88 protein-coding genes, 1 tRNA gene and 1 other RNA gene (2 of these 90 running past the window's edge) are annotated in these 115,343 nt (G+C 56.4%); 38 read left to right on the top strand and 52 right to left on the bottom strand.

Translation table 11 applies throughout. The features are described from left to right. Together I6L49_RS01270 and I6L49_RS01265 are read right to left on the bottom strand one after the other, a co-directional pair. A protein-coding gene (locus I6L49_RS01270; protein WP_216950417.1) for an ATP-binding protein crosses the window boundary here: on the bottom strand, positions 1-69 show its start. It extends 2,028 nt beyond the left edge of the window; 69 of the gene's 2,097 nt are visible here — the first part of the coding sequence; its start codon is at positions 67-69; its stop codon lies off the left edge, out of view. 31 nt (positions 70-100) lie between these two features. After that, entirely contained in the window at positions 101-1,285 is a 1,185-nt protein-coding gene (locus I6L49_RS01265; protein ID WP_216950416.1) for an FIST signal transduction protein, read from the bottom strand. Positions 1,286-1,398: 113 nt separating this feature from the next. Here I6L49_RS01265 and yvcK point away from each other — a divergent pair, with 113 nt between their 5' ends. Further along, positions 1,399-2,313: a uridine diphosphate-N-acetylglucosamine-binding protein YvcK gene (gene yvcK, locus I6L49_RS01260; RefSeq protein ID WP_047438497.1), complete on the top strand. Its 915-nt coding sequence runs from the start codon at positions 1,399-1,401 to the stop codon at positions 2,311-2,313. A gap of 39 nt (positions 2,314-2,352) precedes the next feature. Here the strand turns inward: yvcK and I6L49_RS01255 are convergent, their stop codons facing one another. From I6L49_RS01255 to lpcA, 3 genes are all read right to left on the bottom strand, one after another. After that, a complete protein-coding gene (locus I6L49_RS01255) occupies positions 2,353-2,688 on the bottom strand; it encodes an Hpt domain-containing protein (protein ID WP_021229360.1) in 336 nt (111 codons plus the stop codon). A 291-nt stretch (positions 2,689-2,979) separates the two neighbouring features. Then, positions 2,980-3,789 carry a class II glutamine amidotransferase gene (locus I6L49_RS01250; RefSeq protein WP_005344104.1) on the bottom strand — a complete coding sequence of 270 codons (810 nt, stop codon included), beginning with the start codon at positions 3,787-3,789 and terminating at the stop codon, positions 2,980-2,982. Between the two features lie 164 nt (positions 3,790-3,953). Further along, positions 3,954-4,532, bottom strand: a complete 579-nt coding sequence (lpcA, locus tag I6L49_RS01245; protein ID WP_005334485.1) for a D-sedoheptulose 7-phosphate isomerase — start codon at positions 4,530-4,532, stop codon at positions 3,954-3,956. A 255-nt stretch (positions 4,533-4,787) separates the two neighbouring features. On the opposite strand from lpcA, the gene fadE reads away from it, so the two are divergent. Then, a complete protein-coding gene (fadE, locus tag I6L49_RS01240; protein WP_216950415.1) occupies positions 4,788-7,244 on the top strand; it encodes an acyl-CoA dehydrogenase FadE in 2,457 nt (818 codons plus the stop codon). Between the two features lie 179 nt (positions 7,245-7,423). Further along, entirely contained in the window at positions 7,424-8,698 is a 1,275-nt protein-coding gene (locus tag I6L49_RS01235) for an amidohydrolase (protein WP_108588368.1), read from the top strand. An 81-nt stretch (positions 8,699-8,779) separates the two neighbouring features. Here I6L49_RS01235 and I6L49_RS01230 read toward each other — a convergent pair whose 3' ends face one another. Then, the gene (locus I6L49_RS01230) at positions 8,780-9,127 is read right to left on the bottom strand and encodes an RnfH family protein (protein ID WP_216950414.1); all 348 of its coding nucleotides are present in this window, start codon (positions 9,125-9,127) and stop codon (positions 8,780-8,782) included. Continuing rightward, positions 9,120-9,554: an SRPBCC family protein gene (locus I6L49_RS01225; protein ID WP_005334496.1), complete on the bottom strand. Its 435-nt coding sequence runs from the start codon at positions 9,552-9,554 to the stop codon at positions 9,120-9,122. The genes I6L49_RS01230 and I6L49_RS01225 overlap by 8 nt, the downstream gene beginning before the upstream one ends. A 169-nt stretch (positions 9,555-9,723) precedes the next feature. Here I6L49_RS01225 and smpB point away from each other — a divergent pair, with 169 nt between their 5' ends. The 8 genes from smpB (at position 9,724) to dndE (ending at position 18,671) form a co-directional block, all read left to right on the top strand. Further along, complete coding sequence (gene smpB / locus I6L49_RS01220) at positions 9,724-10,212, top strand: SsrA-binding protein SmpB (protein WP_005334498.1); 489 nt, start codon at positions 9,724-9,726, stop codon at positions 10,210-10,212. Positions 10,213-10,378: 166 nt separating this feature from the next. Beyond that, positions 10,379-10,738: a transfer-messenger RNA gene (gene ssrA / locus I6L49_RS01215) on the top strand. A 163-nt stretch (positions 10,739-10,901) separates the two neighbouring features. After that, a complete protein-coding gene (locus I6L49_RS01210) occupies positions 10,902-11,441 on the top strand; it encodes a hypothetical protein (RefSeq protein ID WP_216950413.1) in 540 nt (179 codons plus the stop codon). Further along, entirely contained in the window at positions 11,441-13,465 is a 2,025-nt protein-coding gene (locus I6L49_RS01205) for a DNA phosphorothioation-associated putative methyltransferase (protein WP_216950412.1), read from the top strand. The genes I6L49_RS01210 and I6L49_RS01205 overlap by 1 nt, the downstream gene beginning before the upstream one ends. A 134-nt stretch (positions 13,466-13,599) precedes the next feature. Further along, positions 13,600-14,685: a DNA sulfur modification protein DndB gene (gene dndB, locus I6L49_RS01200; protein ID WP_017786509.1), complete on the top strand. Its 1,086-nt coding sequence runs from the start codon at positions 13,600-13,602 to the stop codon at positions 14,683-14,685. Continuing rightward, positions 14,682-16,316: a DNA phosphorothioation system sulfurtransferase DndC gene (gene dndC, locus I6L49_RS01195; protein WP_216950411.1), complete on the top strand. Its 1,635-nt coding sequence runs from the start codon at positions 14,682-14,684 to the stop codon at positions 16,314-16,316. Before dndB ends, dndC begins: the two co-directional genes overlap by 4 nt. Beyond that, positions 16,306-18,324 (top strand): DNA sulfur modification protein DndD, encoded by a 2,019-nt coding sequence (dndD, locus tag I6L49_RS01190; protein ID WP_216950410.1) that lies wholly within the window; start codon positions 16,306-16,308, stop codon positions 18,322-18,324. The genes dndC and dndD overlap by 11 nt, the downstream gene beginning before the upstream one ends. Then, positions 18,324-18,671 (top strand): DNA sulfur modification protein DndE, encoded by a 348-nt coding sequence (gene dndE, locus I6L49_RS01185; RefSeq protein ID WP_216950409.1) that lies wholly within the window; start codon positions 18,324-18,326, stop codon positions 18,669-18,671. Before dndD ends, dndE begins: the two co-directional genes overlap by 1 nt. 125 nt (positions 18,672-18,796) lie before the next feature. Here dndE and I6L49_RS01180 read toward each other — a convergent pair whose 3' ends face one another. The 4 genes from I6L49_RS01180 to dptF are packed head-to-tail and all read right to left on the bottom strand — an operon-like array spanning position 18,797 to position 28,728. After that, entirely contained in the window at positions 18,797-20,707 is a 1,911-nt protein-coding gene (locus tag I6L49_RS01180) for a DUF262 domain-containing protein (protein WP_216950408.1), read from the bottom strand. After that, the gene (gene dptH, locus I6L49_RS01175; RefSeq protein WP_216950407.1) at positions 20,692-25,797 is read right to left on the bottom strand and encodes a DNA phosphorothioation-dependent restriction protein DptH; all 5,106 of its coding nucleotides are present in this window, start codon (positions 25,795-25,797) and stop codon (positions 20,692-20,694) included. The genes I6L49_RS01180 and dptH overlap by 16 nt, the downstream gene beginning before the upstream one ends. After that, the gene (dptG, locus tag I6L49_RS01170) at positions 25,778-27,106 is read right to left on the bottom strand and encodes a DNA phosphorothioation-dependent restriction protein DptG (protein ID WP_216950406.1); all 1,329 of its coding nucleotides are present in this window, start codon (positions 27,104-27,106) and stop codon (positions 25,778-25,780) included. Before dptG ends, dptH begins: the two co-directional genes overlap by 20 nt. Positions 27,107-27,108: 2 nt before the next feature. Further along, entirely contained in the window at positions 27,109-28,728 is a 1,620-nt protein-coding gene (gene dptF / locus I6L49_RS01165) for a DNA phosphorothioation-dependent restriction protein DptF (protein ID WP_216950405.1), read from the bottom strand. A gap of 357 nt (positions 28,729-29,085) precedes the next feature. Between dptF and I6L49_RS01160 the strand changes: the two genes are divergently transcribed. From I6L49_RS01160 to fdhF, 3 genes are all read left to right on the top strand, one after another. Continuing rightward, entirely contained in the window at positions 29,086-33,330 is a 4,245-nt protein-coding gene (locus I6L49_RS01160; RefSeq protein ID WP_216950404.1) for a transporter substrate-binding domain-containing protein, read from the top strand. After that, the gene (locus I6L49_RS01155; RefSeq protein WP_005353540.1) at positions 33,323-34,534 is read left to right on the top strand and encodes an EAL domain-containing protein; all 1,212 of its coding nucleotides are present in this window, start codon (positions 33,323-33,325) and stop codon (positions 34,532-34,534) included. The genes I6L49_RS01160 and I6L49_RS01155 overlap by 8 nt, the downstream gene beginning before the upstream one ends. 526 nt (positions 34,535-35,060) lie before the next feature. Then, complete coding sequence (fdhF, locus tag I6L49_RS01150; RefSeq protein ID WP_216950403.1) at positions 35,061-39,227, top strand: formate dehydrogenase subunit alpha; 4,167 nt, start codon at positions 35,061-35,063, stop codon at positions 39,225-39,227. A 96-nt stretch (positions 39,228-39,323) separates the two neighbouring features. Here fdhF and I6L49_RS01145 read toward each other — a convergent pair whose 3' ends face one another. The 3 genes from I6L49_RS01145 to I6L49_RS01135 all read right to left on the bottom strand — a co-directional run bounded on the left by I6L49_RS01145 (position 39,324) and on the right by I6L49_RS01135 (position 44,989). Then, entirely contained in the window at positions 39,324-40,181 is an 858-nt protein-coding gene (locus tag I6L49_RS01145; protein WP_216950402.1) for an aldose 1-epimerase, read from the bottom strand. Next, a complete protein-coding gene (locus tag I6L49_RS01140) occupies positions 40,178-41,587 on the bottom strand; it encodes a sugar porter family MFS transporter (protein ID WP_230599666.1) in 1,410 nt (469 codons plus the stop codon). Before I6L49_RS01140 ends, I6L49_RS01145 begins: the two co-directional genes overlap by 4 nt. A gap of 123 nt (positions 41,588-41,710) precedes the next feature. Continuing rightward, positions 41,711-44,989: a DUF5107 domain-containing protein gene (locus I6L49_RS01135; protein ID WP_216950401.1), complete on the bottom strand. Its 3,279-nt coding sequence runs from the start codon at positions 44,987-44,989 to the stop codon at positions 41,711-41,713. Between the two features lie 119 nt (positions 44,990-45,108). On the opposite strand from I6L49_RS01135, the gene I6L49_RS01130 reads away from it, so the two are divergent. Next, complete coding sequence (locus tag I6L49_RS01130; protein WP_254127517.1) at positions 45,109-46,305, top strand: ROK family transcriptional regulator; 1,197 nt, start codon at positions 45,109-45,111, stop codon at positions 46,303-46,305. A 39-nt stretch (positions 46,306-46,344) separates the two neighbouring features. Here the strand turns inward: I6L49_RS01130 and I6L49_RS01125 are convergent. Together I6L49_RS01125 and I6L49_RS01120 are read right to left on the bottom strand one after the other, a co-directional pair. After that, positions 46,345-46,420: transfer RNA gene (locus tag I6L49_RS01125), tRNA-Thr, on the bottom strand. 89 nt (positions 46,421-46,509) lie between these two features. Then, the gene (locus I6L49_RS01120; protein ID WP_216950400.1) at positions 46,510-47,250 is read right to left on the bottom strand and encodes a phosphatase; all 741 of its coding nucleotides are present in this window, start codon (positions 47,248-47,250) and stop codon (positions 46,510-46,512) included. Between the two features lie 467 nt (positions 47,251-47,717). Here I6L49_RS01120 and I6L49_RS01115 point away from each other — a divergent pair, with 467 nt between their 5' ends. The 6 genes from I6L49_RS01115 to I6L49_RS01090 all read left to right on the top strand — a co-directional run bounded on the left by I6L49_RS01115 (position 47,718) and on the right by I6L49_RS01090 (position 56,615). Further along, positions 47,718-48,371 carry a TetR/AcrR family transcriptional regulator gene (locus I6L49_RS01115; RefSeq protein ID WP_005334507.1) on the top strand — a complete coding sequence of 218 codons (654 nt, stop codon included), beginning with the start codon at positions 47,718-47,720 and terminating at the stop codon, positions 48,369-48,371. Between the two features lie 48 nt (positions 48,372-48,419). Beyond that, positions 48,420-50,759 carry an acyl-CoA dehydrogenase gene (locus I6L49_RS01110; RefSeq protein ID WP_216950399.1) on the top strand — a complete coding sequence of 780 codons (2,340 nt, stop codon included), beginning with the start codon at positions 48,420-48,422 and terminating at the stop codon, positions 50,757-50,759. 167 nt (positions 50,760-50,926) lie between these two features. Next, the gene (locus I6L49_RS01105) at positions 50,927-53,989 is read left to right on the top strand and encodes an efflux RND transporter permease subunit (RefSeq protein ID WP_216950398.1); all 3,063 of its coding nucleotides are present in this window, start codon (positions 50,927-50,929) and stop codon (positions 53,987-53,989) included. Between the two features lie 15 nt (positions 53,990-54,004). Next, a complete protein-coding gene (locus tag I6L49_RS01100; RefSeq protein WP_120415680.1) occupies positions 54,005-55,054 on the top strand; it encodes an efflux RND transporter periplasmic adaptor subunit in 1,050 nt (349 codons plus the stop codon). 115 nt (positions 55,055-55,169) lie between these two features. Next, entirely contained in the window at positions 55,170-55,691 is a 522-nt protein-coding gene (ruvC, locus tag I6L49_RS01095; protein ID WP_005334512.1) for a crossover junction endodeoxyribonuclease RuvC, read from the top strand. Positions 55,692-56,033: 342 nt separating this feature from the next. Beyond that, a complete protein-coding gene (locus I6L49_RS01090) occupies positions 56,034-56,615 on the top strand; it encodes a hypothetical protein (protein ID WP_216950397.1) in 582 nt (193 codons plus the stop codon). Between the two features lie 9 nt (positions 56,616-56,624). On the opposite strand, the gene I6L49_RS01085 is transcribed toward I6L49_RS01090, so the two are convergent. Both I6L49_RS01085 and malX read right to left on the bottom strand, forming a co-directional pair. After that, the gene (locus I6L49_RS01085; protein WP_216950396.1) at positions 56,625-57,860 is read right to left on the bottom strand and encodes a MalY/PatB family protein; all 1,236 of its coding nucleotides are present in this window, start codon (positions 57,858-57,860) and stop codon (positions 56,625-56,627) included. Positions 57,861-57,947: 87 nt separating this feature from the next. Continuing rightward, positions 57,948-59,519, bottom strand: a complete 1,572-nt coding sequence (malX, locus tag I6L49_RS01080; protein WP_216950395.1) for a maltose/glucose-specific PTS transporter subunit IIBC — start codon at positions 59,517-59,519, stop codon at positions 57,948-57,950. 280 nt (positions 59,520-59,799) lie between these two features. Between malX and I6L49_RS01075 the strand changes: the two genes are divergently transcribed. The 15 genes from I6L49_RS01075 (at position 59,800) to I6L49_RS01005 (ending at position 78,315) form a co-directional block, all read left to right on the top strand. Further along, positions 59,800-60,837 (top strand): Mal regulon transcriptional regulator MalI, encoded by a 1,038-nt coding sequence (locus I6L49_RS01075; RefSeq protein WP_216950394.1) that lies wholly within the window; start codon positions 59,800-59,802, stop codon positions 60,835-60,837. Between the two features lie 284 nt (positions 60,838-61,121). Further along, on the top strand, positions 61,122-61,385 hold the full coding sequence (locus I6L49_RS01070; protein WP_216950393.1) for a hypothetical protein: 264 nt from the start codon (positions 61,122-61,124) through the stop codon (positions 61,383-61,385). Positions 61,386-61,815: 430 nt separating this feature from the next. Next, positions 61,816-63,552 (top strand): dsDNA nuclease domain-containing protein, encoded by a 1,737-nt coding sequence (locus I6L49_RS01065; RefSeq protein WP_216950392.1) that lies wholly within the window; start codon positions 61,816-61,818, stop codon positions 63,550-63,552. Then, a complete protein-coding gene (locus tag I6L49_RS01060; RefSeq protein WP_139433776.1) occupies positions 63,515-65,671 on the top strand; it encodes a DEAD/DEAH box helicase in 2,157 nt (718 codons plus the stop codon). Before I6L49_RS01065 ends, I6L49_RS01060 begins: the two co-directional genes overlap by 38 nt. 689 nt (positions 65,672-66,360) lie before the next feature. Continuing rightward, positions 66,361-68,271, top strand: a complete 1,911-nt coding sequence (locus I6L49_RS01055; protein ID WP_216950391.1) for a fructose-specific PTS transporter subunit EIIC — start codon at positions 66,361-66,363, stop codon at positions 68,269-68,271. A gap of 558 nt (positions 68,272-68,829) precedes the next feature. After that, the gene (gene uhpT, locus I6L49_RS01050; RefSeq protein WP_005334609.1) at positions 68,830-70,236 is read left to right on the top strand and encodes a hexose-6-phosphate:phosphate antiporter; all 1,407 of its coding nucleotides are present in this window, start codon (positions 68,830-68,832) and stop codon (positions 70,234-70,236) included. Positions 70,237-70,455: 219 nt separating this feature from the next. Continuing rightward, positions 70,456-70,761: a PTS fructose transporter subunit IIB gene (locus I6L49_RS01045; RefSeq protein WP_005334611.1), complete on the top strand. Its 306-nt coding sequence runs from the start codon at positions 70,456-70,458 to the stop codon at positions 70,759-70,761. Beyond that, positions 70,761-71,528: a PTS sugar transporter subunit IIA gene (locus I6L49_RS01040; RefSeq protein ID WP_216950390.1), complete on the top strand. Its 768-nt coding sequence runs from the start codon at positions 70,761-70,763 to the stop codon at positions 71,526-71,528. Before I6L49_RS01045 ends, I6L49_RS01040 begins: the two co-directional genes overlap by 1 nt. A gap of 104 nt (positions 71,529-71,632) precedes the next feature. Continuing rightward, positions 71,633-72,556, top strand: coding sequence for a 23S rRNA pseudouridine(2457) synthase RluE (gene rluE, locus I6L49_RS01035; protein WP_216950389.1), 924 nt, complete (start codon positions 71,633-71,635; stop codon positions 72,554-72,556). Next, positions 72,556-73,047 (top strand): NUDIX hydrolase, encoded by a 492-nt coding sequence (locus I6L49_RS01030; protein ID WP_216951562.1) that lies wholly within the window; start codon positions 72,556-72,558, stop codon positions 73,045-73,047. Before rluE ends, I6L49_RS01030 begins: the two co-directional genes overlap by 1 nt. Positions 73,048-73,204: 157 nt before the next feature. Continuing rightward, positions 73,205-74,311, top strand: a complete 1,107-nt coding sequence (gene mnmA / locus I6L49_RS01025) for a tRNA 2-thiouridine(34) synthase MnmA (RefSeq protein WP_216950388.1) — start codon at positions 73,205-73,207, stop codon at positions 74,309-74,311. Between the two features lie 23 nt (positions 74,312-74,334). Next, positions 74,335-74,949, top strand: coding sequence for a high frequency lysogenization protein HflD (gene hflD, locus I6L49_RS01020; RefSeq protein ID WP_005334622.1), 615 nt, complete (start codon positions 74,335-74,337; stop codon positions 74,947-74,949). Between the two features lie 128 nt (positions 74,950-75,077). Then, a complete protein-coding gene (purB, locus tag I6L49_RS01015; protein ID WP_216950387.1) occupies positions 75,078-76,448 on the top strand; it encodes an adenylosuccinate lyase in 1,371 nt (456 codons plus the stop codon). Between the two features lie 139 nt (positions 76,449-76,587). Continuing rightward, on the top strand, positions 76,588-77,718 hold the full coding sequence (locus tag I6L49_RS01010; protein WP_216950386.1) for a cupin domain-containing protein: 1,131 nt from the start codon (positions 76,588-76,590) through the stop codon (positions 77,716-77,718). Between the two features lie 183 nt (positions 77,719-77,901). Next, complete coding sequence (locus tag I6L49_RS01005; RefSeq protein WP_216950385.1) at positions 77,902-78,315, top strand: hypothetical protein; 414 nt, start codon at positions 77,902-77,904, stop codon at positions 78,313-78,315. 96 nt (positions 78,316-78,411) lie between these two features. Here the strand turns inward: I6L49_RS01005 and I6L49_RS01000 are convergent, their stop codons facing one another. From I6L49_RS01000 to I6L49_RS00960, 9 genes are all read right to left on the bottom strand, one after another. After that, positions 78,412-78,951 (bottom strand): GNAT family N-acetyltransferase, encoded by a 540-nt coding sequence (locus tag I6L49_RS01000; RefSeq protein ID WP_216950384.1) that lies wholly within the window; start codon positions 78,949-78,951, stop codon positions 78,412-78,414. Between the two features lie 6 nt (positions 78,952-78,957). Continuing rightward, entirely contained in the window at positions 78,958-80,598 is a 1,641-nt protein-coding gene (locus tag I6L49_RS00995) for a GNAT family N-acetyltransferase (protein WP_216950383.1), read from the bottom strand. After that, positions 80,598-81,212 carry a glutathione S-transferase family protein gene (locus I6L49_RS00990; RefSeq protein ID WP_139460422.1) on the bottom strand — a complete coding sequence of 205 codons (615 nt, stop codon included), beginning with the start codon at positions 81,210-81,212 and terminating at the stop codon, positions 80,598-80,600. The genes I6L49_RS00995 and I6L49_RS00990 overlap by 1 nt, the downstream gene beginning before the upstream one ends. A gap of 36 nt (positions 81,213-81,248) precedes the next feature. Beyond that, positions 81,249-81,887, bottom strand: coding sequence for a pyridoxamine 5'-phosphate oxidase (pdxH, locus tag I6L49_RS00985; protein ID WP_019444749.1), 639 nt, complete (start codon positions 81,885-81,887; stop codon positions 81,249-81,251). A gap of 176 nt (positions 81,888-82,063) precedes the next feature. Then, positions 82,064-84,175, bottom strand: coding sequence for a reprolysin-like metallopeptidase (locus tag I6L49_RS00980; RefSeq protein ID WP_216950382.1), 2,112 nt, complete (start codon positions 84,173-84,175; stop codon positions 82,064-82,066). A 291-nt stretch (positions 84,176-84,466) separates the two neighbouring features. Next, the gene (locus I6L49_RS00975; protein ID WP_080768659.1) at positions 84,467-84,805 is read right to left on the bottom strand and encodes a hypothetical protein; all 339 of its coding nucleotides are present in this window, start codon (positions 84,803-84,805) and stop codon (positions 84,467-84,469) included. Then, positions 84,784-86,748: a reprolysin-like metallopeptidase gene (locus tag I6L49_RS00970; RefSeq protein ID WP_216950381.1), complete on the bottom strand. Its 1,965-nt coding sequence runs from the start codon at positions 86,746-86,748 to the stop codon at positions 84,784-84,786. Before I6L49_RS00970 ends, I6L49_RS00975 begins: the two co-directional genes overlap by 22 nt. A 252-nt stretch (positions 86,749-87,000) precedes the next feature. After that, a complete protein-coding gene (locus I6L49_RS00965; RefSeq protein WP_120415664.1) occupies positions 87,001-87,330 on the bottom strand; it encodes a hypothetical protein in 330 nt (109 codons plus the stop codon). Next, positions 87,327-89,300, bottom strand: coding sequence for a reprolysin-like metallopeptidase (locus tag I6L49_RS00960; RefSeq protein ID WP_216950380.1), 1,974 nt, complete (start codon positions 89,298-89,300; stop codon positions 87,327-87,329). The genes I6L49_RS00965 and I6L49_RS00960 overlap by 4 nt, the downstream gene beginning before the upstream one ends. 215 nt (positions 89,301-89,515) lie before the next feature. Here I6L49_RS00960 and I6L49_RS00955 point away from each other — a divergent pair, with 215 nt between their 5' ends. Next, the gene (locus tag I6L49_RS00955; RefSeq protein ID WP_047434271.1) at positions 89,516-90,727 is read left to right on the top strand and encodes an RsmB/NOP family class I SAM-dependent RNA methyltransferase; all 1,212 of its coding nucleotides are present in this window, start codon (positions 89,516-89,518) and stop codon (positions 90,725-90,727) included. 107 nt (positions 90,728-90,834) lie between these two features. On the opposite strand, the gene I6L49_RS00950 is transcribed toward I6L49_RS00955, so the two are convergent. The 6 genes from I6L49_RS00950 to I6L49_RS00925 form a co-directional block, all read right to left on the bottom strand. Continuing rightward, positions 90,835-91,224: a RidA family protein gene (locus I6L49_RS00950; protein WP_216950379.1), complete on the bottom strand. Its 390-nt coding sequence runs from the start codon at positions 91,222-91,224 to the stop codon at positions 90,835-90,837. 70 nt (positions 91,225-91,294) lie between these two features. Then, a complete protein-coding gene (pflB, locus tag I6L49_RS00945) occupies positions 91,295-93,589 on the bottom strand; it encodes a formate C-acetyltransferase (protein WP_216950378.1) in 2,295 nt (764 codons plus the stop codon). A 44-nt stretch (positions 93,590-93,633) separates the two neighbouring features. After that, entirely contained in the window at positions 93,634-94,842 is a 1,209-nt protein-coding gene (tdcD, locus tag I6L49_RS00940) for a propionate kinase (RefSeq protein ID WP_216950377.1), read from the bottom strand. A gap of 199 nt (positions 94,843-95,041) precedes the next feature. Further along, the gene (tdcC, locus tag I6L49_RS00935; RefSeq protein WP_139398672.1) at positions 95,042-96,373 is read right to left on the bottom strand and encodes a threonine/serine transporter TdcC; all 1,332 of its coding nucleotides are present in this window, start codon (positions 96,371-96,373) and stop codon (positions 95,042-95,044) included. Between the two features lie 11 nt (positions 96,374-96,384). Next, positions 96,385-97,389 (bottom strand): bifunctional threonine ammonia-lyase/L-serine ammonia-lyase TdcB, encoded by a 1,005-nt coding sequence (tdcB, locus tag I6L49_RS00930; protein ID WP_005334660.1) that lies wholly within the window; start codon positions 97,387-97,389, stop codon positions 96,385-96,387. A gap of 358 nt (positions 97,390-97,747) precedes the next feature. Continuing rightward, positions 97,748-98,092 carry a Grx4 family monothiol glutaredoxin gene (locus I6L49_RS00925; protein WP_005353650.1) on the bottom strand — a complete coding sequence of 115 codons (345 nt, stop codon included), beginning with the start codon at positions 98,090-98,092 and terminating at the stop codon, positions 97,748-97,750. A gap of 288 nt (positions 98,093-98,380) precedes the next feature. On the opposite strand from I6L49_RS00925, the gene sodB reads away from it, so the two are divergent. Then, positions 98,381-98,965 (top strand): superoxide dismutase [Fe], encoded by a 585-nt coding sequence (sodB, locus tag I6L49_RS00920; protein ID WP_019444736.1) that lies wholly within the window; start codon positions 98,381-98,383, stop codon positions 98,963-98,965. Positions 98,966-99,077: 112 nt separating this feature from the next. Here sodB and I6L49_RS00915 read toward each other — a convergent pair whose 3' ends face one another. The 19 genes from I6L49_RS00915 to I6L49_RS00825 form a co-directional block, all read right to left on the bottom strand. After that, the gene (locus tag I6L49_RS00915; RefSeq protein WP_005334673.1) at positions 99,078-99,890 is read right to left on the bottom strand and encodes a VacJ family lipoprotein; all 813 of its coding nucleotides are present in this window, start codon (positions 99,888-99,890) and stop codon (positions 99,078-99,080) included. 85 nt (positions 99,891-99,975) lie between these two features. After that, positions 99,976-101,244, bottom strand: a complete 1,269-nt coding sequence (gene ccmI, locus I6L49_RS00910) for a c-type cytochrome biogenesis protein CcmI (RefSeq protein WP_216950376.1) — start codon at positions 101,242-101,244, stop codon at positions 99,976-99,978. Further along, positions 101,241-101,720 carry a cytochrome c-type biogenesis protein gene (locus tag I6L49_RS00905; RefSeq protein ID WP_216950375.1) on the bottom strand — a complete coding sequence of 160 codons (480 nt, stop codon included), beginning with the start codon at positions 101,718-101,720 and terminating at the stop codon, positions 101,241-101,243. Before I6L49_RS00905 ends, ccmI begins: the two co-directional genes overlap by 4 nt. Before the next feature lie 11 nt (positions 101,721-101,731). After that, positions 101,732-102,262: a DsbE family thiol:disulfide interchange protein gene (locus tag I6L49_RS00900; RefSeq protein ID WP_005353655.1), complete on the bottom strand. Its 531-nt coding sequence runs from the start codon at positions 102,260-102,262 to the stop codon at positions 101,732-101,734. Beyond that, a complete protein-coding gene (locus I6L49_RS00895; RefSeq protein WP_216950374.1) occupies positions 102,259-104,214 on the bottom strand; it encodes a heme lyase CcmF/NrfE family subunit in 1,956 nt (651 codons plus the stop codon). Before I6L49_RS00895 ends, I6L49_RS00900 begins: the two co-directional genes overlap by 4 nt. Before the next feature lie 82 nt (positions 104,215-104,296). Continuing rightward, a complete protein-coding gene (gene ccmE / locus I6L49_RS00890; RefSeq protein ID WP_216950373.1) occupies positions 104,297-104,788 on the bottom strand; it encodes a cytochrome c maturation protein CcmE in 492 nt (163 codons plus the stop codon). Beyond that, the gene (gene ccmD, locus I6L49_RS00885) at positions 104,785-104,991 is read right to left on the bottom strand and encodes a heme exporter protein CcmD (RefSeq protein ID WP_019444732.1); all 207 of its coding nucleotides are present in this window, start codon (positions 104,989-104,991) and stop codon (positions 104,785-104,787) included. Before ccmD ends, ccmE begins: the two co-directional genes overlap by 4 nt. 2 nt (positions 104,992-104,993) lie before the next feature. Next, positions 104,994-105,734 (bottom strand): heme ABC transporter permease, encoded by a 741-nt coding sequence (locus tag I6L49_RS00880; protein ID WP_194496008.1) that lies wholly within the window; start codon positions 105,732-105,734, stop codon positions 104,994-104,996. Between the two features lie 170 nt (positions 105,735-105,904). Continuing rightward, complete coding sequence (ccmB, locus tag I6L49_RS00875) at positions 105,905-106,573, bottom strand: heme exporter protein CcmB (protein ID WP_216950372.1); 669 nt, start codon at positions 106,571-106,573, stop codon at positions 105,905-105,907. 4 nt (positions 106,574-106,577) lie between these two features. Then, entirely contained in the window at positions 106,578-107,222 is a 645-nt protein-coding gene (gene ccmA / locus I6L49_RS00870) for a cytochrome c biogenesis heme-transporting ATPase CcmA (protein ID WP_110302515.1), read from the bottom strand. A gap of 198 nt (positions 107,223-107,420) precedes the next feature. Next, positions 107,421-107,798, bottom strand: coding sequence for a DUF2802 domain-containing protein (locus tag I6L49_RS00865; RefSeq protein WP_168769852.1), 378 nt, complete (start codon positions 107,796-107,798; stop codon positions 107,421-107,423). Between the two features lie 28 nt (positions 107,799-107,826). Continuing rightward, positions 107,827-108,315 (bottom strand): chemotaxis protein CheW, encoded by a 489-nt coding sequence (locus I6L49_RS00860; protein WP_005298836.1) that lies wholly within the window; start codon positions 108,313-108,315, stop codon positions 107,827-107,829. Between the two features lie 69 nt (positions 108,316-108,384). Then, positions 108,385-109,257, bottom strand: a complete 873-nt coding sequence (locus I6L49_RS00855; protein WP_216950371.1) for a chemotaxis protein CheW — start codon at positions 109,255-109,257, stop codon at positions 108,385-108,387. Continuing rightward, positions 109,254-110,048 (bottom strand): ParA family protein, encoded by a 795-nt coding sequence (locus tag I6L49_RS00850; RefSeq protein WP_005334696.1) that lies wholly within the window; start codon positions 110,046-110,048, stop codon positions 109,254-109,256. The genes I6L49_RS00855 and I6L49_RS00850 overlap by 4 nt, the downstream gene beginning before the upstream one ends. 4 nt (positions 110,049-110,052) lie before the next feature. Beyond that, complete coding sequence (locus tag I6L49_RS00845) at positions 110,053-110,973, bottom strand: flagellar motor protein MotB (protein ID WP_021229886.1); 921 nt, start codon at positions 110,971-110,973, stop codon at positions 110,053-110,055. Positions 110,974-110,975: 2 nt separating this feature from the next. Continuing rightward, positions 110,976-111,713: a flagellar motor protein gene (locus tag I6L49_RS00840; RefSeq protein WP_005343988.1), complete on the bottom strand. Its 738-nt coding sequence runs from the start codon at positions 111,711-111,713 to the stop codon at positions 110,976-110,978. Positions 111,714-111,715: 2 nt separating this feature from the next. After that, on the bottom strand, positions 111,716-112,831 hold the full coding sequence (locus I6L49_RS00835; RefSeq protein WP_110302517.1) for a chemotaxis response regulator protein-glutamate methylesterase: 1,116 nt from the start codon (positions 112,829-112,831) through the stop codon (positions 111,716-111,718). 32 nt (positions 112,832-112,863) lie between these two features. Continuing rightward, positions 112,864-115,101: a chemotaxis protein CheA gene (locus I6L49_RS00830; RefSeq protein WP_216950370.1), complete on the bottom strand. Its 2,238-nt coding sequence runs from the start codon at positions 115,099-115,101 to the stop codon at positions 112,864-112,866. A gap of 11 nt (positions 115,102-115,112) precedes the next feature. Further along, a protein-coding gene (locus I6L49_RS00825) for a protein phosphatase CheZ (RefSeq protein ID WP_005353668.1) crosses the window boundary here: on the bottom strand, positions 115,113-115,343 show its final stretch. It continues 510 nt past the right edge of the window; 231 of the gene's 741 nt are visible here — the last part of the coding sequence; its start codon lies off the right edge, out of view — the gene reads right to left on this strand; its stop codon occupies positions 115,113-115,115.

Genomic DNA, 115,343 nt, shown 5'->3' with positions numbered 1-115,343 from the left:
ACGCATAAGATCGACCAGCGTGGTCTGCAATTTGTCGCCGAGGGCTTCCAGTTCACTGTTGCCAATCATCTTGTTGCCTGCTCTGTTATGTTTTACCGACTCAACGGGTCAGGAAAATCACGCTCGATACCATCAGGTTGCCGTGGGCCAGCTCGCCATTGGGCAGCCGCCCCTGCTCACCGAAGGTAAAGGGGGTGATAAAGGGGATTTTGCCGAGACGAGCCTGGCTCTGCTCGACAAATTGGCACAACATATCACCTAGCGCCAAACGGCAACCAGCACAAAAGATGATGAGAGCGCCGATAGGCTGCAATTCCACATCGACCCCATACCCTGGCTCGACGCGCATGGCATTGAGGCTGCGCTGCAACAACCCTTCCTGACTGCTGTACATCAACAGCAGACGCTCCCCTTGCACCACATCGGTAAAGAGCCGCAGCCCGCCCTGTTCGGTCACTGCTTCGGGGTGGGAGAGTTTGTAGTAAGGAATGCCATCCAGCGACCCCACCTGACGGGCCAGCGGGGTGAGCGTGGTCTCCCGCAAAATCGCCCCCACCGGCCAGGGCTGCTCGCGCCCGCACCAGCGGGCATAGACCTCGGCGGCAGGTTGGTGATCGATAGTGAGTACCTCCCGCCCGTTGCAGGCGGTGATCTCGCCGCTGAATTCGGCAGGCACATAGCCCGAGTGAAACTGAAAAGCGAGCTGGCAATCGGGATAGAGCACCGCCAGACCGATGCCATCCTGAGCCACCGCCTCATCCCAGCAGAGCTGCCAGTCACCGCTGACGCTACTATCAGCCGCGGATCCACCGACCACCGGCACCGAGGCACCAAGTTCGGCCTCGATACCGGCCAGCAGCCCCTCTTCCTTGCCGGGACTGGCATGAAACAGGATCAGCTGGGGCAGCTCGCCCGGCCGACCACAGTCGCTCATGGCTCGGCGCAGCAACTGCCGCACATCCACCCCGTCACCGCTGGCACCGGCTACCCCGAATGCCCCTTTCTCATCGTACAGGGCAGCAACGGCCAGCCCATATCCGTCTCGGGCGTGGTGTCCCATCTCGGTCATGACGCCACCGCAAGAGCTGCACCCAAGCAGGCGGGTCGTCGGGAACTGGCGTTTGAGCGCGTCGCGCAGTATCGCCCCCTCATGGGCTTGGGTAAAATAGAGTAACAGCAGGGAGGGGGCCTGATCGGCATGGTGGCGCAGCTGCGCGCAGATATCTTGGGCCGCCAGCGATGAATTCTGGGCGAGGGAGTGAACGGTCAGAAATTTCAACACCATCTCCTTGTTTTATCGAATGGCAGCCTCAAGCAAAAATCATACCTTTATCAAACAATTATCTCGCTTCACTTGCTAACATAGCGGTCAACTGAGACCAATGACAGGACGCCCATATGTGGCAAAAAAACATCAATGACTTCGATCGGGTCGTTGCCATCGGTGGTGGCCACGGCATGGGACGAGTGCTTTCGTCCCTCTCGTTTCTCGGTCAACGGCTCACCGGCATCGTCGCCACCACAGATGATGGTGGCTCGACCGGACGCTTGCGCAAGAGTCAGGAGTGCATCGCCTGGGGCGATCTGCGCAACTGCCTGAACCAGCTGGTCACCGATCCCAGTATCGGCAGCCTGTTGTTCGAATACCGCTTCGCCGGCAAAGGCGAGCTGGCGGGTCACAACCTTGGCAACCTGATGCTGCTGGCGCTCGATAATCTCTGTGTCCGTCCTCTTGATGCTATCAAGCTGATCAGTGACATGCTCAAAATCGAGTCACAATTACTACCCATGTCTGAATTTCCCACCGATCTCTGCGCCCATATGGAGTGTGGCACCCAGATCCTGGGAGAGGTATCCATCGATCAACTGGCAACACCGCCCCTCTCCCTCGGCCTGATGCCGGAGGTGCAAGCGACCCGGGAAGCGGTGCTGGCATTGCAGCAGGCGGACATGATCATTCTGGGGCCGGGCAGTTTCCTCACCTCCATCATGCCGCCACTGCTGCTGGCCGAGATCGCACAGGCCATCAACGAGAGCAGCGCCATGCTGGTTTTCGTCTGCAATCTGGTAGCGGAAAACGGCCCTGCCAGCCAGCTGGATCTGATGAGTCAGTGTCGCTGGCTGGAGTCCCGGGTCGGTCAGGGTCGGCTGGATGCCATCCTGGCCCCACAAGGCGCGGGTGATGCGGGGGACTGGCAAGGGCGAGTGATCGAAGCCGAGCTGGGCGAGCTTGAGCTGCCCCATCGGCACGATCGGTTGAAGCTGAAACTGGCGCTGGACCGGATCATCCAGCAACTGCTCAACCAGCGTTAGGCAACGGTCACGGCGCCCCGGCATCCCTGCATGGCGCCGTTAATGATAATCGGCAAGAAACGCGAGCACCTGGGGCAAGGAGGCCTCCAGCAGTTGCAACTGGCGCTCTGCCTCGGCCACATCGGCCTGCTTGCTGGCCATCTCAAGTGCCATCACCTGCTGATAACTCGGTATGGCGCCATAGCTGCCACAGGATGATTTCATGCTGTGCGCCACCCGAGCCAGCGCCTCCCACTCTCCCTGTTCATAGAGGGGTCTGAGCTGACTCAGCTGCTCGCCCACCTCTTCAATAAAGACTGCGATGACCACGGGCAGCATATCCGGACCGATATCCTCTGCCAGCTGCTGCAACACCTTGCGATCCACCCACTCCATGCGAGGCTCCTCCTGAACGGTATTCAAACAGACCATACTATAGATAGTTTTCGATGTCGTGGCTCACGGCCAGGCAGTGATGAAGCACCCGATTGGATGGCTCAGGGAATAAAGTGGCAAAAAATGTGATCAGTATCGAAATAGCGATGCTGAAACGCCCGTCAAGACAACAACTTGATTGCCATAAATTAACAATTGATCAACACTTAATGCCGTCAGAGTGATGATGCTCAGCAACACCTCTCATCCCTTTTGCCTTTTATGGCTGCTGCGAAGAACCAGGGTAGGTATCTACCCTGGTATTTTTTTATCTTGCTCAAGCGCGACCTGGTTGGTCGCCACCCGCTCCCCCATGCGAAACAGATTGAATTCGCCGGGCGCCATTTTGACCCAATTCTCATTGCCGGTCAGCGGACGGGTGGTGATCAGGGTCACCACATCGTTGGGGGTGGTCTCGCTTTGAAAGTCGATCACCACCTCCTCATCCAGCAGGCTCGCCTCGCCAAATGGCGCACAACGGGTCAGCCAGTGCAGGTTGTTGGTGCAGTAGCTCATCACATACTCCCCGTCCGAGAGCAGCATGTTGAATACCCCGAACGCTCTAAGCTCGTCACACAAGGTGGCTAGATAGCGAAACATGGCGGGAAAGTTGGCCGGACGCTTGGGATATTTTTGCTCCAGCCGATCGAGCAGCCAGCAGAAGGCGTGCTCGCTGTCGGTATCCCCTACCGGACGGTGGCGGCCGGTTGGCAGCTTCTTGTAGCCGGTCAGCTGACCGTTGTGGGCGAAGGTCCAGTAACGACCCCACAGCTCACGGGTAAAGGGGTGGGTATTTTCCAGCGACACGCAGCCACGGTTGGCCTGCCGAATGTGGCTGACCACGGCGCAGCTCTTGATGGGCAGCGCCTGTACCAGTCTGGCGATGGGAGATTGGGCGCTGGGCTCGGGATCCTTGAAGGTGCGAAAGCCCTTCCCCTCGTAGAAGGTGATCCCCCAGCCATCCTTGTGGGGCCCGGTCTTGCCGCCGCGCAGCATCAACCCGGTAAAGCTGAAGCAGATATCGGTCGGCACATTGGCACTCATGCCGAGCAGTTCGCACATATCCGGCAGACTCCTTTCATGATTTGGCTTGTGTCATGTTCGACCAGCACACTGGTTCGACAGACAGCAGGGGAAGGCGCAATCCCTTCCCCTGTGACTGGCAACAACCGGCCGATGGCAAACCATGCTACCGGTGATGCCCTTATCTGGTAGTTATAGCCTGATTACTTGGCCATCTCTTTTTCGACCAGCTGGATCAGGATGTGGATCACCTTGATGTGCACTTCCTGAATACGGTCGGCATAGCCAAAGTGCGGTACCCGGATCTCGACATCCGCCAGACCTGCCATCTTGCCGCCATCCTTGCCGGTCAGGGCGATCACTTTCATCCCTTTGGCGCGGGCCGCCTCGATGGCTTTCAGGATATTGCCGGAGTTGCCGCTGGTGGAGATGCCAAGCAGCACGTCGCCACGGCGGCCGACCGCTTCTACGTAGCGGGAGAAGACATAGTCATAGCCAAAGTCGTTGGAGACGCAGGAGAGGTGGCTCGGATCTGAGATGGCGATACCGGCATAACCCGGGCGGTTCTCGCGGTAACGACCGGTCAGCTCTTCGGCGAAGTGCATGGCGTCACAGTGGGAGCCACCGTTGCCACAGGAGAGCACCTTGCCCTCTTCCTTGAAAGAGTCAGCCAGCAGTTTGGCGGCCGCTTCGATGTTTTTCAGGTTCTGCTCATCAGCCAGGAAGGCCTGCAGCACGCTGGCAGCTTCGGTCAGTTCATTGCGGATCAATTCTTGGTACATGATGTCTCTTCCACTGTTTTTAGTGTGCGTGTAGATCGCGGCTATTCTCGCACAAGCGAATCGCACAGTCGCCCCCCTGCGAGCCACAGCGCTGGCGGCGCGTGAGCGTTATGGGGATCACAGAGAGAAGGTAATGAAGATGTAAACAGCTTGATAAGTTTGTGCGTATGAATTACAACAGGGGCCATATCCAACAGGTCAGACCTCTGGATCAGTTACGCCACGTTGGCAACCTAACCACGCAAGGAGCAAGCAATGACGACGACCCTCACTCTGCTCGGGGTGATCTTGGTTATCGGAGCCCTGGCCTATCGCCGGGCATCCCTGTTCATCTCCACCCTGGTCACCGGCGCCGCCATGGTGCTTGGCGCCATCTATGGTCATGTGCCCTTGCTGGTATGGGCGCTGTTCGCGGTGATCGCCATCCCGCTCAATCTGGTGGAATTTCGCCGCAATCAAATAACCAAGCCGCTGTTCAAGATCTACAAATCGATCATGCCGGAGATGTCGCGCACCGAGAAAGAGGCTATCGAAGCGGGCACCACCTGGTGGGAAGCCGATCTGTTCGCGGGCAACCCGGACTGGAAAAAGCTGCACGCCATTCCGGTCAGCACCCTCTCTGCCGAAGAGCAGGCCTTTATGGATGGTCCGGTCGAGGAAGTGTGCCGCATGGTGAGCGACTGGGAAGTGACCCACGAGCGCGCGGATCTCTCCCCCGAGGTGTGGCAATACCTGAAGGACAACAAGTTCTTCGCCATGATCATCAAGAAGAAATATGGCGGTCTGGAGTTCTCGGCCTACGCCCAGTCCTGCGTCCTGCAAAAACTGTGCGGCGCCAGCGCCGTGCTCGCCTCCACCGTTGGCGTACCCAACTCGCTGGGCCCGGGCGAACTGCTGCAACACTATGGCACTGACGAGCAGAAAGATTACTACCTGCCCCGCCTGGCAGTGGGTAAAGAGATCCCCTGCTTCGCCCTGACCAGCCCGGAAGCGGGTTCTGACGCCGGCTCCATCCCCGACTTCGGTATCGTCTGCAAAGGCGAGTGGGAAGGCAAAGAGGTGCTCGGTATGCGCCTCACCTGGAACAAGCGCTATATTACGCTCGCCCCCATTGCTACCGTGCTGGGTCTCGCCTTCAAACTGCGTGACCCCGAGCACCTGCTGGGTGAAGAGGAAGAGCTCGGTATCACCTGCGCCCTCATTCCCACTCACATCAAGGGTGTCGGCATCGGCCGTCGCCACTTTCCGCTCAACGTGCCGTTCCAGAACGGTCCGACCCAAGGCAAGGATGTGTTCGTCCCGCTCGATTTCATCATCGGTGGCCCGGCCATGGCCGGTCAGGGCTGGCGCATGCTGGTCGAGTGTCTGTCGGTCGGTCGCGGCATCACCCTGCCCTCCAACAGCACAGGTGGCGTCAAGATGCTGGCCCTGGCGAGCGGCGCATATAGCCGCATCCGTCGCCAGTTCAAGCTGCCCATCGGCAAGATGGAAGGGATTGAAGAGCCGCTGGCCCGTATCGGTGGCAACGCCTACATCATGGGCGCCGCAGCCAACCTGACCGTGACCGGCATCGACCTTGGCGAGAAACCCTCGGTCATCTCCGCCATCGTCAAATACCACCTCACCGACCGTGCCCAGAAGTGCATCATCGATGCCATGGACATCCACGGCGGCAAGGCCATCTGCATGGGCCCCAACAACTATCTGGCCCGTGGCTATCAGGGTGCCCCCATCGCTGTTACGGTGGAAGGGGCCAACATCCTGACCCGCAGCATGATCATCTACGGTCAGGGCGCTATCCGCTGCCACCCGTATGTACTGCCGGAGATGCTGGCCGCCAGCCACCCCGACAAGGAGCAGGCGCTGAAGGATTTCGACAAGGCAGTATTCAGCCACGTCGGCTTTGCCATCAGCAACCTGGTGCGCAGTTTCTGGCTCGGTATCACCGGCGCTCGCTTTGCCTCTGCACCGTACAAGGATCAGACCAAGGGCTACTACCAGCAGCTCTCCCGCCTCTCGGCCAACCTGGCGTTCCTGTCAGACATGGCGATGGGCACCCTGGGTGGCGAGCTCAAGCGCAAGGAGCGGGTCTCCGCCCGTCTTGGCGACGTATTAAGCCAGCTCTATCTGGCCTCCAGCGCCCTCAAGCGCTATCAGGATGAGGGACGCCAGCAGGCCGACCTGCCGCTGCTGCACTGGGCACTGCAAGATGCCATGTTCAAGGCACAAGAGGCGATCGACGAGCTGCTGCGCAACTTCCCGAACCGCTGGATTGGGCTTGCCCTGCGCGCCGTGGTGCTGCCGCTTGGCCGTGACCTGAACCGTCCGTGCGACAAGCTGGATCAACAGGTTGCCCGTCTGCTGCAAACCCCGAGCGAGACCCGCAGCCGCCTGGCCAAGGGCCAGTATCTGACCCGCGAAGAGGGCAACCCGTTCGGTCTGCTGGAGCAGGCGCTCGATGACATGCTGGCCGCCGAGCCGCTGTTCGAGAAAGTCTGCAAGAGCGATGGCATCAAGCGCCCCTTCATGGCACTGGACAAGGTGGCCGACATTGGCCTGGCCGCTGGCGTACTGACCCAGAGCGAAGCCGAGCTGCTGCGCCGCGCCGAGGTAAGTCGCCTGCGCACCATCAACGTCGATGATTTTGACCCCATCGATCTGGTGGCCAACAAGAAGCTGTTTGAAGCCTCCGCTTACCATCACGCGGCCTGATAACCAGCTATCGACAACGCCTCCCTTGTGGAGGCGTTTTTTATGGGCGCTCACCACTATTCACGGCCCTCACAACCACCACTCGCACGCACAGCTCCCCCGACCAGCTGCAGCCCCCGTGTGGTCAGCCGGGAAAAAAGGCACAATAGCCGACAAATCGAATCACCAAGGAAGCCAAGATGACCCTTGAGCACCTGATCCTGTGGCGCCGCGACCTGCACCGCCTGCCGGAAGCCGCTTGGAAAGAGTTTCGCACCACCAGCCTGATTGCCCACCACCTGAGCGAGCTCGGTTATCGCATTGTGCTTGGCGACAAACTGCTGGCCAGCAATCTGATGATGGGCCGTGATGTGGATGTGGCGGCCGAGAAGGCTCGCGCCCGTCGTCAGGGAGCCCATCCCGACTGGCTGGAGCGGATCGGCGATGTCACTGGCCTGATGGGAGAGCTGGATACCGGCCGTCCCGGCCCGACCCTGGCCTTTCGCTTCGACATCGATGCGGTGGAGGTGGAAGAGTCCGACGCCGAACAACACCAGCCGCAGCAGGAGGGTTTTGCCTCCCACAACAAGGGGTGGATGCACGCCTGCGCTCACGATGGCCACACCGCCATCGGCATGGGGCTGGCCAGCCAGCTGATGGCGATGAAGGAGCAGCTGTGCGGTCGCATCAAGCTCTTCTTCCAACCCGCCGAAGAGGGGTGCCGCGGTGGCAAGGCGCTGGCTGCCGGTGGCGCACTCGATGACGTGGATGCCCTGCTCTCGCTCCATATCGGTATTCACGCTGGCAGCGGCGAGCTGGTGATCAACCCCACCGAGTTTCTCTGCTCCACCAAGTTCGACGTCCATTTTATGGGCACCGCCGCCCATGCGGGACTCGAACCCAACGCAGGCAGCAATGCGCTGGCCGCCGCCTGCATGGCCACCACCGCCATGCTCGGCATTCCCCGCCACCGCGACGGCATGACCCGCATCAACGTCGGCCAGCTTCACGCTGGCAGCGGCCGCAACGTCATCCCCGATCATGCCGAGCTGCGCGGTGAAACCCGCGGCGCCGATAGCACGCTCAACGACTACATGTTCAGTCAGGTACAGCGCATCGTCGAAGGGACTGCCCTCGCCCACGGTGTCACCTACCGCATCATCAAGCAGGGTGAGGCCATTGCCCTCGACAACAGCCCGGCACTGCAGGCCGAGCTGGCGGCGCTGGCCCGCAAGCAGGGGCTCGCCACCATCCAGACTCGCCGCTTTGGCGCCAGTGAAGACGCCGGTTTTCTGATGGAGCGGGTGCAAAAGCAGGGGGGCGAAGCGGCTTACCTCATCCTAGGGGCCGATCTGGCGGCGCCGCACCATCACAACGAATTCGATTTCGATGAGCGGGTGATGCAAAGCGGGGTAGAGCTACTGGCCGCCTGGGCCCGTGCACGACTGGGTGTGGCAGAAGCAGCCCTCTCTTGATATCCCCTCGGCCAGCTCACCGGCTAACGGGATCAAAAAAAGGCGCCTCGGCGCCTTCTTTCTGCAAGAAAAACCTGAGCGCTACTCGCGGTGCTTGCGATGCACATCGGGGCGACCACCGGTCACGCTATCGGCTCTCCCCTCTTCTTTGGCCTTCTCGGCCCGCTTTTTGCGCATCTCGCGGGGATCGGCGATGAGCGGGCGGTAGATCTCTATACGATCCCCGTCGTGCAGCGGCTCGCTCCCTTTCACCGAGCGGCTGTAGATGCCGAACTTGTTGACCGACAAGTCAATCTCGGGGTGTTTTTGTACGATGCCGGACTGCTCGATGGCCGCCAGCACGCAGGTCTCGGGCGCAACCCGCAGGGCAATCACCGTCTGCTGCTGCGGCAAGGCATAGACAACCTCGATGTTGAGCTGGTCAGACACCGTAGACCTCCTTCGCCCGGTTGGAGAAGGCGGAGACCATGGAGCTCACCAGATCGCGGAACACCTGACCAAATGCCACCTCGATAAGCTTGGAGGTAAACTCGAAATCGAGATCAAACTCCACCTTGCAGGCGTCGACATCGAGCGGGGTAAAGGTCCACCAGCCCGCCAGCTTGCGGAACGGGCCATCCACCAGCTCCATCCTGATCTGACGGTTCACATCCAGCTGATTGCGGGTGGTAAAGGTCTTGGCAATCCCCGCCTTGGCCACATCGACCGACGCCATCATGTAGTCATCGCCAGCCTCGTGGACACGGCTGCCAACACAGCCGGGCAAAAACTGCGGATAGGCATCCACATCGTTAACCAACTTGAACATCTGTTCTGCACTGAACATCACCAGGGCACTGCGCGTAATTCGGGGCATGGCTTTTCCTCATCCAATCGGCGCGATTTTATCACCATGTTTGGGGTTGTGGAGGTAAAACCTCAGCCAAACCGCTCAGAAAGCCACCACTTGACCTGCTGCGCGTTTTACAGCCGCCCCTGCCTACGTATAATACGAGCCTCCTAGTCATTGCCGGAAATCGCCCGTCATGAGCAAAAAAAACAGTAAAAACAAAGCCGGGTCCAGCACCATTGCACTCAACAGAACCGCGCGCCACGAATACTTCATCGAAGAGAAGATCGAAGCGGGTCTGTCCCTGCAAGGGTGGGAAGTCAAATCCCTGCGGGCGGGCAAGGCCAACATCAGCGAAGCCTATGTCATCTTCCGCGATGGCGAGGCCTATCTGTTCGGCTCCAGCTTCCTGCCACTGCAAGCGGCCTCCAGCCACGTGGTATGTGACCCGACCCGCACCCGCAAACTGCTGCTGAGCCGTCGTGAACTCGACAAGCTCGAAAGCCTGATTGCCCGTCAGGGCTACACCATAGTTCCCCTCGCCCTCTACTGGAAACAGTGCTGGGTCAAGGTCGAGATCGGCCTGGTTAAGGGCAAGAAAGAGCACGACAAGCGCGAAGATACCAAGGCCCGCGAGTGGGATCGGGAAAAAGCCCGCATCATGAAGAACAAGCATCGCGGCTAACCTGCTACTGCCAGGATCAGGACGTCAGTTCACCTTCCCCCAGCGCAGCTGGCTCTTCAGGCTCAGCTGCGTACAATAAATCGGCAAACAGACTGGTTGCCAGAGGGAATGGGTATCAACGCCTTGCTATGACAGCATTTTTGCGTAAAATCGCAATTAACAACTTGGGGCTGATTCTGGATTCGACAAGATTCACGAAACCCAAGGTGCATGCCGAGGTGCGGTAGGCCTCGTTAATAAACCGCAAAAAAATAGTCGCAAACGACGAAAACTACGCACTAGCAGCTTAATAACCTGCATAGAGCCCTTCTACCCTAGCTTGCCTGTGTCCTAGGGAATCGGAAGGTCATCCTTCACAGGATCGTGTGGAAGTCCTGCTCGGGGCGGAAGCATTAAAACTAATCGAGCTAGTCAATTCGTGGCGTGTCTCTCCGCAGCGGGTTGGCGAATGTAAAGAGTGACTAAGCATGTAGTGCCAAGGATGTAGTAATTTTGGACGGGGGTTCAAATCCCCCCAGCTCCACCAAACGTTTGGAAAGGGCCATCTCGCAAGAGGTGGCCCTTTTTATTTGTTCATCTGGTTCACAAAGACCCAACCTGTTGGCTTTTCGAGATCACTCTCACGGATTGATGGCTCTACTGGGGAGGCAAAACCAGTAATATAACGCACTGGTTCATAAGGATTCGTCATGCGCTTAGAGGATGCCTGCAGCCAACATTTCACCTTCGAGATGCTGTTTCACTGTGGTGAAACTTGGCAACGCATCCAATGCCCAAACTTGCCTGAACAAACCGAGAGCTGGCTGGCCTACCGTGAACTGGCAACGCATATTCTCGATCCGCTGGTAGAAGCATTTGGCCACCCATTGCTGACCTATGGGTTTTGTGGAGTAACACTGCGCAAAGCTATTCTTTCCAACGCCTCCCCCGGTATAGCCCCCACACTCGATCAACATGCAGCCTGTGAACTCAATCAGCGAGGAAGCGTTATCTGTCCTCGGCAAGGGGCCGCGGTTGATCTGATATACCTAGGGAAGAACAGCTATCAGGTAGCCCTTTGGTTGGCGCAACACACCCCGTTTGATCGTCTCTATCTCTATGGCCCAGACCGGCCACTGCATATCAGCTATGGGCACGAACAAAACCGCGCCTTGGTCGAACTCAACACTCACCATGGAAGACGAATGCCCAAGCGGCTGACACTCACCCAACTCAAAGGAATGTGCTGATGCTGACCCCCGAGCGCTTCACGCAACTGGTCGCGGCCCTGCCATACAAAAAAGTGCTGCCCGACGCGGTCTATCAGCACAAAGAGACCCTGGCCACAACCAACCCACAGCTCTACCGCTTTGTCTGTGCGGTGGCACAAGCGCTCAAACTGCCGGAGTGTGAATGGGATCTGGTGAAGTTGGCAAAGCAGGACTTTAGGCTGTCCCTGCTCAGCTACCCCACCTTCTTCGAAGAGGCCTACCCCAGTCTCAAGCAAAGCGTGACCGTTGACCTGGCCAAACTGAGCCATACCGTTACCCGCTACGACAGCCAAGACAATCCCCCCATTCTGCATCGCAAAGAGTGCATGCTGACCCCCGATCACCCACAGGCAGAGAGCTGTCGCCAGATCACCCAAGAGGGGGAGTTGGCGGGACTTTACGATCATCCCCGCATGATTGGCTTCAAAGCATCGTGGGAGCGGCTTATCGCAAGACACGGCTACCAACTGGTTGATGGGCGCCTGTTTCGCATCTCCGCCCTGCCGCCCGAAGAGGGTGGCCCACAAATTGATCGCCATAAAACCGCGTTGGTTCGCCATGAACTCTCGGCCCCCATGAAGATGCTGGCACGCCATGGTTATCTCAACGGCGACTATGCGCTGTTTGATTACGGTTGCGGCCGGGGGGATGACCTGCGGGAACTGGAAGCTCACGGTATTGACGCGCTGGGCTGGGACCCGAACTTTCGTCCGGATGGCGAGAAGGTGATCTCCCATCTGGTCAATCTCGGTTTTGTGATCAACGTGATTGAGGATCAAGATGAGCGAATGGAGGCGCTGCTCGGCGCCTGGGAGCTGACCCAAACCCTCCTGGTCGTCTCGGCCATGCTGGCCAACGACAGCTTTATTGCCCAGTTCACCCCTTATAAAGATGGCGTCATCACCTCGCGCAACACCTTTCAGCGCTACTACAACCAAAGCGAGCTCAAGCACTACATAGACAAAACACTGGATGAAAATGCCATCGCCGTTGGGCCCGGCATCTTTTACGTGTTCAAAGACAAGCTCGAAGAGCAACGCTTTTTGGCACAGCGTCAACGCCGAAGCCACAGCTGGCAGCAGCTGACCTCGCCCACCCCCAACCATCAGGCCGCAGCAGCACTACTGATCACTCGCCATCAACCACTGTTTGAAGCCTTCTGGCAGCGGGCGCTGACCCTTGGCCGAATCCCGGCCAATGACGAATTTGAACAAAGCGACGAGTTAAGAGAGATAGCAGGCAGTCATCGCAAAGCCATGACCCTGCTTGGCCAGCATTTTGACCTTGCCCAGTTAAAGCAGGCCGAGCTGGAGCGGCAGCAAGATTTGCTGGTCTACCTGGCACTCAACATGTTTGGCAAACGCCAAGCCTATACCCAGTACCCCAGCGAGCTGCAGCGGGATATCAAAGCCTTTTTCGGTGGCAACCCGCAGGCACAGCAGGCAGCCAGAGCACTGCTCTACCAGATTGCGGATATCGCCCTCATCAACCAAGCCTGCGAGCTGGCCCATCAACAGCTCCCCAACAGCCTGCTCTATCCCAGCCATTCACTGCTGCTGCACAAATGCTTTATTCCGCAATTACCGCCGCTGCTGCGTGTCTACCTCGGGGCGGCCTGCCAGCTCTACGGTGACTTGACCGATATCGACGTGATCAAGCTGCACATTCGCTCCGGCAAGGTGAGCCTGATGGGGTATGACGACTTCAGCAAGCCCATCCCCCATCTGGTGGAGCGGGTCAAGATCAAGATGGCCGAGCAGGAGGTCGACTTCTTTGACTACATCAATGAGCAGACCCGGCCGCCACTGCTCAACAAAAGCTATTTGATGGCACCGGATGATCCGAGCTTCAAGGCACAACGAGCACTGGAGCAAAGATTGAGCAAACTGCTTGGGATGGACCTGGAAACAAAGCATCACTTGAGTCGCCAACAATATGAATCAGCTCTCAAAGAGCAAAAAAGGCAAATTTCAGGCTTTCGTATTTGTAGCGTAAAAGAGTAAAATCAGCGCCCCAAAATAACGTAAAAACCACTTATTCCTCGCTAAAACCTAATCTACAGTCTTATAACAACATGTGATTACGTTAATTTTGACGTAAATCTAGACTTGAAGCAGGACTAGCCAGGAGCATCATCATGAACCACTTCGACGCTGACTACTGCTACTCATTCCCCGCAGTGCGTGGGATACAAGCCGGTCGCCCCTTCTATATCGCGACCTGCCCGATGCGCATCATCCCCAAAATTTTCAACTTCGATGAGAGCGAAGTCCCCCCTGAATTGCGGGCTCAACGCACATTGAACAAATCCCGGATCCCGGAAATGGTGCGATACCTCTTGGAGAATCCCAAGGATTACGTATTCTCTGCCTTGACTGCGTCAATTGCTGTTGACGTCGAGTTTGCTGAACACCCCGGCTCCAACAACCTGGGCACTTTACGAGTGCCCATGGATGCACAGATCCTGATCAACGATGGTCAGCACCGCCGTAAAGCTATCGAAGAGGCGTTGGTAGAGCGCCCCGAACTGGGTCAGGACAACATCCCTGTCTTGTTCTTTGTCGATGAAGGGTTAACCCGAAGCCAGCAAATGTTTGCTGATCTCAACAAGTACGCGGTCAAACCCAGTCCGTCACTGTCAACGCTCTATGACCATAGAGATCAAGGCTCTGAGCTTGCTCGCCATTTGGCTACCAGCATGGAGCCCTTCGTCGGGCTTACTGAGATGGAAAAGTCGAGCATCTCCCAGCTCTCCAGCAAGCTATTCACCTTAAGTAGCATCAAACAGGCAACCCGAGCCCTACTGGGCAAGGGACCTAAAGAGGGCTGCACAGATGAAGAGGCCAAGCTGGCGGCTCTCTATTGGAAAGCGGTCTACGACCAGATGCCGGATTGGCAGATGGCCAGTCGCAAAGAAGTATCACCCGCCCAACTCCGGCAGGAGTATGTCCATGCTCACGGGGTCGGCTTGCAAGCTCTCGGTATGCTCGGCCGCTTCTTGATAAGCGAGCATCCTGATACCTGGCAAACAGACCTTGGTAAGCTCAAGACCATTGATTGGCGCAAAACCAACCCGGAATGGATTCGCAGAACCATGTCGCATGGCAAGCTAAGCAAGTCAACCACCGCGCTCCAGCTTACCTGCAACGCACTTAAAACATCACTCAACCTCCCCCTCACTCCCGAGGAGAAGGTACTTGAAGCTCAGGTTGTCTCTCAATGAACCCCTTGATTCAGGCCCATGATCTGGCCGATTACGAAGATTTCATCAATACCGAGCTCTTTGCCGGCCGCCCACTGGCAGAGTATGTAGCTGAAGTACAACGTATCTATTGCGCAGACAAACGTCCCTGGGTCATTGGTTATAGCGGAGGTAAAGACTCTTCTGCTGTGCTGACGCTGGTCTATCTGGCACTGCTGGGATTACCGCCTGAAATGCGCCACAAAGATGTCTTTGTCGTTTCATCAGACACCCTGGTCGAGACCCCTGTTGTCGTCGATTTGATCATTCGGACCATGGATCAAATCGAAAAGGGCGCCAAACGCGATGCGTTACCCATTACCTCTCACCCTGTCGTACCCAAAACCCATGAGACGTTTTGGGTAAACCTGCTCGGCAAAGGCTACCCTGCCCCGACTCGCAGCTTCCGCTGGTGTACCGAGCGAATGAAGATCAACCCGGTCAGTGACTTTATCAAAGACAAGGTCAGCCAGTTTGAAGAGGTGATTGTTGTGCTCGGCTCTCGCAGCAGCGAGAGTGCTTCCCGTGCCCAGGTCATTGCCAAGCACAAGATTGATGGAACCCGTCTTGCCCGCCATACCACGCTGGCTAATGCCTTCATCTACACCCCTATCGACACCTGGGATGTTGAGGATGTCTGGAAACTACTGCGCGGCGCCTTCAAATATGCGCCGGATGATGTGGAGGAGTGGGAAAATCCCTGGGGCGGCAATAACCGCCCGCTCTGGACTCTTTATATGGACTCCTCGGGTCAGGGTGAATGTCCATTGGTCATTGATGACAGCACCCCCTCTTGCGGTAATTCACGCTTTGGTTGCTGGACCTGTACCGTGGTCACCAAAGACCGAGCCATGGAGAGCCTGATCCAAAACGGCGAAGACTGGATGCTACCCCTGCTCAAGTTTCGTAATCAGCTAGCTCTGACGACAGACCCTGCGCAAAAAGATACCTACCGTAACTACAAGCGCCGCACCGGCAAGGTGAGCTACCAATACGCCAAAGAGGGTGAAGAGCTTAGCGCAGAGCGCAAGCACGTCCCCGGCCCTTATTGGCTGAAATACCGCCAAGAGTGGCTTAAAGAGCTGTTGGAGATGGAGCGTGACCTCAACTTGCGTGGCCACACCATTACTCTGATCACCAAGCCGGAGCTACATGCGATTCGCCAGGAGTGGTTAACCGACCCTAATGAACCGGATTGGAATGACTCACTGCCAGCTATATATCGGGAAGTGTATGGCGAAGACCTCGACTGGCTAATCGACGATCAGTCACGCTTCAATGCTAGCGATGCCGAGCTGCTGGCACAACTAAGCCAGGGCTATGATGTCGAGCCCGAAATGGTGATGAAGCTGATAGAGCTCGAAATATCCCTTGAAGGGCTTAGCCGCCGCCAAGGCGTTTTCGCCAAAATAGGCACCATCCTGAAACAGGATTGGGGCAGCCTCGAAGCCATTGAGCAGAAACAGGCACAGTTACAAAAGCGCAATGAGCGCGATCTCTATCAAGAAGAAGTCGAACAAATTGAACAGTCGCTTGCTGGATTGCAAAAGCAATTGGCACAAGCCGACGATATGGCAGCACTGTTTAGTGAGGCAGTAAAAAATGATCATTAAGAAGTTGGTCTTGCATAACTTTCGTGTATTTCGTGGTCACCACGAAATAGAGCTGACCCCACAAAAACGCGAACATGAGCGACATGATAGACCTATCGTGTTGTTCGGTGGCCTCAACGGCGCTGGCAAAACGTCGATTTTGTCAGCTATCCGTTTAGCGCTGTATGGACGCCTGGCCTTTGATAACCTCATCCACAATCAGGACTATATTGACCAACTTACTGCACTTATCCATAACGGTGTCAGCATCTCTCAACAGCCTAAAGATGCCTCGATTGAACTCGTGTTTACCTATAACCAGGGGGGCACTGAGTCTGAATTTACCGTTATTCGCAGCTGGAATCGCAATAAAAAAGATAGGCTAAAACTGCTGCAAAACGGGGTTGAGCTGGACGAGCTTAACTATGAGCAGTGCCAGGGTTTTCTCAATGAGTTAATCCCGCACGGTATTGCTGATCTCTTCTTTTTTGATGGCGAGAAGATCGCCTCATTGGCAGAAGATGAATCGGGCAAGATTCTGCAGACCGCGGTACGCCGCCTGCTCGGCCTTGACCTGATTGCCAAACTGCGCACCGACCTTGGCATCTATTTAAAGCAGCAAGGAGCCAAAGAGTTGGGCACCCAACAACAACACAAATTGGCCGAGCTGGAGCAGAATAAAAAACAGTTTGCCAAACAGGCCGAACATTATCGATTCGAAGCTGACTTGGTGATGGCAAGGATTGGCCTGATTACCCAAGATATTCAGAAATATGAAGCCATGCTGGCAGCACAAGGTGGTGCATTTGCGCGGACAAAAAATCAGGAGCAGCAGAAAGTTGCTGAACTGGTAAAAGAAAAAGAACAACTTGAAAAGAGTCTGCGCCATGAATGTGATGGATCTATCCCCTTTGCGCTGGCCCCCAACACCATGGCCAAACTGCAGCAACAGCTGGCCAGAGAAATAGAAATAAAGAGGGCTCGCAGCTTTTCCCAAGAGCTCAATCTTTTTCTCGAACAGCTTCAAGCCAATATCGGCTTTAAAGGTAAAGAGACGCTGGCCATCACAACCCAGGCGATCGAAGAGCAGCTTGACAGCTTTATGGCCAACAAGCCGCAAGGTGAAGTTCTCTTTGACATCTCTGAGCGCGAGACTCACGTCATCATCGCGGCAATCAGTGAGAATTGCCAACGGGCTTGGAGCAAATTTGATGCACAGCGTCGTGAATTGGCCGAGGTTGAACATCAACTGGAGCAAGCCGCCAGCAATATTGAGCGAGCACCTGATGATGAGCAGCTGATGGATATTTTCCAAACCCTGCGAGACATGGACAATCAACGGCAAGAAGAGCGCCACAAATACAAGGCACTGCTGGAACAAGCCAAACAAGCGGTAATGAATCAACTGGATTGCGCCCGCCAGATCCAGAAATTGCACGATAAAGCCAGAGAGCAATATGGTGCCGTCAGTGCAGTGCAATATGCCAATGAAACCATCAGTTTACTGGATGAATACAGCGATGTATTGACCCAAGCCCGGGTTAAAACACTGGAGCAGAATTTTGAAGTGGCCTACCGAAAATTGGCCAGAAAAGAAGATCTGCAGATTAAGGCCAGGATCAATCCTCACTCCTTTGATGTGGAGCTGGTAGACGAAGCTGGGATTGCTATCAATAGAAAGTCACTCTCTGCTGGTGAGAAGCAAATTTATGCCATCGCGATCTTGGAAGCCTTGGCTAAAACATCTGGTAGACAACTGCCGGTCATTATTGATACCCCGCTGGGGCGCCTTGACTCACACCATAGAGACAAGCTGATTCATCACTACTTCCCCTTTGCCAGTCATCAGGTGATATTGCTGTCGACTGATACAGAAGTGGATGAGCGCTATTTTGCCAGTGCTCTGGCTGATGATATCTCTCATGCCTATCAGATCCGCTTTGATGCGCTGACCAAGTCATCAAAGCTGACCAAGGGCTACTTCTGGAAAGAGAGTCCTGCCCAAGTGCAAGCCAAGGAGGTTTATTAATGCTCCCGAATCGCATGCAGCTCACCCGCCAAACGGAAGAGCAGCTTAAACGATTAAAAGCCAATACCGGGATCACTCCCAATGTGGCAGCTCGCCTGGCTTTTTTTCGTTCAGTGGAAACTGATTTTCGCTACCACCCGGACCATAAAAAGCTGGATGGCAACCTGGTCCTCGACAAGATCACTTGGCTGGGAGAAACACTGGCAGTGACCGAGCTCACCCTCCAGATGATTTATCCTGACCTGGATAATAAAGAGTGGATAAAAGCCTGGGCGGCTCATGTGGAAGATGGTATAGCTTCACTACGTAATCACCGTAGTCTCAGTACCTTAACCAACGCTATTTAATTAAAAGATGTATTGCATCTCCTAATATGAGATGCAATACACTTAAAACAAGCAAGTTCGAAAAGGTCCATATCAATATTGGTACTATATTTATTTTTCAACTAACATATAGACCTATATCTTATCTAATTGTATTCAAACTCTTCAATATCAGATTCTATATCAAAATCAATATCGCTTGGTTTTACTTCCTCAATACTACCTTTTGAAATCTCCATCCCTAGGCCAAAAATATCAATCACATATCCCAACAATTCATCAGCCCTCTTATTATACGCAGTTAAATCCCAAGTATCTATTTCTGATAATTTCACTGTTGAATTGAGCCTTGATTTAGCATACTCAGATTTTTTAGTGGAAAATGGTAAATTCGTAAAATTCTCATTATCTTGCCCATAAAGAACAGTAAGATTTGGCAAGTTATTTTTAACTGGCTCAAGTAACATATCAACTTCAGCTGGCTTAGATTTTTGAGGGTATATATGTTCTATTGTAAACACAAAATAATCATCAGCTAACCCTTTGAATGCGTGTCGATACATAAACAATGCATTACGTTTTTTTAATGACAAATACTTCCAAGACTCTTCAATAGTTGACAGTATAAATTTAACATGTCGATTATCCCCCCCTGAAATGTATTTCACCTTAGATAAATAGTTCTGCAAATCAAGGACTGTTACATTTCGTTTAAATATAGCCTGAAGTTCAGATATAAATTCTTTTACCTGATATGTTTCAGCACTTTTATTGATAGATGATATTGTATGATGATAAAGTTTAGTGGCGCCAGTCATCCTTTTCACTAACGCGACACGGAAAATAAAAAAGAACTTCTCTAGAAAAAATACCATTTGGTAAAATTTTTTCTCTGGAAGATTTACCGCAGCCATTAGCAATGGAATACAATGAGTATGTTTGAAAACAACAATTAAATTGTATAGCTTTCTTTTCTGAAAGCCAGTTAAATTACTCTTATCATAAGGCCAAACTCCAGATGACAACTTATCATAAATATCAATACCAGCTTTAAGGTCCTTTATTTCACTTACCACATTATGGCTTGATGAAAAAAATGAAGTATTAAATGTTTCGAACAATGATGTTTTTTGACATGACTTTCCTTTTCTGGATGTATAATATGCAATTAATTTTTCATCCGTTGACTTTGAACCATTTTTTGTTATTGCATCCCATATTTCTTCCAGTAAATGTATTGTGCTTTCCTCTACTCCACTAGCGTCAATCGCACCAAGTGAAGATGCTCGTAACAAATCGCTTGCAGTTAAAGACTGCCCACGATCATTAATTACTTGAAATAGTCTATAAGCATCATTTACATCTGACATCCTTATCAATAGAATCTTGCACAACTTAGAAACGACTTTATATAAATGCTCTATTTCTGTCAGCTGATCTTCAGGCGAGGCCTCTGATGAAAATGAAGCTTTCAACCATGCATCTATTTTTTTAGCTGCTTTTACCAACAAGTCATGTGATTTAAGATGGGCCGTCTCAAGCTTTCCTGTTTTTATGAGTTGATCATAAAAACTATAGTCCCGCTTTGAAAGGCTAATTCTCGGATAAGAGATTAATTTATCATTTTCTTCAGTAGTAAACTGAATAAAACCAGTTCTATATTTTTCAATCCTTCGCTCTCTTATTTCTGAATACTTCTCATCCAATTTAAGCTCTTTCACATACTCAATGAGTCGTGATACAAAAAGAACCATTGTTGAAAGCCGCTGTTGACCATCAACTAGTAGATATACATTTTTGTCATCTAAACTATCCTTGTTTTGCACTTTCACACAAACAACACCACCAAAAAAGTGCGTACACTCAGCGTTATCTGATTGTTTGCTGCCTTGCCATAAAATATGTATGTCAGAAGTAAATTGCTCTATATTTCTATTATTCCAAGAGTATGCCCTTTGATATTTTGGCACTTCGTATATAGCAGAATCCGCGAATACAGATTCCATTGAACAATAATTTGGCTTAACGTCCATAAAAAACCTCAAAATAATTCCCAAAAAGCTCTATCCCGCATCATAGATACCTTTTTATCTCCATCAATATAGAGACTAAAGTGCTTATCCAGTTTGCGGATGGTTTCCATTAATTGTTCTTGCTCGGTCTTATCATCTTTATTAAAGATGGCCTTGATATCGGCATTCTTGATCTCGGCGACGCGATGCACCACCCAAGTCAAAATATAAGAGCCGTAGTTGTTTTCCCCGGTTTTAAAGTGACTCAAGTCCTGGGTTGAGAGGATCACCCCTACCCCATACTCGCGCCCCTCTTTCAGGATCTTGCGCAGGCTGGGGAAGTCCTGCGACATGAAGTTGTCGGCCTCGTCGACCAGGATCATCTTGGTGATCTGGCGATAATCCCCGTTTACTTGCGGCTTGCCGCGTTTTTGCATCTGCGAATAGAAGAGATCCAGCGTCAGGGCTACCACCAGGTTCTGGATCTGCGGTGAGTAGCCCGCCAGCTCGATCACAGTCACACCATCGAGTAGCTCATACAGGGAGCTCACCTTATCCGGCATGGTTTCAAAGATCTCGTAAGTGACCAGCGAGTCGAGCGCCGCGTAGAGAGAGTCCTCTTCTACCTTTTCCTGCTCAAGATAGAGATCCCATACCTGAGCCAAGGTAGGCGCAGGCCTTGACCAGGTGCTGGCGTCAGCTCTGCTGATCCCCGCCAGCTCATAGGCATCGAGGATCAACTTGCGCAGCCGTAGCTGCTGCTTGGGCCCGAGGCCAAAGGCTTTGGCCAGGGTCTCGGCAAACCCGGTCGCGGTATGCACCGGCAGCATCGGCATATCGCCATAGAGCGAGAGCGGATTGTACGGCAGGCGATACAACCGCAGCCGCTTGCTCTGGTTGGCCTCGCTAAAGGCATCATCCACATAGTCGGATTTGTAATCGAAGATCAGCAGGCCGATCCGTGCCCCCTCGACATTGTTGTCTTGCTGGCGCATCAGCTGGGTGATCAGCGACTTGGTAAACTGGGTTTTGCCGGTGCCCATGGTGCCTATGATGCCGGTATTGGTATTCATAAAGCGGGCGGTATTGGTGGGCTCCCAATAAAGCGGCGTTTGCCGCAGCGCCTCGTGGCCAAACAGGATACGCATGGGCTCTGTCGGCTCGCTGCTCAGCCCGGTATCCACCGCTACTGGGGTAACCGGATAGGTGTTTTGGGTATCAGTGGCCAGTGCCACTGGCGCCATATCCACCGCCTGATTGCCCCCTTCTTTTGGCTGCGGTTGAGAGCCAGATTCAGGCTCCGCCATCTCTTCTCTGGGCCCCAGCAGATATTGTTGGTCTACATGGCACAGGGTCACCAGCTCATCAAGCGCAGGGGCGCTACAGGCCTGAATAAGGCTCCCCAGCAAGGCGTAGGGCAGTTCAACCTGCAATACGCCCCGCTCGGTCATCTGGTAGTGAGGTACAAAGAAGCTGTCGTTTTCGATATGGGCGACCACAAAGCCTTCGGGATAGTCGGGCACGCAGGCCAGGGTATATTCCCCTTTGAGCCACCACTCCCGCTCGGTCAACAGCGGTGCAAGCTGCGCCGGCTGCATCACCTGATAGAGGCACAGCTTGTCGACCTGTATCAGCACCTGGCGAATAAAGAGACCACGGTAGAGCCGCGCAGCCAAGGTATTGGGACCAAGCACCTCTTCCATCAGGTAACGTTTAAGCTCCAACGCCTGTTGCCCGGCATAGGCAAAGTCAGGTCTGACACCGGTCTTGACCTCCAGAGGCAACAAATAGAGTTGCTTGCCCTTGAAGCCGACAAAGAGCACATCATCGGAAATGGCCCCTTTGCGATACCCATGCACCTGACGGGAGAACTCGCTGTCGCTCATCTTGAGGCCAACATTGCCGGAGACGCGGATCATCTCGGCCACGGAGAGGGGGACCCAGCAGATATCGGATTGCCGCAACAGGGCCGATACAAACTTGTAGGCACCGATGATGCCGTTTTTTTCTTTGCGCTCCTTGTCGTTGGCCGTGAGCATCTTGAGCAGCCACTCGCCGTTGAAGGCATTGAATTCGGAGAGCAGCGTCTCCCCTTGTCCGTGACCCTCTTTTTGCAGCAAGCGTTTAAAAAGGTCTACCTGCTTGGTCACCGTGATGGCGTCATAACCGGCCGCACTGGTGTATTGATCCGAGTAGTGGATCAGCACCACATCCTGCTGACTGGTGAAGAAATCGAGGGTCACCTTGGGATCGATGATGGTGGTCCACAGTGCGCTGTCATAAGAGCGGGTCAGCAGCGCCTTGAAATCGGCACTGACCGCCAGCCCCAGGCTGGTTGCCAGATACTGGGCATTGCTCTGGCTGGCCGGTTGCCACAGGTTGCCCAGCAGGCGGGCCACCCGCAGCGACTGCACCCCTTGATAGGGCACGCCACGCAGACCAAAGGCGGTGAAATAGGCCGCCCCTTTCGTTTCGGCCGCTTCCCCGGCGATCAAGCCATCACACAACACACCACTCAGAGCCTCATCGGTATTGATGGGATGGCACTCTACCGGCTCCTGGTTGCGGAAGAACGCCAGATGGGCATAGGTAAACTGCTCGCGCTCGTTGGGCAGAGTGAACTTACTGTAGGTAAGACGGCTGCGGATCAGGTCGATCAGCATATCGGCCTCAGCACGCAGCGCAGTGGTGTTCAAGCCAAGCCAAGCTTTCAGCTCGTCATAAGCGGCCGTTTCGGCAAAGCGGTCGAAATCGTTGAATTGCAACCGCTCATCGTAGAAGTTCACATGGATGGCGATCGCTTGCTCTTTGTGCAGCTTGAAGTGCTCGATCAAACCGAGGAAAAGCTCTGCCGCACTCGCCTGATTGATGGCATTGACGATCAGGGTGCTCTTGGCCCCGGCACTGAACAGCCGGGAATAAGCCTGGGTAAACTCGGCCAATTTGTCGCGCACCAAACGCTTGATGTAGCTGTAGCTCTCCTGCTTTTGTGGCACCACATCGAGCCAGAAGCTGTTCTCCCGCACCGGCAGCAGATGGGCGTAGCCTGAGTCATTGTCATAGACGAAAGGCAGCAAGCCAGATGCAACCAGGCGCTCGCGGGTCACCTCTGGCAATTCGGCAAAAGAGCTGACGCCATCTTCATCGCGATCGGCTTTTATCTCAGCCACCAGTTGCAGGTGATAGGCAAGTACCAAGGGGTGCAGCGAGCTAAGGCGTTGCCACTCATCCTGGCGGCACAGGCCAATGCGCATCAGCTGTTTGTGCTCGAGCGCCAATACCGCATTGGTCGGTATCTCGCTTAATGCCGCTTCGTAGGCATCCAGCACCCGCTGTACCAGGGAGCAATAGCTATCGCCCCAGGCCACCAGGCTCGGCAATGTTTTCTTGTGTTGCAGATAGTCAAACAGGGCGGCATAAGCGCCATGTAAATCAGGGAACCTGGCACTAATCGCCGCAAGTGGCATTGGATCGGCAGTCAGACCGATATACAAGGCCCGCTCATCAACCATCCGTGCTTCGAGGTTCAGCAGCTGCTGGCGGATCCCGACCACACCACTTTCGCTGTTATCGAAAATGATCTTGCCTTTGGCCCGCAGATACTCGGCATTACGGTCATCTCTGAGCAGCTTGGCGAAACGATCTCTGTCAAACAGCAGCGGAACGCAAATACTCTCATCGGCGGCCGGGCCTTCAATATTGATGGGTAAGCGACGCTCGCCATTGACCAGCTCAAACTGGATCTGTTCGCTCTGCTCGGCCAGCGTATCAAAGTTCACCCAGCCACAGGCGCTGCAGTCCACTTCGCCCTCATCGTCAACAAGATGCATGATGGCGTCTTGCTCTGGGTTGACCTTGAACTTGTTCTCTTCCAGCTGCAGGGTCAGCCACTTCTTGCCCGCATCAACTCGGAAGCAGTGCAGCAACTCATCGAAATAGAAATCTCCCTGCTCTACCACTAGACAGCGGAACTTGTACTCTTCGGAGCGGTTATCGCGTTTAAGCTCAAGGCTAAAAAAGGTGGGTTCTCCCGTGACGGGCAAGGTCACCGTCGCCCAGCAGCGTTTACCACCGACACGGCTGACAGAATAAGTGACCGCATTTTTGAGCGACCCATTGTGCATCAGTTTGAACTGGCTCTCGTCCAGATCATTACCGATGAAGGTAAAAGAGAGGTTGAGGGTTTTCTCCCCCGGCGGGAGCTGGATCAGCAGGCTCAGGTCGCGTTGTCCCGCCTTGCTCTGGCTTTTGGCTCTTTGTTGCAGTGAACCACTGTCAACGGCCACCTCTTCCAATAGCAACTTTTGCGCTTTGTTGGCTTCAATCTCTTTGAGGTAGGCCTCGAATTCCAGCTCACGCCAGCTCTCATCCTGGAAATGCTGGCGGATAAACTTGGCGCTGAACTCTTTCAGGACACTCTCGAGCTGATCGAGATCATAATGCTCAACTGCATCTTCAATCTCGCGTCGCAGCTTGCGGTTTGCTTGGAGCCGCTTGCTGATCTGGGCCTTCTTGCCACTCCAGTTCAAAATGACCGGATCATTGAATAACTGGAGCTCATCAAACTCCAGAACACCATCTTGATCAAGTGCACTAAACAGAGGAGCAAAACCAAATACAGTCGCCCCATCTTCGGTGATGAGGGCAAGTTGCTCTTCAAGCAGGCAGGCTGACAGCTCCTTGTTACTGCTGCCAACATCTATCAGTGCGCCAAGCTGCTGCGAGAGACTATCTGGATGCCAGACAGCACCGGGCGCCCCCAAATCAAGGGCACTGTTGATCAGGGTATCCAGCATGCTGTTGTGGATAATGAGCAGGGCTGCTTTTTCAAATTCTGCACTGCGCCCTGCGACCAGATCACGTAAACGGGAGATGTAGTTTTCGGTAAATCCCGGAGCCTCACCATGCAACACAGGTAAAACCCGCACGCCATTGCACTCTATATACGGCAGGTCAATGCCATCGGCCGTAGCCAGCGTATTTGTGGCAGCAAAGGTCACCAGTGACTGATAGAGCACCAGACCGTTTTCTGCGCTGGGGGATTTGAACTGGTAACGAGAGCCCGGTTCAATGTCGGCACTGACCCACTCGATAAAACGTTCGGCCAGAAAATGCTCAAAGGGTCTTGCGGACATATACGGCGTCTCCACTATCACTCATTCGTTCTACATTGCCCATGCGCTCATAGAAGCTGACCAGTTGCAGCAATGACTGGTTATCAAGATAAAAACCGCGCTGCTCGAAGCCTTTGCGCAGATCGTGCAAGCGCAGCTTGTCGGCCTTGCCGATGGTGAGATTGGTCAACAGCAACAGCTGATCCTGATTCAGCACCAAGGTGCGGCCAGCGGCCCCCCGGGCCTGAATAAAATCACTGAGCAGCTTCTCTTCCAACTCTTTGACATATTTCTTGTTCACGCCACCACGGGAGGTATTGGCATCACGGAATTGCTCCAGAGCCAACTCTTTGAGCTGCTCAAAGGCTTCTGCCACGCTGTTGGTGAGAGGACGCTCAGGCCGTAACCCGCGCTTCTCTCTAAAGGCCTGTAGATAGTTGTTCAAATCTTCCAGCAACTGAGTCTGGTCAGCATATTCCGTGGCATCGCGATAAACCTGCCAGAGCGGTCTTTTCTTGGCATCCCCTGGCAACTGCAGCACGTCAAGGGCGGAAAGCAGCGGGAAAACCCGCTCACTGGCAGCAGCCAGCAGCTTGTAGCCAGAACGCTTGACCGATGTACGTTCAGAGCTGGCCTTTTCCGAATCGAGAATAAAGTAGAGAGGCTTGCTTTGGGGCTCATGTTGCCAATCGGTCACATTCAGTGCCAGCTGAGCACAGTAAGCAAAGGCATACAGCTTGAGTGTGCCAGGCAAGGCTTGCAGCAGGTACTGGGGATGCGCAGCCAAAAAGCGAATATCTTCACGAAATACGGCATTCAAAAAAGGTAGATAAGGTTGCTCATCCTCATTTTTTACCAGGCTGCCGCTTTGCAGCCTGCCTTGCAAAACGGACAGCAGTTCTTGCTCGACAAAGTTGAGCTTGTCATCGAGCGCATCTTCCAGGAAGAAATCCCCCAACAGACCTGCAAACAATTTGCACAACCGCGTATCTGGTGCGCTGAGATCGGCTTGCCCACTCTTCTTACCTTTGGCCTTAAACAACAGGAACAGCGGTGAAATATGAAAGAGTGCATCATTTGAAAAATAGGCTCGCTCAAGCACCTGCCAAAAATCAGGATCGTCGAGCTTGCCTGCAAACCGGGCTTTGCATTCCTCCTTAAACTGCTCGAATTCATAGGCAGTCACCTGCTTGCGCAAGGAAAGCCCCAGCACGACACCTGTCACGGTATCCCAGTCAAACTCATTGCCTTTGTTGCGAATGGGCCAGTAGTTGGTGAGCTTGTTTTTATCAACCGGAGCTAATCCGGCAGGAATTGGATACAGAGACATGACTATCTGGTTCCTTCTACAGTGATCATGCCGTCATCCAAACCAAGACGGTGATGCTGATCACCTTCGTAATAGTGAAGAACAGGGCTCTTTTTAGCGACAGCGCGGATTTGCTCAACCATCTCATCAAGCAACACGATGGCATTCTTGTCGTACTTGTTTGGCCGATAGCCGTTGTTGAGCTTGCAGATCAGCTCAAACAGATTGAGGTTGATTGCCATTGGTGCCAAGGGCTGATCATCAACCTTCAGATAGGCGCTGAAATGATCGTGTTTCTCGACATGCTGACGCTGAATTGCGCTGTAATCAGCTTTGAGCTCGACAGGTGCCGCGACATGACACTGGCCAAATTGACCAAGAGAAAGCTCACGCTTTGACAACTCAGGGGCATTGCGGTTGGCATAAACAAAAATGGCCGGGATCAGCGCTTTCACATAGAAATTGCGCAAGGCCAGCTGGCTTCCCCCCTCCCCAAGGTACTGACTATGCTGCAGCCAGACAGTGGCATAGTGTTCAAGTACCTGCTCTTCAAAATCGACTTTGAATTGGTGATGGTAGTTATTGCCAAGCTCACAGTCCTTAAGCAGATAAAAAAGGCGCAGAAGGGATGCGGCTTGACCCGCTTTATCACGAGGCTCGTTGAATATGAGCCCCAGTTTTGCCAGCTCGACCATAAAGGCATCCAGCGCCTCATCCGGTAGATTCAGCTCATAACGCAGCACAAACTGGTCTACCGCTTGGGTATGAATCAAGGCCGGATCAAAGTCAGCAAGACGCAGGCTTAGCTCGCTGTCTTTAGCCAGAAACAGGTTGTCAAAGAGGTAATGCTCCCCGGCCAGAAGCTGATGGAGCAGATCCAGCAAGGCGCGAGTCGTAATGAATTGATCCTTGATCAAGCGGGTTTTGAACAGAGTGGTAATGATTATCTCTTGCACGTGCTCATTGGCCAACAGCCTGAAATTGGCGATGAGGCGCATGTCGCGTTGGCGTTGCTCATCTGCAAGGGCAATAGCATGAAACAGATTGTCATCGGTTGGCTGAGTTAACCGCTTGAGCAGTTGACGCATAAAGCTTGAATAACTACCTGCGTCATCATTAAAACGGAATTTTGGGTAGGACTCGAAATCAAGAAAGTGATATGCCCCTTGCGTTCTCTCGCCACTATCCAAAAAACGCTCGATCACGCCACGCAACACACTGTGCCGCTCAGCCCCTTCTTTGGCAAAGTTGGCCAGCATACCGATATTGATACCAACCACCAGGGGTTGAGCCCCGTCTCCTGCACGATCAAAGAGTTCGTTTAGCGCATCGATTGCTGATTGATGAGGCGAAAAGCTATGGGTTGCATCCAGATGGAAGGTGTATCTGTTTTTATATTGGTCATAGCTACGTGACAATATTTCAGATTTGCCATCACCACTACTGCCGCATAAAAACACGCACTCACCAAGCTGCAATGAACGGAGGCACTTTTCAAAGTCATGTTCTATTTCGGGTGTAACGTAGAGATAATCCTTGAGATCATCAAACAGATCTCTCTGACGCAGTGTTGTCGTCTTGACCGAGAAGGAAGAAGATTTAGCCAAAACCCCGAGGGCCTTGCGAAGGGAGATTGTGCTCACGGTATAACCCTATCATTTCATATCTGACAGATACTAACTGATTGAATCATTGGGAGACTACTAGAAAGACGAGTATTTGTATGGCTCCTAACGAGCTTTTCAATGAATATTTGAGGAAACACGCATTATCATCTTCATCCCGCACGCCTAAACCATACCTTGCCTAGACCTTTGGCAAAAATACTCCGGGCGTATCATCGCACGATGGGGCATAAAGGCCTTATGTTCTGGTTGCAATCCGGAACCATCGGCTTGCAGCAGGCAGATATGCCGCGGAACAATATTGAGTAAATTGATGTTGTTCGCTGCATTTTAATGCACTTACAATATGCGCCCAATTCTGTTGGATTCCTTCTGATGCTCCGCCAATGTGATCGTCTATTCCTGTTTCTCCTGCTACTGCTCTGGGGCGTGGCGGCGCACGCCATTACCAGTCTGAATGAAGACGAGTTTGATCTGTCTGAGCGCGCCTGGCTGTCATCACACCAGGAGTTGGTCATCGGCATGCCGATGATGGGTGACCCTCCATACAGCTATAAGGATGCAGATCAACGCTTTACCGGCCCAGTCCCCGACATTGCGCAGCAGATTGCCAGAACGCTCGGGTTGACCCTGCGCTACAAGGTTTACCCCTCCTACGTGGATGCGCTGACCGGGCTTGGCCACGGCGCAATCGACATACTGGTGAACGACCAGCCAAGCGAACAATGGCGATCCAATATTGTCTCCCTCCCGTTTTTGCTATCCATGCCGCGCGGCGTGCTGCTCAACAATGGCAAAACGAAGTTGTCACGACAGGATTCCCATGGTTTGCACTGGGTCTGTGTCACGGGAGTCAATGCTTGCAGTGAATTGAAAAAACTGGGATTTCCCCGTGTGACCGAGGCCGAGAGTCGCAGCGAAGCGGCCTTTATGCTCAAAAAGCGCATGGCTGACGCCTATCTTGCTGACATGCCGTCACTGGTGATGGTGAAAGATCAGCACCCCAAGGCTGGCTTCACCATTGCCACTCCGGAATGGGTAAGCGGCACGTCTCTCTCCATCAATATGAACCAGAGCGACCCGGCACTGGTCAGCCTGGTGAGCAAGGCATTCAACGAGATACCGGTTGAAGATCGTCGTCATATGCTGGCCGCCACCATAACTAGCCAACCTGCGGACTCAGGAGCGGTAAAGTCTGTGCAGTTTACCCCTGAGGAGCAGGAGTGGCTCAACCAGCATCCTGAGCTGACTTACGGCGTCTCTCCGGACTGGACCTCCATGAGCGAATTCAATTACCGAGGCAGGCTGGTCGGTTATGTGGCGGACCTGATGGCGCTGATGCAGCAAGTCTCCGGGCTGAAGTTCTCTCTGGTTCGCACCAATAGCTGGGGGGAAACCCAGAACCTGCTGAAGTTGCGGCAGATCGATTTTATTCCGGCCATCTCTCCCAACCACGACCGCGGCCAGTTTGCGCTGTTCACCCCCGGCTATCTGTTTGTCGATCGGGTCGTTATTGCCCCCAAACGCAGTGCCGATATCACCGATCTCTCACTGCTGCGAGGGAAACGGGTCGGCATGGTGCATGGCTCGCTGGATAAAGATCTACTGACCCACATCGGCGCCCATCCGGTAGAGGTCAACAATGACAACCGCTTGCTGGAGCTGCTGGACACGGGCGATGCCGACTACGTGATGGTCACTCTGCCATCCATCAACAAACGGGTGAGCGAACGCTATCAGGTGGTCTATGCCGGCAAAGACTTGCGCCTGCCGGTCGCCATGGCCACGCGCAAAGATCCCATGCTGCAGCGGATCCTTACCAAGGTGCTCTATTCGATACCGCCGGAGGAGCTCAATAAAGTGGAGAGACGCTGGCTCTCCATGAGCGTGCAGACCGGCATCAATAACGAAACAGTACTGTTCTGGTTCGTAATGAGCGGCGCAGCTGCCACCCTGCTGTTTACCCTGTTCTGGGCCTGGAACCGCACCCTGAAACGGGAGATCGTGCAGCGTCAACGGGCCGAGAAGACGCTCAATGAGCAGTTGGTGTTCATCCAGACCCTGCTCGATTCCCTGCCCAATATGGTGGCGCTGCGGGATCGCGATCATCGCCTGACCCTCAGCAACCGGGCATACCGCGAGCTGTTTGTCGGTGATGGGGAAGAAGGTGATCGCTGGGGCTATATGACCGAGGACGAGCGGCAACAGATGCTGCGCGAGGAGCGTGCGGTCTGGGAAACCGGCGAGATCTTCCAAGGATCGGGTTATACCCAGCGCGAGGGAGATGTGCCCCTTCACGTGGTCTACGTCAAGTTGCCCTATCGCGGCGCAGACGGCGCGATTCAGGGGGTGCTGACGGTATTGACCGATGTCAGTGCCCTCAAGGCCGCCGAAAACAAGGTGCGGGAAGTGGAGGGCAGGCTGCGGGACATCACCGACAGCATGCCGGGTCTGGTTTATCAATATCTCTGGCAAGGGGCCGGCAAGGGGAAATTCCTCTATCTGTCCCAAGGCGCCAGCGACATTCTCGGGATGACCCACCAAGAGTTGATGGCAGCCGAGTCTGGCGGCGTGATCCTCGGCTTGAACGACGAGGCGTTGGCAACCTTTATCGATAAGGTGGCCAAACATGCGCAAACCCTTGAGCCGCTCGATATGGAGGTGCTGGTGCCCTCTGTTCAGGGGGAGCGCTATATCCAGATCCGCGGCAACTTTGTGGCGCAACAGGGCCATGATCGCCTGCTCAACGGCGTGGTGCAGGACATCACCGCCATCAAGCAACAGGAGCATGAGCTGCGTGAGGCGCGCGCCGCGGCCGAGCAGGCGATGCAGGCTCGCAGCCTTTTTCTGGCCACCATGAGCCATGAGCTGAGAACCCCCATCTCGGGCATGCACGGCATGCTGGAGCTGCTGCGCATGAGCGAGCTCAATGATGACCAGCGCTATCTGCTGCGCAATGTGGAGAGCTCGGCCAACCACCTGCTCTATCTGGTCAACGATATCCTCGACTTTTCCAAAATCGAGGCGGGTCAGCTGCACCTCAATCGCCAATCCTGCCGTCTGCAACCTGTGGTGTGCGACGTGATCCGCGGCCATGCCGCACTGGCCTACAGCAAGGGGCTGAAGGTCACGCTCCAGTGGGAGGATCAACTCCCCGACCTGGCCGATATCGATCCGGTCAGAGTGGGCCAGGTGGTTTCCAATCTGCTCAATAATGCGGTGAAGTTCACCGAGCAGGGCACCATTTCGATCCAGGTCAGCTGTCACGACCAGCAGCTGGTTATCGCGGTGACGGATACCGGCATCGGCATCGCCGAAGAGAAGCAAGCGCTGCTCTTTACCCCGTTCGAGCAGGTGGAATCCGATATCAATCGCCGCTTTGGTGGCACCGGTCTGGGCCTGGCCATCTGTGATCAGCTGGTGAAGAAGATGGGCGGCACCCTGACGGTCAAGAGCCAGCTCGGTGAAGGGGCCTGTTTCCGCTTCAGCATCCCGCTGCTCAATGGCCTGTGGGAACCACCCGCACTGGCGGGCAGCGAATGGTGGTGGCTGGGTAGCGATGCCGCCTTGCAGGCCACCATGGCACGGCTCGGCGCCCGGTTGAGCCCCCTCGATATCCACCAGCTCACCGCCGATCTCGACGGCCTGCTGTTAGCGGAAGAGGCCTCGCTGGAGTCCAGCATGGGGAGCGATTGGCACACCTTGCTGCAGTCCGGCACCCTCAAGGGGGTCATCCTCTCCCCCCGCGAAGCGTTGCGAGGACACATGGGCTCGGAGAACTGGTGGCGCCTCGGCCAATCCCCCCTCTATCCGGATCTGTTGCTCGAAAGCTGCCGCGAGCTGATCACCGGGCGAGCCGTGACCACCCATGCCGCCAGCATCGAAAAACTGGGCGGGCGAGTACTGGTCGCCGATGACCATCTGGTCAATCGCGCCCTGCTGACCCGTCAGCTGGCGATTCTGGGGGTGGAGTGCGAGGTAGTGGAAGATGGCGAGAAGGCGTTGCACGCCTGGAAAACCCGGGATTTCGCCCTGCTGATCACCGACTGCCACATGCCGCACATGGATGGCTACACCCTGACCCGCCACCTGCGGGAACAAGGGGAGCAGGCCCCCATCATCGGCGTTACCGCCGATACCTCGGAGGAGGCGGCAGCCAATATGACAGCAGCCGGCATGAACGGCATGCTGTGCAAACCCTATTCGCTGGAGTCACTGCGCCAGATGCTGCTGCGGTGGTTGCCCGCGACTACGATCACAGAGAGAGTGCCCGCTCGACAGGCCATCAATCTCGACATGATCGGTCGCTGGCAAGATCTGTTTGGCGATGAAGGGGTTGCCAAAAGCATGGCAAGGGAGTATTTGGCCTCCAACCGGAAAGATTGCCACGCTATGATGAGCGCACTCTCCTCCGATGATAGCCAGGAGCTGGTGGAGATCGCCCACCGCATCAAAGGGGCAGCCAGAATGGTCGGGGAGCTCTCCCTGGCCGAGCAGGCGGCGCAACTGGAATCGGCGGCCCGCCTCAAACAGTTGAGCGAGCTCGCGCTGCTGACACAGAGAGTGGAAGAACAGATGAACAATATTGAACGTGAAATGGGATTGTGGCTCGATGAGTAGAACGGCAGACGAGTTGGTCATCATGGTGGTCGAAGATCACGGGTTTCAACGCAAGACCCTGATGCACCAGATCCGGGCGCTCGGTTATCAGCAACTACTGGAGGCCGCAGACGGCATCGAAGCCCTGGCGCTGTGCCAGAGCCACACTGTCGACATCCTGTTCTGCGATCTGCGGATGCCCGGCATGGATGGTATGGCGCTGCTGCGCCGCCTCTCGCTGGGTGGCTTTCGGGGCGGCATCATCCTCTCCAGCGCGCTGGAAGATGACGTGGTGGAGGCCGTGCTGCGCATGAGCGCGGCCTATGGTCTCCATGTGCTGGGTCGCATCGAGAAACCCTCCAGCCCGCAGCGGCTGCGCCAGTTGATCGACTCCTGGGCACCCAAGTCGGCCCCCTCGGGCAAGGACGATGGCCTCGTCCTCTCGGTGGACGAGCTCAAACGCGCCCTCGACAACGACCAGCTGTTGCCATGGTATCAACCCAAGGTCGGCTTTGCGTCCGGCCAGTGGGTGGGGATGGAGGCGCTGGCCCGCTGGCAGCATCCGGAATACGGGCTGATCTCCCCCGGCATGTTTATCCCGCTGGCGGAAAATAACGGCCTTATCGATCAGCTGACCGATGTCATCATCAACAAGTCGCTGCAGGATTGCCATCTGTGGGGACAGACCGGTCTCTCCCTCAATCTGTCGATGAACCTCTCCACCACCTCGCTGATCGAGGGGGATCTCTGCCACTTCCTGATCAACCAGTGTCAGCGCTGGGGCGTCAACCCCGAGCTGATCACCCTGGAGGTGACCGAAAGCTCGTTTGTCGAGGATATCGGCAAGGCACTGGAGGTGCTGACCCGGCTGCGGATGCACGGCTTTGGCCTCTCCATCGATGACTTCGGTACCGGCTACTCCTCGATGCAGCAGCTGGCGCTGCTGCCGTTTACCGAACTCAAACTTGATCGATCTTTTGTAGATCGCTGCTATGCCGACCCCTCCCGTCTGGCCATCATCGAATCGAGCATCGAGCTGGCCCGCAAGCTAGGGCTGAAATCAGTCGCCGAAGGGGTGGAAGATGTGCAGACCTGGCAACTGCTGGCCAAGCTGGGGTGCGATATCTGTCAGGGCTTCTTTACCGCCCGCCCGATGCCGCGCAGCGAACTGCAGCACTGGCACCAGATCTGGCAAGCCCGGCTGCCCACCCTGATATCCGGCTGATCTTCCGCAACCAACCCTTTGGGCCCACAGGGCACCGACCGGCAACGTGAATGGCCGCCTTGGAAAAGGTGGCCATTTTCTTTGTGTCGGGCTCGCCACTCACGCATGCCCGCCCCTTCTCCAGAAACCGTCTATCCAGCCGAGTGCCACCCACCCCCTTTGCTCTGCATGCCTTCATCAGAGTCACCATTTATGCAAAATAAGTTGCATCACAAATGGTGCTACTGGCGGATAACGCCTATCGCGAGCGAGAGCAGCCTCTCTTCTACCAGACGCATCAACTGACAATAAGACAATGAATCTCCTGCTGTAACAGGAATGGTTCTCAACGATGCGCCGAGCCGATGAGGTAGACAAGACAACCTGAAATCGTTTTCCCTTTTGAACAATAAGCTGTCTAAAATCAAATAAAGTTGTAAATAATCTTTGTTATGGTGAGCGTATAGCAAGCGGCCTCCCTGTCGCTTCCCCTGCTGGCTCCGCCAGATGCAGCATTTTCTGCGCCTTGAAAGCGAGTTATGACGCCATGATCACCATCACCCTCGATGGGGCTCAGTTGACGGTTGACCCGACCAGAACCCTGCTCCAGATAGCCAAACAGCACCAGACTGATATCCCCTCCCTGTGCGGTGACAACACCAGCGGCCCCAAGACCCCCTGCGATCTCTGCGTGGTGGAGATTGCCGGTCTCGGCATCCACCGCGCCTGCGAGACGCTCCCCGAGGCAGGGATGGTGATCACCAGCCAAAGCGATACCCTGCGCGCCCACCGCCAGCAGGCGCTCGGCCGCATCCTCGCAGATCACTACGCCGATTGCGAAGCCCCCTGCCAGCGCGCCTGTCCGGCCGGGGTGGACATTCAATCCTATCTGCATCACATCGCCATGGGGGATCACCAGGCGGCAATGGCCGTCATCAAACAGACCCTGCCGATGCCTCTTTCCATCGGCCGGGTTTGCCCCGCTTTTTGTGAGGCACAGTGCCGCCGCGCGCTGGTGGATGAGCCGCTGGCCATTCGCCACCTCAAGCGCCACGCCGCCGATCTCGATCTGGCAGAGGTTGCCCCCTATCAACCGGCAAAGAAGCCCGCCAAGGGCAAGCGAGTTGCCATTATCGGCAGCGGCCCGGGCGGTCTCACCTGCGGTTATTATCTGGGTTACGAAGGGTTCGAGGTCGATCTGTTCGAGGCGATGCCCGAAGCGGGCGGCTGGCTGCGCTACGGTATCCCCGAATACCGGCTGCCCAAGGCGATCCTCGATCAGGAGATCGACCTGATGTGCCAAAGCGGCATGCGGATCCACACCAGGCAACGACTGGGCCACCAAATCACCCTCTCGGCGCTGTGCCGCGACTATGATGCGGTCTGTCTGGCGGTTGGTGCTTCCAAGGCGGTGCCGATGGATTACCCCGGCAGCACCCTGGCGGGTTGCTATCTCGGGGTCGATTACCTCAAGGATCAGATGCTCACCAAGCGGCTCACCACCGGCAATAGAGTTGCGGTGATCGGGGGTGGTAATACCGCCATCGACTGCGCCCGCACGGCGGTCAGGCTGGGCGCTGAAACCACCCTTATCTATCGCCGCACCCGCGCCGAGATGCCCGCTGAAGCCTACGAGATCGACGAGGCGGAGCATGAAGGGGTGCGCTTCATGATGCTGACCAACCCGGGAGAAAACCTGCCGGACAGCCGTGGTCGCGTCTGTCAGGTGCGCCTCGAGAAGATGGCCCTCGGCGAGCCGGACGCCTCCGGTCGCCGCCGCCCGGAGCCCACTGGCGAGTACCTCATTGAAGAATTCGATACCGTGATTGCGGCGGTGTCGCAGCAGCCGGATCTCAGCTTTATGGAAGGGGAGCCCCTCACCCTCCCCTTCACCCGCTGGCAGACGCTGGAGTCCCATCCCGAGACCATGCACAGCGGCCACGGCAACCTGTTCGCCATCGGCGATCTGCGCCGCGGGCCCGCCACCGCCATCGAAGCGGTCGCCGATGGTCGCAAGGCGGCGCTGGCCATCGATCAGTTCCTTCACGGTGACATGATCGATCCGGTTCGTCCTTTCAACGCCAGCAAGGCTCCCACACTCAAGCAGGTTGATCCCGCCCAGTTTGCTCACCTGAAAAAAGTCGCCCGCACCATCATGCCTCATCTGGCAGTTGCCGAGCGGGAGGGCAGTTTTGCCGAGGTGGAGCGTGGTTTGAGTGATGCCGATGCCCGCAGCGAAGCCAGCCGCTGCCTCGAGTGCGGCTGTCAGGCCAACACCGATTGCGCACTACGCGACTACGCCACCGAATACAAGGTCGAGCAGAGCGCTCTCGATACCAGCCAGTGCCAGAAGTTTGCAGTGGATAACAGCAGCGAATTTATCGTGTTCGATGCAAACCGCTGCATCGGCTGTGGCCAGTGCGTGCAGACCTGTGGCGAACAGGCGGTACAAGGGGTGCTGCGCTTTGCCAAAAACAGCGATGACACCCTCTCGAACCGGCCGCAGTTCGACACGGGACTCTCGATGGGCGACTCCCACTGCGTGCAGTGCGGCGCCTGTGTACAGGTCTGCCCCACCGGCGCCCTGGTGGATGCCCGCGACAAGTCGCAGGGGCGCACCGAGCTGCTCACACCGGTCAATACCATCTGCACCTACTGCGGGGTCGGCTGCGGCGTCACCCTCTATGTCGATGGGGTGCACAACCGCATCCGCTATGTGGAGGGAAATCGCAACTCGCCGGTCAATCAGGGGCTGCTCTGCGTCAAGGGACGCTTCGGCTTTGACTTTATCCAGAGCGAGGAACGCCTCACTACCCCGCTTGTCCGTAAAAATGGCGAGCTGGTGCCCGCCAGCTGGCAGGAGGCCATTGCGCAGGTAGCCGAGCGCTTCACCGCCCTGCGCCAGCGCTATGGCAGCGATGCGTTGGCGGGTTTCTCGTCGGCCAAAACCACCAACGAAGAGAACTACCTGTTCCAGAAGTTCATGCGCCGGGAGCTTGGCACCAACAACGTGGATCACTGCGCGCGGCTCTGCCACGCCTCCACCGTCACCGGGCTGGAGGCGTCACTCGGCAGCGGCGCCATGACCAACGACATCCCGAGCATTGATCACTCGGATCTCATCTTCATCATCGGCTCCGATACCTCTGCGGCTCACCCCATCATCGGCTCCCATATCAAGAGGGCCGTCACCACGGGCAAGGCGCGGCTGGTGGTGGCCGATCCGAAGCGGATCGAGATGGCGGACCACGCCAGCCTCTATCTGGCCCACCGCCCCGGCACCGACGTGATGCTGCTCAACGGCCTGATGCAGCAGATCATAAAGAACGACTGGCACGACAAGGCCTATATTGCCGCACGAGTGGAAGGGTTCGAGGCGCTGCAAGCAGAGGTGCTCTCCCCCGCCTATGCCCCGGACAAGGTGGCCCTTGTCACCGGCGTACCGGCCGAGCAGGTGGTCGAGCTCGCTCGTCTCATCGGCACCGCCGAGCGCACCGCCATCTACTACTCCATGGGGATCACCCAGCACACCACTGGCCACGACAACGTGCGGGCCATCGCCAACCTGCAACTGCTGTGCGGCAACATTGGCATCGAAGGGGGCGGCATCAACCCGCTGCGAGGCCAATCCAACGTGCAGGGTGCCTGTGACATGGGGGCGCTGCCCAACTGCCTGCCCGGCTATCAGAAGGTGGCCAACCCCGAGGTGCATGCCCGTTTCGCAGCAGCCTGGCAGCAGCCAGACTTGCCGCGCACACCGGGCCTCACCCTCACCGAGACCATAGATGCCGCCTGTGCGGGCAGCATCAAGGGGCTCTATGTGATGGGTGAAAACCCGGTGCTGAGCGATCCGGATCAACATCACGTCATCGAAGGGCTCAAGCAACTGGAGTTTCTGGTGGTGCAGGATATCTTCCTCTCCGAAACCGCCCAGCTGGCCGATGTAGTGCTCCCCTCCTGCTCCTTTGCCGAGAAGAGCGGCCACTTCACCAACACCGAGCGGCGGGTGCAGCGCATCTCCCCCGCCCTCAAGGCGCCGGGTGACGCGCGGGAGGACTGGTGGATCATCCAGCAGATCGCCAACACCATGGGTGGCGACTGGCGCTATCAACACCCGCAGGAGATCACCGCAGAGATCTGCCGGGTTACCCCGCAATACGCCGGCATCCAGTGGGACAAGGTAGGTGTACAAGGGCTACAGTGGCCCTGCAACGACGCGGCGCCCAAAGGCACTCGCCTGCTCCACGGCAAGCAGTTCACCCGTGGCAAGGGAGAGATGGTCGCCACCCCGTTCCGCTATGCCGCCGAACTGCCCGACGAGACCTATCCCATCGTGCTCACTACCGGCCGCCTGCTGGAGCAGTTCCACACCGGCACCATGACCCGCAAGACCAAGGGGCTCGACAAGCTGGCAGGCCCGCGGGTGATGATGAGCGTGGTGGATGCGCAGCGGTTGGGGATCTGCAACAGCGAGCGGGTGAAGGTCACCAGCCGCCGCGGCCATATCGAACTGCCCGCCTTCGTCACCAAACGGATGCAGCCAGGAGTGGTCTTTATCCCGTTCCACTTTGCCGAAGCACCGGCCAACCGGCTCACCATCAATGCCACCGACCCCCACGCCAAGATCCCCGAATTCAAGGTGGCGGCGGTGCGCATCGACAAGCTGACCAGCCAACACACCTCGACACCACAGCCAGAGATGGAGATAGCCTGACCGGAGATCAGGTAACACGCAGGATAATCCGCAATAAAAAAGAGCCACCCGACGGGTGGCTCATTGCGTTCACCAATACCACAAGCCAGATCATGATCAGCCCCCGGACGCCACTGTCAGGGTCATACCAATACTCATACGGTCACCTCTGGCGAGTAGCCGCAAACCGGGGTGACCGGCCAGGTGGTGGGCATTGGCGGCGTGACTCTGGGGCTCCAGACAGACGAAGCCACTCCCCTCATCGGGCTGGTAGAGCATCAGGAAGGCACACTCGCTTGAAACCTGCAGCCGCTGCTGGCGGGCAGGATGGTCAATCTCGGCCTGACCGCGCCAGCCGCCGTAACAGTGGTTGAGCCACCCTTGCGGGCGAGCCCACTGGCGAAAATCGAGATGGGGCGCCAGCCTGCTCGACCAGTCGATCGGCAGATGATCTGCTCCCTCTTGCCAGACGCCGCTCGCCAGAAAACGGATGCGGGTCTGCTCGTCGCGCCAGAAGAAGGGGTGAAAACCCGCGCCATAGAGACAGGGGCTCTCCCCAAGATGGGTCAGGCTGATCCGCGCCACCAGGCTCGCACCATGCAGCCGATAGTCTATCTCCGCAAGATAGTGAAAAGGGCCGCATTGGCTGGTCAACTGCAACGTCACCGAACTGGTAGAACCCGCTACCCACTGCCATGACTGCAACCAGCCATCGCCATGCAGGAAGAAGTCGGGATCGACGGGACTTTCTGGCAAGCGATGCTCCTCCCCCCACAACTCAAAACGGTTGCCTGCGACCCGGTTGGCCAGCGGCAACATGGGAAACAGCGCGCTCTGGCCGGGATGCCAGGGCTGCGCCGGGTCAGTGCCGCGCAACAGCGGGCGCCCCTGCTCATCCTCCAGCCCCAGTAGACAAGCCCCTTGTGCAGAGACCCGCATCCGAAGATGCGGGTTGCCCAATGTGTAAACCGTCATGCCGAGGCGCTCGCCTTGGTCGGCGTCAGTTCGACCTTGCCCTGGGCCAGTTGGGCTTCCAGTGCCTCCAGCGTCACCCCTTTGGTCTCGGGCACCTTGCGATAGATAAAGATGAGACCGGCAAAACAGATAAGGCCATAGAGCAGGAAGCTGCCCGCAGCCCCCAACCCGGCATTGAGCAGCGGGAAGGTGTAGGTCAGCACGAAGCAGGCGATCCAGAGCGCCAGCGTACCGGCCGACATCGCCAGCCCACGCACCCGGTTCGGGAAGATCTCCGAGAGCAGCACCCAGGTGACCGGCGCCAGGGTCAAGGCATAGATGGCGATGGCCGCCAATACCAGCAGCAAAACCGGCAGCCCCAGTACGCCTGTGGCGTAGGCCGCCGCCATCATGCCGTAGATAATGGTCAGTCCCGCCGAGCCAATCAGCATCAACTTGCGGCGGCCAATCTTGTCCACCATGGGCAGTGCAATCAGGGTAAACAGCAGGTTGATAAGACCGGTGGCGACGATGGATTTGAGGGTGCTGTTGATGTCAAACCCGGCGGAGGCAAAGATCTCCTGCGCATAGTTGAAGATCACGTTGATGCCGCACCACTGCTGGAAGACCGCCAGCACAATCCCGATGATGAGGATCGGCCGCACCGAGGGTTTGCCCAGCTCCGCCAGCGAGACCTTGTGGGTCTCGCCCACCAGAGTCTGGCGGATATCGGCCAGGGTCTGCTTGGCATAGGCATCCCCGCCAATCTTGCCGAGCATGCGGGAGGCTTTCTCATACTGACCATCTTTGGCCAACCAGCGCGGCGACTCCGGCACGAAGAACATCAACACCAGAAACGCCAGCGCAGGTACCAGTTCGGCACCGAACATCCAGCGCCAGCCGGACTGTCCATTCCAGGTCGCTAGAATATCGGCCTGAGTCGCATTGCTTGCCACCGGATCGGCGATCATCAGATTCACCAGCTGAGCCGCCAGCACACCGATGACTATGGTGAGCTGGTTGATGGCCACGAACTTGCCGCGCTTGTTGGCCGGGCTGATCTCGGCGATGTACATGGGCGAGAGCGCAGAGGCCAGACCGATGCCGATCCCGCCGATGATGCGATAAACCACAAACAGATCGAAGTTGCTGGCCGCAGCCGTGCCCCACGCCGAGATGGTGAAGAGGATGGCTGCCAGGATCAGCGGCTTCTTGCGACCGAAGCGGTCGGCTGACCAGCCGGAGATGGCGGCCCCCAGCACGCAGCCCACCAGCGCCGAGCTCATGGCCCAGCCGGACTGGGCCGGATCCGTGATGGCAAAATAGGCCTCATAGAAGGGCTTGGCCCCGCCAATCACCACCCAGTCATAACCAAACAGCAGGCCACCGCAGGCGGCCACCAAACAGATCATCCAGATGTAGCTCATATTGAGCCCATTCGTATCCAATTGATTTTTCGTGCGTTCCATGACTCATCCTTTCTATCTTGTCGATTGTAGGGTGCAGTGGCGCCCCTCACCGTGGCGGGGCGCCGGTTTTTGTTATGAGAGTTATGAGTGGAGTGACAGCTCGCGGCAGATCAGGGCAAAGAGGTGTCCCTTGTCGTGAGCCGGGTTAAGGGTGAGCAGCTCTCGCAAGGTCTGTTCACAACCATCCCGCTGACCCAGCCCTAACAGACCGAGTGCTCTGACCAGCAGACAGTGCTGGCGATGTTTGTGCTGCGGGTCGTCATCCAGCACGATGAGATCCGGCAGTGAGACGGCGAAGAAGTCCGCCTCGATCGACTCGCCCATCGCCTGCTCGGCCCAGCCGACCATTCCTTCAAAGAGACGCTGCGCCTCCGCAACCCGACCAAGACGTGCCAGCGCCATACCCTGATAGAAGAGATAATCCACCGGCTGATCGTTGTAGTAGCGGCTGACCCCGAGCGATCCTTGGCCGAGGCAGGCCTGTTGCAGGCACTGGGCCGCCAGACTCTGGTTGTCACAGGCCAGATGGCAGAGCGCCAACAGGTAGTGGATATCGTTGTCGGTTTGTCCCACCAGACGCCCCTCTCCCAGATTGAGGGGGTAGTGCAGCGCCTGTTGCAGCAACGGAATAGCCTGCTCGTGACGTCCCTGAATCATCAACGCCAACGCCCGGCGTTGCTGATTGATGAGGTACTGACCGGTCACCTTACCCTCGCCCCCCTCCCAGGGGTGGAATTCACGCAGCCGTAAGATCTCTGCCGCCGCCTCCAGCTGGCCGGTGATGTGATAGAGACTGAGCAGTTCAGCGGTCAGGTCGTCGCGCTTGAGGACCACCTCACGATGTGCCTCCAGCAGCACCAACCGCTCGCTTGGCGCCATGGCGCAGCGCTTGTGCAGCTGATCCAGTTCAAACAACAAGCGGGCATCATCCGGCTTGAGGGCAAAGGAGCGGCTCAGACACTGCTCGGCCGCCACCGGATCGCCGCTCTTGTTGAAGTGATAGATGCCAAGGTTGCGCCATGCCGGGGCAAACCCGGGCGCCTGTTCGCACACCTGCTGCCATAGTGCGATAGCTTGCGGGTAGCTGCGCTTGCTGTAGTGGAAGCAGCCCAGCAGATAGCTGGCAAACCAGCTGTGTGGCAGTTGCGCCAGCATGGCCACCTCGCCAAGGGTATTGGGGAAGCGCACCTTGCGGCCAAACGCCTGCTCGGCCCGCTGCAGCAGGGCATCCTGCGCCTCACCTTCCGGCAACAATGCAGCCTGGAACAGCTGCGGCAGGGTCTCCTCCACCGGCAGTGTTGAGAGCAGTTGCTGCGCCAGCTCGGGACGTCCCAATGCCAGCAGATCGCTTGCCAGGAAGCAGAGATTCACTCCGCGCCCGTTGCACAGGGTGCGCAGCGCCTCGAGATCGGTCGGCTGCTCGCTTGCCAGCCAGCGCAGGAAGGCCAGTTGATAGTGAAGTGGATAACGAACGCGCTGCTCGTCGATATAAGCGATGGCTGCCTCCCGCTGGCCAGACTCCAGCAGCGCCAACCCTTTGAGGGCGATAGCGCCGTAGTGGGTGCCGTTGACGGCGAGGCTGCGCTCGACAAATTGCAGCGCTTGCGAGGCATCGCGGCGCACCATGGCGATACGGGCCAGCCCGAAGAAGCCACTGTCGCGGCAGTTACCGCTCCAGGTCGCCTTGTAGAAGTCATCGAAGGCGGCATCGAACTGCCCCAAACGTTCCTCGATATGGCCACGCAGCAAGCTCGCCTTGCCGCACTGGGGGTTCTTGTTGAGGCGATGGGCACGGACCAGCGCCTGATTGACGTAGGTCAGCGCCTGCTCATAGTTGGCGCGGTTGTACTCCAGCGTTGCCAGCGCCAGGTTGCAGCGATAGTCACCGCCATCCAGCTCCAGTGCCCGCAGGTAGTAATCAAAGGGCGAACGGCTGGCGTGCAGATACTGCTCAAGATGCTGGCCGATGAAGTAGAGCTCGTCGACCGAGTCGAGATTGACGGCGGGCTCCGGCGCGGTGGCAGGATCAGGCAGGGCTTCGCCCGCGGGCTGATGCTCGAGATAGCTCAGGATCGGCTGGCCCTGCTCATCCAGCAGGCGTACCTGCAAACGTCCCTCGCTGGTGATGGCCTGCGGCTCAAGCCAGGCCTGACCCGGTTGCAGATCCAGCATCTGGGTGAACAGCACGCCACTCTCGTCACTTACCTCGAACTGGGCCCCGCAAAGCGGCGCCACCGCATAGACTCCGCAGACGAGGCCGTCATCGCTGCGCTCCAGCTTGATGGCGGCGCGGGTGTTGGCATTTTGCAGGGTGCCGAGGGTGTTGTAGGGCAGGAAGTTCTGCACAAACACCTTCTCCTCCCCCGCATCCAGCCAGGTAAAGTCAGGCTGGTTGTCGGTATAGACCCCGGTCATTAGCTCGATGTAGGGGCCGTTGTCATCGGTCAGGTTGCGATCCCAGGCCAGACCGAAGTCACAGTTGCCCCAGCTCCACTGCTTCTTGCCCGGCGAAACGTGGTGATCCGCCACGTGCAACAGGCCGCCCTGCTCGTCATGGCAGTAGGCACCGACAAAGTCGTAGTCAGACTTGTCCGCCATATAGGAGGTGGGTACCGGAATATTGCGGTAACGGGAGATATCGACCCCGGCGGAGTAGTCCACCTTGTAGTAGGTGCCGCGGGCGATGGGGAAGGCACTGACGTCGCGCTTGCCGTGGTCGTAGACGGCGGTCACATCGGGCGGGAAGACGCTCTGGTGGGCATCGCCCCCTTTCACCGCCGGGTTGGACCACCAGAGGAAGTGGCGCGGCGTGTCGTTGCCGTTGAACACCTTGCCAGTGATCTCGATGAGCGCCTTGTCGGGGTAGAGGGTAAAGCCCGCCATCACCTGCAGACCACGCATCGGCTCCACCTCGCCGAGCCAGACGGTCTTGGCGCCCCCCTCCCGCTCCGTAATGGTGAAATCCACCGGCATAAAGGTGGTGGGCCTGTGGTGCTGGGGCCAGTTGAACTCGATGCCGCCGGAGATCCAGGGCCCCACCAGCCCCACCAGCGCCGGTTTGATCACCTCGTTGTAATAGACGAAGTCGCGATTCATCACCTTGTCGTAAGCACGGTGGATACGCCCCCCCAGCTCCGGCAGCAGCATCACCTTGATAAAGTCGTTCTCCAGCCAGACCGCCTGATAGGACTTCATCTGCTTCTGGCCGGTGAGGGTGTCGATCACCCCATAGGGATAGACAGCCCCCGAGGAGCCCTGATAGACCCGCTTCTCGAGAAACATGGGGTTGGGATCTTCGGCGCCTACCTCGTAGGTCGGCAGTGAGATGGTCTCTACCCAGACCTTGACATCAGCTCTCATTAATCTCGCCTCACTCAACATTTGTTAGTAAAGTTTTCAGTGAGACCAGATTAGAATGGTTAAACCTGCATTAATTGCTGAAAGATCACGCAATACAGTAAGCGGAGTTTAGTGAAGCGATGAGCATAGGGTTGAACAACCAGAAGGTCCGCCACCACAATAAGCAGGTGCTGCTTGCCCTGCTCTATCAGTTAAAAGAGGCGAGCAAGTCCACCCTGGCGCGCCACTGCGAGCTCTCTATTCCGGCGGTCAGCAAGATCCTTGACGAGTTGGTGGCCGATGGCGCCATCAGCCACAGCGATCAGAACCTCTCCCTGCGCGGCATCAATGGCGGCAGCTACCGCATTGCCAGCGGCCAGGGGGCCATTCTTTGCCTCAATATCAGCCCCACCCATCTGGAGAGCATCCTGGTGGATAACCTGATCACCCCACTGGGTGAGTTCAGCGACCAGAAGATTGCCCCACAAACCCCCGATGAGCTGCTGCACCTGATTGAAGCGCACTACTACCAGCACAAGCGCCGCCACAAGGGACTGGCGATCCGGCTGGCCTTGGCGGTACACGGTCAGGTCAACCCGGCGACCGGGGTATCGCAAACCATGCCGCAAGCACCCTGGCATGCGCCGGTCGAGCTCAAGTACCTGCTGGAGGAGCGGCTGGGTTGCGAGGTGATGGTGGATAACGACTGCATCATGCTGGCGCTGGCCCAGAAGTGGCAGGACCGGGAAGGGAACGGGGATTTTTGCGTCATCAACGTCGATTACGGTATCGGCTCGGCCTTTATCATCAACGACCAGATCTACCGGGGCGCCCTGTTTGGCAGCGGCCAGATAGGCCACACCATCATCAATCCGGACGGCAGCGCCTGTGCATGCGGCCGCTATGGCTGCCTGGAGACAGTCGCCTCGCTGTTTGCCATCAAGAAACGGGCCCGGGTCTTTCTCAAACAACAAGCCAGTGCCGACAACCCGGCGCAGACTGGTGTAGAGCTGGATACCGCCCAACTGCTCACGCTCTACCATCAGGGGGATGCCATGATCCGCGCCCTGGTGGACGAAGGGGCCCGCGCCATTGGCCTGAGCCTCTACAACTTCCTCAATATCCTCAACATCAACCGCATCTGGCTCTATGGCCGCAGCTGCCACTTTGGTGAAACCTGGCTGCAAACCATCGTCAGTCAAACCGGCGCCAACCCGTTCGACTGCAGCGATGCGGTCAACGCCACCCATATCCGTTTCGGCCAGCTCAGCCGCGCCCAGCAGGTGATGGGGATTGGCTATCTCTATGTGGAGCGAGCCTTGGCAAAAGCCATGTAAAAAGGGCAGGTTTCACAAATGAAACCTGCCCTCACGATCTGGTGCCGATAAGGGGAATCGAACTCCTGACCTTCGCATTACGAATGCGCTGCTCTACCAACTGAGCTATACCGGCTTGTTGCTATCCACATTCATGAAAAATGGCCGGCAAGTCAATTGAGCCAGCTCGATTTTATGAGTTGGCTCATGGTGTTAGAGTCCGATTTACAGATCAGCAAACTCGGGGATATGGGCCCGGCCGCGGCTTTCGAGAAATTCGAGCAGGGCGCGGGGGGAGCGCACCAGGATCCGATCCAGCGGGAAGCCCGCTTCGGTCACCAGACGGTGGCAGTGGTCAAAATCGCCAAGAGTAAATGCCACGTGGGAATCGGAGCCGAAAGTGAGATAGGCCCCCAGATCTCGCGCTGCTTCAACGATGGCGCGGCAGTTGCCTTCACTACCCGGGCGCGAGTGAATGAAGGAGGAGTTGTTGATCTCCAGCGCCACCCGATAGTCCGCCGCCGCCTTGACCACCGCCTGAATGTCGATGGGAAATGAAGGGTTGCCCGGGTGGCTGATCATGTCGACCCGGCCGCTCTTGATGGCGTTGATCATCGCCTGGGTGTGGGTGGCCTGATCGCAGGGAGGGAATACCTGCTCATGAAAGCCCGCCATGATCATGTCGAGGCGCGACTCATAGCGCTCGGGAAAATCGATCTCCCCATCGAGGTTTTTGATGTTGGCCTCGATACCCCGCAGGATCCCTACCCCATCCACCACTCTTGGCAATATCGGCAAGTTGGCGAAATGCCAAACATGAGGGGCATCGGCCATCTCGGGCCCGTGATCCGTGGTGGCAAACAGCTTGATCCCCTTGGCCCTAGCTATCGGCAGATAGTCGTGGATGGTGCTGTAGGCATGGGTGCTGGCAATGGTGTGAGTGTGGGTATCGACCGGGTACTTCATCTTCTCTCCCCTCATATTTTGAAAGGGCAGCATAGCAAAGAGCGGCAGCTTGGGCCACGCCAGTGCTTGCCACACTTTGTCACAAAATACCGCGAAGCTGACATAGTCTGAGGGGCTCTGGCTGGCATACTGCCCCCGTCGATACATGCCTGAACTCGCATCGACAGTTTGCCGTCAGGATGACGCGAACTCACTTTCCCCACCGTCGCGCCCTGCGGCGGTTTTTTTTGCCTGCAAACCGCAAACCGGTAACAGACGCGCAAAAAAAGGCCCAACTAGCATGGTGCAGGTTGGGCGAGACTTAATGTTTAATTGCAGTGGCATAGATATAGAGTCCTGCTTTTTGACTAAGTTCCGCCCACTTTGCTTTTTCATCGAAAAACATTCCGCTAACACTCATTCACATTCTCTTGACACTTCACGTTATGAAACGTACTTTTTAAACATTCGTTTAAGTGAGGTGTCCAGTGAGTAAAATCGATACCAAAAACCGTATTCTCGACGCCGCTGAAGTGCTGTTTGCCGAGCGGGGATTCGCCGATACCTCTTTGCGTCTGATCACCAGTGAGGCCGACGTCAATCTGGCTTCCGTGAACTATCACTTCGGCTCCAAGAAGGAGCTGATCCAGGCGGTACTCGACCGCTATCTGAGCCTGTTTATGCCGGATCTGGATGCGCGCCTGCGGGTACTGATGGAGCAGGAGCAGCTGACCCTGCTACAACTCTTTGAAAGCTTTGTAGAGCCGCTGATGAAGCTATCGGCGGTGCGGGCCAACGGCCCGGCCATCTTCATGCAACTGCTGGGGCGCGGTTATATCGACAGCCAGGGCCACCTGCGCCGCTTTATCACCGCCCACTATGGCCCCATTTTGCAGCGGATCACCCAGGCCATCTCCAAGGCCAATCCGGCCCTGTCGCCAGCGGATCTCTTCTGGCGCCTGCACTTCACCCTGGGCACCGTCGTATTCACCATGGCCTCTGCCGATGCCCTGCGCGACATCGCCCTGGCCGATTTTGGCCAGCAACTCGATGTGGAAGGGCTGGTGCGCAACGTTATTCCTTATCTGGCGTCCGGAGTCGGGGCGCCCGTGGAGTCGACCAGGCTCTCCCTGGCCGTGTAACAACCAACAATAAATCAACGGAAACAGTGAAATAGAAGGAACTTCGGTATGATCACATTGCTTGTCCTGCTGGTGCTGGCGATAGCCGTTGTGCTCGGCGTACCCTCCATCCGTAAAAAGGTGGTAACCCGTCCGGTGTTCGGCATCTTCAAAAAGATACTGCCGCCCTTGTCAGCTACCGAGCGGGAGGCCATGGAGGCCGGCTCCGTCTGGTGGGATGGCGAGTTGTTTCGCGGAAACCCCGACTGGAAAAAACTGCATGGCTACGGCAAGGCCGAGCTGACCGCAGAGGAGCAGGCCTTTATCGACAATCAGGTCGAAACCCTGCTCGCCATGGTCGATGACTTCAAGATCGTCAACGAAACCAAAGACCTGCCGGAACCGGTGTGGGACTATCTGAAGAAGGAAGGCTTCTTCTCCCTGATCATCCCGAAATCCTATGGCGGCCGCGAGTTCTCGGCGATTGCCAACTCCACCATCGTCACCCGCATCGCCACCAAGAGCCTGAGCGTGGCGGTCACCGTCATGGTGCCGAACTCCCTCGGCCCGGGCGAGCTGCTGATGCACTATGGCACCCAGGCCCAGAAAGATTTCTGGCTGCCGGGGCTGGCCAGTGGCAAAGAGGTGCCCTGCTTCGCCCTGACCGGTCCGGAAGCGGGCTCCGATGCCGGCGCCATTCCTGACAAGGGGATCGTCTGCAAAGGGATGCACAAGGGTGAAGAGGTGCTGGGTATTCGCCTCAACTGGAACAAGCGCTACATCACCCTGGCGCCCCGTGCCACCGTGCTGGGGCTGGCGTTCAAACTCTATGACCCGGAAAAACTGCTGGGTGACAAGGAGGAGCTCGGCATCACCTGCGCACTCATCCCCACCAGCCACCCCGGCGTGCGCGTCGGCGATCGCCACTACCCCATGGGTCTGGCATTCATGAACGGCCCGACTTTCGGCAAGGATGTGTTCATTCCGCTCGACTGGATCATCGGCGGCCCGGATTACGCCGGTCGCGGCTGGCGCATGCTGGTCGAATGCCTCTCCGCCGGTCGCGGCATCTCACTGCCTGCGCTGGGCACCGCTTGCGGTCACATGGCAAGCCGCACCGTGGGCGCCTACTCCTACGTGCGTAAACAGTTCGGCATGTCCATCGGCAAGTTTGAAGGGGTGCAGGAAGCGCTAGCCCGCATCGGCGGTCTCACCTATCAGCTGGAAGGGGCCCGTCGCATGACCGCAGGTTCGCTGGATTTGGGTCAGGCACCGGCCATCGTCACCGCGATTTCCAAGTACCACATGACCGAAATGGCGCGCCAGATCATGGATGACTCCATGGACATCCACGCCGGTCGAGCCATCCAGCTGGGCCCGAAAAACTACACCGGCTACGCCTACATGGGGATTCCGGTCGCCATCACGGTGGAAGGGGCCAACATCCTGACCCGCAACCTGATGATCTTCGGGCAAGGTGCTACCCGCTGCCACCCGTACGTGTTTGCCGAGCTGGAAGCGGCAGCCGATACCGATGTGGAACGCGGTCTCGAGAAGTTTGACGCCCTGCTGATGAAACACATCGCCTTTGGCGCCGGCAACTTCTTCGGTTCCCTGTTCCAGGGGCTGACCCTGGGTCAGTTCAACAACGCGCCGGTGGCCGGTGAAACCGCCCGCTACTACAAGCAGCTCTCCCGCATGAGTAAAGGGCTGGCCCTGTGCGCCGACGTCTCCATGCTGATGCTGGGTGGCGATCTCAAGCGCAAGGAGATGATCTCCGCCCGTCTGGGTGACGTGCTGAGCCACCTCTACCTGGCCTCCGCCACCCTCAAGCATTACGAGGATCAGGGCCGCATGGTCTCCGATCTGCCGTTCGTGCAGTACGCGGTGGAGCGCAACCTCTACCTGATTGGCAAGGCGTTCGAGGGCTTCTTCCAGAACTTCCCGAACAAGGTGGTGGGTGCCGTACTCAAGCGCGTGGTGTTCCCGTTCGGCGTCGGTTACAAGATGCCGGCCGACGATCGCTGCCACGCCATCTGTCTGGCCATGATGAAGCCGGGCGAGTTCCGCGACCGTCTGACCGCCCTCTGCTATGTGGGCAAGGACGAGGCGGATCCGGTCGGTCTGATGGAGCGTGCCTTCCAGGCCATGGTCGCCGTGCAGCCCTACGAGAAGAAGCTGGTGCAGGCCCAGAAAGAGGGCAAACTGCCCCGCAAACTGGCGCTGCCGGAGCTGGTTGCCGCCGCACTGGCCGGTTCCATCCTGAGCAAGGACGAAGCGGACAAACTGCTGGCCGCAGATGCCCTGCGCTACGAAGCGATTCAGGTAGACAACTTCGCCCCGGGCGAGCTGGAAGGCTTCTCCCAGCAACCAAACAAACAGCCAAACAAGGTCGAGCACGCCGCCTGATCCCCTGGCAAACCTGTACCAAACCGGCCCTCGTGGCCGGTTTTTTTGTTTGTTAACCATGCATTTACAAGCCGGGAGAATTCCAGTTAAATGCTTGAGTCCCTGTTGCAGGGACTTTGGAAGCAAGGCCAGCGGAATGGCCGATAACAACAACTCAGGAAGAGTGAATGAACCTCGCCAAAACGGCGATCGAACGCCCCATCTGGGTGGCGGTCTCGATCGTGCTGATTTTCCTGCTGGGCCTGCTCAGCATCCGGGGACTGCCGATCCAGCTGTTCCCCGACATCGACCGTCCACACCTTAACATCTCGGTGAGCTGGCGTTCAGCCTCGCCGCAAGAGATGGAGTCGGAGATCACCGACCCCATCGAGCAGGAGATGCAGGGGGTTCAGGGGCTCAAGAGCCTTGTCAGCAACAGCTATCCCGGCTTTACCGAAATCGACATGGAGTTTGCCCTCGGCACCGACATGCAGCGGGCCCAGCTCGATGTGATTTCGCGACTGAACCGGGTCTCGGGATTGCCGGACAAGATTGGCGGCCCCTACGTCAACAACTACAGCAGCAACGATACCCTTACCTTCTTCTTCATCCAGCAGCTGCCCGGCGCCAAGGGGGTGATCGATGATCATCAGGCGTTGATCGAGGCGCGGGTCAAACCCGAGCTGGAGCGCATCGAAGGGGTCTCGACAGTCGCAGTCGAGGGGATCAACGAGCGCCAGATCCAGATCCGCTTCGACCCCTATCGCGCCGCCGAGCTGGGGGTGGAGATCCCGGTGTTGGCCAGCCGGGCCACCACCGGCTGGGATGTGTCAGCCGGTACGCTAGACATCGGTCGCTGGGAGTACAAGCTGCGCTTCGCCGGTCGTTACGATGTCGAGACGCTGGGGGACAAGGTGGTGGACTGGCGCAATGGCCTACCCATCTATCTGCGGGATGTGGCGGAGGTAAGGGTGGCCCGGGAAGAGAACCCGGTGCTGCGGATCCAGAACGGCAATACCGCCATCGCAGCCCAGATCTTCAAGGAGAGCGGTGCCAATGCCCTGGCATCCCTTGAGGCGATCAAGGCTCGGGTGAACGAGCTCAACCGCGAGGTGCTGGAGCCGGTCGGGCTGCACATGGAGCAGTCGTTCGATGCCTCCCTCTACATCAATCGCGCCGTCAGCATGGTCACTGCCAACCTGGGGCTCGGGGTGCTGCTCTCTTGCGCCATCCTCTGGCTCTTCCTGCGCCAGCTCAAGGCGACCCTGATGATTGCCCTCGCCATCCCCATCAGCATCATGCTCACCTTCTGTCTGCTCAAGGTGATGGATCGCACCCTCAATATCATCTCGCTGGCGGGCATCGCCTTTGCCGTCGGCATGGTGCTCGACGCCGCCATCGTGGTGCTGGAGAGCATCTACCGGCGCCACGAGCGGGGGGATTTGAGCAAGGCGGAGGCAGCGCTTGAAGGCACCCGTCAGGTGTGGACGGCGCTGGTCGCCTCCACCCTCACCACGGTCGCCATCTTCCTGCCGGTGCTGCTGCTCAACGATGTGGAGGGTCAACTGTTTGCCGATCTGGCGCTCACCATCGCCTGCGCCGTGACGGTCTCCATGCTGGTCGCCGTCACCGTGCTGCCTGCGGTGGCGGCGCGCTGGATGGGACATGAAACGCTGACCGATCCCTATGAGTCGCTGTGGCAGCGCACCACCCGTCACGTGATCCGCTGGACCTCGACCTCACGCCAGCGCTGGACGGTCATCACCCTGATGATGAGTCTGCCGGCCCTGGCCACCTGGGCGCTGCTGCCGAAGATGGACTATTTGCCGGACGTGAAACGGGACGCGGTGGATGTCTGGATGAACTTCACCCCCGGGGTCAACCTCAAGGCCCAGCGCGAAGAGGTGATCGATACCCTGATCGCCCGCCTCTCCCCCTACATGAAGGGGGAGAAAGAGCCTGCCCTCAAGAACTACTACATCTTGCGCTACCCGGGGGGCGCCCAGATTGGCGTGCGCCCCAAGGACGAGACCCGCATCAAGGAGCTGGAGAGCCTGTTGATGAAACAGCTGCTGGTGGGTATTCCCGACACCCGGGTGTTCGGCGGTCAGGGGTCGCTGTTTGGCGGCTTTGACAGCGAGAACGGCGTCTCCCTGCTGCTGCAGGGGGGCAATCTGCCCGAGCTCTATCAGGCTGCCCGAGCCAGCATGGGGATCCTCAGCAAGGACCTGCCGGGAGCACAAATCCGGCCCGAGCCGAGTCTCGACTTCACCGCCCCCGAGCTCAAACTGGTTCCGCAAGATCGGCGCCTCGCCGAAGTGGGTTGGGATCGCACGCCCCTGCCCACCATCATCCAGACCTTTGGCGACGGCTTGCGGGTTGGCGAGTATTTCGACGGCGAGGATCGGCTCGACATCATGCTGATGGGGCAGAGCTCCGCCAATCCGGACGAACTGAAGGCAGTGCCGCTGGCCACCCCCTCCGGGCGCATCGTCCCCCTTGGCGAGCTGCTGCGGGTGGAGCACGACATGGGCCCGGCCAGTATCTTCCGGGCCGATGGGCGTCGCAGCATCATCCTGCAGATAGCACCTCCGGCGGGCATGACCATGGAGCAGGTGATCGACACCCTGAAAAACCGCAGTTTTGCCGCCATCCGCCCCCTGCTGCCCGCTGGTGGCGAGCTGCGCATTGCCGGCAATGCCGACAGCCTGCAACAGGCGCTCGACAATCTGGGGACCATCTTCCTGTTCGCCGTGGTGATCCTGCTGGTGCTGCTGTGGGGGGTGTTTGCCTCCATCAAGGATGCCCTGCTGGTGCTGCTCACCCTGCCCCTTGCCTCGGTTGGCGGCGTGCTGGCGCTGCAACTGAGCGGGCTGCTGGTGCCGCTGCCGATGGACCTGCTCACCATCATCGGCTTTGTCATCCTGCTGGGACTGGTGGTCAACAACGCCATCCTGTTGGTGCATCAGACCCGCACCGCCGAGCGGGACGGCATGAGCCGCCAGCTGGCGGTGGCCGATGCCCTGCAAAGCCGGATGCGTCCCATCGCCATGACCAGTCTCACCAGCATCTTCGGCATGCTACCGCTGATGCTGAGCCCGAGCGAAGGGAGCGAAATTTACCGCGGGCTCGCCACCGTCATTGTCGGCGGCATGAGCTGCAGCACCCTGTTTACCCTGATCCTGTTGCCTGCCTTCCTGCGTCTCGGGGAGCAGGTGGCGATCCCACAACCCCTGCGCCAGCGGGCCTGAGCAAGGAGCTCATCGATGACACATATGATTACCCGAATGTTGGCTGGCGCGGTGCTGATTGCAGGCAGTGCGCTACCGGTATTGGCCGATCAGGGCAAGATGGTAACCCTGGCGGATGTGACCCAAGGGGATGCGGCCGCCAATATCTGGGTCAGCGGCACGGTGGCGAGTCGCCAGCAGGCGGCACTCAGCGCCGAAGTGAGCGGCCGAGTGGAGTGGATCGCCGAATTTGGCAGCCGGGTCAAAAAAGGGGATGAGCTACTGCGCCTCGACAGCGCGGCACTGCGCCTCTCGCTGGAGCAAGCTCGCGCCGAGCAGGCGAAATGGCAGAGCAACTTGCGCTTCGCCCGCGCCGAATCCCAACGGATCACCCGACTGCACCAGCAAAAGAGCGCCTCCCAGAGCCAGTACGACAAGGCCAGCTACGATGTGGAGCAGGCCGCGCTGGCCGAGCGACTGGCCGCCATACAGGTAAACCAGATTGAAGAGCAGCTGCGCCGCAGCCACATCTATGCCCCGTTCGACGGGGTGGTGAACAACCACTTCATCCAGCCCGGCGAGCATGTGGACGCGGGCGAGCAGGCGCTGGAGCTGGTCAACCCGGATCAGCCGGATATCCGCCTGCAGGCCCCCATTCTCTGGGCCCAGCAGCTGGCACCGCAAACCCGGCTGCGGGTGGAGGGGGAGCAGCTGAGCGGTCACGGCGTCTATTACCAGCGAGCCGCCAGCGCCGACCCCAAGTCGCGCCTGATCGAGCTGCGCCTCAAACCGGAAGCGGGCACCTTCATCATCGGCTCGCCGGTGCGGGTTGCCCTGCCACTGGGGGATCAGCAGAGCATGCTGCTGCCCCGTGACGCTCTGGTGCTCGGCACCGATGGCAGCGTGGTCTATCAGGTGGCGCGAAGCGGCAAGGCGCTCAAGGTGAATCGGGTGCCGGTCACCGTGCTGTTTGGCGACAGCCAGCAGGTGGCGGTGAGCGGCGCCCTCAAGCAGGGGGATAGGGTGGTGGTGCGCGGCGCGGGCAGCCTGCAGGATGGCGACACCATAGAATTGTTCAAGGGGTAGCCACGCCCGACGCAGGCTGGCCAATCTTTGCCCGCTTGACCCGGGACATACAGCCAAACGGGCCACAGTTTGCTATCTTGGCGGCCATCACTCGCGTTTAGAGCAATCAACACCCATGAGCATTATTTTGGGCATCGATCCGGGTTCGCGGATCACCGGATACGGGGTTATCCGGGTCGTGGGCGGCAAGGCCGAATACCTTGGCTCTGGCTGCATCCGCACCGATTGCGGCGAGCTGCCGGAGCGCCTCAAGCAGGTTTATGACGGGGTATGCGAGATCATCACCCAGTTCAAGCCCACCGAGTTTGCCATCGAGCGGGTCTTTATGGCCCGCAACGCCGACTCGGCCCTGAAACTGGGGCAGGCCCGGGGCAGCGCCATCGTTGCCGCAGTCAACGCCTATCTACCGGTGAGCGAATACTCTGCCACCCAGATCAAGCAGGCAGTGGTGGGCACCGGCGGCGCCGCCAAGGAGCAGGTGCAGCATATGGTGACCCATCTGCTGAAACTCTCCGCCACCCCGCAGGCGGATGCAGCAGATGCCCTCGGCGTCGCGCTCTGCCACCTGCACACCCGCCAGAGCCTGATCAAGATGGCCGGCCGCGCCAGCAGCTCGGTACGTGGCCGCTATCGCTGAGCCCTTATGTCGCCCACGACTCATCTCGGTATCGCTAAATAAAAAAACCGCCCCGGCTCTCCGGGGCGGTTTTGTTTTGGGCGCGGAATAGAGAGCAATCCGGAGAGCAAGGTCATGCACGCCAGCTCCATCAAAAGTTGCAATCGAGCGACACGTGTGCAGACGTGACGAGCAACTCGATTATCATCGTAAACCCGTACCGTATTGCCATCAGACACAACGCCAAAGAGGCTTATAAATCACACTCTTGGCAATAGATACTTGCTTTCAATTAGTCGTGGCCGCAAACAATACAACCTCGAGTTACAAACTGATGTGAATCACGCCAAGGAAGAATTAGATATGGAAAAAATCGGACTTTCCGCTATCGCCCTTCTGCTATGTGGTTGTTCTGCTGCTGGCGTCGTAAAAAGCAACGACCCTTGGCAAAATCTGGCCCAAGCAGATGTGCTGATTGAACATGGGCGGGCAACCGCTGCAGAAAAACTTATCGTCGAAGCCAGAAACCTTTGCAAGGAAGACGCGGTTTGCCATGCCATGGCAGATAGAGAATATGCCCTGCTACTCCTATCTTCTTCCGTTGGTTCTACTTGGGCAGAACACTATAAAGAACAAGGATTTATAGATCAGACAGTCAACCTGCAAAACAGGACAATCAAGGCAGCAGCATATCTGGAGCAGGCCGCCACTCAGCTAAATACAACAACCGCTTACGACAAGCTGAGCAATGTGCAGCTACTAAAAGCCTCTGTCTATCAGGAACTGCAGGATCAAAAAAGTACCTGTTCATCCTTGGCTCAAGCGCTGACAGCCTACCAAGATAATCTGCGCCATAACCCAGGCGCAGCCCCGCAGGGGGTGGATGGTTACGCCTCGCTGGGAGACTATATCATCGCACAGCAGAAAGCCGTTCGCTGTATGTAAACAGGTATCTTATGGTTCAGCGCCCCTTGCCAGCATTGGCAAGGGGCACTGTGTTAACCCCCCCCCCCCGAGTGCGCCGATCAGGGCGTCGAGTCCTTGATCGACCTTGGAGCGCGGGCAGCCGACGTTGAGGCGAATATAGCCTGTGCCTTCCGGGCCGTAGGTGTCGCCGCGCATGATGGCGACCCGGTATTTCTCCACCAGCAAGGTTTGCAATTCATTCATCCGTTCGGTGGTGTCGATACCAAGACCGCGCAGATCAATCCAGGCGAGATAGGTTCCCTCGGGCACCCGATAGTCGATGGCGGGGAAGGCGGCGTTAAGCCGCGTCGCCACATGGGCGAGGTTGCAGTGCAGGTAGGCTTTCAGGGCATCTAGCCAGGCTGCCCCATCCCGATAGGCGCTGATATGGGCCAGCACCCCGAGAATGGGCGGTGATGAGAGGCCATGGGCCGCCTTGAGCCGTTGCAGATAGGCGGTCCGCGCCGCTGCGTTGGCGATAAAGGCGTAGGCGCCGCCAAGGGCGGGAATATTGAAGGATTTGGAGCCCGAGCTCACCAGCGCCCAGTGATCGTCCGGTGCCACCTCGCTCCACGGCAGGTAGCGGGCAAAGCTCACATCCATATGGATGTCATCCGAGATCACCCTGACCCCGTGGCGCTGGCAGATAGTGGCCATCCGGCCGAGTTCATCCCGAGTCCAGACTCGGCCGGTGGGGTTGTGGGGGCTGCAGAGCAGCAAAATCCGGCAATCGGGGCGAGCGGCTTGCTGCTCGAAGCAGGCCCAGTCGATCTGGTAGCTCCCCTCTGATTTTTTGAGCGGACAAGGCAGCAGCACCCGATCGTTGGCGACCAGCATATTGCCGAAGGCGTCGTAGGCGGGGGTGTGCACCAGCACCCCCTCCCCCGGCGCCGACCAGAGGCTCACCAGCTGGGCAATCACATAGATGACCGAGGGGCCGTAAACCAGCGTCTCGGGGTCGAGGCTCGCCCCGTAGCGGTGGGCAAACCAGTCGCTCACAGCCCCTTTAAAGTCATCGTGATTCCAGCGGCTGTAGCCAAATACCCCGTGCTCAAGGCGGGCAGCCAGGGTCTGGCGAATGCAGGGGGCAGTCTCGAAATCCATATCGGAGATGGTAAAGGGGAGCAGATCGGCATGGCCAAAACGGTCGGCTACATAGTCCCACTGAGTGCAGTAGGTGCCGTGGCGGTCGACCACGCGGTCGAAGTCATAAATATCGTGCATGAAGTTTCTCCCTCCATAAACAGGAGACATATTGGGAGAGGCAAACAAGGGGGGCTTGCGCCCCCCGTTCGGTTCTTATTAGCCGCTTCAGGCCCCCATCAGGCTCTGCAGCTGGTTTTTCACCAGATGCACCTGCGGGCCGATCACCACCTGCAGGTTGTGCTCGTCGAGCTTGATCACCCCGATGGCGCCGTTTGCTTTCAATACCTTGTCATCGACCCGGCTCATGTCCTGCACCGACATCCGCAGGCGGGTGATGCAGTTATCGAGCGCCAGAATGTTATCGGCGCCGCCCAAGGCGTTGAGGATGATTTCACCGTTGTAACCGCTGTTGCCGGCCTTCTTGCCTGCAGGCTGGGCAGTCTCGCTGGTCTCGATTTCACGACCGGGGGTTTTCAGGTTAAAGCGCACGATGGCGAAGCGGAACACGCTGTAGTAGATGGCAAACCAGATGGCAGCCGCGACCGGCACCAGATACCACTTGGTGGCGGTGCCCTGCAGCACGCCGAACACCAGAAAATCGATCAGGTTGCCGTCAGTGTTGCCGATGGTGACGCCAAGCAGCCCCATGGTCATAAAGCCCAGGCCCGTCAGGATGGCGTGGATGACGTAGAGTACCGGCGCCACGAACAGGAACAGGAACTCCAGCGGCTCTGTGATACCACCGATGACGCAGGCCACCACGCCAGAGACCAGCAGCGCCTTGATCTTGCCGCGATTTTCCAGACGGGCGCAGTGATACATGGCGAGCGCCGCACCCGGCAGGCCGCCGAGGAAGGCAGGCATCTTGCCCTGAGAGAGGAAGGAGGTGGCAGAGACCGAGAAGCCGGAAGTGTCGGCGCAGGAGAGCTCGGCGTAGAAGATGTTGAGCGCGCCGCTCACCTCGTTGCCGCACACCAGCGACGTGCCGCCCGCTTCGGTAAAGCGGATCAGCGCCACCAGAATGTGGTGCAGGCCGAGCGGCAGCAGCAGACGCTCACCGGTACCGAACAGGAAGGGGCCGAAGGGACCGGCGTGGGAGATGAGCGCCCCGATGCCGTTGATACCGGCAGCAAACCAGGGCCAGACGAACGGCACGACCAAGCCGACCACACCCAGCACCAGCGCGGTGATGATGGGCACGAAGCGGGCACCGCCGAAGAAGGCGAGCGCATCGGGCATCTTGTAGGTGTAGAAACGGGCGTGGAGCTTCGCGACGATCACCCCGACGATGATGGCCCCCAGAATCCCGGTGTCGATGGAGCTGATACCGAGGATCGATTTCACCCCGTAGGCCTTCTCCGCCGCCCCGTCACCGATGACGTTGGCCACGGTGAGGTAGAAGTTGATGGAGAGGTTGAGCGCCGCATAGCCGACAAAACCGGCAAAGGCTGCGACCCCCTTCTCTTCCCGCGCCAGCCCGAGCGGAATGGCCACCGCAAACATCACCGGCAGATAGATAAAGGCCACCAGCCCCACCTTGGTCATCCAGAGGAAAAGCAGTTGCAGCACGGTATTGTCGAGGAAGGGCATGCTCTGCTTGACCGCATCGCTGGTGAGCGAGCTGCCGACACCGAGCAGGATGCCCGAGAAGGCCAGCAGGGCGACCGGCAACATAAAGGTCTTGCCGAGGCTCTGCAGGAACTCCCAGATGGTGGATTTGGCTTGAGGCTTGGCCATGAAACGGCTCCTTGTGAATAGACAGCAATATCTGCGGCTTTCCCCGTGGCTGCTCGTAGCAATTTCGACGAGAGGCGCGGGTCAGCATCAGGTTTTGCCGGATGATAAAACGTTTTATCAATTTACAAGTGCCGACAGGATCACAGAATAAGGGGGCTGACTGGCAGCAGGATCCAAATTTGTGAGCCGGATCGGCCAGATGGTGATGTAACGTTTCACTTGGGCATATGAGCAGGTATGCTGGGGCCTCGCTTTCAACTGTCCGTTGTCCATTCGTCCTATGTCGCCCAAATCCCTCTCTGCCAAAGCCGCCAAGATCACCGATGTCGCCCAGCGGGCGGGAGTGTCGGTCACCACCGTCTCCATGGTGCTCAACGGCAAGGGGCGCATCTCCCCGGCCACCGCCGAGCGGGTGCAGCAGGCGATAAAAGAGCTCGACTACGTGCCCAACAGCGCCGCCGCCAACCTGCGCAGCCAGCAGTCCAATCTGGTGGGGCTGATCCTGCGCGACATCACCGACCCCTTCTATACCGAGGTGACCGCCGGGGTGAGCGAGGTGCTGGAGCAGCAGGGCTATCTGCTGTTTCTGACCCAGTGCGGCCACAGCCCGGAGCGGCTGCAGCAGAGCATCCACTCCCTGTCACGGCAGGGGGTGGCGGGCATCATCTTCAATCCGGTGCGCGGCGCGGCGGCCAAAACCCTGGAGACCCTGATCGACTCCGAGCTGCCGGTGGTGTGCGCCGCCCGCTCCTACTATCGGGATGATGTGGACTTTATCGGCCCCGACAACACCCACGCCGCCAAGCAGGCCACCACCTACCTTATCGAACAGGGCCACCGCCATATCGCCTATGTCGGCGGGCGGGCCGACTCCCTCACCCGCGCCGAGCGCATCGGCGGCTACTGCGCCAGCCTGCTGCAATATGGCCTGCCCTTCAAACCGGAGTGGGTACTGGAGTGCGAGCGCACCCAGCGCAGCGCCGCCGACACCATCGCCCAGCTGCTGCACCAGCACCCCAAGGTGACCGCCGTGCTCTGCCACTACCCCGAGGTGGCGCTCGGCGCCATCTATGGAGTCGAGGCGAGCGGCCGCACCGTGGGCAAAGACAACTACATCGGCCAGCAGGTGGCCCTGCTCGGCTTTGACGATGTGGCGGAGGCCGAACTCACTTCCCCCGCCCTCACCTTCGTCAGCTCACCGGCCCGCGAAATCGGCCGTCAGGCGGCAAGGCGACTGCTGACCCGGATGCAGCAACCCGAGCTCGCCCCCAACCGCCATATCATCACCCCCAATCTACAAAAGCGGGAGTCGGCCTGAACTGGCTGGGCGCCCGAGCTCGCCCCACCCGCCATATCATCACCGCTCACCAGCAAACCGCAGAAGCGGGCATCAGCCTGAGCTGGCTGGGCGCCCGAGCTCGCCCCACCCGCCATATCATCACCGCTCACCAGCAAACCGCAGAAGCGGGAGTCGGCCTGAGCTGGCTGGGCAAGCCTGCAGCAGCGCAAAACGTGAGGCCGCTCACTGCGCCGGCAAGGGGAGGTTGAGAGCCAAGTGGAGAGGAATATGATAGGCGCCTGCCTCACTTCACGAGCCCATTTATGAGCCACCCGCACGACCAGAACCCGCCGAGTGAAATCCATCGCTGTGACAAATGCAGGGAGCGTACCCGCCATATCGTGGTGCTGGTCGCCCGCGATCACAGCCAGGACATCATGCCCAAGGATCCGCGCAAAGCCTTCTGGCAAGCCTTTACTTCCAGCAGCATCACCAACTGGGCGTTTGGTGAAACACTGGCCTACCAGACCCCCCATGTAAAACATCTAATTTGCGAGCGGTGCGGGAAGAAGTTTCTGGAGTATTGAGTGGCGGTAGTACCCGGCAAGAGGTGAAGCTCAGCTTGCGCTCACAGCGCCAAGCGGACAGATAACACCCGCTTAATGAGCAATTTATTGATCTCTGGCAGGTTTTTGCCCGACTGCGGTTTTACCCTGCCCCTCTCTCGATTAATATGCCCCACTTGGCAACCACTCTTGCAGAGATAACCCTGTGCAGCCGTTTCGCCATCCATCACATCGTCGGATAACCGCAGCAGGCTGGAGGCTGTAATCCACGGGCGGTAGCGTGGGGTTTGGGCTGGCTAGGGCCACTGAAGATACGCAAGACTTCCATAGCCGCATCGTAAGCACCTAATTTTGTCCAAGACTCCATTTTAATAGGCTGTCATAAACAACTTATTACCCTTTGATAATTTCATAAAACTTCTGCTATTCCCAATAATATACCGGATGAAAGATGAACCAAACAGTTATGGAGCAATCCGATAGTGGCGGTGTCGCAGCACTTAAAGGTTTTACATATCAAAATTATGCGGCAGCATACTTTGTACTAAGCATGCTTCAAGACAAGTCCTTAATATCTGTGCGTTTCGAAGTCGTTGATGATATTGATCTGTTATACGAAAACAAAATTGAATATGTTCAAGTAAAAACCACTGATGGCGACTCAAAATGGGACGTTAAGGAATTTGCTGAAGCAACAACAAAAAAAGTTCCTCCCACAGGTAGGCAACGAGTAGAACAAGTTGTCAGTCAAGAAGACTCTATTCTTCATAAATCGATGAAATGTGATAAAGATATTCTTGAAGGATTTTTCAGAATACTAACACCCAGAGATATTACTGACTCACTTCGCTATCTTAAAACTCCCTTGGCTGACAGGCATGAAAAATCACAAGAGAGGCCATTTATTCTAAAAAGATTAGACAGTGCGGTTAATCGAAATAGGAAAAATAAACCATCATTCACATCCCCAAATGGAAATGATGTAGCCTATTGGCTAGACCATGCTGAATGGACAATAATCCCCAACAAGGAACACCTCCAGTTATTGTGTGCAAAAAAGATTCTTGAATCAGCACAAAAAAAAGGTGTTTTTTTAATTGCAAATAATGATCCCGAGAGGATTCTTTGCTCCCTATTAACCAATGTTACCGATAAGGGGGCAGCATCAAGAGTCATTCATTCCATTAAAGATAAATCCTATCATAGAAAAGATTTTATTAAATGGTTTAATGAAGAAATTGAGTATTATGCGACTCAAGGTAATAAACATATAAAAGTTTATACCGCTAACACCAATAAATTACAAGCCATCCTCTCATCTTTCATTAAACAAGATAATCTATATCAATTTTCTGGCAATAAATCATGTACAGGTCTTCATGGTACATATCATCAAAGAAAATATAATTATGATACAATCACGAAAAATCTATACAAATGGTTACCAGAAGTTCTCTTGATGCCAGAGGAAATTGCCGATCATGCGCCAGAAAACATTACAAACAAAATAAAATCCTTTGCCGAAAGATATAATAAAAACATCTCTTTCACGAACAGACTAATATCTCAATCTTTATTGCACTCAACAATTAGAACTGGATATAGATCACAACCGATAGCTGCAGAACTATACATTAACGACAGCGCTAACACTTGTTTTGATAATATTCATATTCTTCTTCAAGATCACACAAACGACAAACTCATAATGGGTTTTAGTGAATTACTTGACTCCGATTTTCATGATTCATTGAACAAAATCATTTCAAAATTTCAAAAACTACTTGAGTCTGAATCTTTTACTGACTGCAAAGAGAAGATATTAGCAATCAAAGATGACAATTACCTACTTGAACATGATATAGATGAAGTTCTTGAACCTAATAAATCTTTAGATGATTATATTGATAGGTTTATATTTTCATTTTTTATTGGATATGAATCAGCTTTACTTAGCTGTAATATAATGGATATGGTTGACGATTATTTAGATAAACTAAAGGATGATGTTATCTATAAATTTAAATCTCTCATCACTCAACTTATCTCTGAGAATGATTTCTATAAAGATCTTCATATTGAAGTCTATCTGTACCCTATTCCATCATTAACATCTCTTATAAGTTCATTTAAAGAACAAGGCTATAAACATGGAATTAGAACCGAACCCTCAGCAATATCTAACTGATATTTTAAATGGTCAATCCACTCCATTCTCATACCTTAAAAAAGCCAATTATTGTTTATCATCACCTAATTTAAATTCGTTAGGGCGAGAGTTTCTTATCCGAGCACTTGACCAAATATCACTATTCGAAAAACAAAGAGAATTACTCCAGATTCTATTAAGGAAATCTGGTCTGTATCCATATATAAAAAAGTATCTCAATGTAGAAAGCCCTGATATAAACCTTCTCCTAGATATCTATAAAAGTAATTTTGATGAAAGCTTCATTTTTCATTCAATGCAGGCAAAAATTTTCAAACTATTAATGTCAGGGCATAACATTGTGCTAAGTGCACCTACTAGTATGGGGAAAAGTGCAATTGTAGATGCCTTGATTGCCGAAAATAAATTCTCACAGATTGTGATTGTAGTTCCAACGATAGCGCTGATTGATGAAACAAGACGAAGAATAAAAAATCGATTTGGAAGTCAATATCAAATTATTTATCATAACTCCCAAGTTAAACACAAAGATAAAGCGATATATATATTGACTCAGGAGAGAGTCAATGAAAGAGATGATTTACGAAAAATCGATATTTTTATTATTGATGAATTTTATAAGTTAGCATATAACAATGATGAACCATCGCGAGTAATCTCATTGAATATTGCGCTAAGCAAATTAATGACGATATCTAAACAATTTTATATGATTGGGCCATACATTGACGCTATTCGTGGAATGGAGAATTTAAAAAGCAACTATACATTTATACCTTCAGAATTTAACACTGTAGCTTTAAACATCTATAAATATGATATAGCTGCCACTGATTTAGTTAGAAAGAACGAACAGCTCACCGCTATTTTAAAACAAAATAAAGACCAAACTATTATTTACTGTAAATCAGCTGCATCCATATCACAGGTGTATCAACATATTATAGATGCCTCTCTAACAAACATAAATAAAAGTGAAGCACTTGAAGAGTATCACGAATGGTTAAGTAGCTGCTATGGTATTGATTGGACTTGCACTAAAGCTATATCAAATGGAATTGGAATACATCATGGTGCACTTCCCAGAGCAATACAACAAAAAAACATTGAACTGTTTAATACAAAGCAAATAAAGCTCCTTCTTTGTACTTCAACAATGATTGAAGGGGTCAATACTTCAGCGAAAAACATCATAATTTATGATAACCGAAAAGGTGTTCCATCTATCGACGGCTTTACACATAAAAATATCTCTGGTCGTGCAGGTAGAATGAATCAATATCTTATAGGTAATGTTTTCTGCCTAGAGGCAATACCGGAAAAAGAAGCCCAAGTGGTTGATATTCCACTTGGCCAACAAAATCTCCACTCACCAATTAATTTATTAGCAGGGATCCAGCCATCACATCTATCTGAACAGAGCAGCAAAAGCTTAAGTTCATTTTCGTTTTCAACTGACATACCTATAGAAATTATAAAAAGACACTCATCATACGGAGTGGAAATAATTCTGGAAGCTAATGAATTCATAAATGAGCTAACACTAATAGAAATATTTAGGTTTGCTAGATTAGCTAAACCAAGAAAAGAGCAATTGAAAATCATTTCCACATTTATCAAGACTGTAGAAAATGGCTCACTCCGTAAGGTAAATCTTCACTTCTATGATAATGATGACCTTCAAAATCGTCTCGCGTGGTATATCTATGCTGAAAGCCACAGTTCATATATAAAGGATAGGCTTAGTTTTATATACAGTTTACACTCTGATGCCAAATCTCGCTCAGATGCGACAGACCTAGAACTAAAGATAGTAAGAAATATATTTAAACATTCAGTAACAAGATCATTATTGCTCTTCGAGGAACTGTTAAATTACAGACTGTCAAAATTAGATGTACAATATGAAATCGACCTTGGGTATATTATCCATATTTTTGAAAATAGCCATTTATCACCATCTTTCTCTGCACTAGAAGAAATGGGAGTCCCTATAGAAACTTTAGAAAAAGTCATTACGGAACGCTTAATAGATGTAAATATTGATACGTTATGCAGATACTATAGACTCTATCAGTCAAAATTAAAAAACCTTAGCAGAACAGAGCATCTTTTTATTCAGCAAGCACTCAATTAATCTCACATGTTTGGCTTCGTATATTCAGTAGCGACTCACAGTTTTGGTGGGTTGCTACTGGATGCTGCCCGTAGGTTCGAATAGCGGAGCGTATTCGGACGTTCGCGTTATCACCTCTATCTTTTCAGCCATCCCCTCTCTTGCTACCACCCTCCCTGCCCAAACAGGCGGTGCAATTCACTTTGTTCATTGCACCCTACGGTGCCCTCATGGCTGTGGTTTCATTCGCCCGTTGTGGTGAGCTGTCTGACACCGATGGTGCAACCCATTTATCCAGTTTGTTCTGCTCACGCCGCCCCTCGCTTCCCGCCAGCGGAGCCATTTCTGTGCGTTGGCTCACATCCCGCTGCCGTTTTTCACCTCACAAATTTATAGAAAGAGTGCTCCCATCCGCTGAGTAAAAACTCACCACACGGCCAAGACGCTGAACCACGAACAAACACAACAATTTGATTTTAATCATCAATAAAAATATGGGTGATTCAATCCGCCCCCATTTCAGCCGCTATTCAGCTTTGCGATCAGGGTCACACTCAAGGCGATGCCGCACAAAAATCCAGTGATTCGCACATTTGTCCGATAGGGTGACCTCTCCCCCGGAGCGATAATAGTCGGGTCAATTTTGTCTGCATGCCGGCCTGCAAGGGCGGCATGCCAACAGGCTCCGGCAACGGAGCGGGGAGAGCGCCATGATAACCACCTTGATCAATGAACATCTGATCAATCTCGATTTGAAAGCGACACGTAAGGAAGAGGTCTTCACCGAGATGGCCCGCCTGCTGGTCGCGCAAGGCAAGGTCAGCGACGAGCAGCAGTTCGTCAAGGATCTGTGGGCCCGTGAAGAGCTGGACAACACCGGCTTTGAAGAGGGTGTTGCCCTGCCCCACGCCAAGAGTGCGGCGGTCAGCACCCCGGCCGTCGCCATCGGCATCAGCCGCAACGGCATCGACTACGGCGCCGAAGATGGCAAGCCGTCCAAACTGTTCTTCATGATTGCCTCCCCGGCCGGTGGCGCCAACCACCATATCGAGGTGCTGGCCGAGCTCTCCGCCAAGCTGATTGAAGAGGGCTTTATCGATGCCCTGCTGGCAGCTAAAACCCCGGCCGATGCGCTGGCGCTGCTGCTGGCCAAGAAAGAGGAAGCGGCAGCCGCACCTGCGGCCAACAAGGGGCTGATCATCGGTGTCACCGGCTGCCCGGCCGGTATCGCCCACACCTATCTGGCGGCCGAGTCGCTGGAGCGCGCCGCCAAGGAGCTGGGTTATGAGGTGAAGGTGGAGACCAACGGCTCCATCGGCGTCAAGAACAGCCCGACCGCAGACGAGATCGCCCGCGCCACCGCCATCGTGGTGGCCTGCGACAAGCAGGTGGACATGGCCCGCTTTGCTGGCAAGCCCCTCATCAAGACCGGCGTAAAAGCCCCCATCAAGGATGGCAAGGGTCTGATTGAGCAGGCACTGAAAGCCCCTGCCTATGTGGCGGACAAGGATGAGAAAAAGGGTGACGAGAAGCGCGCCAGCGGCGGCAGCTCGGATCTCTATCGCTACCTGATGAACGGCGTATCGCACATGATCCCGTTCGTGGTGACCGGTGGTCTGCTTATCGCCCTGTCACTGGCCATCGGCGGCAACCCGACCCCGAGCGGCATGCAGATCCCGGAAGGGAGCATGTGGAACCAGATCCTCAACGTGGGCGTGGCCGCCTTCACCCTGATGATCCCCATTCTGGCGGGCTATATCGCCTACGCCATCGGTGACCGTCCGGCTCTGGCCCCGGGCTTTATCGGCGGCTGGATCGCCAACAACGGCAGCTTCTACGGCGCTGATGCCGGTACCGGCTTTATCGGTGCCATCATCGCGGGCCTGTTGGTCGGCTATCTGGTGCGCTGGATTGCCACCCGCCAGTACCACAAGATGGTGCAACCGCTGGTGCCGATCCTGATCGCCCCCATCGTCGGGTCGCTCTTTATCGCGGCGGTCTTTATCTTCATCATCGGCGCCCCGATTGCGGACATGATGACCGGCCTCAACGCCATGCTGCTCTCCATGAGTGGTGGCAGTCTGGTGCTGCTGGGTATCGTGCTGGGTGGCATGGCCGGCTTTGATATGGGTGGCCCGGTCAACAAGGTGGCCTTCCTCTTCTCCGTTGGCATGATCGCCTCCGGTCAGACCCAGTTCATGGGTGCCATGGCCTGCGCCATCCCGGCTGCGCCCCTTGGCATGTCGCTGGCTACCGTACTCGGTCGCAAGCTCGGCATCTTTGACGAGTCCGAGATCGAAGCGGGCAAAGCCGCCGGTGCCATGGGTCTGGTGGGTATCTCCGAAGGGGCGATTCCGTTCGCCGCCCGTGACCCGCTGGCCGTTATCCCGGCCAACATTCTGGGCAGCATGACCGCCGCCGTGATGGCCTTCCTGCTGGGCATCACCAACAGCGTTGCCCACGGTGGCCCCATCGTGGCCCTGCTGGGTGCGGTCAACAAGCCGCTGCTGGCCCTGCTCTGCATGATCTGCGGCGCCATCGTGACCGGCGTGGTGGCGGTTGCCCTGAAAAAGCTGCGGGTAAAAAAGAGTGACGAGGTAACTTTGGCCAAGGCGGCCTAAGTGCCCCCCGCCATCGCGGCTCGTCGAGCATAAAAGAGGCCACCCCACGGGGTGGCCTCTTGTTTTTTGGGATGGCTGGCGGGCCGTATTTCCCAATATCGCCACCTTAAAATTGGTGGTCAATCAGCCCTCTCCCTTCACTTTTCCCCTTACCTTTCCCTGGCTCCCTTCTGGCCTATTCAGCCCAGCACTCACACAGAGCGCCAAACTGGCTGAAATGGCAGCAATCTGGCGTCAGCGGTGTGATGTTTCTCACGCTTTGTCCGCGAAAGCGCAAAAACTAGGAAAATTTCCTAGCCCCACTAGGGATGGCTCTCAAGCCATTTTTTGCCCCTCTTATTAGAGTCACCTCACCTGATGTCGTGACCCGCACCGCGACGGGCAATGTGCCCCGTCATCCCGTGCCGGGCCCGGGTTTATATGGATGGAGCGTCGAGCGCAGCAACGGCTGACAGCCCCGACGTTCCGTTCCCCCTTCCGTGGCGTGACCTCGAACAACCTATCTACAAATGAGGGGCGCGGCGGAAATACCGTCTATCTCGCAGAGGATGAACGAAGATGTTGAAATTGCTCCAACAGGTCCGGGTCCCCACCCTCGACCTGCCGGTCGAAGCCCGGCGCAAGCTCTGGTTCAAGCCGTTTATGCAATCTTATCTGGTTGTATTTATTGGCTATTTGACCATGTATCTGATCCGCAAGAACTTCAACATTGCGCAAAATGACATGATCCAGGAGTACGGTCTCTCCATGACCGAGCTTGGCATGATCGGCCTTGGCTTCTCCATCACCTACGGGGTTGGCAAGACCATCGTCTCCTACTACGCCGATGGCAAGAACACCAAGCAGTTCCTGCCGCTGATGCTGATCCTCTCCGCGCTGTGCATGCTGGGCTTCAGTGCCAGCATGGGTGGCACCGGTTTCAGCCTCTACTTCATGATCTTCTTCTATGCGCTGAGCGGTTTCTTCCAGAGCTGTGGTGGTTCGTGCAGCTACTCCACCATCACCAAGTGGACCCCTCGCAACAAGCGCGGCACCTATCTGGGTATGTGGAACCTCTCCCACAATGTGGGCGGTGCCGGTGCGGCCGGTGTGGCGCTGTTCGGTGCCAACTACCTGTTTGATGGCAACGTGCTCGGCATGTTTATCTTCCCTTCCATCATCGCGCTGATCGTCGGCTTTATCGGCCTGCGCTTTGGTAGCGATTCGCCGGAAGCCTACGGCCTTGGCAAGGTTGAAGAGCTGTTTGACGAAGTAGCGAGCGAAGAAGATATCGCCACCGAGGAGCAGAAGCTGACCAAGTGGCAGATCTTCGTGAAGTACGTGCTGCTGAACAAGGTGATCTGGCTGCTCTGCTTTGCCAACATCTTCCTCTACGTGGTGCGTATCGGTATCGACCAGTGGTCCACCGTCTATGCCCACCAGGAGCTGGGCTTCTCCAAAGACGTGGCTATTCAGGGCTTTACCTTCTTCGAAGTGGGCGCACTGGTCGGCACCCTGATGTGGGGTTACCTCTCCGACCTGGCCAATGGCCGTCGTGGTCTGGTGGCTTGCGTGGCGCTGGCGCTGATCATCGCGACCCTGGGTCTCTACCAGCATGCGACCACCCAGTTTATGTTCCTGGGCTCCCTGTTCACCCTGGGCTTCCTGGTGTTTGGTCCGCAGTTGCTGATCGGCGTCGCCGCCGTGGGCTTCGTCCCCAAGCAGGGCATCAGCGTGGCCGATGGCGTCAAGGGCACCTTTGCTTACCTGATTGGTGACAGCTTCGCCAAACTGGGTCTGGGCATGATCGCTGATGGCACCCCCATCTTTGGCCTGACCGGCTGGACTGGCACCTTCGCCGCTCTCGATATCGCAGCCGCCGCCTGTCTGGTACTGATGGGTTGTGTCGCAGTCGCCGAAGAGCGCAAGATCCGCCGCATCAAGCGCGAACTGAAAGCCGCCGAGCTGGCTGCCCAGACCGCCTGATAGCCATAACAACAGACGCAGATTGTTCAGGGCCACCCACAGGGGTGGCCCTTGTTGTTTGGAGCAACCAGACACCCGACTGGCCCGGCATGAGCCTGCACTGCCGTTCAAGGGACGGGCATATCCCCATCAAGATCCCACTTTTCATATGGACTTTTGGTAAAAGCCCCCCGCTGGCGCTATCTTGTTGCTCCCCCTTGTCAGCATCACAGAGAGCAGATGAAGATCGTCGCCGTCACCGCTTGCCCGACCGGTATTGCCCATACCTATATGGCTGCCGATGCCCTGCAAAAAGCCGCCACTGGGCTGGGACTCAAGATCAAGGTCGAGACTCAGGGCGCCATGGGCATGGAGAACATGCTGACCGCCCGCGATATTGCCAGTGCCGACCTGGTGTTGATTGCCTCCGATATCGAGATTGAGCAGAAAGAGCGCTTCCTCGGCTGCACCATCCATCAGGTGAGACTGGAAACCGTGCTGCTGGATGCCAACGCCGTACTCAAGGCCCTGCCGATCCCGGCCTGATGCTGACCCGCGAAATCACCTTCTACTGCCAGCAGGGGTTGAGCATCACCCAGGCCAAGCAGTTGAACCGGCTGGCGGGGATGTTCAAATCCACCATCCGCTGCGCCAACCTTACCCGGCGTCAGACCGTTGCCGCCAGCAACCAGCTCTCCCTGTTGACCCTCGCCACCCAGCCCGGCGATCTCTGCCAGTTGCAGATTGAAGGGTGCGATGCCGAGCTCGCCCACATGGCCTTCACCTGCTGGTGCGGCGAACTGGGTCAACCGCTGGTGCGCCCGCGCACCGCCGCGCTGGCGGAGTTGCGACTGGCCAACGCCCTGCCCGACTACCATTTTGCCCAGCGCCAACTGGCCCATAGCACCGAACCGCTGACAAAAGCCGAAGCACTCGAGCATCTGATCGATCTGCTGCCCGCCGAGCTGGTCACCGACCGCGCCACACTGACCGCCGCGGTGGAGCGGCGCGAGCAGGTCTCGGCCACCATCATCCGCCCCGGCCTTGCCATGCCTCATGTATTGAGCGAAGGGATCAGCCAGCCAGCGCTGACCCTGCTCAATTGCAAGGAGCCCATCGAGTGGGGCTCTCAAATCGGGCCGGTGCAGACCGTTATTCTGCTGGCGGTGCCGGTTGGTAGCGGACGGGAGACCCTGCGCCCCCTCACCCGACTGGCGCAGGCGATGATCGACGATGTGGTCAGCCACGCCCTGCTGTTGGCGGGCTCGGCCCCCGCCCGTCAGGCTATCGTCATCGAGAGCCTGCTGAGCTAGGCGAATTGGCTCTGGGCGCTGCTTGCTGTAACGCCAGCCATTCATCCTGCCCTCAGCACCCTGTGGTACACTCGCTGCCATCGTCTGTCTGAAGTGTGTATCCGATGAAATCTCCCCGCTCCCGTCTCTCTGTCAACCGCGCGCCGCGCGATAACGCCCCGCGCACGGCGGCCAAACCAGCCGCACCCCGCCATGCATCCCCCCGCAAACCGGAGCTGGCCCCAGAGGATCGCAAATTGCTCCTGCTGAACAAGCCCTACATGGTGCTCTGCCAGTTCACCGACGAGGCGGGCCGCGAGACCCTCAAGGATTACATCAGCGAGCCCGGCATCTATGCCGCAGGGCGGCTCGATCGCGACAGCGAGGGACTGTTGCTGCTCACCAACGACGGCAAGCTGCAGGCACGCCTCACCCAGCCGGGGGAGAAGACCCCCAAGACCTACTGGGTGCAGGTGGAAGGCATCCCCAGCGAAGAGAAACTGGCCGCCCTGCGCGCCGGTGTGGAGCTCAATGACGGCATGACCCTGCCCGCCGGGGCGCGTATCATGGATGAACCTGCGGTGTGGCCGCGCAATCCGCCGATCCGCGAGCGCAAGGAGATCCCCACCAGCTGGCTGGAGATCAAGATCATCGAGGGGCGCAACCGGCAGGTACGGCGGATGACAGCCCATATCGGCCACCCCACCCTGCGCCTTATTCGCTACGCCATCGGTGACTGGACCCTGGATGGACTGGCACCCGGCGAGAGCCGCAGCCTGCCCACTCCCGAGTTGGCGCAGCTCTCCACCGGCCGCCCGCGACCCTCCTCATCCCGTTCAGGCGCTCATACCGCCAAACCGGCCAAACCGGCAGGGGAGGCGCCACGGCGAGCCAGCCAGCCGAGACGGGACGAGCGCCCCCGCAGCACTCACCCAACCGAGCGTTCAACTTCAAACCCGACCAGCGGCAAACCCCGCAGCAGCGGGCGAGGAACGGCACGCAGACCCGCCCGTGCGGGCAATCCAAATAGCAGCGACAAGGAGTCATGATGAGCAATCAGGCAGAGCAATCGGCCACCAGCCACGCCCGCATGGAAGCGCGCCTGACGGTCGCCGCCCTGGTGCAGTGGCAGGGGCGCTTTCTGGTGGTGGAAGAGGAGATAAAAGGCCAGCGCCGCTTCAACCAGCCCGCCGGCCATGTAGAGGCCGGTGAAGATCTGCTCACCGCCGCCTGCCGCGAGCTGAAAGAGGAGACGGGTCTGACCGCCGCGCCGACCGCCTGGCTTGGTACCTATCTGTTCAAACCGGCCGACAGCGAAGCCACCTATGTGCGCACCGCCATCATCTTCGACCTTGAAAAAGCGCCGGGTCATCACCATCCAGAGGATCCTGACGGCGATGTGCTGGCTTGCCACTGGCTCACTCTGGAAGAGATTGCCGAGTGCAAACCGGCCCTACGCAGCCCCCTGGTGTGGCAGTGCATTCAGGATTATCTGGCGGGGACACGGCTGCCGCTGTCGGCACTCAAGGCCTTTATCTGAGGCCATTTGACACTCTTTTTCGGCGACAAAGGCCAACAACAGAAAAACGATTTCCTGCTATCAGGCTCCTGATGGGAACTGCGGCATGGATATGTGACCGGGGGCGCAAAACTCTGGTAGAATACGCCCCGTTTAAACGAACTGGTAACTTCGACTAATGACAGACAACAGCCAAATCAAGGTGATCGTCGGCATGTCCGGCGGCGTGGATTCTTCCGTCTCGGCCTACCTGCTCCAGCAGCAGGGCTATCAGGTCGAAGGCTTGTTCATGAAGAACTGGGAAGAAGACGACACGGACGAGTACTGCTCTGCCGCCCAGGATTTGGCTGATGCCAAGGCCGTCTGCGACAAGCTGGGGATGAAACTCCACACCATCAACTTCGCGGCCGAGTACTGGGACAATGTGTTCGAGCACTTCCTCGAAGAGTACAAGGCCGGCCGCACGCCAAACCCCGATATCCTTTGCAACAAGGAGATCAAGTTCAAGGCGTTCCTCGAATTTGCCGCCGAAGAGCTGGGTGCCACCTACATCGCCACCGGCCACTATGTGCGCCGTGACGACAGCACCGGCCGCCCGCGCCTGCTGCGCGGTCTCGATACCAACAAGGATCAGAGCTACTTCCTTTATACCCTGAGCGAGAAGCAAGTGGGTCAGAGCCTGTTCCCGGTTGGCGATCTGGAGAAGCCGGAGGTGCGCCGCATCGCCGAGCAGCTGGATCTCATCACCGCCAAGAAGAAAGACTCCACCGGTATCTGCTTTATCGGCGAGCGCAAGTTCAAGGACTTCCTGGCCAAGTTCCTGCCCGCCCAGCCCGGCAAAATCGAGACCGTGGATGGCAAGGTGATCGGGGAGCATCAGGGTCTGATGTATCACACCCTGGGCCAGCGCAAGGGGCTCGGTATCGGTGGTCGCAAAGATGCCACCGAAGAGGCCTGGTATGTGGTCGACAAAGAGGTCGAGCGCAACGTGCTGGTGGTGGCGCAGGGCGAGCATCCCCGCCTCTACTCCGATGGTTTGATTGCCAGCCAATTGCACTGGGTGGAGCGCACTCCCATTCGCGAGCCACGTCGCTGCACCGTCAAGACCCGCTACCGCCAGCAGGATATCCCCTGCCTGATCCAGCCCATCGACGATCTGACCATCCGGGTCATCTTCGACGAGAAACAGGCTGCGGTGACCCCGGGCCAGTCCGCCGTCTTCTACGACGGGGAAGTGTGTCTGGGCGGTGGCATCATCGAACAGCGTTTCAGCCATCCGGTTTGAATCCTTAACAGAAGGCAGCAGACGTGAGCGATAAATTCCAAGACAGAACCATGGCCTTTGCCGGCATCTGCCAGGCCGCGTATCTGGTGCAGAAGGTGGCCCGAGACGGCAGCTGTGACGAGGCCGCCCTGCGCGAGAGCCTCTCCAGCATTCTGGTGACCAACCCGAGCCAACCGCTCGAGGTGTTCAACAACACCCATCTGGCCATTCGCGACGGCTACCGTGCGCTGGTCGAACAGCTGGGTGCCGACGGCAGCCAGAAGAATGCCGAGCTGACCCGCTACGTGGTAAGCCTGATTGCGCTGGAGCGCAAGCTGGCCAAGCGCAAGGACATTCTCAATATGCTGGGTGAGCGGATCAGCCAGATTGGCCGCCAGCAACAGCACTTCGATCTGCTCGACGAGCAGATTTTGGCCAACATGGCGAGCATCTACAGCGATCTTATCAGCCCCATCGGGCCGCGCATCCAGGTGGCAGGCACTCCGCTGTTCCTGCAGCAACCGCTGGTGCAGCACAAGGTGCGCGCCCTGCTGCTGGCAGGCATTCGTGCCTGCGTGCTGTGGCGTCAGCTCGGTGGCAGCCGCACCCAGATCATCTTCGCTCGCAAGAAGATGGTGGAGCTGGCCAAACGTTACTAATCATCGGCTCGCGTACGGGCAAGGAGGTCGAAATCAGGGCAAATAGCCGCACATCCGCCTTGATGACGACTCAGCCCCACGCGCGAGTGGATACGGATCCCCCACACAAATCATCAGGAGTTCACCCCATGGAGCTGTCCGCGCTGACTGCTGTTTCCCCGATAGACGGTCGTTATGGCGACAAGGCCGATGCCCTGCGCCCTATCTTCTCCGAATTCGGCCTGCTGCGTTTTCGCGTCGAAGTCGAGGTGCGCTGGTTGCAAAAACTGGCCAGCCACGCCGGGATCCCGGAAGTCCCTGCCCTGAGCGCGGCCGCCAACGCCCTGCTCGACGGCATCGTCAGCAACTTCAACGAGAGTGACGCCGCCCGCATCAAACAGATCGAGCGCACCACCAACCATGATGTGAAAGCGGTGGAGTACTTCCTCAAAGAGAAAGTCGAAGTGAACCCGGAGCTGGCGGCTGTCAGCGAGTTCATCCACTTCGCCTGCACCTCGGAAGACATCAACAACAACTCCCACGGTCTGATGCTGAAAACCGCCCGCGAAGAGGTCATCAAACCTTATTGCGAGAAGCTGATCAGCGAGATCAAGCGTCTGGCTCACGAGTACCGTGACATGCCGCTGCTCTCCCGCACCCACGGTCAGCCGGCAACCCCGAGCACCATGGGCAAGGAGATGGCCAACGTCGCCTACCGTCTGGAGCGCCAGTTCAAGCAGATCATGGCGGTGGAGATCCTCGGCAAGATCAACGGTGCGGTCGGCAACTACAACGCCCACCTCAGCGCCTACCCGGATGTGGACTGGCACCAGTTCTCCGAGGAGTTTGTTACCTCCCTGGGTCTGACCTGGAACCCCTACACCACCCAGATCGAGCCGCACGACTATATCGCCGAGCTGTTCGACGCCATGGCCCGCTTCAACACCATCCTGATCGACTTCGACCGCGATGTGTGGGGTTACATCTCCCTGGGTCACTTCAAGCAGCGCACCATCGCGGGGGAAATCGGCTCCTCCACCATGCCGCACAAGGTCAACCCCATCGACTTCGAGAACTCCGAAGGCAATATGGGTCTGGCCAACGCCGTGTTCCAGCATCTGGCGAGCAAGCTGCCTATCTCCCGCTGGCAGCGTGATCTGACCGACTCTACCGTGCTGCGCAATCTGGGTGTTGCCATCGGCTATTCCCTTATCGCCTATCAGTCCACCCTCAAGGGTATTTCCAAGCTGGAAGCCAACGACGCCGCCATGGCCGCCGATCTGGATGCCAACTGGGAAGTGCTGGCCGAGCCGATCCAGACTGTGATGCGCCGCTACGGTATCGAGAAGCCCTACGAGAAGCTCAAGGAGCTGACCCGTGGTCGCCGCGTCGATGCCGAAGGGATGCGTACCTTTATCGACACCCTGGAGCTGCCGGAAGCTGTCAAGGTTGAGCTGAAGAAGCTGACCCCGGCCAACTACATCGGTGACGCCCAGCGTTTGGTCGATCTGCTGAAGTAAGCCAACCGGCAGTGACGAAGGGGCCCTGTGCACGATACGCCACAGGGCCCCTGTTATTTTCCCTGCCACGGCAGGATCCCGAGTGGCTTTTCCCAAGCCTGCCTTGGGCAAAACCTCTTTGCGAGACACGAGAAACAGCATGTACGAACTCAATCTGGATATCGCTCACTTCCTCGAGCACTACTGGCAGAAGCGCCCGCTCCTTATCAAGGGCGGCTTCAAGGACTTTCAGGATCCCATCAGCCCGGACGAGCTGGCGGGTCTGGCCATGGAAGAGGTGGTAGAGTCCCGCCTCGTCACCCGTTTCGACGGCAAGTGGGATGCTGCCCACGGCCCCTTCGAATCCTACGACCATCTGGGCGAAGAGAACTGGACCATTCTGGTACAGGCTTGCAACCACTGGGCTCCCGAGGTGAACGAGCTGGCCGTGCCGTTCCAGTTCATTCCGGGCTGGCGCTTTGACGATGTGATGGTGAGCTTCTCCACCCCCCATGCGGGTGTCGGCCCCCACATCGACAACTACGATGTGTTTATCACCCAGGGTGTCGGCAAGCGTCACTGGCGCGTTGGCGATGCCAAGCCGCTCAACGAGTTCGCCGCCCACGCCGCCCTGCTGCACTGCGAGCCGTTCGAGGCGATCATCGACGTCATCATGGAGCCGGGCGACATCCTCTACATTCCGCCCGGATTCCCCCACGAAGGCTACGCCATCGAGCCCTCCATGAACTTCTCGGTGGGTTTCCGCGCACCGGATGCCAAGGCGCTTATCTCCTCCTTTGCCGATCACCTGATCGACAACGAAGTGCGTACCGAACGTTACGGCGATGCCGACCTCAAGCCCCGCGCCCGTCACGGCGAGATCCAGCCCCACGAGCTGCACCGTCTGCGCGAGCTGATGCAGCAGGCTCTCGATGACGAGACCCTGTTCAAGGAGTGGTTCGGCACCATGATCTCCGAGGCCAAGCACGATCTGGACGTCAATCCGGTCGAGCCGGACTACAGCGCCGAGGAGGTAGCCGACCTGCTGACCCAGGGCGAACCTGCCATCAAGGTGCCGGGTCTGCGCACCGTCTGGTTTAGTGGTGAGAGCCAGCAGTGCTTCATCGACGGCGAAGCCTGGACCCTGCAAAGTGAAGACGCAGCAGCCATTTCGCTCTTGTGTGACAAAGACATCATCACTCAAGCCGACATGGTGGAGCTGGCCGATCAGGCTGGCTTCCTGCAACTGCTGACCCGTCTGGTCAACCGCGGTTACTGGTTCTTCAACTGATCCAGCGGTAACTGAAGGATAAAAAGGCGCCTTATGGCGCCTTTTTTGTCACTCAGAGGCGGTTCAATTAACAATCGATACGCGAAACTGAACCCACTCTTGATGAACCGACAGTTGGTGATTTATTGAGCTAACATGGATGGATATCATGCATCCGTCCCTGTTCACAAGAGAAGCGCCACCATGCAAATCACCTCTAGGCCCATGCCGCTGCCCGATTACGGCAAATACCCCTCCTCTCCCGCTGTCACACCCGAGCAGGTCAATCAGGCCCGTAACGAAGCGCTGATCAAGAAGGATGAAGTGCAGGCACAGAGCGAAGAGAAAGCAACGGCTCGCAGAGCCATGGCGGTCTCTTATACGGCTAACCAGCAAGATAAAGCCGTGGTGGCGCGCTACCTGGAAGCCAGCGGTCAGGAGAGCGACAGCAAGTCGGGCCCGAGCACGGCTGATATGTATCAGGCTGCGACTCGCTACCAGCGCCAGCAGAATCTCAGCGACTACATGCAATTCCAGCAGAGCCCGCTCGCCCAGCAGATGGGTGACATGGTGGGCGAAGATACTCGCAAGGGCACCCAGCTCGACATCATTGCCTGAGCCAATTTGCTCGAATAAGCCCGGCAGGGATCAATACAAGATGAAAAAGCCCTCAATGAGGGCTTTTTCGCTATGGCTTGTCGCTGCGACGTCTCGCTATAAATGGGACACTTCTGCCTGCGCGTCCGGCAGCTCGTCGGGGAGTTCATCAAACAGGGGGTGATAGAGCACCTCACCCTGCACACCCGCAAAACCGCGCTCCTGCAGCTCCATCGCCATAAAGCAGTCGACAGGTACCTCATAGATGCAGTGCAGGCCAAACTCGCTGGCCGGGCGGAAACCGAAACGGCTGTAATAGGCCGGATCCCCGAGTACCACCACCCCTTTCCAGTCCATCTCGAGCGCCGTATCAAGCCCTTCACGGATAAGATCCGAGCCAATCCCCTGGCCTTGCCAGTCGGGATGAACCGCGACCGGCGCCAGACCGAGCCAGGGCCCTTCCATGCCGTTAATGGTGATCGGGCTTAGCATCAGGTGCCCCATGAACTCGTACTCTTCCTCTTCGACCATGGTCACCACGGCAGCGCCACATTCGCGCAGGCGGTTGACCAGTTCGGCCTCATCGGAACGACCGAAGGCGGCACTCAGCAGCTCATAGACCGGCAGCATGTCACCGGGGCGCTCGGTTCTCAACATCAGGTATTACTCCTCGTACAGCAGAGCGGGCATTATTCCACACAACGGCTGGTCATTCTGAGTACCTTTGTCCAAAAATGGGAGGGTGCACTCAGGAAAACGAGCTGCAAACTGTTGCTGCAAAGCGGTTAGCGTAGCCGGGGTGGCCCTGTTCATCGCCTCCCGGTAGGCAAGCCAGAGGGCGGGAGCCTCCCGCGCCAACCGCTCAAAGGTCAGTTCGGGCGTTTGATGCCAACAACCATCCAGCTCGTCGACCAGCTCCGGCAGCTCCACCAGCAGCCGTAACTGCTGATAGCGTATCTGCGATGAGTCACCGTTGCCGCCCAGCGCCTGCGCCATCAATTGGTTGAACCAGTGGCGCCGTGATGCGCGCTTCTCGCGGCTGAGCAGATCGGGCCCCTGCCGCTGCAGCGCGGCCAGTTGCAGCAACCACGCCAGCCCCTGTTCATCCCTGTCTTTCAGCAAGACGCCGCCAAGATGGGACAACTGCTCCGGTTCGGCCTGCTCCAGCAAATCGACGGGATAACAGTGCAGCGCCAGCAACCTCTCAAGATGCGGCGGGCAGCGAATAGAGCAGGACTCCTCCCCCGCGCCCCTCTCATCCACAAAGAGCGAGATAGCCAGCTTGCCGTTGGCGCTCTGCCGATCCAACGTTACAGGATCCCACAGGATCACCACGGCGATCCGCTCATCAGCCAGCCAGCGGGAAATCTCCTCGGGCAAAGGATTGGGTAAGGAGGGAGCGCGATCCAGTCGCCAGTAACTCACCTCACACGGCTGGCGACCACTGATATGGCGCCGCCCGCGATAGTGCATCCCCACTTTTGCCATCACCCGGCCGGAGGCTAAATTGTCCGGCATATGGCGAGCCGTCAGCGCCGGCAGTTGCAGTTGGTCAAAGGCAAACTCCTTGACCAAGCCAGCGGCCCGAGTCGCCAGACCGCGATTCTGCCAGGGCACGCCCACCCACCAGGCGAGCTCGCCATTCCAGTGCAAGGAGATCACCCCAACCAGCGCCGCCCCTTGCTCCTCTGGCAAGGTGATGGCCCAGCTCCAGCCAAGGCCAAGCGCCGCCTTGCGCCAGCTTAGCGCCAGCCAGTCGCGGGCCCCCTCCGGCGGATAGGGGTGAGGAATATTGAGGGTATAGCGGGCCAGCGCCTCGTCGCTGCAGTAGCGCACTATCTCGCGCTCATCGGCGGCCTGCAGTGGTCGCAGCACGACGCCAGCGGCGTGCGAATCCTCGGCCAAAGTCGGTATCATCACGCGGCGCGCCAGCAGGCGATTAAGCACGACACCCAAATCGGCCTCGGGGGTGAGCGGCAGATCGGCCCCCACAGGGCCAAGGGTGAGCAGTCCCTGCTCCTTGGCGAGGGTCAATAGGGAGGTAGAGGCGCTGATCAGGATCTGGCGGCTGGGATCAACATGAAAATCCGCCAGCAGATCCCCATCGAGCCAGGCAGCTAGCAGGGCTCCCGGGCAGAGCACCCCGTCTGGAGGGCTGCTCGCCCAGGGTACATCGGTTTGATCGAGGGCGGCCGCCGCCTCTTTGCCCAGTAGCAGCTGCCAGCGATGACCCTGCTGCTGCCAGTGCAACAACAGCGCAGCCCACTGCGGTTGCCACAGACTGGCCTCGATCAGCAGTTCCATCAGCTGGCCTGACAGGCCGCTGGCAGCGTCAGGTGACGGGGATGGGCTTCGATACGGGCGATCCAGCTACGGATAGCAGGCCACCCCTGCAGGGAGAAGATCCCCTCCTCTGCCACGTGGGTGTAGGCATAAAGGGCGATATCGGCGATGGTAGGCGCATCACCGCACAGATAGGGGCTCTGTTTCAGCTGCTGCTCCATTACCGCCAGCGCCTTCTCGCCACCGGCTTTCAGCCCGTCGAGACGCGCCTCCTGCGACTCGGGGCGGCCGAGATAGTGAACGATAAAGCGGGCCACCGCGATATAGGGCTCATGACTGTACTGCTCGAAGAACATCCACTTGAGCACCTCGGCCTGCTGGCGCGGATCGGTGGGCCACAAAGACGAGCCCTGCGCCAGATAGAAGAGGATGGCATTGGATTCCGCCAGCGTATCGCCCTGGCCAATCTCCAGCACCGGGATCTTGCCGTTGGGGTTCTTGGCCAGAAATGCGGGGGTACGGGTATCCCCCGCCTGAATATCCACCTCAACCCACTCGAGGGGCAGCTCCAGCCAGCGGGCCAGCAGCCACACCTTGTAACAGTTGCCGGAACGCAGATCACCATACAGACGCATACACACTCCTTGTGAAAACAGAATTGAACAGCGCGCTCAGGGTGCCAGACGCTCGATATGCCAGCCATCCCCGTCGCGGGTGTAGTAGAAGCGGTCGTGCAGCCGGTGCTCGCCCCCCTGCCAGAACTCCACCGTCTCGATCACCACCCGGAATCCGCCCCAGAAGCTCGGCAGCGGCACTTCGCCATTGGCAAACTTCTGCTTGAGCTCGAGGAACTTGGCCTCCAGCACGCCCCGGGCCGAGATGCGGGTCGACTGTTTGGAGACCCAGGCCGCGATCTGGCTATCCTTGGGACGACTGTGGAAATACTTCATCACCTCGAAGGTGCTCATCTTCTCCACCCGGCCGGTCACATGCACTTGACGGTCGAGCGTATGCCAGGGGAAGAGCAAACTGATGCGGGGATTGCCTTCCAGCTGCTGCGCCTTGCGACTCCCCATGTTGGTGTAAAAGACCATCCCCTGGGCGTCGTAGTGCTTGAGCAGCACGGTACGCTGCCAGGGCTGACCATCGGCATCGACGGTCGCCACCACCATGGCGGTGGGATCGGTCAGTTTGGCCTCACAGGCCTGCGCCAACCACTTCTCGAAAAGCGCCAGCGGCTCGGCCGGCAGATCGGCCCGGTGCAGACCGCCACGGGTATACTCACGGCGCAGATCAGCAACATCCATCATCTTGATTTTCCTTCAAATAAATAATGGTTCCACGACCATCAAGAGAGTGACGCAGGCATTGTGCGCTCGATAAAGCGACCTTGTAAACCATACAAAAAAAGCGAAGAGGCTAACGCCTCTTCGCTTGGTTTATCAATTGACCAAAGATGGGTAATGTCACCCTTGGGTTATCTGGTTTAGTAGCTCATGATCTCACGACGACGCAGCAGCGCAGCGATACCAAGGCCCAACAGCGCGAACAGACCGGTCGAACCGCCGCCATTGCTTTCAGGCTGGGGAGCCGGTGTATCACTGCTCTTGGTCGCCAGTTTTGGCGTAATGGCATAGAAGATATTGTCGCTACAGGCCAGCTTGAGGCGAACAGCGCTGCCAGCATTGGCCGGAATGGTCACCTCATGGGCGCCATTGTTGTTCACGCCATTGACCAGCGGCTGCCAGCTCTTGCCTTCATCGTTGCTATAACTGATATCGACCCGCTGACAGTTGACAGGATGACGGTCCGTGCCAGCTACTTGCCAATTCACTGTGGTCGGGCTACCAACCAGCATACGCTGGTCAGATGCCGGTTCAATCTTGAAGGTTTGTGCGCCTGTATCGACCACCTCGACCGAGGTCTCACCATAGGCACCACCGCCTTTGCCATCACGGGCGACCAGACGGAAGTTAAGGGTGCGCGGCACATTGACCCAGACATCACCTTTCTCAGCTTCCCCTTTTAACTGGGTAGCCAGCGAAGGAAAGTGACGAACCGGGGAAGTTGTCGGCGCGGCGTAACGATACAGGGGGCCGGTTGCAAGGCGACCGGAACTCAATTGATCGCCACTGGTCGTTGCATCCCCCAGATCGACCTGCTCCCAAGTATAGGTAAGGGTATCGCCGTCAATATCATTACCCTTGCCACTCAGGCTAAATGCCACACCTTTAGGGATCACATGCACTGGCGGCACTTCGGTAATTTCCGGCTCCAAATTGTCCCCATTCTGTCTCGGAATAGAGGCGCCACAACGCGATGCGATAGTCGGTGCAAGAATCGCTGCGTCCTTGATTTCGATCTCCCCTTTCTGCGCTTTGGCTTCTCTCGCGATGATATGGTGCAGCATCTGCTCAATCGACTTGCTATGAAAATAAGCCTCGCTGTTGAGCTGTACGTTTTGCTCCCCCATCAAACCCGCATAACCCATTATTGAACTACCACTGCCTGGCTCCCATGCCATAGAGGGCTCTCTTTGTGTCCCATTTGCATTGTAGGTATGATTGGCGCCAAATTGATGGCCAATTTCATGCGCAACGAAGTCAATAAAAAATGCATCACCAACAGGATTGATATTTCCCGTAACAGCTTGAGACCTAGATGAATAAAAATATCCTATGTCATCACATAATGACCCAACTCTCGCCGAACCTGCATCTTTACCCGCGGTCAATACATGGCCAAGGTCGAAATAACCAATCTCTCTACTAATCAGTTTCTCTCTCTGAATTCTAGCATTTATAAGAGTATCTCTTGTTTCACCTGGATATCTACCATTCACAAAAGGATCGTCAGCAAGATTTTCGAATATAATATTGTGATTTCCCTCTGCCAATACGAAACGAACACCCAAGTCCCTTTCATACACCTCATTTAAACGGTTAACCAATACAGCCAGTGAATCCAAGGCTTGCGCCTTGCCGCCAAAGAACTTGGTATATGCACCAGTGGTAGAGAATGCAATGCTGTACTGGGTAAGCGCTGCCTTGCTATAACTAGCCTCGTTACGAGCCGCTTCAGTATTATTTTCTAGATTTTTTTTCGGCTCGGACTTGTCAATGATCTCATTGATATTCTTGCCACTCATTGAATGTGCATCTTTTTTGTAATAGACAGCGTAGGTACCGTTGCGCTGAATATCGACAAACACCTGCTCTCCAGCATGCATAAACATGCCGTTAAAACCGCGTGGAGAAATATTAAAGCGACCGGTATTGCTGGCGGTACCCACTTCATGCCCTTTATAGGTCATGATATCTGGGTATTTTGCTGCCAGTGCAGGCGGTAATACGGAATAGGCTTCCAATTCATATTGCACCATCTTGCCATCAGGCAATGGTAGCGCAATCACGGTTTGGCCCAAGCGCAGATTTTCTAAAAAATCCGGTTCTACCTCAAAGATATTGTATGCGCGAGCCCTTACAGGTTCATCGGCCTGCTTGCTGCGTTTTTCGATCATATGCCATGGGGATGCCAGCGCGATATTGGCTGACATTGCGATGACAACTGAGATTGCATTTATTGTGAACTTCATCATTATTAATCACCTGACTGAACAGCCGGCGAGAATAACGTGACGCAAATCACAATTCAACTTTTTCAATAAAAATTAAATGAATTTTATTTCATTTGAAATCATAAAGTTAGTGAGTCATAGTTTATAAACAGCTCATTTTGTTAGCATTTTTAATAGAGTTAAAACTCCAAAAAAGTATATGGGGGCTCATATGTGAGTCATCGAATCATTCCCATGAGACTATCACTATGTTTGGAATATTAGAGTTATAACTCCAATCATGCCGATTTACACGCCGTTGTGAAACAGCCACTACGGCCTTGAAATCGCCTCCGGCATGCACCTTTCCAGCATCTGTCGGTTATATCGGGTGGCATAGTCAATCCGCTGCTCAAACTCCGACTCCTTACCCATCTCAATCACATCACCGAACCCTTTCAGATAACGGACTCCGCACCGGGTTCTCGCTTCTGCTTGCAATGACTCCACAACCCCCGGAGCCATACCGCCGCGCCCGCCACGCACGATGAGCCGATAATCCTGAGCAGCAAGACTTTCATCTATTGCCTCGGTCAGTGATGCGGCCACAACAGGCGCTGCGCAGATATATAGAAACAGCAAACTGACGGCTAACCGTAATACCTGCGCCATCCGGCTGCTCCTCCCATCAGGAGGATCACGATAAGATTCACTGCACCACCACCACCGCCGCCACCCGCATTGTTGTCGGTAATGACAGTTGCACTTTCCGTAGTGGCAGACGCATTACCTCTTATCCCATTGATAGAGAAAAAAATATTATTGCTGCATGCCAGCTTCAGCCTAGCCGTGCTGGTCAACGGTGCAGGCAACACCACACTGGCCGAACCGTTATTGGCAAGCCCGCTTGCCAGCGTAGTCCAAGTAGAACCACCATTCTGTGTCAGTGCCAAATCCACGCTGGGACAATTGATAGGAGGCTGATTGGTCCCAGCAACATTCCATGTCACTAGCTGAGTACTACCCGCCACCATGGCGCCGATCTGCGGAGCTGTGATGGCAAATGCCGCGCCGGTATTGATCACCTGAACCACCATTTCATCACTGCTCACCGCCCCCTGACCATCACGTACGGTAAGGCGGAACTGGAGATTGCGATTGGTCGCAGGCCACGCTTCTCCTTTGGCCAAGACACCCGATATCAGAGAGCTCATGGCGGGCAATGTTCTACGGGGATCCGATGTTGGTGAAACAAAGCGAAACAGCGGGCGGGTTCCATCATCCACCATGGTTGCCACGCTGTAGGATGCATTGCCAAGATCAACCTGCTCCCAGGTGTAACTGAGGGGATGACCATCCAGATCCAGCGCACTACCGACAAGAGTGAAAGGCGTATTGGCGGGGATCACCCTATCGCCCCCCGCATCCACAACCGGCGCGTTATTGGCAAGCGCCAGGTCGGTGCCGCAGGAGGGCAGAGAGGCCATCAGAGCCCGCATCTGCTCGATCGACTTGCTGTGAAAGAAAGGTGTGCTGTTAACCTGCAGATTCTCCTCACCACAGATCCCGGCATAGGCCATGATGGTCGAGCCACTGCCCGGTTCCCAAGCTGAGCTAGCCTTGCGACCTGTTGCACAACTGTCGGCCATGCCATTGAAGGAGTGCTCGGCCCCCAGCTGGTGCCCCAATTCGTGAGCCACATAATCAATAAAGAACGCATCACCGATAGGCTGTGAGCCTCCGGTCATGCCCCGTGAACGGCTGAAAGGGTTGCATAAAGATCTCAGGGTCGCCACCCCGCCGCCTGATGTCGCCAGCAGATGGCCCAGATCAAAAGAAGGATTGAGCAACACCCCCTGTTGGGTCTGGTTGATTGCGATATCCTGGGTCGAGTTGGTGAAAGGATCCGTCGCAGGATCGGTGAAAATCACATTATCCGTATCAGCTGCAAGCTGAAACTCGGCCCCCACATCACGGCGATAGACTTCATTGACCCGATTAAGCAGTGTTGCAATGGCCGAGAGTGCTGCAACCTTGGTACCACCGTGATACTGGGTATATTCCCCGGTTGCCGAGATGGCGATAGTGTAGCGCTTGCGCAAATTGCCATCGACCAGCACAGCTCGCTCACGCTCGATACCATGAGGATCAATCACCTGATCCACATCCTGTCGCCGCCAGGCATCTTGCTGTTCATAAACGGCATAAGAGAAACCGTCCTGAAGCGGATCGACATAAAAGGTACGCCCCTGATGGGTAAACATACCGTGAAAACCATGTATGGTGACATCAAATCGGCCTGTATCCGCCGCCCGATCGATAGCCTTCCCACTGTAAGTATTGATAGAAGGGTAGCGCTGGGCCAAAGGCTCCGGGAGCAAGGCATTGGGATGAACATCAAACTGCACCGTAGTGCCATCCGGCAATGGCAAGGTCAATACACTGGCGAGATGCCCGGGTTCAAAAGGCTTGTCAGGAACCACCACTCTGACCTTTTCAGCTCGCACATCATAGCTCCCTCCCCTTTCCAAGTTTTCATCCATGAAGGTCCACTGTGGTTCTGCTGCAACCTGAACAGACAAACTGGTGATAATCACCGCAATGCCATGCTTCATAGAGCCTCCTTGCCCTACCTTGGTGACAACAAGTATGGTGCAGCGTCAATTGACGATCTGCGTGACAGACAGAAAAGAAAATTCGCACAAAACTTCTGTCACGCTGAAAAATCGTGCTACACCCGCGCTCCCATCTCAGGCAATACAGACTGGCCCCATTCAACAACGGAAAAAAGTGAAGGCGCCATTGGCGCCTTCACTGATAGATAGGGGGCTGAATATCCCCTTCATTTGGATTGGTTCGTTGGTGTATTACTGCTTGCCAGCGCCCGATGCTATTGGGCAATGAATCACCATACGCTGGTTATACTCGCTGGCGTAAGCGCTCAACTTGGCATGTATCTCTTGCTGACCGGGCCTTATCACATCGCCCAATCCATCCAGATAACGCTTGCCACAGCGCGCCTTGGCCTCTGCCTGCTGCTCGGCTGCAATACCGGGGGCGAACTCTCCCCGCCCGGCTATCACTATCAGGCGGTAATCCTGCCTGGCGAGGTTTGCACTCAGCTCCTGTTCCAGCGTGCTGGCATCGGCCTGACAACCGCCGAGCATGACAAGCAGCAACAGAGGGACTCCCTTCATGTGCGCCTCCGTTGCCAGCCGAGCAGCGCCAGAGCCAGCGCCCACAATCCGATCGCCCCGCCACCACCGCCGCCACCTGAAGTCGAGCCACCTTGCACCAGAGGCAATTTGAGGGGACTGATGGCAAAGAAGATATTGTCGCTGCATGCCACTTTCAGCCTGACGCTACTGGTGAGATCGGCAGGCAACGTTACCGTTGCTGCGCCGTTATTGGGTTGTCCGGCGGCGAGCATTGTCCAGCTTACGCCCTCATCCTGAGTCACCGAGATGTCCACCTTGCTGCAACTGATCGGCGCCACAGTTGTGCCCGCCACATCCCATGCTATGGCCTGACTGGCCCCCGGCGTGAGAGTCACCCCGTAAAACGGGTTGGTGATGCGAAATGCCGCACCGGTATTGATCACTTGCACTTTCATGTCATCACTGGCAACTCCACCCTGACCATCACGCACCGTCAGTCTGAAATTGAGATCCCGGTTGGTAGTCGGCCAGGCCTCTCCTTTGGCAAGCGTGCCGGAGAGCAGGGATGGCAAACTCGGCAGGATCCGCTCCGGCGATGCCGTGGGAGAGACAAAACGAAACAGCGGCCGGGAGCCATCGTCAATCATGGTGGCGGCACTACTCGATTCAGTACCCAGATCGATCTGCTCCCAGTTGTAGAGCAGAGAATCATTATCCAGATCTCCACCAGCCCCTTTTAACATAAAGGCCGTATTGGCAGGGATCACATAGTCCCCCCCTGCTGCTGCCTGCGGGGCATTATTGCTCAACACGAGTGTGGTTCCACAAGTCGATACGGTCGCCATGTGCGCACGCATCTGCTCGATGGACTTGCTATGAAAATAGGGGTCGCTGTGAGTCTGGATATTCTCATCACCACAAATACCGGCATAGGCCATGATGGAGCTGCCACTACCTGGCTCATAGGCTTGATTGGCAACCCGGGTACCTGCACCGCAACTCCCGGTAGTGCCGTTGAAGGTATGATCAGCACCAAACTGGTGGCCAATTTCATGAGCCACATAGTCAACGAAGAAGGCATCTCCCACCGGTGTGGGTGAACCCGACATCCCACCAGACTTCTGATTGGTGCAGAGCACTGCCAATCCGGCCAGACCGCCGCCATTGGTATTCAGGACATGGCCGATATCAAAATTACCGAGCTGCATATTGGTAAAGTAATAAGCCTGTACCCCGATATTGGTCTGCGCATCCGAATTATCATTGGCAAACAAGTCGCTGGCCGGATCGGTAAAGATCAGGTTGTCATTGCCACTGGCCAGCACGAATTCGGCGCCCACATCCCGTTGATAGACCTGATTGACGCGGTTGAGCAAGGTCGCAATCGCCGCCATGGTAAGCGCTTTGGAGCCACCGTGGTATTGGGTAAATTCTCCTGTCGCCGAAATGGCAATGACGTAGCGCTTGCGAACATTGCCATCCACTTGCACCTTGCGCACCAGTTTGCTGAGCTTGAGCCCTATCACCTCATCTGCAGCCTCTTCCAATCGACTATGGGCATCCTGCTGGTAATAGACGGCGTAGCCTTCGGCATTGCGCAGCGGATCGACAAATACCATCTTGCCCTGATGGCTGAACATGGCGTGGAAACCTTGCGGCCCCAGATCGAAGCGCCCTGTCTCTATCGGATGCGCCGGGTTGTGACCCTTGAAGGTGCGGATCTGCGGATACTTGGCGGCAAGATCTGCAGGCAGCAAGTCGTAGGCTTCCAGAGCAAAGGTGACCTCCCCCCCATCGGGCAGCGGCAGGGTCAGCTCACTCGCCCCGGCTTGCAGCCCGGCAAAAAAATCGAGCGGCACCTTGGCCACCCGAAACTGATTGGCCCGCACCTCATAACCTTGCTCCGCAGTCGCTCTGGCGGCTACCGTGCTCCACTCGCTGGCCATCAGGCTGGTTGACCCCAACAAACTGGCCACCAGGGCCAACGAACACTTACTGGTCACATGCATCTTTGTCATCCTTGTAGTCATGCACTTTTTTGAACCATTACCGGCATCATTATCCCGCCGAATCAAGAAGCCCGGCGCCACTGTTTCAGACACTCACCCATGGGGAGTGTTGCGCCAACCCCGTCTAACCCCTATCATTGCGCGGATTTGTCAATTTTAGAACTGCCCCTCTTCACAAAGGTGCGGTTCATCTTTATCTGGCCAAGGTTAATCTCATGCTCAAATCCCCACTGTTGCCCCGTTTCGGGGATCTGGTCGTTGCCATTGTTGACGATGTGCTCGGTCAGGGTCTTACCCTCGACCGCGCCTATGCCCGTCACTTCTCCGGCATCGAACTAAAACCGCAAGAACAGGCAAGGATTGCCCTGGTCACCGGCGACCTGCTGCGCCGTCTCAGCCTCTATTGCTTCCTCACCGGTATTCAGGTGCGTCAGGCCGAAAAGAATGTCTGGCCGCTGCTGCACAGCTGGCACGCCTTCCACAAAATTGCCCAGCCCAACCACCCGACCCTGGATCGCTTCAATGAAGAAGCATTCCGCCGCCGTCTGACCGAGGCGAAGAAGAACCCGGTATTGATGGATGGTTGCCCGAGCTGGCTGGAGAAACTGGGAAGCGAGCAGCTGGGTGAAGCCTGGCCTGCCGAGCGTGCCGCCCTGGCCTGGATGCCCAAGCGATACCTGCGGGTCAACACCCTCAAGTGCACCCGTGATGAGCTGCAAGCCATGCTGGCCAAAGAGCAGGTCACCACCATTCCGGTTGAAGGTGTGGAGACTGCCCTGCAGGTCACCTCCGACGCAGCCCTGTTCCGTACCAAGGCCTTTGCCGATGGTTGCTTCGAACAGCAGGACGCTGGCTCCCAGCTGGTTGCTGCTGCGCTGGAAGTTGCCCCAGGCATGCGCGTTATCGACGCCTGCGCCGGTGCCGGTGGCAAGACCCTGCATATCGCCGCCATGATGCAGGGCAAAGGCCGCCTGCTGGCAATGGATGTGGAAGAGTGGAAGCTGGAGAACCTCAAGCAACGCGCTCGTCGCGCCGGTGCCCACAACGTGGAGACCCGGGTCATCACCAGCAGCAAGACCGTCAAGCGCCTCAAAGAGAGCGCCGACCGCGTACTGCTGGACGTGCCCTGCTCCGGTCTTGGCGTACTCAAGCGCAATCCGGATGCCAAGTGGCGTGATACCGCCGAGCGTCTGCCGGTGCTGGTCGCGCTGCAAGAAGAGATCCTGCAGCGTTACAGCCAGATGGTGAAAGTGGGTGGTCTGCTGGTTTATGCAACCTGCTCCATCCTGCCCGAGGAGAACCGCCAGCAGGTGGACAAGTTCCTCGCAGCCAACGAGAACTTCCGTCTGCGTGACGATCACACCGTGAGTCCGTCCGAGACCGGCTTCGACGGCTTCTACATGGCTCGTATCGAACGGATCGCCTGATCCAGCGTGACCTGCTCCTTGCGCCCTTATCGCGCACGGCGGGTTCGATGAAAAAAGAGCGGCAGCCCTCGGGCTACCGCTCTTTTTTATTGGCTGGGATCGCCGCGTCAGGACTCCAGCGCAGCAATCGCCTCAATCTCGATCTTCACATCCTTCGGCAAGCGGGCCACTTCCACGCAAGAGCGCGCCGGATACATGGCATCGTGCTTGGTGAAAAAGTCGTTGTAGACCTGATTCACCGCAGCAAAGTCGTTCAGATCCGAGACAAACACAGTGGTCTTGATGATGTTGCGCACCTGGCCGCCTGCCGCTTCGATAATCGCCTGAACGTTTTGCAACGAACGCAGGGTCTGCGCTTCGATCCCCTCCGCAACGTCGCCGCTCACCGGGTCCAGCGGGATCTGACCGGAGGTGTAGAGGATGTTGCCAATCCGGGTGGCCTGCACATAGGGGCCGATGGCACCCGGTGCCGCTTTGGTACTGATAACCTGTCGCATCTTTAGCTTTCTCCTTGATTTCATATAAGTGGTCAGCCCGGAGCAAACCCGCTCACTCCGGGCACATCAATCAGATCATGTTGGTGAAGGTTCTGGAGATGACGTCCTGCTGCTGCTCGCGGGTCAGGGCGTTGAAGCGCACCGCATAACCGGAGACCCGGATGGTCAGGCTGGGGTACTTGTCCGGATTCTCGATGGCATCCAGCAGCATCTCGCGGTTCATCACGTTGACGTTGAGGTGCTGGCCCCCTTCCACATCCCGCTCATGGTGGAAGTAGCCATCCATCAGCCCCACCAGATTGTTCTCGCGATTGGCCGGCTCCTTGCCGAGCGCCCCCGGCACGATGGAGAAGGTGTAGGAGATCCCGTCCTTGGCGTATTTGAACGGCAGCTTGGCCACCGAGGCGAGCGAAGCAACCGCCCCCTTCCGATCCCGACCGTGCATCGGGTTGGCCCCCGGGGCAAACGGGGCACCGGCGCGGCGGCCATCCGGTGTGTTGCCGGTCTTCTGGCCATAGACCACGTTGGAGGTGATGGTCAGGATCGACTGGGTCGGCACCGCATTGCGGTAGGTCGGCAGCGCCTGGATCTTCTTCATGAAGCGCTCGACCAAATCGCAGGCGATGGAGTCGGCCCGCTCGTCATTGTTGCCGTACTGGGGATACTCCCCCTCAATCACGAAATCGACCGCCAGCCCATCCGCATCGCGCACCGGCTTGACCCGGGCGTACTTGATGGCTGCCAGCGAATCGACCGCTACCGATAGACCGGCGATACCGCAGGCCATGGTGCGATAGACGTCGCGGTCGTGCAGCGCCATCAGCGAGGCCTCGTAGCTGTACTTGTCGTGCATGTAGTGGATAAGGTTCAACGCGCTGATGTACTGCACCGCCAGCCAATCCATAAAGCTGTCGAGGCTGGCCATGACGGTCTCGTAATCCAGCACCTCGTCCATGATGGGCGCCACTTTCGGGCCAACCTGGATCTTAAGCTTCTCGTCCACCCCGCCGTTGATGCAATAGAGCAGGGTCTTGGCGAGGTTGGCGCGGGCACCGAAGAACTGCATCTGCTTGCCGATCACCATGGGACTCACGCAGCAGGCGATGGCGTAATCATCGCTCTCGAAGTCGGTGCGCATCAGGTCATCGTTTTCATACTGCAGGGATGACGTATCGATGGAGACACGGGCGGCATAGGTCTTGAAGGCCCGCGGCAATCCTTCCGCCCAGAGGATGGTGAGGTTGGGCTCGGGCGCTGGCCCCATGGTCTTGAGGGTGTGGAGGTAACGGAAGGAGTTCTTGGTCACCAGAGTACGACCATCCAGCCCCATGCCACCAATCACCTCGGTCGCCCAGATGGGATCGCCGGAGAAGAGGGAGTCAAACTCCGGGGTACGCAGGAAACGTACCATGCGGATCTTCATGATGAAGTGATCGACCAGCTCCTGGGCATCCTGTTCGCTGATAAGCCCCGCCTTAAGATCCCGCTCGATATAGATGTCGAGGAAGGTGGCAGTACGACCGAGGGACATGGCTCCGCCATTTTGCGACTTCACCGCCGCCAAATAGGCAAAGTAGAGCCACTGCACCGCCTGCTGGGCAGTGCGCGCCGGCCCGGAGATGTCAAAGCCGTAGCTGGCCGCCATCTGCTTGATCTGCACCAGTGCCCGCTTGTGCTCGGCCAGCTCCTCGCGCTGGCGGATCACCTGCTCCAGCTGCTCTCCCCGCTCGAGCGCCGGTTGCAGATCGGCAAACTGCAGCTCCCGCTCACGGATTAGATAATCTATGCCATAGAGCGCGACCCGACGATAATCTCCGATAATGCGACCACGGCCGTAACCATCCGGCAAACCGGTCAAAATTCCCGATTTTCTGCAGCGCAACATCTCGGGAGAGTAGACGTCGAACACCCCCTGATTATGGGTTTTGCGCAATTCGCTGAAGGTATATTCAAATTCGGGATCCATCTCCCGGCCATATGCTTCAAAAGAGCTGCGGATCATATTTACGCCGCCAAATGGGTGCAGTGCTCTTTTAAGGGGCTTGTCGGTTTGCAGGCCAACAATCTTTTCCAGCCCTTGCTCGATATAACCCGGTCCGTGGGCAGTAATGGTCGTGGCAATATTGGTATCAAAATCGACCGGTGCGTGGGTGGCGTTCTCGATACGGATCCCCTCCATCACCTTGTTCCACAAAGTGGTGGTCGCTTCTGTGGCATCTGCTAAAAACTGTTCGTCACCTTCATAGGGGGTGTAGTTCTGCTGGATAAAATCACGGACGTTGATCTCGTGCTTCCAGTTTTCACCGACAAAACCTTGCCATGCCTGACGGAATTTATCCTGATCCAATTGCATATCAACTTTCATCAAATAAACCTCATTCACTACTCATGACACTACAGTGGAAGATGTCAGACGCACTCGGCCTGACGAACCTGCTGCCCCAGACGAATGGCATCCAGCGCGATCATTTTCTCTTCATTGGTGGGAATAACCGCCGCCAGCACCATGGACTCTGCCGCCGAAATTACCCGGCAGCCCTCGCTATTGGGACGCTGGTTAAACGGCTCGCTGATCGCTACGCCAAATACCTGAAGTCGTTCGCATACCAGCTTTCTGATAAAGGCCGAGTTCTCGCCGATCCCGCCGGTGAAAATAACGGCATCCAGCCGGCGCAATGAGGTGGCATGGCCGCCGATATGGCGGGCAATACGGTGGACAAAAGCGTGAATGGCCAGTTTCGCGCCGGGATGTCCTTCGTGATAGGCAGCTTCCAATACCCGCATATCGGAGGAGAGCCCCGAAATACCCAGCAGACCGGACTGCTTGTTCAATACCCGCTCGATATCCTCGATGGATTGCCCCGTCTTGCTAGCGATATAGGCCAGCGCGCCAAAATCGATATCGCCGCTTCGGCTGCCCATGATCAACCCTTCCAGCGGCGTCATCCCCATCGAGGTATCGACGCTCTTGCCATCCTGTACCGCGCAAATAGAGGCGCCATTGCCCAGATGGGCGATAACCAGACCGGCATGCTGCTCATCCAGCCCCATAAATACGCAGGCCTGCTCGGCCACATAGCGATGGGAGGTGCCATGGAAGCCATAGCGGCGCACGCCGTAATCCTGCAAATATTGGTAAGGCAGCCCATAGATATAGGCTTCCGGCTTCAGGGTCTGGTGAAAACCGGTATCAAATACCGCAATTTGGGGTTGTGTGGGAAATAGCTGACGAGCCGCCATCACACCACTCAAATTGGCGTGATTGTGCAGGGGAGCCAAGGGTGACACCTGCTTTATTTTGGCCAATACATGTTCATCAATGATCACGGCTTCGCTAAATTCACTACCACCATGAGCAATTCGATGACCCACCAGTGCAATGGCATCCAGCAGACCCCTTTTTTTCAATTCCGCCGCGATGGCAGCCAATGCACAGGTGTGGTTATTTTCAGCTAATGACATTGCGGGCTCTTTACCCACTTGCAATTGTGGATGGGCCGTCTCAATACCATCCGCCATACCGGATATCACCACCTCACAGGATTGACTCTCCAGTACCGAGAATTTGACCGATGAGGAGCCGCAATTGATAACCAGAACCAACGAATCAAACTTCATTACATCGCCTCGAGATTAATAGTGTCGAGTCACTGCAGTCAGAGCATTTCGCCATAAACAGAAAGTCAAAAAACGGCAAGCCTTACCCAGGGCCCACATAATTGTGGCCAACGAAGAACCGGTTATTGCTCATGTCTGACTGCACCATCCAGACCCCGCCAGGGGGGCCTGAATGGTTGATGACTTGCAGAAAAAGTTTTCAGAACAGCTTGGAAACTATATTCAGGATGGTCAGCACACCGATGATGGTGACAAACAGGTTGCTGGCCTGACCTTTATATTTTGCAAGTGCCGGTGTCTTGCTCACCGCATACATCGGCAGCAGACAGAGCAGGGAAGCGATGATTGGCGCCCCCATTGCCTCAATCAGGTCGAGGATGTTGGGGTTCACATAAGCGACCAGCCAGGTGGATCCCATGATGAACAACATACTGACCATATTGAGTTTTTTACTGGAAACCTTGCTCTTGTCGCCCTGGTAGCCAAAGCGGAGGATAAGGCCATTCAACCCTTCCAACGTCCCCAGATAGTGACCGAAGAAGGATTTGAAGATAGCAACCAGCGCGATAATGGACGCCGCATACTCCAGGGTGGTGGCAAACGCAGACTTGCTGCCCGTCATTGAGGAGAAGTGGTTAGCCAGATAGGAGAGCACCGGAATATTCTGGGCTTTGGCTTCCGCCATGTTTTGCGGTGACAGGGTAAAGAGGCAGCTGAAGGCAAAGAACATCACCACGGCCACCATCAGCATGCTGGCACCGGAGATAATCTTCGAGCAGCGCTTCTCGGTAAAATCACGCCCGAACTCCTGCTCATACTCTTCCCGTTTGGAGACAATGAAAGAAGAGACAATCGGCGAGAAGTTGAAGGAGAAGACCATGATGGAGATCCCCAGCCAGACGGTAACCAGAATACCATCGTGACCAAACATCGATATCTCGCTCAGATTGACCTGATCAAAGACGGCACTGTTCCAGTACGGGACGAGGGAGAGAGAGATAACGATCAGACTGGCAATAAAGGGAAAGACCAGATAGCTCATCACCTTGACCATCAGATCTTTACCGAAGTAGATCACGAATGCCATCAACATCAACAATGCCAGTGCAACCACACCTCGATTAAGCGGAACCAACTGTAGTTGATGCTCCCAAAATGCCATAAAGGTATTGGTGATCGTCACACCATATATCCACAGCAGTGGGCAGATGGCAAAGAAATAGAGGAAGGTAATTACCACTCCACCCATCTTTCCAAAATGTTCTTCAACGGTCTCGGTAATATTTGCCGATGGATTACTGCCAGAAAGACATAATCTGGCCAACGCCCTATGGCAATAAAATGCAATGGGGTAAGCCAACGCCAACATGATTAATATTGGGATCAGGCCACCATATCCGGCCCGGATTGGAAAGAACAAGACTCCAGCCCCGATAGCAGTACCGAACAGACCTAATCCCCATGTGGTATCCGATTTACGCCATGCACGAGTATTCTCTTTACTGCCGGTGACAACACTGTCTAATATCATGACTGCATTCCTTACAGGCTAAATTGACGAATATTGTTCTGTTCGATAATTTCGGCGATCCGGGTCAGATCAATATTGCCACCCGAAATAATGCTGACGGTCTTTTTACCTTCGACATAATGTTTCAGCTTGCCACTGAGCAGCGCTGCCGAGGCCAGAGCTCCCGCCCCTTCGGTAATCACCTTGTTGCGCTGAATAAGGTCAACCATGCTATGACGAATATCATCCTCGGTGACCAGTACAATATCATCCACCAATTGTTTGACGATTTCGAAGGTCAGTGAACCGGGTCTTGCCACATCACAGCCATCGGCTAGCGTGCTGCTGGTTCTGTGATTGGTCATGGTACCGGCATAGAAAGAGGCCGCCATACCGTGCACATTCTCGGATTGCACACCAATCACCTTGATGGTCGGATTAATAGATTTGATAGCCATGGCAACACCGGCAATCAAACCACCACCACCGATCGGCACTATGATGTTATCGACATCATAGAGATCCTCGATAATTTCCAGGCCAATGGTGCCCTGGCCGGCAATCACTTTTGCATCGTCGAAGGGGGGAATAAATACGCGGCCTTCCATCTCCACGATTTCGCTGACTTTGGCAATGGTGTCATTGAAGCTATTTCCATGGAGGATCACTTTGGCTGAATAGTCACTGGTTGCAGCAATTTTGGATTTGGGGGCACAGCAAGGCATGACCACCTTGGCATCAATTCCCAGCATGGCACTGGAGAGTGATACACCTTGGGCATGATTGCCCGCCGAGCAGGCGACAACACCTTTTTGTCGGTCTTCAAGACTTAATGAACTGAGTTTGTTGAAGGCACCACGAATTTTAAAAGAGCCTGTACGTTGCATGTTTTCAAGCTTGAGGTAAACCTCGCCATGGCAACGTTCGCTGATGTAGTTAGAGGGTAGTTGCGCGGTCTTGTATATATGATTGGTCAGTCTTTTTTTGGCTTCAGTAATATCATGAAGACCAATGGGCAGATTGCTATACATCTTCATCGCAAATCTCTTTTTATTTATTAATTTGTAGGGTTTTATTTCACAGGGCGAAGCGATACTAGGTTCTATCACTTGCAATTAATGTGAGCATAAACACAAAAAAATCTACAAAGAGACTGCGTTACGGTGAAATTATCAAAAAATGTGATGGCAACAACACTTGAATCCAAATGGATTAAAAAAAGTAATCAGATATTGGCGAAAAATATAATTAACAACTCCAAAACAAAGCCGTAAAGATTAGATTTTTCAGGGCAATTGCGTTGCTTTTTGCAACCGGCAATCAGTTGCTTGCCTGCCAGAACCGGGACAACAAAAAAGGGAGCCATAAGCCCCCCCATCGACAACACAGAACCGATTACTCGGCTGCAGCATCATCTTTCTTGTACTTGGCAGCAGTCTCTTTGATAAGAGCCTGCAACTCGCCAGCCTGGAACATCTCGATCATGATGTCACAGCCACCGATCAGCTCACCTTCAACCCACAGTTGGGGGAAGGTCGGCCAGTTGGCGAATTTTGGCAATTCGGCGCGGATATCCGGATTCTGCAGGATATCAACGTAGGCAAACGGCTCGCCGCAGGACATCAGAGCCTGGGAGGCCTGGGCAGAGAAGCCACAGCTGGGTAGCTTGGGGGAGCCCTTCATGTAGATGATGATGGGGTTGTCAGCCAGCTGCTGCTTAATCTTTTCAATAGTTTCCATAGGTGCCTCACTAGAGCGATTTCGGCGGCCATTCTACTGCAATCTTGCCCGAGCACAAACTGACAAAGGGGTGACCCGGCTTGAATTGTGCAAAGAACCCACACAGGATTGATCGCGATCATGGCGCCAATCAAGAGTTGTTAGGCCATCTTTGATACTGCTACAATCCCTTGGCTTTGGGCTACCCAGCCCCATCATTTTAAAAACAACTCTTTTCACATATAGAAAAGAGTACGCAATGTCTTGCAACCGTCGCCTTCGCACGGTCCAGCCAATGGAGAGTAGAAAATGGCATTCGAACTTCCCGCTCTGCCCTATGCAATCAACGCTCTGGAACCGCACATCTCCCAGGAAACTCTGGAATATCACCACGGCAAGCACCACAACACCTACGTGGTCAACCTGAACAATCTGGTGCCGGGTACCGAGTTTGAAGGCAAGTCTCTGGAAGAGATCATCAAGACCTCCAACGGCGGCATCTTCAACAACGCCGCCCAGATCTGGAATCACACCTTCTACTGGCACTGCCTCTCCCCGAATGGCGGTGGCGAGCCGACTGGCGCCCTGGCTGAGGCCATCAACAAGGCATTCGGCTCCTTCGCCGAGTTCAAAGATGCCTTCACCAAGTCTGCCATCGGCAACTTCGGTTCCAGCTGGACTTGGCTGGTGAAGAAAGCTGACGGCTCTCTGGCTATCGTCAACACCTCCAACGCCGGCTGCCCGCTGACTGAAGCCGGTACCACCCCGCTGCTGACCGTTGACCTGTGGGAGCACGCCTACTACATCGACTTCCGCAACCTGCGTCCGAAGTACATGGAAACCTTCTGGGCTCTGGTTAACTGGGAATTCGTGGCCAAGAATCTAGCTGCTTAATCAGCCTAGCTTGCCAAAACGCCCCGCACTGCGGGGCGTTTTTTTATCTCGATAGGGCTGCGTAAATGAATAAGGCGCCCGCAGGCGCCTTTTACATATCGAGATGACCCGCTTACTGGTCCAGCTCGTCCATATATTCATCCAGATTGGCATCGTCAGCCTGCTCTTGCTGAGACGCTTTCAGCTCGGTCTGCTTGCCCGTCACCTTGCCCTGGTTATATTGCAGGTAGAAGTCCTTGGTCAGCGCATAAGGATCGAGGGAGTTGTCGATGATCCGCTCCTGATCGATCAGCTTGGCACGTGTGCCCAAGCCATCCAGTGCCCAATGTGCAACCTTCATCGGGAAGGTTAACAAGGCATAGGGGAAGTAGAAGCTGTCAATCGCATCGCCAACCAGCTCCCGGGTGGTAGTCGGGCCGTAAACAGGCACCATGATGTAGGCACCATTACCGATATCGGCCCTGCCCAGCACGGTATCCATCTCCAGCTTGTTGCGCTCAAGGCCGGCATGTTTGGCCACATCGAAGATACCCAGCAGACCGACCGTGGTGTTGAGTGTAAAGCGCCCCAGGTTGGTGCCCGCCCCCTTCAAATCGCCGGTGATCAGATGGTTCACCATGCTGCTTGGCTCATCAAAGTTGGCAACAAAGTTGGCAATGCCATCCTTCACCCCGACCGGAATGTAGCGGGCATAGGCATGTACCACAGGACGTGCCACATAGGGCTCCAGCACATCATAGTTGACCGCCCACATGGCCCGGTTGGCCCCCTGGAAGGGATCGCGCGGATCGGCCGCCGTACTGGTGGCACCCGGATTATTCATGCCGGGATTGAGATCCAGACTCTCTGGGCCAGGCTTGGGTGGGCCACCGGCACAGCCAGCCAGCAAGAGGGCTGCCAGTATGGCCCCTGAACGAAGATACATATGATTGTCCTGACGTTTTATTTTGATTTATCAGAAGTATAGATAACCCGGCTCCTATCCAGGGGCCGGGTTATCCAAAGGCATATTAGAGGGCGTGATCGATGCGGATGTCAATCGGAGCAGCAGGGATCTCGGCCGTCTTGACCGGCACGGATACCCCTTCGAAGGCTCCTTCCTTGTTCATCACATTGCCACCGCGCGAGAGACGTGCCTTGAACTGCAGCTCCGGATAGGTCGCCAGTTTGCTACCTTCCATCATGGCATCGCCATCCCCGAGTGACAGGGTAACAGGTAAGGTTGGCCCTGCGATACGCTTCACGGCGATGGGCATGGGCGGCCCGTTGGGCACCACGGCAAAGACGAAGAGATGGGCATCTTCCGGCATCTGAATGCCCGCCGCCAACGTGACGTGGATGGGGAATTCCCCCTCCTTCACCGCCAGCGATTGTCCCTCAACTGCGCCCGCTTTGGCTACGCCTGAATTCATCACCTCGATGCCGCGCTGCTTGAGCTGCGCGCGGGCGTACTCCATGGAGCGCTCGACCATCACGTAACGGGGGGTACCTTTCTCCATCAGTGGCAACATCGCCTGCCAGCGAGACAGCGCGGTCTGGAAGTCCTCTTTTTGCAGCGCCATAAAGGCATAGACAGAGCGCGCCTCGATATTGTCCGGATCCTGCGCGATAGCAGCCTGCAACAGGGCATCCGCTTGCGCCTCATCCCCCGTCATCATCAGCGCCTGCGCGTAAGGCACCGCCACCAGCGACTTCTGGGGGGCAAGCGTGTAGGCCCGCTCCAGCGCCTCGTTGGCCATCTCGGGATCATTGCCATCCAGCGCCAAGCGTCCCAGCAGCAGCCAGCCGCGGTAGTCGTTCGGTTCATCCTTGAGGCGGGTACGCAGTGCCAGCGTGAAATCCAGCAGATCCTGCTCGGTCACCTTGGCATCCCGCTCCACCAGAATGCGGTTGCTCAGCTCGCCAAGACGGCTGCTGGCATCTTGCCAGCGACTCACCTCTTGCCAGGAGCCCAACTTGTAGTAGAGCCCCAGACTCACCACCAACAGCACCAGCACACCCGGGATCCAGATCAGACTCTTGCCACTGCGGGCTGTCTGCTCCACATCGGGAATATCATCCAAGAGACTTCGTTGCAGCTCGACCAGCGAGTCGGACTCCTCAGCAAGGACACCCTGCTCGCGCTCTTCGCCAATCTCCAGCAGCCGCTGGCGATAGAGCTGTTTGTTGAGCGCCGAGCGACTGATGCTCTGTTTGCCTTCACCACGCCACAGCGGCACGACGAGCGCCAGACTCACCAGCACCAGCAAGCCCGCAATCACTATCCAAAAAGCGGTCATTGTTTCTCTTCCTCTTTGAGCAGCTCGGCCAGTCGGCGCTGCTCCTCCTCGCTCAAGGCGTTATCCAGTTGTTTTTTCACCGCAGGGGGCCGGCGGCTGCGCATCACGACCACGGCGCCACCGATCAGGATCACCAGCAGCGGGCCGAGCCAGAGGATCAGGGTGGAGGCCATCAGGGGCGGGTTATAGAGGATAAAGTTGCCGTAGCGGGCCACCATGTAATCCACGATCTCCTCTTTATCCTTACCCTCGCGCACCATCTGGTAGGTCTTGTCGCGCAAGTCCTTGGCCAGCCCCGCATTGGAGTCGGCGATATCCTGGTTCTGACACTTGGGGCAACGCAGCTCCTTGGTCAGTTCACGAAAGACCTGCTCCTGATTGTCGTTGTCGAAGGTGTAGACATCGATAGCGGCCATGGCCGGCACTTGCACCCCCCATCCCAGCAACAACAGCAGGGAAGCAATAAATACTCTCATCAAGACTCCCCTCACTTCATGGCATCAAAGATGGGTTTGAGGGTCGACGCCCAGTTCTCGGGGTTGATATCCCCCACGTGGCGATACCGGATGATCCCCTTGCTGTCGATAAAGAAGGTTTCCGGCGCGCCGTATACCCCGAGATCCAGCCCCAGCATGCCGTCCGGATCATAGAGGTTGACCTGATAGGGGTTGCCCAGCTCAGCCAACCATTTGATCGCCTTGTCGCGCTCATCCTTGTAGTTCATGCCGATGATGGGAATGCCCTGCCCTGCCAGCTGTTTGAGGTAGGTGTGCTCGCCATAGCAGGTCGGGCACCAGGTGGCCCAAACGTTGAGCAACATGGGGCGACCGGTCAGGATACTGCGATCGTGCTGTTTGTTCAGATCGTAAATGTCCTGCAGGGTGAACACCGGCACCTCTTTGCCCACCATCACGGACTCAAGCTTGGTGGGATCGGAGTAAAGCCCTTTGAACAGGAACACAGCCCCCAGCAAAAAGACGATAAAGGGGATTAAAAACAACCAGGTCTTTTTGTTCATGCCTTGACCTCCTCCTCACGACGGCCGAAACGGTAACGCTTGTCGAGCATCGCCAGCACGCCACCAATGGCCATAAAAACGCCGCCGAACCAGATCCAGCGCACGAACGGCTTGTAGTAGATCCGCACCGCCCAGGCACCGTTGTCGAGCTGTTCCCCCAACGCCGCATAGAGATCGCGGGTGATACCGGCATCGATGGCCGCTTCGGTCATCGGCATCCGGCTCACCTTGTACATCCGCTTCTCGGGCTTGAGCAGGGCGACCTGCTTGCCATTGCGGTGCACTTCCAGAACGCCCTTGAAGCCATCGTAGTTGGGGCCGTTCTTCTCCTTGATCCCGGCAAAGACGAACTCGTAATCGGCAAAGTGCACCCGATCACCCGCCTGCATCCGCAGATCCTTCTCGATGCTGTAGTTCTGGGTGCAAGCGATACCAATGATGCTGACTGCCAGCCCCACGTGGCCGAGGATCATGGCCCAGTGGCTGTTGCCAAGCTTGCGCACACCGACTGCAAAGCTGTGCTTGTGGGTAGCACGCGCCCAGGTCTCCTGCACGCTGGTGACGATGATCCAGGCGCCCAGACCAATCCCTACTGCCGCCCACGGCTTGAAGGTTTCGGCAAAGAGCAGCGGCAACAGCAAGGCTGCGGCCAGACTCAGCACCAGTGCCACGAGCACCTTGCTTTTGAGTTCTCCCAGCTCCTGACGACGCCAGCGAAATAGCGGGCCAACCCCCAGCAGCAGGGCAAAGGGGATGATCAGCCAGCTGTAGATGTGGTTGAAGAAGGGGGTACCGATAGAGATGCTCCCCAGCCCCAGCTCCTTGTGCACCAGCGGCAGCAAGGTACCGAGCAGCACGGTCAGCAGACCCGCCACCAGCATGATGTTGTTGCAAAGCAGCAGGGTCTCGCGGCTCCACAGCTCGTGTTTGCCGTGGCTCTTCACCTGCGAGCCTTTGAAGGCAAACAGCAGCAAGGATGAGCCGATCACCGCCAGCAGGAAGCCGAGAATAAACAGACCGCGGGTCGGGTCGGAGGCAAACGCATGCACCGACACCAGCACGCCGGAGCGCACCAGGAAGGTACCCAGCAGGCTCAACGAGAACGCAGAGAGGGCCAGCAGCACGGTCCACGCCTTGAAGGTGGCGCGCTTCTCGCTCACCGCCAGCGAGTGCAGCAGAGCGGTACCCGCCAGCCAAGGCATAAACGAGGCGTTTTCTACCGGATCCCAGAACCACCAGCCGCCCCAACCGAGCTCGTAGTAGGCCCACCAGGAGCCGAGCACGATGCCAAGGGTCAGGAATACCCAGGCCGCCATAGTCCAGGGGCGCGACCAGCGGGCCCAGGTCGCATCGAGACGGCCGGTCATCAGCGAAGCAATGGCAAAGGCAAACGCCACCGAGAAGCCCACATAACCCATGTAGAGCATCGGCGGATGGAAGATAAGACCCGGATCCTGCAGCAGCGGATTGAGGTCACGACCATCGACCGGGAAATAGGGCAAGGTGCGGGTGAAGGGATCGGAGGTGAACAGCACGAAGGCAGTGAAGCCGACCGAGATCAGCCCCAACACGCCGAGTACCCGCGCGACAGCATCGAGCGGCAGACGGCGGCTGAACATGGCTACCGCCGCAGTCCAGCCACCCAGGGTCAGTACCCACAGCAGCAGGGAACCCTCATGGGCGCCCCACACCGCCGAGATACGATAGGCGAGCGGCAGCAGGCTGTTGGAGTTAGTGGCCACATACTGCACGGTGAAGTCGTTATCGATAAAGGCCCAGGTCAGGCAGAGAAACGACAGCAGCAGCAACAAGAACTGGGCATAGGCGAGCGGGCGGGCCGCCGACATCATGCCAAGACGCCCCCAGCTGGCGCCAAGCAGCGGATAGCTACCCAGCAACAGGGAGGTGGCAAAGGCCAGGATCAGCGCAAACTGTCCTAATTCCGGGATCATGAAGGCATTCCTTTCAATTGAACGGTGACAACAGCCGCACCACGCACGGCAGGCAAAGCGGAAAAGGCAAACACCACAGGGATCACTGTTTGGCTCCCTTCAACTGCGCCTCGGTATACTCCGGCTTGAAGTGCATACCGTTGGTGGCATCGGCCACTTCCGGCGGCATGTAGTTCTCATCGTGCTTGGCCAGCACCTCGAACGCCTCTACGGTCGTGGCATCCTTGAGGGTGCCCTGGGCAACAATCCCCTGCCCTTCACGGAACAGATCCGGCAGGATGCCGTCAAACTCGACCTGGACCAAATGACCGCCGTTATCCACCAGCTTGAAGGCAACCTTGAGGCTCTGGGGATCCCGCTGCACCGACCCCGGCACGACCAATCCACCGATGCGCAGGCGCTGCCCCTCTTCCGGTTTGATCTTGTCCGGCCCCTTCCCTTCCACCAGCTCGCTCGGGGTGTAAAAGAGGTCGATATTCTGACTGAGGGCGTAGAGCACCAGCCCGCTGACGGTAGCCAGACCCAGGGTAATGGCCAGAATGATGGTGAGGCGTTTTTTGCGTCTCGGGTTCATAGGGTGTTCTCCATCTGCTGGGCCGCCTTGCGACGGGCCTCACGCGCCTGTTTGCTGCGCAACTCACCGAGCAGGCTGCGGGTTTTCATGCGGGTAGAAATGATGATGCCGACCAGACACACCAGCGTCAGGCCAAATGAGAGCCAGACATAGAAGGCGTAACCGCCCATCGCCATAAAATCACTGAAAGAGGCAAAGTGCATGCTTACTTCTCCTGCTCTGCAATCTCTTTGACCCAGGGGCGATGCCACTCCCGCATCAGGAGTTCATTGCGAAAACGCATCAGGGTCAGGGCCCCGAGAAATGCGGCAAATGCCAGGATCATGATCAGCAGCGGCCAAAGCATCTCGGGTGAAATGGAAGGTTTGTCAAATTTGGTGATGGTGGCCCCCTGATGCAGGGTGTTCCACCACTCCACCGAGTAGTGAATGATGGGCAGGTTGATCACCCCGACCAGCGCCAGAATGCCGGCCGCACGGCCAGCGACCACCTTGTCGCTGAAGGCGTTGTAGAGGGCGATAACGCCGAGGTAGAGGAACAGCAAAATCAGCTCGGAGGTGAGACGGGCATCCCAGACCCACCAGGTTCCCCACATGGGCTTGCCCCAGGCGGCACCGGTAAAGAGCGCGATAAAGGTAAAGATGGCACCGACCGGAGCAATAGCTGCTACCGTCATATCCGCCATCCGCAGCTGCCATACCAGCCCGATAAACGCAGCAATCGCCATAGTGGAGTAAGCCCCCATGGAGAGAATGGCGGAAGGCACGTGGATATAGATGATCCGGAACGAATCTCCCTGCTGGTAATCCGCTGGCGCAAACGCGAGGCCCCAGACAGTGCCGATCACAAACGAGAGCAGACTAATCACCGCAAACCAGGGCAACAGTGTGCCTGCCAGCTGATAGGCACGCTCCGGTTTGGCATAAGGGTGCAACCATTTCCACATAGCTCACAAAACCTTTTTGTTATTAATCGTTTGGCGAGGCCTACCATACCGACCGCAGGGCAGCATCAAATACCCCGAAAGCAATAAGCGGCACTCTCCTTGATCCATCGCAACATTATTTTTTGCAAAAAGACTCCGTTCGGAGCCAAATCCGGTTCAGCTCACGGCCATCAGTTGAGGCTGACCCGCAACGCCGCCGACACAGCCAGCGGCGTCAGTGTCAAAGCTCCCACCAGCATGGCGGCCAGAATGGCAAGCTGCCCGCCATAGGGCAAGCTCATCCCCGCGGCATCGATGGCTGAGGTGGCAAAAATCAGTACCGGGATATAGAGCGGCAGGATCAGCAGACTGAGCAATACCCCCCCTTTGCGCAATCCCACCGTCAACGCGACCCCGACCGCGCCGAGCAGACTCAATACAGGAGTGCCAAGTGCCAGCGTCGCGACGACAGCCAGATAGGTGTTCATATCCAGCGACAGCAAAATCGCCAGCAAGGGAGAGATCAGCAGCAGCGGCAATCCGGTCAGCAGCCAGTGAGCGACCACTTTCGCCAGCGCCATCAAGCCCAGCGGGTGCGGCATCAGCATCATCTGCTCCAGCGCGCCATCGGCAAAGTCGTCGCGAAACAGTCGCTCCAGCGACAGCATGGCCGCCAATAGCGCCGCCACCCAGATAATCCCCGGGGCAATACGGGCCAGCAGTTTGGGCTCCGGGCCAATCCCTAACGGAAACAGGGTGATGACGATGAGGAAAAACCAGAGCGGGTTGAGAATATCGGAACGCTGGCGCAGAGCCATCAGCAGTTCACGGTGAATAAGGTGCATAACAGCGCGCAACATGGCGTTACTCCTGCAATGTCGATGCGAAGGGGGTCAACGAGATAGTTTTCAGCCGTCCCTGCATCAGGGTAAGATCCTGATGAGTGGTTAGGATCACCATGCCGCCCCGCTCGGCGTGGGCCAGAAAGAGCTGTTCGAGCACCTTGACCCCTTGCTTGTCGATGGCGGTAAAGGGCTCATCGAGGATCCAGAGTGCCGGTTTCTGTGACAGCCAGAGTCTGGCCAGAGCCACCCGGCGTTGCTGACCGGCAGAGAGTTGCCCGGTCGGGTTCTCTTCAAACCCGGCAAGCCCTACCCGGGCCAATATCTGCCACAAGTCAGTCTCTGTTTGCCGCGGGTGATGCAACTGCTGGTAGAACTTCAGGTTTTCAAAAGGGGTCAGCGCCGCTTTGACGCCCGGCTGATGACCGAGATAGAGCAGATTGGCATGATACTCATCGCGACAGTGACGAATATTCTCCCCATTCCAGCACACCTCACCGGCAAACGGCTGCGACAGCCCGGTCAACAGCCGCAACAAACTGGTCTTTCCGACCCCGTTGGGTCCTTCAATTTGCACCAGATCGCCGGGCGCAACAGAGAAAGAGAGGTGTTCAAACAGAGTGCGATCTTCGCGCACGCAGCTCAGATTGTTAACTTGAAGCAGCATGGGGATTTTTTCAGAGAAAATGAAGCGGTCTGCATCTTAACACAGTATTGGAATACGTCTTTTCAAAGATGCAACAATTGAACTGACTGGCGACCGGGATCACAAAGAAAATACGGTAGAAACCGCCTGCTCAACGCAGCTGGGGGACAAGCGGCTGCACGCCATAAAATTCAGGAAGGCAATTGCCTTCCTGAATCATCAAGAGCGACCTTTTCGCAACGATATCAAGAGCTCAGCCTCTGCCTTTGGCAACTCGCACTCACTCATGACTTCATCAAGATCGGCGCCCAGTTCGACCATCTTTGCCGCTCGGCTGTAGAGCCTGCGTTCGGGATCCTGCATGGTCAGCTCTTGCTGGCGCTCGTTGACCTGCTGCATAGCCCCTTCCACCGACTGCAGACGCTGCCCCATGCCAATGGCGCCGGTATGGAGTTCCATCATCTGCTTGCGCAAGCTTTCCAACTGACCTTGCAGGGTTGCCACACTGGCCTCGGACTCCTGCTTGCTGCGCTTGCTCTTGAACCAGATATAAGAGGCAAACGCCAAGGCAATCAGGGACAACCCCAAGGCAACCATCTCGATTATCAAAACATCACCTTACTTATCAGAGGGAACCGATATCTTCCCACTCTTCATCGGAGAGCAGCTTGTTCAAGTCAACCAGGATCAGCAGTTGCCCATCGCGGTTGCTCACCCCCTGAATAAACTTGGCGCTCTCTTCAGTACCGACCGCAGGTGCCGCATCGATTTCGGAAGAGCGCAGATAAACCACTTCCGCCACACTGTCGACCATGATGCCGATCACCTGCTTCTCGGCCTCGATGATCACGATCCTGGAGTTTTCACTCACATCACCGGAAGGCAGACCGAAACGGGAACGGGTATCGATGACAGTCACCACATTGCCACGCAGGTTGATGATCCCCAGTACGTACTCAGGCGCACCCGGCACCGGTGCAATTTCGGTGTAGCGCAACACCTCCTGAACCTGCATCACATTGATGCCGTAGGTTTCGTTTTCCAGTTGGAAGGTTACCCATTGCAGCACTTCATCTTCGGCCAGATTCTGTGCAATATTGCGCTTTTCTGTCATGTTTTTATTCCTTTTATGAAAACGTCTACTGCTAAAACTAGCAATAAAACAGCTCGATTGCAGAAGTTATCAGCGACCTTCTATGTTAACCCCACGCTCCAGCAACAGGAGTAGTTCGCGGACGTGTAACAGGGCACACATTTTTTCTTTGACCATGCCAGCCAACCAGGGGCGCTTGCCCTCCTGATGGCGCCATTTCACCTGGTCACGGTGTAACAATTCAGTCCCTTTGAGATGGTGGCAGGCTAATCCCCACGGCGATTCACCAAGCATAATCAGATACTTGTAATCATCCATCTCGAGATGCTGACCCGGCATGACCCACTGGGCAGTATCGACCACATTCATCTTCTGCTCGCGGGAGGTCATGATCCCCTTGTACCAACCCGGTTGGCCAAACAGGGAGGTGATCTCGCCCAGCTGATGAATACCACCCAGCTCGGTCAACGGCACCGCAAACGTCACGCCTGCGACTTCAAAGAAAAGGGCCTGAAACTCTTTACCAGTATCGATATTTTCCCAGGTAACAGGTTTACTGGCCTCTACCGGAGCAACCTCCAGCACCGTTTCGGTCAGGATTGTAGTATGGGGCTCTGCAACCTCGGGAAGCAGAACCTCCTCAGGCCATTCAGGCTCCACCGGCAGCAGTGATTCCTCTGCCACAATCTCCAGCGGAGTGGTGAGTGTTATCTCCTGGGTGAAGGCATCATTTTCGAACTGGACTTGTCCCACCTGAGCCAATAGCTCACCAAGTTGGGCAAGCCGTGGATCGCTTTCGAGGTAAGGTGCGGCGACTACCTCAGGGACGCTTTGGGGCTGACGTTGCAACTGTAAAACAGGGGCGGATTGAGCCTCTTCCACCTCATCCAGCACCAGTGGCTCATCGAGCAGCAGGGAATGGAAATAGTCATCCATCGCCCGAACTTGAATGGTATCTCTCATGCCGTCACCTCATGAACCCGTTGCCGCTCAAGGGCATCAAGATGGTTGAGCAGCGTTTCATATGCATAGGTTCCACGACTCCCGGGAGAATAGATAGACGGGGGGATATGCAGCAAGCTGGCATCCCGAAACTTGGTATCAATAGGGATCACCGCATTCCACACTGAATCTCCATATTGATCCTTGATCGACTTCAAGGTCATCAGAGAGGCACGGGTGCGCTTGTCGAACATGGTCGGGATCACTGTATAACGGAACTTGTCACGCTTGGAACGCTGCATGATCTCGAATGTTTTCATCATCCGCTCCAACCCCTTGAGGGCCAGAAACTCGGTCTGGACAGGCACCAGAATGCGATCGCAGGCAGCCAGCGCGTTGACCATCATCACCCCCAGCACTGGCGGGCAATCGATCAGCACGTAATCATATTGATCCTGAATGCGCAGCAGTGCCCGCTTCAGTACCAGTCCCATCCCCTCACGATTGCCCATCACCCGATCAAGGGTCGCCAAAGTAATAGATGCTGGCAGTAAGTTGATATTTTCGAACTTGGTCTTGAGCGTCAGTTTATTGACAAGCTCGGCTGTCGGTTTGACAGCTTGAAACAACTCATAGAGGGTTCCATCCAGGCGATCTGAATCAAAATCAAGATATGCAGTCAGCGAAGCATGGGGGTCGGTATCAATCAACAGCACCCGCTGGCCACGCTGGGCCAGGATCCCCGCAAGCGAGACCACTGTGGTGGTTTTACCCACACCACCTTTCTGGTTGGCAACCGTCCAAACAATCACTGTATCAATCCTGCCTTGTTGTTATGCGTATGCCACCACCGGGCAAGGTGATCACCTTTATCTCTCCTGCATCCACCGCCTGCTGTACAGCAGGAACCGGTTCAGCAACTACCGTCGGTGTTGCAACCACAGGTGCCGGCGGCACCCAGGCAAATTTGGAGATAGCGACCACAACCTTGCGATTCTGCAGTCTGCCCTGCTCGCTGCCGTTGTCAGCAAAGGGGGAAAACTCGCCATATGCCTCGAACGCCAGACGCTGGGGGGCGATCCCATCTGCAATCAAACCATTGAGTACCGCTTCGGCCCGAGCAGCAGAAAGCGCCCAGTTAGAACGATAAATTTCATTATTTATCTGTTGGTTATCGGTATAACCCCGAACCCTTACATAGTTATCGACCGGTTTGAGAATACTTGAAAGAGTATTAATGACCGGTGCAGCGTTTGGTCCCAAAAAGGCACTGCCGCTGCCAAACAACAAGCCGGAACTGAGTTCAACCGTCAGCCAGTTCTCATCTTGCGTCAGTTTGACGATACCGGCATCCACCAGCGAGCCCATGCTCTGTTGCAACTGCATATCGAGTTTTGCAAGTGTCGCGCCATCTTGCAGCACTGGCACACCAGAAATAGGAGCAAGTGAAGGAGAGGGGGATGCTGGGCTTTCCAACAACGATGGAGAGGCAGATACCGCGTTATCCAGCAGGGAATTACCCTGCCCTTCAAGCAAGCCATTGCCGCCAGACTGCATGACACTGAACGCCTGGCTCATACCATCAATCACCGCGCGATACTTGTCCTTGTTCACCAGCGCAACAGAGTAAAGCACCACGAACAAAGCAAAGATCAGCGTCATATAATCGGCATAGGAGACCAGCCAGCGGTCAAGATGCTCGCGACCCTGCAAGTGCAACCGATAGCGCTTGCGCATGGCTACTCTCCTTTCAAATAGGCCCTGAGCCGGCGTTCAACCTGCAAGCCGTTTTCACCATGGGCGATAGCCAGCAGCCCTTCCAGGGTCATCTCCTGAAAGAGTGCATAGTGATAGTGAAATGCGCGTAGCCTGTTGGCGATAGGCAGGTAGATGAGGTTGGCAAACCCCACTCCATAGATGGTTGCCACAAATGCCACTGCGATACCCGCCCCCAGCGCTGACGGGTCTTCGAGATGAAACATGGCCTGGATCAGGCCCAGCACGGCACCGATGATTCCGATGGTCGGACTGTACCCCCCCATGGCTTCAAATACCCTGGCGGCATGTTCATTGCGCTCCTGCTCGATATCGATATCGGCTTCGAGCAACATGCGAATATCCTCCGTGGATACCCCATCGACAATCATGCCAAGCCCTTGGCGGGTAAAGTTGTCTTCCTCCTGCTCAGCCTGATTTTCAAGGGCCAGCAGCCCTTGCTGGCGCGCAAAGACGGCCCATGACTGCAACCGTTCGGCCTGCGTCGCGAGATCCTGGCGGGGAGGGGTAAAAATCCATAACAGCTGGCGCAACGCCAGCAAGATGTACTTGGCTGGAGTCTGCAACGTGACGGCACCGACGGTACCACCCAGCACGATCAAAAAAGCAGGGCCGTCCACCAGCGTCAACAGGGAGCCGCCATGCCACAGTTGGGCAATGGCAATAGCCCCCAATGCCAGGAGCAGACCGAGCAAGCCCATGATTAGCGTCCCAACTCAACCAGAATACGCTGGGCCACCTTGTCCAGAGGGAGTGATTCGCTGGCAATCCCCGCTTTGGCTACCGCTTGCGGCATACCATATACCACGCAGGAAGCCTCATCCTGAGCCCAGACGGTTGATCCCTGCTCTTTCAGCAGTCTGGCGCCATCACGACCATCTGCGCCCATACCGGTCAGCACAATCGCCAGTACCTTATCGGCATAGGTCTTGGCCGCAGAGGCAAAGGTGATGTCCACACAAGGCTTGTAATTTACCTTGTCGTTGCCATCCACGATGCGAATGCGAGCCCCTGCACCACGACCTTCCAACAGCATCTGTTTGCCACCGGGAGCAAGGTAGGCATGCCCTGGTTTAAGCACATCGCCATCTTCCGCTTCCTTGACGCCAATCTGGCATAACCCGTTGAGACGGGCAGCAAACGCGGCAGTAAAAGTGGCTGGCATATGCTGGATAAGCAGGATGGGATGGGGAAAATCCCCCGGCAACTTGGTCAGCACATTTTGCAAAGCAACAGGTCCGCCGGTAGAAGTACCGATCGCCACCAACTGATAACTCTTGCCACTGCGCTTGAATGAAGCACTTGGCACAGTGCGTTGCAGGTCAGGCTGACGATCAGGAGTTCTGGGCGCTATGCTGCCCAGAGGAGCACGAGCAACCGGTTCAGGTGCTTTGGGACGAGCAGCGGATGTCATCAGGAAGCGCTTGCGGGAGATCTCCTTCACCCGTTGTTGCAACAGTCTGACCGCTTCATCTTTGTCTCTGGCAATGTCCTCAAACTTCTTGGGCAAGAAGTCGAGTGCACCGGCGTCCAGCGCATCAAGCGTAGCCTTGGCCCCTTCATGGGTCAGGGAGGAGAACATCAGAATGGGGGTTGGGCACTTGGCCATGATCTCCCGCACCGCACTGATGCCATCCATCACGGGCATCTCGATGTCCATGGTGATCACATCAGGGCGCAGTGACAGCGCCTTGTCCACCGCCTCACGTCCATTCTGGGCCGTATCAATCACCGTCAGCATGGGATCCTGATTGATGATCTCGCTCACCCGACGGCGAAAGAAGCTCGAATCGTCGACAACTAATACCTTGACTGCCATTGTTGTTTTTCTAACTCCTTGGGCCTGAGCTATTAATGTCTACGCGCATATGCTTTGAGCAGACTCGGCACATCCAAAATAAGAGCGATTCCGCCATCACTGGTAATCGTCGCACCGGCCATGCCAGGGGTGCCTTGCAGCAGGTTATCAAGTGGCTTGATCACCACCTCTTCCTGACCAATCAAGCTGTCTACCACAAACCCGATTTGCTGAGTGCCAATCTGCACGATCACCACATGTCCGGTATCCTGACGTGAACGCTTGTTGGCGCCACGAATCAACCACTTGTGCAGATAGAAGAGCGGTATCGCCTTCTCGCGCACAATGATGGTGAGCTGGCCATCAACCATGTTGGCCTTTTTCAGATCCAGATGGAAAATCTCGTTCACACAACCAAGGGGAAGTGCGAAGGTCTGCTCACCCACTTCCACCATCAGAGTTGGCAGAATGGCCAGCGTCAACGGAACCTTGATTTCGAGACGGGTACCTTTCCCCCAGGTGGAATCGATGTGCACCGATCCATTGAGGCTGACAATGCTGGTTTTAACCACATCCATTCCGACACCACGGCCAGAGATATCAGAGATCTCGGCCTTGGTTGAAAAGCCCGGAGCAAAGATCAGGTTATAGGCATCGTTGTCGCTCATGCGAGCGGCAGTATCTGCATCCAGAACACCGCGACTGATTGCGATGGACTTGAGTTTCTCAGGATCCATCCCTGCCCCATCATCCTCGATGCAAAGCAGAATATGGTCACCTTGCTGGGAGGCGCTAAGGGTAATTGTCCCTTGCCGCGGCTTGCCCGCTTTCTCCCGCACATCCGGCATTTCGACCCCGTGATCGCAGGAGTTGCGAACGAGGTGAACCAGAGGATCGGCGAGCGCCTCTACCAGGTTTTTATCAAGATCGGTCTCTTCCCCCACCATCACCAGCTCAATCTCTTTCTTGAGGGTTCTGGCCAGATCACGCACCACGCGCGGGAAACGACCAAATACCTTCTTGATTGGCTGCATGCGGGTTTTCATCACCGCACCTTGCAGGTCAGCCGTTACCACATCCAGATTGGCAACCGCCTTTGACATCTCTTCATCATTGCTGGCAATACCCAGGCTCACCAGCCGGTTACGAACCAGTACCAACTCACCTACCATGTTCATGATGACATCGAGGGTCTTGGTATCCACCCGCACCGTCGTATCGCTTTGCACGGCACTGTTTTCTGCTGGCGCAGGCGCAGCCTTGGCGGCAGGCGCTGGTGCCTTGGCTGCTTCAGCGGGTTTTGCGGGGGCTGCCGGTGCTGGTTTGGCAACAGGAGTGGCCGGTTTGGGCGGAGTCACCGCAGCAGGTGCGGCAGGTGCGGCAGGTGCGGCAGGTGCGGCAGGTGCGGCAGGTGCGGCAGGTGCGGCAGGTGCGGCAGGTGCGGCAGGTGCCATAGTACTCTGAGGCCCTTGACCACGACCATGCAATTCATCAAGCAGGCGTTCAAACTCATCATCATCGATAAGCTCGTCCACCTCTTTTTGCACGGACTTCAGAGGATTCACCTCTGGCGCCCCCATGTGCTGTCCCTGACCATGGAGCTGGTCCAGCAAGGCCTCAAACTCATCATCGGTGATATCGCCAGAGCCACCTGCTATCGGGGCTGCTGCAGCCGTCTTGGTCGGAGCCCCACCCACGCCGTGGAGCTCGTCCAGCAGACGTTCAAATTCGTCTGCAGAAATTTCATCGATCGAGCCGCCGCCATTGACAGGAGCGGGCTCGCTGCTGATGGCTGCGGGTTCAACAACTTCTGGAGCAACGTCTTCAACAACTACCGGTGCTGCAGGTTCAGATTCTACAGCCGCAGCCGCACTGGTAGCAGTGCGCAGTTGCTCTTCCCCTTCTGGCTTGCACAACTCATGGAGGTCATGAAGCAAATCATCTGACGCAGGGCTGGGTGCTTCGCGATTTTGAACCTGGGCGAACATGACATTGATGGCATCCAGCGCTTGCAGGATCACATCCATCAGCTCCGCAGTAACGGTTCGCTTGCCATTACGCAAGATATCGAACACGTTTTCCGCACCGTGGCATACATCAACCAGTTCACCGAGCGACAGAAAACCTGCCCCCCCTTTCACGGTATGGAAACCGCGAAAGATGGCATTCAACAGGTTCTTGTCATCGGGCCGCTTTTCCAAGTCGACCAGTTGTTCAGACAACTGTTCCAATATTTCGGATGCTTCGACCAGAAAGTCTTGCAGTATGTCTTCATCAACTTCGAAGGCCATGCGTCACTCCATTAGAATCCCAAGCTAGACAGCAGATCGTCCACATCATCCTGACCATTGACCACATCGGCACGAGCCTCGGGGTTCATGATAGGGCCCTCTGCTTCAATCCCGTTGACAGGAATACTACGAGTTGAATGCTCAGCAGAAGCCTCACCAAACATGGTCAGCATTTCTATTAATTTTGTTTCAACTTCCTGAACAAGCTTGATGACCTTGCGGATCATCTGACCTGTCAAATC

The sequence above is a fragment of the Aeromonas sp. FDAARGOS 1419 genome (assembly GCF_019047045.1).
GTDB classification, from domain to species: Bacteria; Pseudomonadota; Gammaproteobacteria; order Enterobacterales; family Aeromonadaceae; genus Aeromonas; species Aeromonas veronii.
The sequence above is the reverse complement of the archived record's forward strand: the minus strand, read 5'-3'. Positions and strand labels throughout refer to the sequence as shown.

Excerpts from the sequence above, each read along its gene's own strand:
- I6L49_RS01010 (WP_216950386.1), top strand. The coding sequence starts at position 76,588 with ATGTACGAACTCAATCTGGATATCGCTCACTTCCTCGAGCACTACTGG.
- rluE (WP_216950389.1), top strand. The coding sequence starts at position 71,633 with ATGAAATCTCCCCGCTCCCGTCTCTCTGTCAACCGCGCGCCGCGCGAT.
- I6L49_RS00830 (WP_216950370.1), bottom strand. The coding sequence starts at position 115,101 with ATGGCCTTCGAAGTTGATGAAGACATACTGCAAGACTTTCTGGTCGAA.
- I6L49_RS00915 (WP_005334673.1), bottom strand. The coding sequence starts at position 99,890 with ATGTATCTTCGTTCAGGGGCCATACTGGCAGCCCTCTTGCTGGCTGGC.
- dptG (WP_216950406.1), bottom strand. The coding sequence starts at position 27,106 with ATGTCTCTGTATCCAATTCCTGCCGGATTAGCTCCGGTTGATAAAAAC.
- smpB (WP_005334498.1), top strand. The coding sequence starts at position 9,724 with ATGAGCAAAAAAAACAGTAAAAACAAAGCCGGGTCCAGCACCATTGCA.
- fdhF (WP_216950403.1), top strand. The coding sequence starts at position 35,061 with ATGATCACCATCACCCTCGATGGGGCTCAGTTGACGGTTGACCCGACC.
- dptH (WP_216950407.1), bottom strand. The coding sequence starts at position 25,797 with ATGTCCGCAAGACCCTTTGAGCATTTTCTGGCCGAACGTTTTATCGAG.
- I6L49_RS01030 (WP_216951562.1), top strand. The coding sequence starts at position 72,556 with ATGAGCAATCAGGCAGAGCAATCGGCCACCAGCCACGCCCGCATGGAA.
- fadE (WP_216950415.1), top strand. The coding sequence starts at position 4,788 with ATGACGACGACCCTCACTCTGCTCGGGGTGATCTTGGTTATCGGAGCC.
- I6L49_RS00955 (WP_047434271.1), top strand. The coding sequence starts at position 89,516 with ATGCTCAAATCCCCACTGTTGCCCCGTTTCGGGGATCTGGTCGTTGCC.
- I6L49_RS01130 (WP_254127517.1), top strand. The coding sequence starts at position 45,109 with ATGAGCATAGGGTTGAACAACCAGAAGGTCCGCCACCACAATAAGCAG.
- I6L49_RS01250 (WP_005344104.1), bottom strand. The coding sequence starts at position 3,789 with ATGTGCGAACTGCTCGGCATGAGTGCCAATGTGCCGACCGATATCTGC.
- dndB (WP_017786509.1), top strand. The coding sequence starts at position 13,600 with ATGAACCACTTCGACGCTGACTACTGCTACTCATTCCCCGCAGTGCGT.
- I6L49_RS01110 (WP_216950399.1), top strand. The coding sequence starts at position 48,420 with ATGATCACATTGCTTGTCCTGCTGGTGCTGGCGATAGCCGTTGTGCTC.
- ccmA (WP_110302515.1), bottom strand. The coding sequence starts at position 107,222 with ATGCTGCTTCAAGTTAACAATCTGAGCTGCGTGCGCGAAGATCGCACT.
- I6L49_RS01255 (WP_021229360.1), bottom strand. The coding sequence starts at position 2,688 with ATGGAGTGGGTGGATCGCAAGGTGTTGCAGCAGCTGGCAGAGGATATC.
- I6L49_RS00860 (WP_005298836.1), bottom strand. The coding sequence starts at position 108,315 with ATGACAGAAAAGCGCAATATTGCACAGAATCTGGCCGAAGATGAAGTG.
- I6L49_RS01140 (WP_230599666.1), bottom strand. The coding sequence starts at position 41,587 with ATGAGCTACATCTGGATGATCTGTTTGGTGGCCGCCTGCGGTGGCCTG.
- ccmB (WP_216950372.1), bottom strand. The coding sequence starts at position 106,573 with ATGTTGCGCGCTGTTATGCACCTTATTCACCGTGAACTGCTGATGGCT.
- I6L49_RS00835 (WP_110302517.1), bottom strand. The coding sequence starts at position 112,831 with ATGGCAGTCAAGGTATTAGTTGTCGACGATTCGAGCTTCTTTCGCCGT.
- I6L49_RS00880 (WP_194496008.1), bottom strand. The coding sequence starts at position 105,734 with ATGTGGAAATGGTTGCACCCTTATGCCAAACCGGAGCGTGCCTATCAG.
- I6L49_RS00855 (WP_216950371.1), bottom strand. The coding sequence starts at position 109,257 with ATGAGAGATACCATTCAAGTTCGGGCGATGGATGACTATTTCCATTCC.
- I6L49_RS00865 (WP_168769852.1), bottom strand. The coding sequence starts at position 107,798 with ATGGTTGCCTTGGGGTTGTCCCTGATTGCCTTGGCGTTTGCCTCTTAT.
- I6L49_RS01105 (WP_216950398.1), top strand. The coding sequence starts at position 50,927 with ATGAACCTCGCCAAAACGGCGATCGAACGCCCCATCTGGGTGGCGGTC.
- pflB (WP_216950378.1), bottom strand. The coding sequence starts at position 93,589 with ATGAAAGTTGATATGCAATTGGATCAGGATAAATTCCGTCAGGCATGG.
- I6L49_RS01070 (WP_216950393.1), top strand. The coding sequence starts at position 61,122 with ATGAGCCACCCGCACGACCAGAACCCGCCGAGTGAAATCCATCGCTGT.
- ccmE (WP_216950373.1), bottom strand. The coding sequence starts at position 104,788 with ATGAACCCGAGACGCAAAAAACGCCTCACCATCATTCTGGCCATTACC.
- I6L49_RS01100 (WP_120415680.1), top strand. The coding sequence starts at position 54,005 with ATGACACATATGATTACCCGAATGTTGGCTGGCGCGGTGCTGATTGCA.
- malX (WP_216950395.1), bottom strand. The coding sequence starts at position 59,519 with ATGGCCAAGCCTCAAGCCAAATCCACCATCTGGGAGTTCCTGCAGAGC.
- purB (WP_216950387.1), top strand. The coding sequence starts at position 75,078 with ATGGAGCTGTCCGCGCTGACTGCTGTTTCCCCGATAGACGGTCGTTAT.
- I6L49_RS01085 (WP_216950396.1), bottom strand. The coding sequence starts at position 57,860 with ATGCACGATATTTATGACTTCGACCGCGTGGTCGACCGCCACGGCACC.
- I6L49_RS01120 (WP_216950400.1), bottom strand. The coding sequence starts at position 47,250 with ATGAAGTACCCGGTCGATACCCACACTCACACCATTGCCAGCACCCAT.
- lpcA (WP_005334485.1), bottom strand. The coding sequence starts at position 4,532 with ATGTACCAAGAATTGATCCGCAATGAACTGACCGAAGCTGCCAGCGTG.
- I6L49_RS01000 (WP_216950384.1), bottom strand. The coding sequence starts at position 78,951 with ATGTTGAGAACCGAGCGCCCCGGTGACATGCTGCCGGTCTATGAGCTG.
- I6L49_RS01210 (WP_216950413.1), top strand. The coding sequence starts at position 10,902 with ATGCGCTTAGAGGATGCCTGCAGCCAACATTTCACCTTCGAGATGCTG.
- I6L49_RS00970 (WP_216950381.1), bottom strand. The coding sequence starts at position 86,748 with ATGAAGCATGGCATTGCGGTGATTATCACCAGTTTGTCTGTTCAGGTT.
- I6L49_RS01090 (WP_216950397.1), top strand. The coding sequence starts at position 56,034 with ATGGAAAAAATCGGACTTTCCGCTATCGCCCTTCTGCTATGTGGTTGT.
- I6L49_RS00995 (WP_216950383.1), bottom strand. The coding sequence starts at position 80,598 with ATGGAACTGCTGATCGAGGCCAGTCTGTGGCAACCGCAGTGGGCTGCG.
- mnmA (WP_216950388.1), top strand. The coding sequence starts at position 73,205 with ATGACAGACAACAGCCAAATCAAGGTGATCGTCGGCATGTCCGGCGGC.
- dndD (WP_216950410.1), top strand. The coding sequence starts at position 16,306 with ATGATCATTAAGAAGTTGGTCTTGCATAACTTTCGTGTATTTCGTGGT.
- sodB (WP_019444736.1), top strand. The coding sequence starts at position 98,381 with ATGGCATTCGAACTTCCCGCTCTGCCCTATGCAATCAACGCTCTGGAA.
- I6L49_RS00965 (WP_120415664.1), bottom strand. The coding sequence starts at position 87,330 with ATGAAGGGAGTCCCTCTGTTGCTGCTTGTCATGCTCGGCGGTTGTCAG.
- dndE (WP_216950409.1), top strand. The coding sequence starts at position 18,324 with ATGCTCCCGAATCGCATGCAGCTCACCCGCCAAACGGAAGAGCAGCTT.
- I6L49_RS00840 (WP_005343988.1), bottom strand. The coding sequence starts at position 111,713 with ATGGGCTTGCTCGGTCTGCTCCTGGCATTGGGGGCTATTGCCATTGCC.
- I6L49_RS01005 (WP_216950385.1), top strand. The coding sequence starts at position 77,902 with ATGCAAATCACCTCTAGGCCCATGCCGCTGCCCGATTACGGCAAATAC.
- I6L49_RS01225 (WP_005334496.1), bottom strand. The coding sequence starts at position 9,554 with ATGCCCCGAATTACGCGCAGTGCCCTGGTGATGTTCAGTGCAGAACAG.
- I6L49_RS01135 (WP_216950401.1), bottom strand. The coding sequence starts at position 44,989 with ATGAGAGCTGATGTCAAGGTCTGGGTAGAGACCATCTCACTGCCGACC.
- I6L49_RS00975 (WP_080768659.1), bottom strand. The coding sequence starts at position 84,805 with ATGGCGCAGGTATTACGGTTAGCCGTCAGTTTGCTGTTTCTATATATC.
- tdcD (WP_216950377.1), bottom strand. The coding sequence starts at position 94,842 with ATGAAGTTTGATTCGTTGGTTCTGGTTATCAATTGCGGCTCCTCATCG.
- I6L49_RS01265 (WP_216950416.1), bottom strand. The coding sequence starts at position 1,285 with ATGGTGTTGAAATTTCTGACCGTTCACTCCCTCGCCCAGAATTCATCG.
- I6L49_RS01155 (WP_005353540.1), top strand. The coding sequence starts at position 33,323 with ATGAGTAGAACGGCAGACGAGTTGGTCATCATGGTGGTCGAAGATCAC.
- I6L49_RS01235 (WP_108588368.1), top strand. The coding sequence starts at position 7,424 with ATGACCCTTGAGCACCTGATCCTGTGGCGCCGCGACCTGCACCGCCTG.
- I6L49_RS00895 (WP_216950374.1), bottom strand. The coding sequence starts at position 104,214 with ATGATCCCGGAATTAGGACAGTTTGCGCTGATCCTGGCCTTTGCCACC.
- I6L49_RS01160 (WP_216950404.1), top strand. The coding sequence starts at position 29,086 with ATGCTCCGCCAATGTGATCGTCTATTCCTGTTTCTCCTGCTACTGCTC.
- I6L49_RS00845 (WP_021229886.1), bottom strand. The coding sequence starts at position 110,973 with ATGCGCAAGCGCTATCGGTTGCACTTGCAGGGTCGCGAGCATCTTGAC.
- I6L49_RS00905 (WP_216950375.1), bottom strand. The coding sequence starts at position 101,720 with ATGAGAGTATTTATTGCTTCCCTGCTGTTGTTGCTGGGATGGGGGGTG.
- dndC (WP_216950411.1), top strand. The coding sequence starts at position 14,682 with ATGAACCCCTTGATTCAGGCCCATGATCTGGCCGATTACGAAGATTTC.
- I6L49_RS01055 (WP_216950391.1), top strand. The coding sequence starts at position 66,361 with ATGATAACCACCTTGATCAATGAACATCTGATCAATCTCGATTTGAAA.
- ccmI (WP_216950376.1), bottom strand. The coding sequence starts at position 101,244 with ATGACCGCTTTTTGGATAGTGATTGCGGGCTTGCTGGTGCTGGTGAGT.
- pdxH (WP_019444749.1), bottom strand. The coding sequence starts at position 81,887 with ATGATGGATGTTGCTGATCTGCGCCGTGAGTATACCCGTGGCGGTCTG.
- I6L49_RS01065 (WP_216950392.1), top strand. The coding sequence starts at position 61,816 with ATGAACCAAACAGTTATGGAGCAATCCGATAGTGGCGGTGTCGCAGCA.
- I6L49_RS01060 (WP_139433776.1), top strand. The coding sequence starts at position 63,515 with ATGGAATTAGAACCGAACCCTCAGCAATATCTAACTGATATTTTAAAT.
- uhpT (WP_005334609.1), top strand. The coding sequence starts at position 68,830 with ATGTTGAAATTGCTCCAACAGGTCCGGGTCCCCACCCTCGACCTGCCG.
- ruvC (WP_005334512.1), top strand. The coding sequence starts at position 55,170 with ATGAGCATTATTTTGGGCATCGATCCGGGTTCGCGGATCACCGGATAC.
- I6L49_RS00980 (WP_216950382.1), bottom strand. The coding sequence starts at position 84,175 with ATGATGAAGTTCACAATAAATGCAATCTCAGTTGTCATCGCAATGTCA.
- tdcC (WP_139398672.1), bottom strand. The coding sequence starts at position 96,373 with ATGATATTAGACAGTGTTGTCACCGGCAGTAAAGAGAATACTCGTGCA.
- tdcB (WP_005334660.1), bottom strand. The coding sequence starts at position 97,389 with ATGAAGATGTATAGCAATCTGCCCATTGGTCTTCATGATATTACTGAA.
- I6L49_RS00990 (WP_139460422.1), bottom strand. The coding sequence starts at position 81,212 with ATGCGTCTGTATGGTGATCTGCGTTCCGGCAACTGTTACAAGGTGTGG.
- yvcK (WP_047438497.1), top strand. The coding sequence starts at position 1,399 with ATGTGGCAAAAAAACATCAATGACTTCGATCGGGTCGTTGCCATCGGT.
- I6L49_RS01040 (WP_216950390.1), top strand. The coding sequence starts at position 70,761 with ATGCTGACCCGCGAAATCACCTTCTACTGCCAGCAGGGGTTGAGCATC.
- I6L49_RS00925 (WP_005353650.1), bottom strand. The coding sequence starts at position 98,092 with ATGGAAACTATTGAAAAGATTAAGCAGCAGCTGGCTGACAACCCCATC.
- I6L49_RS01205 (WP_216950412.1), top strand. The coding sequence starts at position 11,441 with ATGCTGACCCCCGAGCGCTTCACGCAACTGGTCGCGGCCCTGCCATAC.
- I6L49_RS01045 (WP_005334611.1), top strand. The coding sequence starts at position 70,456 with ATGAAGATCGTCGCCGTCACCGCTTGCCCGACCGGTATTGCCCATACC.
- I6L49_RS00900 (WP_005353655.1), bottom strand. The coding sequence starts at position 102,262 with ATGAACAAAAAGACCTGGTTGTTTTTAATCCCCTTTATCGTCTTTTTG.
- ccmD (WP_019444732.1), bottom strand. The coding sequence starts at position 104,991 with ATGCACTTTGCCTCTTTCAGTGATTTTATGGCGATGGGCGGTTACGCC.
- I6L49_RS01075 (WP_216950394.1), top strand. The coding sequence starts at position 59,800 with ATGTCGCCCAAATCCCTCTCTGCCAAAGCCGCCAAGATCACCGATGTC.
- I6L49_RS01145 (WP_216950402.1), bottom strand. The coding sequence starts at position 40,181 with ATGACGGTTTACACATTGGGCAACCCGCATCTTCGGATGCGGGTCTCT.
- I6L49_RS00950 (WP_216950379.1), bottom strand. The coding sequence starts at position 91,224 with ATGCGACAGGTTATCAGTACCAAAGCGGCACCGGGTGCCATCGGCCCC.
- I6L49_RS00960 (WP_216950380.1), bottom strand. The coding sequence starts at position 89,300 with ATGCATGTGACCAGTAAGTGTTCGTTGGCCCTGGTGGCCAGTTTGTTG.